The following is a 115,343-nucleotide window of genomic DNA, read 5'->3' as shown; positions in this document are numbered from 1 at the left end:
GTGATCACCATTCAAGAAATACAACGCGTTGTTGGTGAACACTATCATATAAAGTTAGAGGATTTTAAAGCTAAAAAACGCACAAAATCAGTAGCATTCCCAAGACAAATTGCCATGTACTTATCTCGAGAACTTACAGATTCATCGTTACCTAAAATTGGGGAAGAATTTGGAGGAAGAGACCATACGACGGTGATACATGCACATGAAAAAATTACAAAAATGTTAGAAACAGATAGTGAATTTCAACGTCGTCTTAAAGAGATTCGCGAAAAACTTAAATAGTAATACTGGATATTGTGAATAACTTGAGCAACCTTACACACAGTCTATCCACATGTGGATAGACTTTTCTGAGCTTGTAAAATTGACGTTATCCACATATTCACACCCCCTATTACTATTATTACTATTTTTCTTTTATATTAATAAGTTTAATAGTTATGCCAACAATTTTGAAAAAATGACAAATTAGGAGGCATTCGTATAATGCAGTTTACGATTCAAAAAGATAAATTAGTTGAAAGTGTTAATGATGTAATGAAGGCTGTTTCTTCTAGAACAACCGTACCTATCTTAACAGGAATAAAAATGACTGCTACAGAAGAAGGTGTAACCTTAACTGGTAGTGATTCTGATATCTCAATTGAAAGTTTTATTCCTGTAGAAGATGAAGAAAACCAAAATGTAGAGGTACTCAAAAGTGGTAGCATTGTACTACAAGCTAAGTTCTTTAGCGAGATTGTAAAAAAACTTCCTAAAGAAACTGTGAATATCGAAGTGCAAGACAATTATTCAATCAAAATTGTCTCAGGCAGTGCAGAGTTTAATTTAGTTGGCTTAGATCCAGAAGAATATCCACAGTTACCGCAAATTTCTAATGATCATGTTTTTCAACTACCAATAGATTTATTAAAGCAAATGATTCGACAAACTGTTTTTGCAGTTTCAACATCAGAAACACGCCCTATCTTAACAGGTGTTAATTGGAAAATTGAAGATAACCAATTGTTTTGTGTAGCAACCGACAGCCATCGTCTTGCAATGAGAAAAGCTCCTATCGAAAATGGAGAGATTCATTTAAATTCAAGTGTTGTTATTCCAGGAAAAAGCTTAAATGAATTAAATAAGATTCTAGAAGATACAAATGAGTTAATTGATATATTTATTACAGAAAATCAAATATTATTTAAAACTAAATATTTATTATTTTTCTCCAGACTTCTTGAAGGAAATTACCCTGATACTTCAAGACTAATACCTAACGAAAATAAAACTGAAATGATTTTAACGACAAAAGAATTTTTAAGTGCAATTGACCGTGCATCTCTCCTTGCACGTGAAGGTCGAAATAATGTTGTAAAATTAACAACATTTGAACATGATCAAATCCAAGTTTCAACTACTTTGCCTGAAGTAGGTAAAGTTGAAGAATATGTAGAATGCGAATCTGTTACAGGAGAGGAATTAAAAATTTCCTTCAGTGCTAAATACATGATGGATGCTTTAAAAGCATTAGACAGTACAGATATTAGAATTAACTTTACTGGTGCAATGCGTCCATTTGTCATCAAACCAACCCATGACGATTCGATTTTACAGCTTATCTTACCGGTTAGAACATATTAATAATTTAAGGAAAGTTAGAAAAACACAAGCGCTCTGGTCTGTCGCTTGTGCTAGACATTTAAAGAAAGCTGATCAGTGAGTTTAAGTACATCCTGTCAGCTTTTCTTTATGTAATGATTGAAATTAGGTTAAGGTATAGCCAAAGTCCAATATTATGAGTAATTTTTACGCAGCCGTTAACTTCTGATTTCATAGTAATTATTATTAAAAAATACCTATTTTAAAAATAAGACGAGCAAAATGGTCCTGCTTACACTTTTGTTATGTGATAACTTTTAGTAAAATAGGAAGAAGGGCTAAAAGTTTGGGGGAGCTCCAAGATATAGTCTAATTAAGATGAGGTGTATTTCCAATGCAAACTGAAGTATCGATTTCAACTGAATACATTACATTAGGGCAATTTTTGAAATTAGCTGGAATTCTTGATACAGGTGGTGCAGTGAAATGGTTTTTAAGTGAGCATGATGTTTTTGTTAATGGTGAAAAAGAAAATCGTAGAGGAAAAAAACTAGTAAATGGTGATACAGTAACAGTAGCTGGTGAAACTTTTCAAGTTGTCAGTCAGAAACTTGAGGAATAAAAAAGACTTAGCTGTAGTCAAAAATTACATAATAAGTCCTTGCAGAAATTAATTTTCTTATAAAGTACAGGACAAAAAAGGGGGCATCCCTTTGTTTTTAACAGATTTAACGTTAACTAATTATCGAAATTATCATAAAGCGCATATTTCTTTTGAGAATAAAGTAAACGTGATCCTTGGAGAAAATGCTCAAGGGAAAACAAATTTGCTGGAAAGTATTTACGTTTTAGCGATTGCAAAATCGCATCGGACGTCCCGCGACAAAGAACTTATCAAATGGGATGAAGAATATGCTAAAATAGAAGGTAGGGCTCAAAAAAGTACTCAATCGTTATCACTTGAGCTCATTATTTCAAATAAAGGCAAAAAAGCGAAAGTCAATTCATTAGAACAAAAAAAACTGAGCAGCTATATCGGCGCGCTCAATGTTGTTATGTTTGCACCTGAGGATTTAAATCTCGTTAAAGGTAGTCCTCAGGTTCGACGTCGTTTTATTGATATAGAAATAGGCCAAGTAATGCCTGTTTATATGTATGATTTAAATCAATATAGTCATATTCTACAGCAGCGTAATCATTTATTAAAACAGTATCATAAAGACCCCAAAAAAAGTAATATGATGCTAGAAATTCTGACGAATCAACTAGTAGATGTAGCTGTAAAAATAACCAAAAGACGATATCACTTTTTAAAATTACTTCAAGAATGGGCAGAACCAATCCATCATGGTATATCTAGAGGGTTAGAATTATTGACAATTCAGTATAATCCTTCGGTTGATGTATCAGAGCACATAGACTTGTCAAAAATGATAGAAGTATACTATGAAAAATTTGAAAAAATTAAAAGTAGAGAGATAGAAAGAGGAATTACATTAGCTGGACCACATCGAGATGATATTCAATTTTTTGTAAATGGAAAAGATGTTCAAACATTTGGTTCACAAGGACAGCAAAGGACAACAGCTCTTTCCATAAAGCTTGCGGAAATAGAACTAATTAAAGCGGAAGTTGGAGAATATCCAATTCTTCTTTTAGATGATGTCCTTTCAGAGTTAGATGATTATCGACAATCACATTTATTAAATACAATTCAAGGTAAAGTTCAAACCTTTGTAACGACTACAAGTGTTGAAGGGATTCATCATGAAACTTTAAAGAAAGCAGCAAAGCTTGAAGTGAGTCAGGGTGAAATCACTTAATATTTCCACAAAATGGAAGTATCCATATCCCCTACTGACTAGTTAAATAATTAGAAGAAATAATTAAATTTATTTTTATAATGACGTTTAGTGTTGATGTTGATTGGAGCGGAAGGTGCGAGACTCCTGAGGGATATCCCGTGAGACCAAGCAGGCGCAAAGCGCCAAGGGGGCTCACCGCCCGCCCCGCGGTATCCCGCGAGCATCCTGGAGAGGAAATCAACATCCGCATTTAACAAAGCCTTATCATAAGGAAGTTTACATTCTAGTAAACAGGGATTAACTCAAATTAAGGGTGGAGAAACTGGTGTTTATACATTTAGGTGAAGAAACAGTGATTCAGTCTAAGGATGTAATCGCAATAATCGATGGCGAGTTAATAAATTCTTCTACAATACTAACTGAATTTATTGAGTTAAATCACTCGAAAAACAATATTGTTGAAATTAATGGGTCTATTAAGTCAATTGTTGTAACGACTAATCAAATATATTTTTCACCGTTGGCAACAAATACGTTGAAGAGACGGTCACAATATATATCAGAGTTAGAAATTTTGGGTGAATAATGCTTAGAAAAGGTGATTTAAGTGGCCATGGAAGAAAAACAAACAATGGTAGAACAAAGTTATGATGAAAATCAAATACAAGTACTTGAAGGTTTAGAAGCAGTAAGAAAACGTCCTGGAATGTACATTGGATCAACAAGTTCAAAAGGTCTTCATCATTTAGTATGGGAGATCGTTGATAATAGTATCGACGAGGCTCTAGCTGGATATTGTACAGCAATTATTGTGAGAATTGAAGAGGATAACAGTATAACTGTTGAGGATAACGGACGTGGGATTCCAGTGGGTATTCATGAAAAAATGGGACGCCCAGCTGTTGAGGTAATTATGACTGTTCTTCACGCCGGTGGTAAGTTTGGCGGTGGCGGATATAAGGTTTCAGGTGGTTTACATGGTGTTGGTGCCTCAGTTGTAAATGCTCTATCTACTGAATTAGAAGTATTTGTACATCGTGATGGAAAGATCCATCATCAAGTCTTTAATCGTGGGATTCCTGCCGCTGATTTGAAGGTAATCGGAGAAACAGATAAAACAGGTACTATTGTACACTTTACGCCAGATCCTGAGATTTTCCAAGAAACGACTGTATATGAATTTGATATACTAGCTAATCGTCTTCGCGAGTTAGCATTTTTAAATCGTGGTTTGGAAATTTCAATTGAAGATAAACGCCCTGAAGGCAAAAAAGCAACATGGTGTTATGAAGGCGGTATAAAATCTTATGTCGAACATCTCAACCGTTCGCGAGAGGTTATTCACGAAGAGCCGGTTTTTGTTGTAGGTGAAAAAGACGGGATTACTTGTGAAATTGCACTTCAATATAATGATAGCTATGTTAGTAATATATATTCATTCGCCAATAATATTCACACATATGAAGGCGGGACACATGAAGCTGGATTTAAGTCAGCTTTAACACGTGTTATTAATGACTATGCAAGGAAAAATAGTTTATTTAAAGAGTCAGATCCGAACCTGACTGGGGACGATGTTCGTGAAGGTTTAACATCCATTATTTCCGTAAAACACCCTGATCCTCAATTTGAAGGACAAACAAAAACAAAACTTGGAAACAGTGAGGTACGAACTGTTGTTGATGCTACATTTTCTGAGCAATTAGAGAAGTTTTTATTAGAAAATCCAACAGTTGCCAAGAAAATTGTTGATAAAGGTTTAATGGCTTCAAGAGCTAGAATTGCTGCCAAAAAGGCACGTGAATTAACACGTCGTAAAGGTGCACTTGAGGTTTCTAGCCTACCAGGTAAACTTGCAGATTGCTCTTCTAAGGATGCAAGCATAAGCGAGCTGTATATTGTTGAGGGTGATTCTGCCGGAGGTTCTGCGAAACAAGGGCGGGACCGACATTTTCAAGCAATCCTTCCACTAAGAGGGAAAATACTTAATGTGGAAAAGGCAAGACTAGATAAAATTTTATCAAATAATGAAATTCGGACGATTATAACCGCACTTGGAACAGGCATTGGTGAGGATTTTGAAATTGGAAAAACAAGATACCATAAGATTGTTATTATGACCGATGCCGACGTAGATGGTGCGCATATCCGTACACTTTTACTAACATTCTTCTATCGTTATATGAAACCAATTATTGAAAATGGCTATGTATATATTGCGCAGCCGCCTTTATATAAGATTCAACAAGGCAAAAGAATAGAATATGCCTATAATGATAGAGAGATGGAAAAAATCATGAGTCAGCTTCCAGATTCACCTAAACCAGGATTACAGCGTTACAAAGGTCTTGGGGAAATGAACCCCGAGCAGCTGTGGGAAACAACAATGGATCCATCTACTAGAACACTATTGCAAGTGCAGCTTGAAGATGCAATGGAAGCGGATGAAATATTTGACATTTTAATGGGTGATAAAGTTGAGCCACGCCGTGACTTTATTCAAGAAAATGCTAGTTATGTTCAAAATCTAGATATATAGAGAGGAGGATTATCTAAATGGAGGAAGAACGCCAGCAGGTTATAGAGGTTAATATAAGTAATGAAATGAAGACTTCATTTATGGATTATGCGATGAGCGTTATTGTTTCACGCGCACTACCTGATGTAAGAGATGGATTAAAACCGGTTCATCGCCGAATTTTGTTTGCCATGAATGAGTCTGGAATGACAGCTGATAAAGCATATAAGAAGTCAGCACGTATTGTTGGGGATGTAATCGGTAAATATCATCCACATGGAGACTCAGCAGTTTATGAAGCAATGGTGCGGATGGCACAGGATTTTAACTATCGTTATATGTTAGTAGATGGACATGGCAATTTTGGTTCAGTTGACGGTGACCCGGCAGCAGCTATGCGTTATACAGAGGCGCGTATGTCCAAAATTGCTATGGAAATGGTCCGCGATATTAACAAAGATACAATTGACTACCAAGATAACTATGATGGCTCTGAAAGGGAGCCGGTTGTATTGCCAGCACGTTTCCCAAATCTTTTAGTAAACGGAGCGGCAGGTATTGCCGTGGGGATGGCTACTAATATTCCACCTCACAATTTAGGGGAAATTATCGATGGAGTATTGGCAATAAGTAATAACCGAGATATTACAATTGCTGAGTTAATGGAAATTGTAACAGGTCCTGACTTCCCTACAGCTGGGCAAATATTAGGACGAAGCGGGATTCGCCGGGCTTATGAAACTGGAAAAGGCTCGATTACTATTCGTGCTAAGTCAGTTATTGAAGAAAAGCCAAACGGGAGACAAACCATTATTGTTAACGAAATCCCGTATCAGGTTAATAAGGCTAAGCTAATTGAAAAAATTGCCGAACTTGTTCGCGACAAAAAGCTTGAGGGAATTTCCGATTTGCGTGACGAGTCAGATCGAAAAGGTATGCGTATCGTCATCGAAGTAAAACGAGATGCCAATGCTAACGTTCTACTTAACAATTTATATAAACAAACGGCCTTACAAACTAGCTTTGGTATTAATATGCTAGCACTAGTTGATGGGCATCCTAAGGTTTTAAATTTAAAGCAGGCTTTATCACATTATTTAGACCATCAAATTGTTATTATTCGCCGTCGTACAGAGTTTGAATTGCGTAAAGCAGAGGCTAGAGCACATATTTTAGAAGGTTTACGAATAGCTCTAGACCATATTGATGAAATAATTGCTTTAATTCGCGCATCGCAAACAACCGACATTGCTAGACAAGGCTTAATGGATAACTTTAATTTATCTGAAAAACAAGCACAAGCAATACTTGATATGCGCTTACAACGCTTAACAGGATTAGAAAGAGATAAGATCGAAGAAGAATATCAAGAGCTTGTTAAGCTAATAGCTGAATTGAAAGCTATTTTAGCTGACGAACAAAAGGTTATCGATATTATTAGAGAAGAATTAAGTGAAATTAAAGAGAGATTTAACGATGATCGCCGTACAGAAATCCTTGCTGGTAGTTTTGGCGAAATTGAAGATGAGGATTTAATTCCTGAGCAAAATATCGTAATAACGCTAACTCATCATGGCTATATTAAGCGACTTCCGGCTGATACATACAAAAGCCAGCGTCGTGGCGGTCGCGGTATTCAAGGTATGGGAACAAATGAAGATGACTTTGTTGAACATTTACTGTCACCTTCTACGCATGATACAATTTTGTTCTTTAGCAATAAAGGAAAAGTATATCGTCTAAAAGGTTATGAAATTCCAGAATATAGCCGAACAGCGAAAGGAATTCCGATTATTAATCTCCTTGAGATCGAAAAAGATGAATGGATTAATGCCGTCATTCCAGTGCAGGAATATCACGATGATTGGTTCCTATTCTTTGCAACGAAAGAAGGTATCGTCAAGCGCTCCCCTCTTTCTGCATTTGCACATATTAGAAAAGGCGGTCTAATTGCCCTAAATGTAAGAGAAAATGATGAAGTTATTTCAGTTGGGTTAACAGACGGATCAAAAGAGATTATGATTGGTACAAAAGATGGCTTACTAATTCGGTTCCCTGAGACTGATGTTCGCTCCATGGGACGTTCTGCAACTGGTGTAAAAGGGATTACCTTGAATGAAGGTGACCAGGTAATTGGTATGGAAATTCTTGAAGAAAATATCGAAGTTTTAGTCGTTACGAAATACGGATATGGTAAGCGTACCCCTCTTTCTGAATATCGAATTCAAAGTCGCGGTGGTAAAGGTATTAAAACTTGCAATATAACGGAAAAGAATGGTCCGGTATCCGCAGTTAAAGCTGTAGAGGGTAATGAAGACCTTATGTTAATTACGGAGAGCGGTGTCGTAATTCGTATGCCTGTAGAAAGCATTTCAGTAACTGGACGAAATACACAAGGTGTCAAGTTAATACGATTAGATGAAAATACAGTTGTGTCAACTGTTGCTAAAATTGAACGAGAAGATGAACACGAGGATCAAGAGAACTTTAGCGATGAAGAGACCCAACAAACAGAAGATTTAACAGAAACAGAAGCTATATCCGATGAGACAATGTCCGGTGAATCTTTAGATGATACATCAGATGATGAGGAATAAAAATAGCAACGTTATTATTAGTAATAAAACCGCCCTTGTGGCGGTTTTTTTCTGTTAATAGTGACTACTTTTTGATTTTTTGGAATAGTTTTATTTGTAAAATTTATTTTTTAATATCCATTAACTATTTAGTAATATAGTATTAGAATACTATTTTCCAGATAAAGAGGAGAGACACTTATGAGGATTAAACCAAATCAATTAATTGAAGGCTGTATTTTATCAGCGGATGTTGTCTCACTCACCCGTCACCCGATTATTCCAAAAAAGTCAATCATTTCAGAACAAAATATACAAGTAATTAAAGCGTTTCTAATTAAGGAGGTTCAGGTAGAGCCTACGCTTGTTAGTGGTGAACCGTTTACACCAAGTGAAGTACTAGAAGAAGAAAATAATGAACCAAAAAGTTCGGAATATAAAGAAGAAAGCTTTGCGGTTATTTACTTAAAAGCAGTTCAGGCCTATAAAAAGCTATTCAAAGGGTGGCAATCCGGTTTATCTATTGATATGCCAATTGTCCGCTCAACGGTTTTACCTGTATTAGAAGCAGCTTTAAAAGCTCCAAGTGATATCTTTACCTTTCATCACTATCCAACAGAAGAAGATTACTTATATCACCATGCTATTTCAGTTGGATTATTATCAACTGTAATAGCAAAGGCTTTGAATTTCCCTAAAGGAGATTGCATTCAAATCGGAATTGCAGGTGCAATGGCAGATTGCGGTATGGCCAAAATTGACCCCAAAATTTTCAATAAAAAGGTTTCATTAACTAAACAAGAATTTGAGGAAGTAAAAAGGCACCCTGAATATAGTTATCTTATGCTCAAACAAGTAAAGCTTTTGAAGGATGATGTAAGGATAGCTGTTTATCAGCATCATGAACGAATAGATGGCAGCGGCTATCCAAATGGACTTACAAGTGAATTATTATATCCATACGGCCGTATTATTGCTGTTGCTGACGTTTATAGTGCAATGACATCCGAACGTAGTTACAAGAGTAAACAGTCACCATTTAAAGTATTGGAGTCTATTCTTCAAGATCAATTTGGTAAGTTTGATATTAAAGTGGTTCAGGCATTAACAAAGGCACTGGCTAATTTCTCATCAGGAACTCGGGTCCGTCTTTCAAATAATCAAATTGGGGAAATCGTCTTTATTGAACCTAAATCCCCTACCCGTCCTATGATTAAATTGGAAAATACAGGTGAGATCATTCAACTCACCAATCACCGCCAACTGTATATTGAAGAAATATTGTAAGGGTTATCTTATAAGGATAACCCCTTTTTTATTTATAACTATCTACATGTATACTTGGGCTATTTTATTTTTTGATTCAAGTATTGGTAGATAAAATATGGCACCTTATGTATGCTTAAATCCAAAAAATTATTTATGAACGGGTAGTCCAGGCTGCTATAACTGCGTAACAGTTCACTCCACCATTCAGTTTCATATCGGCTGATCATGCTTAAATTATACAGTAATAAATAATGCACCAGAATCTCAGGGAAATAATCATAAAGTACTCTATCTTTTGGTAAATATAACGCCTGGTTAAAGTAATCATATTGCATTGGTGAACAATCGTAACGGCAGACTGAGTCATTTATTTGAATAGAAATATAATTCTTTGTTTGTTGAGGATTTAATTCAAATTCAAACTGTTGTTTTAAAAAACTTGCAAACCTTGAATTAGTCATTTTAAGATCATCTAAAATTTTAATGGGTATTAATAATTCCTTATCATCAATCTGCCCCACTCGGTAACTATTAAATTTTTCCAAACTTATTTTGAATAGGTTATTCATTTCAGGAATTCGCGCCAAGAGAATTTCCATTGTGTATTTCTCAGACTCAAGGTGTTTCACATGAAACATCTTCTCTGCAACATGAGGAAAGAGCCCATTTCGTTGAATCTTAACCTCATCTTTTAAAAAATCATAATCTCGTTTTTTTCTTTTTCTAGTCGATACGCCATGTGCTAGTACAGAGGTTGATTCGGGATATTGAGGATCCACTGTTAATAAGCATGCTTTTAATAGTTGAACCATCCCATAAAAAAGCAAAATAGGTTTAATAGATATAGGTGCTTGTGCAGACAGTTGATAATAATTTTTACCATGATCAAGATAATATATAAACGGATAACAATTTTCATAGCTTCTTTTTTCAGGGTCTTGGATTTCTATATTTTTATAGCATTGTAATAAATATTTCTGGGCATTAATAGACGAGTGAAAGGTTGAGAAGGATTGCCAAATCTGGTATCTATATTCCATTTAAAACACCTTCCGCAGCATATGATTTCACTAAAAAAATTATAGTACTATATATTTTGGAGCATTTTTGTGATTAAAATTCACAGAAATCTATAAAATTTAATTAATGCAACGAACTTTCTTGACAGTATTGTGTCCAATTGTTAAGCTACTAATAATATTTTCTGGAAAATTAAAGAGAGGGATGAAGCCAATATGTGGGAAAGCAAGTTTAGCAAGGAAGGATTAACTTTTGATGATGTCTTGTTAGTGCCGGCTCGTTCAAATATTTTACCGAAAGATGTGAGTGTGAAAACGCAACTTACTGAAACACTAACATTAAACATTCCTCTGATAAGTGCTGGTATGGATACTGTCACAGAAGCAGCGATGGCAATTGCAATGGCCCGACAAGGCGGATTAGGAATTATCCATAAGAATATGTCTATTGAACAACAAGCTGAACAAGTAGATAAAGTAAAACGTTCAGAAAGCGGAGTTATTACAAATCCATTTTACTTAACTCCACAACATAAAGTATCAGATGCAGAAAATTTAATGAGTAAATATCGTATTTCTGGAGTACCAATTGTAAACAGTGAAGATGAGCTGAAACTTGTTGGTATTTTAACAAACCGTGATTTACGTTTCATCCAAGAGTACGATATGCAAATATCTGATGTTATGACAAAGGAAAACCTCGTAACAGCACCGGTTGGGACAACTTTAGAGCAAGCTGAAAAGATTTTACAACAATATAAAATTGAAAAACTTCCGTTAGTTGACGGTGAAGGAACATTAAAAGGCTTAATCACGATTAAGGATATCGAAAAAGTGATTGAGTTCCCGAATTCTGCAAAAGATCGACAAGGTCGTTTATTAGTTGGTGCTGCTGTTGGTGTAACAGCTGATACATTGGAAAGGGTTGCTGCATTAGTTAACGCAGGTGCAGATGCTATTGTTATTGATACCGCACATGGGCATTCAGCAGGAGTTATTAGTAAAGTGCGAGAAGTTAGAGAAGCATATCCAGACTTAAATATTATCGCTGGTAATGTGGCAACGGCAACTGCAACTAAAGAATTAATTGAAGCTGGTGCAAGTGTAATCAAGGTCGGGATTGGACCAGGATCTATTTGTACAACTCGCGTTGTTGCAGGTGTAGGTGTACCGCAAATAACAGCTGTATATGATTGTGCAACAGAAGCTAGAAAACATGGTGTACCTATAATTGCAGACGGTGGTATTAAGTACTCAGGTGATATCGTAAAGGCATTAGCTGCTGGCGCACATGCTGTAATGCTAGGAAGTATTTTTGCAGGTACATCTGAAAGTCCTGGAGAAACTGAAATCTACCAAGGCAGACGTTTTAAAGTTTATCGTGGAATGGGTTCTGTTGGAGCAATGGAGAAAGGAAGTAAGGATCGTTATTTCCAAGAAGAGAATCAAAAATTTGTTCCAGAAGGAATCGAAGGTCGTGTTCCTTATAAAGGGCCTTTAGCTGATATGGTTTATCAATTAGTCGGCGGTCTGCGTTCTGGAATGGGCTATTGTGGAACACCTGATTTAACAAGTCTGCGTGAAAATGGTCAATTTATTAGAATGACTGGAGCGGGACTTCGTGAAAGCCATCCACATGATGTCCAAATTACTAAGGAATCACCAAATTATTCCGTATAATAGTTACAGTAATTTCAAACAGAGGGAGTATTTCCTCTGTTTTTTTGTGGCCAAGTTTGATAGAATATCCGTTATGTAGTTCTTAAACGGAGGGATTTAAATTGAAAAAATTGAAAAAACTACTTATATATAACCTATTAACATTACTTATGTTTACCTCATTAGCTAGTTATCTACCAACAAAACCAGCAAGCGCTGCTGTTGAGCTAGGATTGGAAGCGGAAGCTGCTATTCTAGTAGATGCTAATTCTGGGAAAATTTTATATGAAATGAATGCAGATATGACGTTGCCGCCAGCAAGTATGTCGAAAATGATGACAGAATATCTATTGCTAGAAGCTATCAATGATAAAAAGGTTTCTTGGCAACAAGAGGTTTCAATTTCGGATTATGTATATCGAATCTCTCAAAACACAAGTCTTTCAAACGTCCCACTTCGTAAAGATGTGAAATATACAGTTCAAGAGCTTTACGAATCAATGGCTATTTATTCAGCTAATGGGTCAACTATTGCCTTAGCCGAGGTAATTGCAGGATCTGAAACGAACTTTGTTAAGATGATGAATGATAAAGCTGCAGAACTACAATTAGAAGATTACGAGTTTGTAAACTCAACTGGTCTAAATAATAGTGATTTGCTAGGCATGCATCCTAAAGGAACTGGTGAAGACCGTGAAAATATGCTATCTGCTCGTGCAACAGCTAAGCTTGCTTATCATTTAATTAATGATTATCCAGAAGTATTAGACACAGCAAGTATTCCTTTAAAAAAGTTTACAAAGGGAATTGAAGGCGAAGGCATTAGTATGTTGAACTGGAACGCAATGCTCCCTGATATACCTGGCTACCTGCAACAGTTTGCTTATGAAGGTGTAGATGGGCTTAAAACAGGATCTACTTCCCTGGCAGGTTATTGTTTTACAGGTACAGCAGAACGTAATGGAATGCGTTTAATTAGTGTTGTTATGCGTACAAATTCACAATATGCGCGTTTTGAAGAAACTAAGAAACTTTTCGATTATGGTTTTAGTAATTTCTCTGAAAAAGAACTATTCCCGGCTAATTATCAATTAGAGGGCCAAACCACTTTAGACGTTGAAAAAGGTAAAGAAAAAGAAGTGCAAATAGCAAGTAGTGAATCTTTAAAAACCGTAGTTAAGTCGAATGAAGAAGAGCTTTACGAGCCGAAACTAGTTTTAGATGCGTCTATACTAGGTGAAGAACAACAACTGGTAGCGCCAGTTGAAAAAGGTCAAAAAGTGGGCTATTTAACCTATGAATATAAAGGTGATAATAATTACGGTTATTTATTTGACAATGGTGATGTAACTGAAATGGTAGATGTTGTTACATCTGCAGGAGTTGAAAAGGCAAACTGGTTCGCACTTACGATGGGAGCTATTGGTGGGTTCTTTGCTGATCTTTGGAGCAGTGTTTTAAATGGGGTAAAAGGAATTTTCTCATAATTAAACAACAGTTTAATTATGAAGGTTAATTAAAAAGGTTAAATTAGATAATTAAACAAGTGTTTAAAATGTAACCATTTATTTAGGTAATATATTAAATCAATCCCATAAAATCAGTAAGAATAAGTGAGTATTCTTATATGATTTTATGGGATTTTAAAAATTCTCATAAATAAATAGGAATTTTCGACATTTTAGGTTAAAATAATGGACAGGCATTTATTTTTAGTATCAGTAAACATGTATGAAAAACAGTTGGGAATATTAGGATGACCGAAACTGTTTGTGTACATGTTAAGATATAGAAATAAACTTATACATAAGTGGGAGGAATTTACAAATGTCACAAAATATTGGTACTGATCGTGTAAAACGTGGAATGGCTGAAATGCAAAAAGGCGGCGTTATTATGGACGTTGTTAATGCAGAACAAGCTAAAATTGCTGAGGCAGCTGGTGCTGTAGCTGTTATGGCTCTTGAGCGTGTTCCAGCTGATATTCGTGCAGCTGGTGGGGTTGCTCGTATGGCTGATCCAACGATTGTAGAAGAAGTAATGAATGCCGTGTCTATTCCTGTAATGGCAAAAGCACGTATTGGTCATATCGTTGAAGCACGTGTATTAGAAGCTATGGGTGTAGACTACATCGACGAAAGTGAAGTTTTAACTCCAGCAGACGAGGTATATCATATTAATAAACGCGAATTTACTGTTCCATTTGTTTGTGGTTGCCGTGATTTAGGAGAAGCATTACGCCGAATCGGTGAAGGTGCATCTATGCTTCGTACAAAAGGTGAGCCTGGAACTGGAAATATTGTAGAAGCTGTTCGTCATATGCGCGAGGTTCAAGCTCAGATCCGTAAGGTAACAGCTATGGCTGAAGACGAGCTAATGACATTCGCTAAGAATATTGGAGCACCTTATGAGCTTGTTCTTCAAGTTAAACGCGAAGGTCGCCTTCCAGTTGTAAACTTTGCAGCAGGCGGTGTAGCAACTCCTGCAGATGCTGCTTTAATGATGCAATTAGGTTCTGACGGAGTATTTGTTGGTTCAGGTATCTTCAAGTCAAATAACCCTGAAAAGTTTGCACGTGCAATCGTTGAAGCAACAACACATTATGAAGACTATAAATTAATTGCAGAACTTTCTAAAGATCTTGGTACTGCGATGAAGGGAATTGAAATATCATCATTACAACCAAGCGAACGTATGCAAGACCGTGGTTGGTAATCTTTAATTAATCTCAAATGAAAGCTAAGAAAGCCAGGTGGAGTCGTTGCTTCACCTGCTTTTCTAATACATGGAAAGAAAGCGTAACGTAAGTATAGATTATTTAAACGTATCGCTTTCCTTTCAAGTATAAAGTCAAGGCGTTATACGTAGATAAACAATAAAGGAGTAATGACCATATGGTTAAAGTTGGTGTACTAGCTCTACAAGGGGCTGTTCGAGAGCATGTTCGTGCACTTGAAGCTTCTGGAGCCGAAGCGGTTATTATAAAAAGGGTTGAACAGTTAACAGATATTGACGGCCTTGTCATACCAGGCGGCGAAAGTACGACGATGAGACGCCTTATTGATAAATATAACTTTTTAGAGCCATTACAAGAGTTTGGACGTAGCGGCAATCCAATGTTTGGGACTTGCGCTGGTCTTATTCTTTTAGCAGATGAAATTGTCGGCCAAGAAACTGCCCATTTAGGCTTGATGGATATTAGAGTTGAACGAAATGCCTTTGGAAGACAACGTGAAAGTTTTGAAGCAAGTTTAATGGTTAAAGATGTAGGTACGGACTTCATCGGTGTATTCATCCGTGCACCACGTATAATTGAAGTTGGTGAGACTGTTGAAGTATTATGTAAACATAATGGTGCAATTGTTGCAGCCAGAGACGGTCATTATTTAGCAAGTTCATTTCATCCTGAATTAACCGATGATAATCGATTGACAGCTTACTTTGTAAAAATGGTTGAGGAAACTAAAGCAACAATAGCAAGGTAAACAACTCCCCTACTTCAAAAGGAATAGTTTCTTTGTAATTCGGGAAAATAATAATTGTTATATACACAATATTATATTTAAAAGCGTTGAAAGGAATTAGTAACAAGGTATCTTTTTTAAGAGAGTCGATGGTTGGTGGAAATCGATAAAAGAATTTTGTGAATCTATCCTTGAGCAAAAATATGAAAGCTTTAATGCTCGAAGTATTTTCGGTTTTAACCGTTATTTTTGAAAGTGGAAGTAAGCAGGTTTTAAGCTTACTTCAATTAGGGTGGCAACGCGGGTAACTCTCGTCCCTTTATTATAGGGATGGGAGTTTTTTTGTATAGAAAAATGTTTACGAAAATCCACTGATTTGTTTGGAAAATGGGAAATTTAAAGTAAAATAAAGGAAAGTTATATATTACATTTAGGAGGAACACTTATGCTTGATCTTAAATATTTAAGAGATAACTTTGCTGATGTTAAAGCGAGGTTGCAAAATCGTGGCGAGGATTTGGGAGACTTAGATCGCTTTGAAAGTTTAGACACAAAACGCCGCGAATTAATTGTTGAGGGTGAACAATTAAAGAGCAGACGAAATGAAGTTTCAAAAGAAGTTTCTGTTTTAAAAAGAGAAAAGAAAGATGCAGATCACTTAATTACTGAGATGCGTGAGGTTGGTGATCGAATTAAACAAATCGATGATGAATTGAGAACTGTGGAAGAAGATTTGCAATCCCTCTTATTATCAATCCCGAATGTTCCACATGAAACGGTACCTGTTGGCGAAACAGAGGATGATAATGTTGAGGTTCGTAAGTGGGGAGAAGTTAGAGACTTTAACTTTGAAGCAAAACCACATTGGGATATTGCAGATGAGTTAGGGATTTTAGACTTTGAAAGAGCTGGTAAGGTTACTGGGAGCCGCTTTGTTTTTTATAAAGGCTTAGGTGCTCGGTTAGAACGTGCGTTAATCAATTTTATGATGGACTATCATAATGAAAATCATGGCTATGAGGAGATACTCCCTCCGTATATTGTCAATCGCGATAGTATGACTGGTACTGGTCAATTACCAAAGTTTGAAGAGGATGCTTTTAAAATTCATGGTGAGGACTTCTTTTTAATTCCAACTGCAGAAGTACCAGTAACAAACTTCCACCGTGATGAAATCCTTGATGGATCCCAATTGCCACTTGCCTATGCTGGTTATAGTGCATGTTTCCGTTCTGAAGCGGGCTCAGCAGGTCGTGATACGCGTGGATTAATTCGTCAGCATCAATTTAATAAGGTAGAATTAGTTCGCTTTGTAAAACCTGAAGATTCTTATGATGAACTCGAAAAATTGACTGGCCATGCTGAGAAGATCCTACAGTTGTTAGAGCTTCCATATCGCGTTTTAAGTATGTGTACGGCGGATTTAGGCTTTACAGCTGCAAAAAAATACGATATCGAAGTTTGGCTGCCTAGCTACAATACATATCGTGAAATTTCGTCATGCAGTAACTTTGAGTCATTTCAGGCTCGACGAGCGAATATTCGTTTCCGTCGTGAACCAGGGGCGAAACCGGAACATGTTCATACACTAAACGGTTCAGGGCTAGCTGTTGGTAGAACAGTTTCAGCTATTTTGGAGAATTATCAACAAGAAGATGGATCAGTTGTGATTCCTGAAGTATTAAGACCATATATGAGAAATGTAGAAATTATTAAACCAAAAGGAAATTAAAAAGAAGGGGTCTCCCCTTCTTTTTTGCATAATTAAAAAGTAAACAAATCAAAAAGATTATTGACAGCTATAATTAGTTTTGATAACATATTTTATGTGTCTGATGGAGGAATACCCAAGTCCGGCTGAAGGGATCGGTCTTGAAAACCGACAGGCGGGTTAAACCGCGCGGGGGGTCGAATCCCTCTTCCTCCGCCATTTTTACATAACAATATAACAATTTTTTTATAAGGGCTCTCGCTATTTATTTAGCGAGGGCTTTTTTATAGTTTTGAATTAATAAATGGGCAGTGAAGTGGATAACTCAAGAATAGTAGTTAATCTTGCTTCAGCGGATGTTTGCGCCTTTTGTTCCTAGCATTCTCTTTGAGTTGAATAACCTTGCTCCAAAAGTGAAGAAAAAAACCTCCACCTTTTAAAGGGTGGAAGCCTTGGACTGTTTCTTATACTGTTTAGTATGTTTCATAAATGCTCCTATTTTTTCAATAATAGGTTCAATTGATGATTCACCTTCTAGTACATCATAGTCGCTAATATTTAGCCGCAGTACAGGACAGGCATTGAAGTTTGAGATCCACTGTTCATAACGGGCATGCATTTCCTTCCAATAATCAACTGAAGTGCGTTGTTCCATTTCACGCCCTCGCTCTTGAACTCTCTTAAGGATATCTTCAATAGAGCCTTCTAAATAGATTAACAAATCAGGATGAGGAAAATATGGTGTCATAACCATCGCTTCAAAAAGATTTGTATAGGTTTTATAATCGACGTCGGTCATATTACCTTTCTCATAGTGCATTTTTGCAAAAATACCCGTATCTTCATATATGGAGCGATCTTGAATAAATCCTCCCCCATATTCAAAAATACGTTTTTGTTCTTTAAAACGCTCTGCTAAGAAATAGATTTGTAAATGAAAGCTCCATTTTTTAAAATCACCATAGAAATTATCTAAGTATGGATTTGAATCTACATTTTCAAAGGATGTGCGGAAACCTAAAGCATTTGCTAATGTGTTTGTTAAAGTGGATTTTCCGACACCTACTGTACCTGCAATTGTAATTACAGCATCATTAGGAATATTATATGTTTTACACAAGCTCATGTTGTAAGTCTCCTTTTTGTAACGTATTCTCAATCTGTTTTAACATGTAGTCTAAATCATGTTTAGAAGAAACAAAATCAAATAGATCGCCATCAAAAGTAAGAATGGGAATTTGCGGATTTGTATGTTTAAATTGCTCTAAAAACGTTTCATAATCATGGATCAACTGATTTAAATAAACAGGGTCAATATTCTTTTCGATATCGCGCCCACGAATTGAAATACGTCTTAATAACGTATTTAAGCTAGCCTTTATATAGATAATCATATTTGGTACAGGCATGTCCTCGGTTAAAATACTGTATATTTTCAAGTACTTTTCATATTGAGATGGCTGTAGTGTTCGCTCTGCAAAAATTATATTTTTAAAGATATGATAATCTGCAACAACCGGTTTATGTTGCATAATAAAATGACGATTTATGTCTTCAAGTTGTTTATAACGATTACAGAGAAAAAACATTTCTGTTTGAAAGCTCCACTCTTCAATATCATTATAAAACTTTCCTAAGAAAGGATTTTCTTCTACAATTTCGTTTAGAATGTGGAAGTTGAAATGCTTTGCAATTGCATTTGTCAATGATGTTTTTCCGACACCGATAGGACCTTCAACTGTTATAAAAGGTGTTCTTTTCATAAGCGCCTCCTTAAACGGTGCCTTACTGTATAAACCAATAAGACAGATAAATATTATTTTAACATAGTATTAAAATGAAAGGTATGAGTAATTTTAAACAGTTTCCTTCCCTTTCTTTTGTTGTAATAAAACTGTAATCTCTTATGAGAGGATATTACATGAATAAAATAATGCGTTTAGGTATAATAGATGCTAGATTAATATAATTTAACTAAACATATATTAATAAAGTTAAGGTGGAGAAAATAATTGAACAAATTCAGCAAGATTATAACTACTGTTTTAGCTAGTGTGGCTGCTATGAATATAACTGTATCATCAGTACTAGCAAGCACTGAATTACCAAGTCAGGATACAATCATTGAGGCCAGTGATTTTACAGTGATTGTAAATGGTTCTGTATTAAATTTTGATGTCCCACCGGTTGTAAAGAATGGACGTACTTTAGTACCGCTTAGGGCAATTTTTGAATCACTTGGTGCTTCTGTAAAGTGGGATACTGAAGCCCAAACAATAACTGCATTACGTCTAGGCAGAACAATCTCATTAACGGCAAACTCAAATATAGCTATGGTGAATGGGCTTGAAAATAAATTTTTAGATGTGCCTGCAATTATATATAAAGATCGTACATTAGTTCCATTACGTTTCTCTGGTGAAGTATTTGACGGAACTGTTGATTGGGACGAAACAACGAAAACGATTACTATAGAAGTTCCAGAAGAAAATATAGCTGATGTTGATAGTCCAATCTATGTTAATAATAAACTGTTAAATTTTGAAGAGGTTAAACCAATTCGAAAAAATGACAGTACTTACATACCATTAGATCCCGTACTTGAAAATATTACGGGTGAAACACATTGGTTTTTACGGGATGACACGATTGTTATGCAAGTTGATGGTGCGTATATCGAATTATATGTAGATAAAAACTATGCTCTAGTTGATGGACATAGAATCGATTTACCTCAACCTCCCATTCGCCATGATGATAATATCTTAATACCAATGAGCTTAATTACTAATGCCTTAGGTGGTTCTTCTCAATATAATCCAGAAACAAAAGAAGTTTTTATATATGTAAATAGGCCTAAATTCAAACATGAGTTTCTAGAAAAAGAAGAAATCACTTTCGCAACGCCTACTAACGTCGAGGACGCGAAATTTGTTGGAAATAGACGGCTAATGGTTAGTGATAATCCTGAAAATCTAAATAGTCGTACCATCCAAGGAGATAATGTTACGTTATGGGAAGATGAAGTTAAATCTGAACAGCAAACTATAGATCATCGTGTTTTTGCTTGGCATATTAACGAGTTTGGCAGTGATGTATCAATTGGAATAACAATTGAAAACTTATCGACTACAAATGAAATAGAAGTAGTTGATTTAAAGGGAACCCATCGCCAAACACCCAATGGTTGGGTAAATTACGACGTCGGTTTACCACTTGCTGAATATACATTGAGCAATGATTTAACCAATGTAAAAATGAAACAAGCTGTTCTACAGGAAAACGATATATCATTAATGAACTCTTTTAATTTAAAATCAAAACAAACAATCGGTTTTTTATATGATTTTACAGTTAAGCGTAAATCAGGAACTGGGGAACTAGATTATAAAATTAGAACTGTTTTAAGTAAAAATGGTGAGGATTTAACAACTATTACTTCAGATCCTGTAGATATTGATCAAACAGCCCTTCATCCAAGAGGTGTTTGGAGCAGCTCAGAGCTTGAAACAGAGCTACCTGCCTATACAGTTGACAGCGGTGAAATTGGACACCAAATCTCTAATGGCAAAACGGATCATTTAATGTCAGTAGAAAATGCAATCAGTGATGAGTCATTAACGGTTAGAAACCCTGGTCATTTTGGTGCATCTTATAAAGTTAAAATACCAATTATTAATGATGCGGGTGTATCTAAAACTGTGAGAGTAAGAGTTGGAGGACGTGGTGGTATTTATAACGGAGCTGTTAAAGTCGATGGCAAGGTGTATTTAATTCCAACCTTAACACCAATGAAAGAAGTAGCAAATGTCATTGATTATGTAGTTAATCAGCGTAACGATGTGATTGAGTTAGAAATTATGCATGCTGGCGGTGCAGCCCTCCCCCTTTCGATTAATTTAGTGACACTTGAGGATTAAAGAATAGAAATGATTAAAACATTAATAACTGCCCCCACTTTAATATATGGGGGCAGTTCTTTTTAGAAAGAAAAGAAAGCATATACAGGACGTATGCAGTTCTATAGAAGAAGGTTCGCACGAAGTTGGCTAAATTAAAGGTGCTTGCGCTTTTCTAATGATTACAGCATTAAAAGTGTATCCGTTGCAGAGAAGGTAAGATTATTTTATAATAAAATTACATAAAATTATTAGAATGATTATTAATATATTAATATGGCTCCGTAGCTCAGCGGATAGAGCGTCGGTTTCCTAAACCGTGCGTCGGAGGTTCGAGTCCTCTCGGGGCCGCTGGTAAAACCCTTGCATAGCAAGGGTTTTTTATTTTGTACTTTATTTGGTAATCTATTTTTAATGTTAGTTAGGAACAAAGATAATCATATTTATTGGCTGTTTATTAGAATTTATTATATAATGCATATGATATTCTTATATATAAGGAGGTGCAAAATGAAAAAATTAAAAGTTTCAATTGTTGGAGCGGGTAATAGAGGAAACATATATAGTGATTTAATGTCTTTATACTCAGAAGAATTTGAAATTGTTGCTGTAGCTGACCCTATTCTAGAACGAAGAGTGACGTTTGCTCAAAAGCATCGAGTAAAGAATAGTTTTAGATCTTGGGAGGATATGTTCCAAGCAAACATTGAATGTGATGTAGTTTTTGTAACCACTCAAGACAACGATCATTTTAGGCCAGTCATGGCTGCTCTTGAGAAGGGTTTTCATGTTGTGGTTGAGAAACCACTAAGCCCTAGTTATGAGGAATGTGTAAAAATCGTCCAAACAGCAAAAGAAAAGAACTGCTTATTGTTGCTGTGCTATGTTTTACGATATACTCCTTTTTTTAGGAAGATTAAAGCTATTATTGAACGCGGAGAAATTGGTGAAGTTAAACATATAGCAATTGATATGAATGTAGCTTATTGGCATCAAGCACATAGCTTTGTGAGAGGAAATTGGCGAAACACGAAACAAACTCCTTCCATGCTATTAGCAAAAAGCTGTCATGATTTAGATATATTTACTTTTTTGCTTGATAAAAAACCAATAGCTGTTTCATCATTTGGGGCACTCTACTACTTTAAGGAAGACAATGCTCCACTAGGCTCAACAGAAAGATGTTTCGATTGTCAGGTTGAGGAACAGTGTGCTTTCTCCGCTTTAAAGATTTATTTAGGTAACAATATAGAATGGCCTGTCTCAACGATTAGTGACGACATATCCTATGAGTCTAGAAAGCAAGCAATTGAAACTGGGCCATATGGTAGATGTGTGTTTCGTTGTGATAATGATGTGGTTGATCACCAAATTGTTAATCTAGTATATGAGAGTGGCATAACAACAACATTAACGATGAGTGGCTTTACAAAAGAGTTAACCCGAACGGTCCGAGTGTTGGGGACGAGGGGGGAAATGAATGGGGACATGAATAAGAAAATCCTTACATATACACGTTTTGGTCAAAAAACAAAGAATGTAGATCTAACTGTTTCTGAAGACGGTATGCATGCGGGTGGTGACCATGGTCTGATTAGGGCTGTAGTTGAAGAGATTCAAAGTTTTAATAAACTAGATCTTGATCAGTACTATGCTGATTTGCTTCAAAGTCATTATTTAGCTATGCAGGCTGAAAAGGCAAGACGTATGAATCAGGTTATAGAAATAGAACCTATTAAGAATCACCAAACTGTAAATATATAAAGATAGAGGAGAAAAAGGATGAAGAAAAATTTATTATTTGTTAGTTTTATTTTGTTCTTGGCATCTGTTTTAATTGCATGTTCAAGTAACCCACCGGCAGATGGAGATGCAGCAAACATGGAGTCAGCGGCAATTGAAAAAACAGAAATATCTGTTTGGGTAATGGGAACAGATGAAGTATGGCGTAGTTATCATGATGATTTAGTGAAACGTTTTGAAGAAATAAATAACGATATAACAGTAAATTTAGAGTACATACCATGGGGAGAGGGCCAAAATCAACTAATCTCCTCAGCAGCAAATCAAACCTTACCTGATGTTTCAACAATTGCTGGCAGATGGACAGCTCAAATGGTTGAAATGGGCGTAGTAGAACCACTTGATGAGTTTTTCCCGGAAGGCTATAAAGAGGAATTTGTACCAGCTGCTTTCAATACAACTCAATATAAAGACCAAACATGGGGGTTGCCGGTTGGATTTACAACAACAGGATTATTTTATCGACAAGATTGGTTAGAGGAAGCAGGTTACACAGAACCACCAAAAACGTGGGATGAGTTTTTAGACGTAGCTACAAGCATGACAAAAGATGATCGCTATGGTTTTGGATTAGTAGGACACAACAGTATGGAAACAACGTTATTTTGGGTTCCATTTTTATGGAGCAACGGCGGAGAATTGTTAAATGAAAATGGAACACAAGCTACCTTTAATAGCAAAGAAGGCATTGAGGCGTTACAATTCTATATAGACTTATATAAAAATGCTTCGCCAGAAGGAAGTATTAATTATAAGAGAGGCGATTCTCAAAACTTATTCCTTTCTGGAGCTGTAGGAATGACAACGGTTGGACCATGGTTTCCAAAGTCTATAAAGAGTGATGCAGCAGATATGAAATATGGAATTGCACCTTACCCAGTTGCAAAAGAGCCTGTAAACATGGGGACTGCAGATCATATTGTCATGTTTAATACTACTGAACATAAAGAAGCAGCTTGGAAATTTGTTGAGTTCTTTACAAATCAAGAAAATGATTTGGCATGGGCTAAGAAACAAGGTTTTATTCCATATCGTACAGCGAATCTAGAGGATGAAGAAATCCGCAGTAATCCTGATATGGCATTCTTTCTAGATGTTGCAACACAGTCACGAACCTATCCTACATTACCTGAATGGCCGCAAATTGATCAGGCAATTGCAGATGCTGTACAACAAGCACTAATGGGAGAAATGACACCAGAAGAGGCACTAAATGAAGCAGCTGAAAAAGTAAATACAATATTAGCTGAATAGTACATTGATAGTCACATTATTTATTAAACAAGTAAACTGGCATGATGATATGCCAGTTTACTTGTTTATTACCTTTTAAGAAGGGTGTTGTTATGCAAAAACAGGAACAAAGAACAGGATTTTTATTTGTTTTACCAGCATTAATTGTGTTGGCCCTTGTGGTGCTTTATCCGTTAATGTATACATTTTATTTAAGTTTTCAGCATAAAGTTTTGATTCAACCAAATAAAGATGGGTTCGTCGGACTTGCTAATTATATTGAAATATTTAGTAGCGGAGCAACATGGAAATTTGTAGGAACCACACTTATTTTTACGTTAAGCTCAGTTACTTTAAAGCTAGCTGTTGGTTTATTTGCAGCACTGCTGCTTAATAAAAATTACAGTGGAGTTAAGTTTTATTCCTCATTACTGATGATTCCTTGGTTTATTCCGTCTGTGGTAGCATCGCTAATCTGGAGTTGGATACTTCATGATCAATTTGGAATTTTAAATCAAGCGTTGCAATCATTACACTTAATTGAAGGCAACATTGTTTGGTTAGGCGATAAAACGCTAGCATTAATTGCAGTTGTTCTTGTTGATGTATGGGTCGGGTTGCCGTTTATGACTGTTGTGTTTCTGGGCGGATTAAAAACAATTCCTAAAGAAATGCTTGAGGCAGCAGAGATAGATGGCGCCAATTATTTACAAAAGCTTATTTATGTAATTATTCAAAGTTTAAAAAATGTATTTATTGTTATGGGTACCATTAGTTTAATAGGTACATTTAATAGCTTTAACATCATTTATACACTAACAGGCGGCGGGCCAGTAGAAGCAACCAATACCTTAGTTATCCATATCTATCGAACAGCTTTTACTGAGTACAATTTTGGCTTATCATCTACATTAGCTGTATTCACATTTATTATTATTATCTTTTTAGTTCTCTTTTATAGAAAAAGGCTAGATGAGGAGGGTACTTATTGAGTAAGCGATTAATTTGGTATTGTACTATTACTTTATATTCACTCATTATGATTTTCCCGGTATTGTGGATGGTCTCTACATCGTTGAAGTCTTCGAGTGAAATTTTCTCATTAAACCCTAAATTAATCCCAGAACAAATAAATTTTAGTGCATTTGCACATGTCCTTCAAATTGATTCTTTACGTGGATATATTACTAATAGTTTCATCGTAGCGATTGTAACAACTATTATTTCGGTTGCACTGTCCAGTCTAGCGGGCTACGGGTTTGCAAGATTTAAGTTTAAAGGAAGAAAGGTACTTTTGACTGGTTTTTTATGTGCACAAATGCTGCCAGGTGTTATTTTACTAATGCCGATTTTTTCAATTATGACAAATTTAAACTTAATTGATAGCTACATAGGTTTAATTTTGGCTTATGTCACATTTACGTTGCCATTTTGTACTTGGATCATGACTGCATTTTATAAGGGAATACCTAAGGAATTAGAGGAGGCAGCCATGGTTGATGGGGCAACGAGATGGCAGGCTTTTCGAAAGATAACACTTCCCCTTTCCTATCAGGGGCTTATCTCAACTGCTATATTTTCATTTATTATGGCATGGGATGAATTTGTCTTTGCTTTAACATTAACAAGATCAGAGGAAATGAGAACATTACCTTATGGCTTATATAGTTTTATGTCTCAGTATGGAGTTGAATGGAATAATTTAATGGCTGCATCCATACTTGCGGTCCTGCCGCCATTATTCTTATTTTTCGTTTTACAAAGATATTTTGAAAAGGGAATGCTTACCGGAGGGATAAAACAATAGAGGGAGCATCTTTTACCCTACATACGGGAAAGACCGTCCTTAATATTAAAATAATTGTCCGACTTTAAAAAATATATTTAAATTTTTAAATAATAGATTATAAGACTACTGATAATTAGCCATAAATGGAAGAGCTTTCGAAAAAGGGAGGCAGAAAGATGGCAGAATTAAAATTAAACAATATATACAAAATATATGATAACAACGTAACGGCTGTAGAGGATTTCAATCTGCATATTAAGGATAAAGAGTTTATTGTCTTTGTTGGTCCATCTGGTTGTGGGAAATCAACAACTCTTAGAATGATAGCTGGACTTGAGGATATTTCTAAAGGTGATTTCTTTATTGATGAAACACGCGTAAACGATGTTTCTCCAAAAGATCGAGATATCGCCATGGTTTTTCAAAACTATGCACTTTATCCGCATATGACTGTATATGGTAATATGGCGTTTGGGTTAAAACTCCGCAAAGTTCCTAAAGATGAAATAGATCGTCGTGTAAAGGATGCTGCAAAAATACTAGGACTTGAGGAATATTTAAAGCGCAAACCTAAAGCTTTATCTGGGGGTCAACGCCAACGTGTTGCCCTTGGACGTGCGATTGTAAGGGATGCAAAAGTATTCTTGATGGATGAGCCTTTATCGAACCTTGATGCTAAACTTCGCGTTCAAATGCGTGCTGAAATTGTGAAACTTCATCGTCGTTTAGGAACAACAACTATTTATGTAACACATGATCAGACGGAAGCAATGACGATGGCAACTCGTATCGTTATTATAAAAGATGGTGTTATTCAACAAGTAGGAACACCAAAGGAAGTATATAATAACCCAGATAATATATTTGTAGGAACCTTTATCGGCTCACCTTCCATGAACATGTTTACTGGTAAGCTTGAAAATGGAAAGTTTGTTATTGGGGAAGAATCTATCGAAGTACCTGAAGGGAAAATGGAAGTACTCAAGGAACAAGGTTATGTCGGAAAAGAAGTTGTTTTAGGAGTTAGACCAGAAGATTTCCATGATGAACTAGTATTTATTGATGCATCTCGAGGTTCAACTATTAAAATTAATGTAGATGTTACCGAGTTAACGGGTGCAGAAACGATGATTTATTCTTCCATTCAAGGTCAGAATTTAACTGCTAGAGTTGACTCACGCACACATATTACGGCAGGCCAAACTATTGAACTGGCAATAGATATGAACAAAGTCCATTTCTTTGATAAGGAAACTGAAAAGAGAATTCGTTAATCAATTAGCCCCTTTTTAGGGGCTTTTCTAATAGGTTGAAAGAGGTGTATTATGATAAATTCTTTTCTTTTGATTGGACAATCAAATATGGCAGGGAGAGGGCTTTTACAGGAAGTGGAACCTATCGAAAATAAGGACATTTTAATGTTTACTGACTCAAATTGGGTGATTGCAAACGAGCCGTTACATGATGATAAACCAGAGTTAGCTGGCATAGGGTTAGGAATGAGCTTTGCTGATAGCCTGCAAAGAAAATTTGGTAGAAAAATTGGGTGTATCCCCTGTGCATTTGGTGGAACAGCGCTCCGTGAATGGCAAAAAGGGGAATATCTATATACTAATGCTGTTGATAAAACAGTTGAAGCGCTAGAAACAAGTCGTTTAAAAGGTGTTTTATGGCATTAGGGAGAAAGTGATTCTGATCTCTTAGAAACAGCAGGAAGTTATAAAGAACGATTCTTGCCTTTTATAAATTCATTATTCACTGACATAGGTATCACTAATGTCCCAACCGTCCTCGGAGAATTAGGAGAGTTTTTAGTTAATCATAATGAGTGTTCTTATTCACACTTGGTAAACAAGGATTTAGAAGAAATAGCAAGTGAAGAAAAAAACTTTGCTTTCGTATCTGCCAAGGGCTTGGTTGATAATGGGGACTTACTACATTTTAATGCAAAGTCACTTCGGGAATTTGGTAGACGTTATGCTAGTTCTTGGCAGGAATGTAGTAAAAGAATAAGTGTCACCTTGGATTAATTAGTACAAAACTGCGCATTAAAGTGTAATAACTGACAATAAACTACGATAAATGTTAATAAATGCTATCAAGAATTAGCTGTCCCTGTACCTATAATTATTACTAAAGTAATGAGAGGGATAATAAAAGAAAAGCCAACTAGTTGATTGGCCACGAGATTTACATTTCCGAAAGAGTAGAGATTCGGTATACTATATGTAATAATTTAAAAAGGAGATAAATATGGAAAATATAAAAAACATATATTGTGTTGGACGTAACTATGCGCTACATGCAAAGGAGTTAAATAACGAGATTCCTTCTTCGCCATTTTTGTTTTCAAAACCAACACATTCTCTTGTTTTAGCAAATGGGCAGGATGTGTATTTACCAAATAATCGTGGCTCTGTTCACTTTGAAACAGAATTGGTTATTCGTATTAGTAAAGGTTATGAGAAAGGTATGGCAGTAGATGACATTGTCGATGCCATGGCAATCGGAATAGATTTTACTTTACGTGATGTTCAAAGTGAATTAAAGAAGAAAGGCCACCCATGGCTGCTCGCTAAAGGGTTCCCAAACTCCGCTGCTCTAAGTAAGTGGATTCCTTTCCCGGGGATTGAAGAATGTAGAAAGACAGACTTTTCATTGTTAATTAATGGGGAACGAGTGCAGGTAGGTAATATATCTAATATGTTGTTTGACTTCCAAACTATCATTGACTTTTCCGCTTTACACTTTGGACTTGGTGAGGGCGATATTATCTTCACAGGAACTCCAGAAGGTGTTGGTCAAGTTTGTAGCAATGACAAGTTCTCATTACTGTGGGGAAATCAACTTTTAGGGGAATTTAAGGCTGTACTTTCATAATAAATTAATAATGTCATATACCTCCTTGTTATACAAGGGGGTATTAGTCGATATATTGGACTAATAAAGGCATAATATCGGACAATATGTAACGATAAAAGCTAATAAATGTCATCAGTAATCGACTGTTTTTTTACTAGATTTGTCCTATCCTTTATATTAGGAGGGATAGAAATGTATAAGACGATTACTTTACGGGTTTCAAAAGATGAATTAATGCAAATTGAGATGTTAAGAGAGCAGCACTTTCAAAGGTTTAAAGTCACAATTAGTCAAAGCCAATTGATCAGGAATATGATCTCTGAAAAGTATCAACAAATTGAAACAGTAGAAAAAGATGAGTTGTTTTCAGAAAAAGAACAAGCACACCGTAGAGATATGAATATTGTTGATCGGTTAAGAGATCGAAACTGGGGGAAGGCCCGCAAATAAGCTGATTTTGTAATCTTGTAGGTTCCTGCTCGGTTAAATACTTTAGCTTTGCCTTAACACCACTTCCATAGATACTAGAATCTTATAGTGAATAAGTTTGTTTTTATAACTATCAAGATATATATCTATCCACTTTAGCCAAGCTATCATACACATAGTAATATAAATAACTAATGTGTGGTGAGTTAGTTGCAAATAAAATGGCTTGATACTGACGATGGGTGTATTCATTTTCATGAGGATGCATTAATAAATTCAAACATATTGAATGATGAAATTGTCCTTTGTATAGGAGCATTCCAAAAAAGCTTTAGGCTTGTAATTAATAACAAACTGAAGCGTAATGAAATTGGACTTTCGAGATTTATATCAAATCAATTTACAATTCCTCAAAATATTCCATATGAAATACAAATTAAAAATAACTATGTGAATATAGGCCCTGTAATCGCAATAATTGTCCAAGAGTACGCAGGTGATCCAAATGATATATTAAAGATTAATGAAACGAGGCTAAGGCAATATCCGTTTCTGAAAGGTTTAATCTATATTTGCCATTCTTCCGGAATTGATTTAAAGAATAAAAGAATCGAAGGTTATGGCTATATTGGCCGCGGAAAAGTTAAACACCAGTGGTTAAAGGGAACTTTTCCTTATCCGAACGTAGTTTTAAATCGAACTAAAAAACTAACAACCCCGATTTTCAATAGTTTACAGTCTATTGTTGGTAATAACATTATGAATTCAGGTTATATTGATAAATGGACTCAATATCAGTTCTTTTCAGAGCGGGAACTAACGGCTAACAGCCTTCCTGAAACACGGTTACTTAAAGATTTTGCTGATTTTAAACATATGATAGACAAATATGGTGCAGTTTATTTGAAACCATTTAATTTAGCAAATGGCAAAGGAATTATTTATGTTCAAAAAGGAGACTCCCATTATGTAGTTAGAGACACAGAGAATAGAAGTAAGCCAAACCAATCAACAAAGAGTATCCGGAGACTCTTACATTCATTTCGGAGCAAGACTCCGTATATTATTCAGCAACCGGTTCCATTTGCGATTGATAATCGTCATATTGACTTTCGTATATATATGCAAAAAGACAAAAATATGCAGTGGTCGACTCCTGGTTTTTTCGCAAAGGTGTCGAAGGAAAACTCTATTAATACAAATTACAAAAATAGAAGTCGGCTGATAGAGGGACGAAAGGCGTTACGAACGCTTTATAAAATGAATATTCGCCAAACAAAACATATAATAAATAAGTTATTCATTTTGTGTAAAGAAGCATGCGAAATAGCTGAAAGCAATGGAATTCATATCGCGGACGTTGCCTTCGATGTCATTATCGATAAAAATCATCATATATGGCTTATTGAATTACAAATTTGCTATGGTTTTGAGTACGTAAGCCTTCCCAAAAGGATCTATTATAAACAAATGAGAACACCACTTGAATATGCTAAAACACTAGCAGGGTTTTAAATATGAGAAAGAACAAAGAGTCTGCGGTAAGGAAGTTATGCAGGTAGACCCAAACAAAACAACAAACTCATAAGCTAATTGCTAGATCAATTGTTTTATATGCTACAACAAAAGTTGCTAAAGAATAAATTGCTTCTACTAGTCCGAAGACAAATACTGTACTGCCGAATATTATAAAGTTAAAAAGCAGTATGTATTGACCGATAGTTAATTTTGATTGCCTGCTAAACAAAATAGCTAAAATTTCAGTTCCATCTAATGAACCACCATAACGAATAATAGTTCCTACCCCTAATCCCAAGAATAGTCCGCCAATTATGATAACTAGCATGGGGTTATTTGTTATAGCATGAAATGGTTCAAGCATAAAGTTGCCCAATCCTAAAGAAACAATGGAAAATAGGCTTAGCAGGATAAAACGCCTTCCGATCAAATAGTATCCCACAAATAAAAAGGGTGAATTTAGTAAAAGAAGAATTGAACCTACCTCATGGTTTGTAAAGTGGGAAATCATGATACTAACACCGACTAAGCCACCGTCAATTATGTAATTTTCTACTAAAAATAGTTCTAGTGATGCAGACACAAGAAAAGCACCGATAAAGATAAATAGTATCCTCTTAAAAAGGGATACCCCCCTAGCCCTATTTTCATTCAAGTAAAATTGCAATCTCTTTCTGTACATCAATGCCCCCCATAATTTCAATTGAAAGATATGGTTCATTATATTCTAGAAACAATAAAAAATTTACAGATTAAAAGTATATCTGGAGTTTATTTTTAGAAAAGCAATAGGAGCTGCGAAATGCAGCTCCTATTCTAATTAATTAATTTGCAATCTTACCATCATCATTTACAATTGGCATTCCAGCTTTTAGTAATACCTTACTGCCTAATAAGAAAAAGCCTTGGATAAACATTAATAGACCGGTTCCTATAAGGAGCCATTCTATCTTTATAATGTCTGCAATTGGACCAAATACAAGCATACCTAAAGGCATCATTGAGGTTGAAATCATCCCAAATACACCAAATATTCTTCCTTGAAAATCCACTTCAACTTTCTCTTGTAGTAATACTGTAGACGGCGTATTAAAAATAGGCATCGCAACACCGGTAAAAAACATAAAAATTAAGTAAATCCAATAAACTGGAATCATTCCTAATGCAAATGTACAAGCACCAATCATAACACTCGCGAGCGTCATTGTATGTATTCTGTTTCTAAAGCCTCCCCAGGCTGCCATAAGTCCTCCACCTACCATCATCCCTATTGAAAAGGTAATTTCGATGGATGTTAAACGCCATACTTCATCACCAAAACTTCGGGCAACCTGGAGTGGCGTTAGAAAAGCAGCGGGTGCAACTAGAATAAAGAAAAATGCAAAGAACAGAAAAAACTTCACTAAAAATTCATGGTTTTTTATATAACGAATTCCCTGTTGTAAATCACTGAAATAACTGCTGTGTTGGTTTTGTAATCCCTTTTTATGGGATGAAATTTGCAACAGAGTTAACAAAGTGACAATTGCAAGGGCAGCCGTTATTACGTCAATAAAGAAGATAGTTACTAGTGATGTCATTGTCAGTAATGCAGCACTTACCATTGGTGCAACAAGCATAACAAACGCTTGAATACTACCGTTTATGCCATTTACCTTTGTAAGTTTATTTGCTGGCACGATCTGCGGCAAAATAGCTCCAACTGCCGGGGTTTGAATGCCAGTTCCGATTGCACGTATTGCGGACATTACAAATAGTAGCCAAAGTGAGTCATAACCCATTAAAAACAAGATAGCCAGCAATAACGTAGAAATCGCTATTAAGCCATCTGCTAAAATGATAAGTAATTTCCGATTAAAGCGGTCCGCCCATACGCCGGCTATAGGCGAAAGAAAAAAGGTTGGTATAAAACCGCAAATAATTGAGATCATCATCATGAAACCGGATTTAGTATTTAATGTAATATACCAAAAAATTGCATATTGAACTAATGATGAGCCAAACAGTGATATCGTTTGACTAAGCAAAAAAAATGTAATATCTTTCTTCCAATTTTCAACTCCATTTGATGAGTTCATTGTATACCATCCTATTTTTGTACTAGCTTTCCTTAGTGTAAACTAGGTTATACTGCATTCCAGCTAATACTATTTTATACATTTGTGCATAAAAGTAAATGTGAAGATGTTTTAAGAGTATTTAATAATGAACAGTCTAAATACCCGCTTTTTAAATTAAATAAAAAGGGTAAAAAAATTTTAGTATTAAAACAGAGAGAATGACTAGTTCTCTCCGCTTTTTTGTAATATTATGAATTTATAACCCGAGATGTAAGGCGTTGTGGTAGTTTTATATAATAGTAGTTTGTTAAATGGAGATGAAAATGTAGATGGAATTATTGGTTATTATCCTACCAGCTTTTGCAATTTTTTTAACAGGTTTCGTTGGTCAAAAAATGATTGGTTTTGATATTCGTTCCATTTCAATGGCTGCACTTTATCTGATGTCGCCTTTCTTGGCATTTCGGACCTTTTATACCCATGAATTAACGATGGAGTTTTTTTATATTTTCCTCTTTGCCCTTATTCATTGTCTATCTCTAATTTTAATTGTTGCTTTAAGCAGCTACTTTACACATGCTTCTAGGCCACAAATGTCGGCGATGATGCTCGGTGGGGCTTTTATGAATACCGGTAATTACGGAGCCCCTGTTGTACTGTTTGCTTTTGGAGCAGTAGGCTTTGATTACGCCATTATTATGATGGTTTTTCATTCCTTTTTAATGAATACACTTGGTATTTATTTTGCTTCAATTGGTGGTAAAGAAGCCGCTACTTTCTCTGATTCTTTTAATCGAGTTATTCGTATGCCGGTCATACACGGAGCGTTAGCAGGTATCATATTACAGCAATTTACTGTTTCAATTCCTGAGCCGTTCATGGGGGCTATTGATTTGATTGCGAATGCTGCAATTCCGACTGTTATGTTAGTTCTCGGTATGCAGTTGGCTGCTATTGTGAGGAAAAAGGTTTCATATCAATATGTATCTGCGATTACTTTAATCCGGATGTTTGTTTCACCTGCTTTAGCAGTTTTACTCGTTTCATTTATGCCTATTAATGCACTGTTAAAAAGTGTGCTTATTTTACAAGCGGCCATGCCTGCCGCAGCTAATACAACATTATTTGCCGTTCAATTCGGCACTGAACCGGACCTTGTTTCATTTACAACATTGGTTACTACAGTTTTAAGCATTGTGACAATTCCGATAGTGTTGCTTTATTTAGGTGTATAGGCTTTTCTCATATTGGGCGATAGTCTTTATTTGAAACAAGAAATTCTTTTGTATTTTCTGTGTTAGAAAATCTAACGCAGTCTTTGAATTATTGATTTCTCTTGCCTATACTATAATCATCACTCAGGATAAAAGTCCCCTTTTTAACTAGAGTGTAATTACCCTCTTTTATACTATCTATATTTTTACAAAAGAAATGATAGTATAAGAAAAATTAAGGTTCCGCTGTAGTGCGGAGCCACTTCTCCTAAACTATTGTGTATACGTAATGAAAGCACAAATTACGATGTACCCCACAAGGGGGTGACCTAAAGGCCCTCTTTCTTATACTTTAACACTTATAAAAAGTTATTCTTCTAAAAGTACAAGCAAAAAGCCCAAGTGGATCTTGGGCTCCCTCTTTTATTACTATTTTATTTCTTCCCTTAAGGAATCTATAAGTAATCTACGTTCCTCAGGAACGACAGTGATGAAGTTGCCGCAATACTTTCAGCGATGCATAGATTGTTTATTCGTTCGCTCCTGTCCTAAATCTCGTAAACTCCTTAATTCTTTATTACTTTATATCCATAGTTATTACCTTGAAACAGTATGTTAAAATTACCAGTTTACTGTATAAGAAATTTTTAAAAAGATATTAGAATAATTTTTTAATTCATAATTATTAATAGAATATAACCGAAATATAAAATAATATCTTTAGTGAAAATAGAAGATAGTCTCTTACATATGAATGCTAAGTATTGTGAAAAGTATATTCGAAAGATGTTTTTATATGGTAAAAAAAATAGATATAATTTTTCTTTTTAGTATGCTAGAATACTTATGTTTGTATCGAATTTATATTCATTAAAATTAATAAATATAAATTGTTGCTATTTACACATAAAACCATTAAATAAGAGTTCGAGGTGAAAGTATGGAAAATTCATTAAAAAAAAGTAAGAAAAATATAGACGAAAAATACATCCTGAAAGATTATTTGCAATTTATAATTCCCTCTCTCATTGGGGTCCTTCTTTTTGTTATTCCTTTTCCTTTCAACGGTGAAATTACGATTCCCGTAGCTATATTAGCAGGCTGGATTGAAGAGGTTTTTGCAGATATTCTGCCTACAATTGCAACAATTGCGGTCATCTTAACAGCGATTTTATCTTTAATAGCGACATTATCAAAGTCATCTTTCATATCTAAGTCTTTCTTTTTGACAAAATTGTTTAAGGTAACGAACCTATGGTTAGTAGCTAGAATTTTAGGGGCAATATACGCTGTAATGGTATTATTTCAGATTGGTCCAGAAATGGTTTGGTCAGAAAATACAGGTGGGTTATTATTATACGATCTAATTCCTTTACTATTTTCTGTTTTCTTATTTGCTGGGTTATTTTTACCGTTACTTTTAGATTTTGGTTTGCTAGAGCTATGTGGGGCATTGCTAACAAGAGTGATGAAACCTCTCTTTACATTACCCGGGCGTTCATCAATCGATTGTTTAGCTTCTTGGTTAGGTGATGGAACAATTGGTGTATTACTTACAAACAAACAATATGAAGAAGGTTACTATACGAAGCGAGAAGCTGCTGTAATTGGAACAACATTTTCTGTTGTTTCGATTACATTTTCAATTGTAGTGATTTCATATATGGAACTTGAACATATGTTCGGAATGTTTTATTTGACAATCGTTATTTCAGGTCTTATCTGTGCATTAATTATTCCAAGAATTCCACCATTGTCGAGAAAACCAGACACTTATTATGAACATACTGGCAAAAAAATTGATGAAACAATCCCTAACGGGAAAACGCCATTACAATGGGGAACAATGCAGGCTATTCATGCAGCAAAAAGACATAGCGATTATACAAATGTACTCAAAGGTGGTATTCAAAACGTTTTAGACATGTGGTTAGGAGTGGTTCCAATTGTAATGGCTATCGGAACAACGGCTCTTATCATTGCGGAATATACACCTGTATTTCAATATTTAGGGGCGCCTTTTATCCCTATTCTAAACTTATTGCAAGTTCCTGAAGCTGCGGCAGCTGCACAAACAATGGTAGTCGGGTTTGCTGATATGTTTTTACCAGCTATTATTGGAAGTGGTATAGAAAGTGATTTAACAAGATTTGTGATAGCCGCTGTATCCGTAACGCAGCTAATTTATATGTCTGAGGTTGGTGGCTTGTTATTAGGTTCGAAGTTACCTGTTACCCTTTTAGATTTAATTATTATTTTCTTGCTACGAACAATTATTACATTACCGATTATTGTTTTAATTGCTCATTTAATATTCTAAAGTAATTTCAATAAGCTTAGGAATAATGCAATGTCATATCTCCTAGGCTTATTTTTAATTTTAAATGCAAAAGACTTTTTCATATTTTTTTAACATTTAACAGTAAAAGAGGCAACTAAATTAATTTATAATCATACATATAAGTATGTGAAATATTGAGCAATAAGACGAAGGAGTAGATCAACATGAAGAAACCTCGTATATTAGTATTAGGTGCAGGATATGGAGGGCTAATGGCGGTGACTAGCCTACAAAGAAAGGTTGGGCGGACTGCTAATATTACATTAGTTGATAAACATGAATACCATTATGAAGCAACATGGCTTCATGAAGTTGCAGCAGGAAATATTGATGCAGATTATGCTAGTTATATGATAAGTGAAATTATAGACCACTCAAAAGTAAAGTTTATCCAAGATAAGGTGGTTAGAATTGATTTAGAAAACAAATATGTTAAATTAAAAAACGGTCAACTAAGTTATGATTATTTGGTTATCGGCTTAGGATTTCAAGCCGAAACCTATGGAATACCTGGTTTGCAAGAGTATGCTCACCTTATCACAAATATTCATAGCTCATTAAAACTAAAAACGGGCCTTGAGAAGAAATTTGAGGATTATGGAAAGAGTAAACCAGACAAACCGCTAACTATTGCTGTTGGTGGTTCAGGCTTTACAGGTGTAGAATACTTGGGGGAATTAGTGCACAGTATTCCGAAGCTATGCAAAAAATATAATGTTTCTAAAAATGATGTACGTGTTTTATCAATTGAAGCGGGCCATAAGATTTTACCTGAATTTGATGGTAAATTGGCAGCGTATGCTAAAAATTATCTAGAGGACAATGGCGTACAATTTTTAATAAATACAGCCATTAAGGAGTGCTACGTAGATCAAGTTACCGTTGTTTCAAATGGTGAAGTTAAAAATATTATGACTGATCTATTAATATGGACTGCAGGAGTAAGAGGAAATGAAATAATTCAAAATTTAAATGTCGAATCATTACGATCCCGTATTATAGTAGATCCATATTTGCGTGTGCCAGGTTATAAAGATACTTTTGTTGTAGGGGATTGTGCACTCTTAATTGACGAAAGCAAAAATAAGCCAATCCCGCCGACTGCTCAAATTGGAATGCAGCAAGGACAATACGTGGCTAAATATATTGCAGCGTTAATTAAAGAAGGTGAATTATTAACGCCTTTTAGTTTTAACAATAAAGGATGTGTTTGTTCTATAGGTTATAAAAAGGCAATCGGGATTGTATTTGGCTATAGGATACAAGGGACATTTGCTAGCTTAATGAAAAGGGTTATTGAAAATCGTTCTTTATTTTTAATTAGTGGAATTAGACTTGTTTTAAAAAAGCGTAAATTTAGATTCTTTTAAGCTGTGCTAAGGCACGGCTTTTGCTTTTTATACTTATGGCACATTATTTTGCGTAAAATCTATCTGGATAATGTTAACGAGCGCTTTTATTAATATTAGTATTAAATATAATCTAATTTGTTTTTATAAAAATAATTCGTATACGAATATTATTTACAAACAGGAACTGTTGGCTTATAATGTCAACATATGTCGAAAGGAGAGCATTTCTAAATGAATATGTCAAAGGATAAAGCAATAGGAGCTGCATCTGTTCGTCTTAGTAAGAAGATTACACGTATTATTAATTTTTACTTAAAGCCTTATAATATCACCACTGAGCAGTGGGGTGTTCTCCGCACTTTAAGCGAATCCGACCATATCTCTCAAAAGCAACTATCGAAAAGAGCGGATAAAGATCAAGCAACATTGACAAAGATACTCGATCTATTGGAAAAAAACGAATTCATACAGCGGGTCCAAAACCCATCTGATCGTCGATCTTTTATCATTAAAATTACTGATAAGGGATCACAGTTGTGTGAGGAGTTGATTCCCTTTCTAGAGAAGGCTTTTGAAAAATTGCTTATGGACATTGATGGTGAGTATTTGTTGATATACCAACAAGTGGTAGAGCTATTGGAACGTAATATTGATTCATTACTAGATGATGCAAACAACTAGAAAGAAGGAATTTAAATGAATACACAGTCAAAGCTGTGGACGTACCAGTTTATTGCCATTGTTGTAATGGCTTTTTTGTTTTTTCTTTGTCTACAGCTATTAACAGCAGGTTTTCCTGCTTATATAACCGACGTCAAACAAAATCCAACTCAAGGCGGGTTAATGACAACTGTTTTTATGCTAGCTGCAATTTTAACAAGGCCTTTTATTGGGACTTTAATGCAGCGTGTTCATATAAAATGGATGAGTATTATTTCCCTTGTGCTTTTGTTAATTACAGTTGGATTAAGCTATAATCAAGATTCGGTTGCTGTATTATTAATTTTAAGGGCAATCCATGGCGTAGGATTCGGAATTATTTCAACTATCTTAGCAACAATGGCCACTACAATCATTCCTGTTAAACGCCTAGGCGAGGGGATCGGATATTATGGATTAGCTACTAGTATAGGTACGACTCTAGCGCCAATGTTTGCTTTATCCATTCTTCAATACTTTTCTTATAATCTGCTAATTGTTATATCTGTTTTATTCACGTTAGCCACCTTAATTATGGGTTTATTTATTAAAGCACCACAGGCTCTGAGCATTTCTTCAAATCGTAAGGGGAGAGAGAAAGTACCATTTAAAGAATACGCATATGACAACAGAGCGTTATTCCCGTGTTTATTAACCGTCTTTTTTACAATTACATTAGGTGGGGTTATTAGCTTTCTAAAAGAATTAGGTGAGGAATCGGGAATTGGTGGGGCGGTTTCCTTGTTCTTTTTAATGATGGCGATCGTAATGACAGTTGCTCGTCCCATTTCTGGCCAACTTTTTGATCGTCTAGGACATAAAGTTATTATTTATCCTGCAATAATTAGCGGCATTGTTTCTTTTAGCCATTTCTCAGAGTACTTTTTCCATACTAGCAGCAGGATTCTTTTATGGGATTGCATATGGAACGGTTACCCCTACCCTTCAAGCAATTGCTGTTAGTAATGTACCAAAAGTGAAACAAGGAACAGCCAACGCTATGTTCTTCTCTTCGATGGATTTAGGAATAGCAATTGGATCAACGGGCCTCGGAATCGTGGCATCACATGCTGGTTATCATTTTATTTATGGCCTTTCTATTTTATTTTTAGTAATCCTGCTGGTTGGTTATCGCATAATTTTTGATAAAGGTTTAACGCCATTAAAGATGATACGTGATCTTAAAAGACACCCTCATTCTATAAATTCAGAAAATAAAAGGGGCGCATAAACATTAAATGAATCATTTCTTTAATCTGACATTCTATTAACCTAATAAATGTAAAAGACCACGCTTGGCTGTTAATTTTAAAGCCAAGCGTTTTTTGCAAGAAAAAAATTAAAGTGGCTTGTTTGATAAATTGCACCATAATAATTAATAATTTCGCGAACGTTAATGTTAGGTTTTGTTACATACATTAGATGCAACTTAAATTAACCTAGTCCTTTATATATGGTAAGGATATTAAGAAAAAGAAGACCCAAATAAACTTAACTTTTATCCATAAATGCCAGCCGCATTGGCAATAAAGGCGTAGATTTTTATAATTAATAGCATTATTCAGAAAATTATAAAATACATATTGTAAAGAAAGTTAACATGATATATAATAACAAATAACTAATAGTGTTAACTTAATTAACATTAGATTTGGAGGGAGAATTTAAAATGGATAGTATTTTTCTAATGAACAATCTGTGGATTGTGGTTGCGGCTATTCTAGTACTATTTATGCAAGGAGGATTTATATTACTTGAAGCTGGATCGACAAGGATGAAAAATGCCGGTCATATTGCTGGAAAAACTATTTTTACAATGGGGCTAGGTTCACTTGTGTTTTGGGCTGTTGGTTATGGTTTTATATATGGTGAAGGTAATAGTTTGATAGGTTTATCAAATTTCTTTTATGGTGACTATACAACAATGGGGGAAGGCTTGGCGGCTTCAGTTGATTTCTTCTTCCAGCTAGCATTTGCATTAATTTCCTTAACGATTGCGTTCGGTGGTTTTGCCGAACGTGCAAAATTATCAGCTTACGTAGTATTTGGGATATTGTTTTCTGCATTAGTTTACCCAGTTGTTGCACATTGGATTTGGGGCGGCGGCTGGTTAGCTGATCATGGTAAACAAGATTTTGCTGGATCAACCGTTGTTCATTTAACTGGCGCAATGGCAGCCCTAGCTGCAACAATTGTATTGAAACCGCGTATAGGTAAATTTAACAAAGATGGCTCTTCAAACGATTTAGCTGGACATAACCAAGTATATACTGCTTTGGGTGTATTGATTTTATGGATTGGTTGGTTTGGATTTAATGCTGGTAGTACATTTGGTGTAGATGGTGTGTTCTTTGGATTTGTTGCGTTAAACACACAATTGGCCGCTGCGGCTGGTGCAGTTGCTTCAATGTTTATCGTTTGGGCTGTCTCTGGTAAAGCGGATATTCCAACAACGCTTAACGGTGCATTAGCAGGTCTGGTTGCAATTACAGCATCTTGTGCGTTTGTAGAGCCGTGGGCCGCTGTCATAATTGGTTTAATTGGTGGATTGATTGTATATGCTAGTATGAAAATTTTTGATAAAGCAAGAATTGATGACCCAATCTTTGCACTATCAGTTCATGGTACCGCGGGTGTTTGGGGAACAATTTCTACAGGTTTCTTCGCAACTCCGGAATTAGCTGAAATGAATACAGGTATGGCGGGGTTAGTTTACGGTGGAGGTTTCCATCAACTAGGGGTTCAAATTTTAGGTGTTGTAAGTTGTGGAATTTATGCATTTGTTGTTTCTTTCATTATCCTCAAGGTCATGAAAGCTGTAATGGGTAACTTACGAGTAACAGAAGAAGAAGAGATTATTGGCCTTGATTTAAGCGAACACGGAAGTTATGGTTATCCTGAGAACATGCCGCAACACACGCGTAATACAAGTGCGTAATAAAGGTTATGTTGATTACTCCGATAGGGGAGATTGACGATAAATTGAAAACATATAAGGAATTAAAACTATGGCGACAACAACAAATTAATGAAGTATGTAATCACCCAGAATTGCTTAATCAATTTCACGATAAGCTAATAAAAGAAACCGTGCAAGCTGCTATTAAAAAGAATGAAAGTGAGTGGGGACCTATTCCCGCTCGCTTTGCTTTCTTTATGATGGGTAGCGCAGGGCGGTATGAGCAGTCGGTTTGGAGTGACCAAGATCATGGCATTATATTTGATGGTAGTGAAGTTTTAAAAGACTATTTTTTAACACTCGGCTCTGAAATTACAAGGGCGTTGTATGAAGTTGGCTATGACCTTTGTGATGGAAATGTGATGGCCTCAAACCCTCTTTGGTGTCACTCATTAACAGTTTGGGAGCAGCAAATCTTAAGGTGGCTCAATGAGGAAAGTTGGGAGTCGCTTCGTTGTTTTTTAACTTTTTTTGATTCGCGGGTTTTAATAGGTGAAGAGTGGTTCTTGTTAAAATTAAAAGATGTAGGTTTTTCGAAGTTAGATAATAATCCACATCTTTATAGTCGATTACTAGCTAACGTAAGTCATATTAGGAAAGCAATTGGTTTCTTTGGCCAGTTGCTTCCGGATGGACATGGTGAAGATGTGGGGAGTTTAAATTTGAAAGATCAGGTCTTTTTTCCGTTTGTAAATGCTGTTCGTTTATTAGCTCTTAAGGAAAAAATTACAGAGCCGTCAACATTAGCGCGCATACAGCTGCTTCCAGAGTGCTATAACCAAATTAAAGGATACTATGATGAATTTTCTGAACTACTTCAATACCGTTTGTATTTCCAAAGGTTTTCAACTAGCTATGAAAAAGTCCATCTTCTAAATTTGAAGAAACTGACAAAACAGCAAAAACAGGAACTAAAGCGAATTATGAAAAACGGCTATAAGCTTTTCTCGGAAACAAAGGTAATAATTGAAAAGGGTGTTTAGGCTTGGTAATGAATAACATGATTAGCTTTATTAAACAGCTGTCTGGCAGACTGAGTCCCAGTTTGTACACATCTATAGGTAACCAAACGGATGCTGCTAGTATTGCTTTTCTAAGGCAATTGCAACGGGAGTTGAAAAGAGAAGATGTTCTTGGTGTACCGTTTTCTGATTTAAAAGTAGTCGTATTTGATATCGAAACAACTGGCTTTTATCCCCAAAAAGGTGATCGGATATTATCGATCGGTGCTGTTAAAGTAGTAGGAAGTAAAATAATTGAAAATGAAACCTATTATTCATTAGTTTATAGTGATTCAGAGCCATCGGAGCAAATCGTCAAATTAACAGGTATTACAAAAGAACATTTAGAAATTGCGCCCTCAATTGAAGTTGTTCTAAAAGAATTTTATCAATTTATAAGTAATGACACACTTGTGGCACATCATGCTAGTCATGAAAAAGCTTTTATGGAACATGTTAACTGGTCCATTCTTAAATCCTACTTTCAACACCGTATTATTGATACCTCATTTCTGACTAAAATCGTAAGACCGGAGCATGACTTATTATCATTAGATGATTGTTGTACGCATTACGGCATTGAGATTGATCAGAGACATCATGCGTTATTTGATGCGATTGCAGCAGCGAAGTTATGGTCTAAAAATATTACATTTATTCAAGAAATGGGTTTCTGTGATTTAAATGATGTATATGGGTATTTGGCAAAATTAAAATAATAGATTAGTAGAAAGGAGGCTATTCATTCGTGATCAATCAAATTCCTCCCCATTTGGCAATATTCCCGATTAGTGTGGTTAAGGAAATAACCAGCTTATCTGCTCGGCAAATAAGATACTATGAGGAGCAAGGTCTTATTAAACCGGAAAGAAACGAGGGGAAACAAAGGATCTTTTCAATGAATGATATAAGCCGCTTTCTTGAGATAAAATCACTAATAGACCAAAAGGTAAATATCGCTGGAATTAAGGCTGTATTCGCTTCAAGGGATCACTTGGATAACATTGTCCCTGTTGATAAATCAAAAAATACTTTTACGAAAATTACAAGGGAAAAGATCGTAGAAGTGCTTAATAAGAGGGGGCATTATAAATAGAGATAAACTTTGTTTAGAAACAGAGACAAACAGTATTGTTCTAATAAATTGTTAAATAAATCTAGACTGCTATTCTACAATTTATATGCGTGTGAATTAATGCATTATGTTTTCTATCATTGTTGTGTGGCCTAGTTAGACTTTATGAAGCTGGGTGTAGTGTAGAAAAAAAGTAGTCTAGGCTTATGTTTATTAAGTGCTATGTTGCCTCGTTATTATTATTTTTTCTCCTATTTACAATCTTCAATAACTATCCTACTTAACTAACAAAATCACCGATTTTTCAAATAATTGAAAGAATAATTGTGATAAAATCTTAAAGTGATGTGTTTTAATAAAGCATTGATTTTGAAAGGGGACGTTATGAAGAGCTGGGCAATTATTTGTATGTTATTTTTGATGTTGACTGCCTGTAGTTTAGGGGGAAGGGAAGAAAACAGAGGAACTGAGCAAGAAGTACAGGTTGAAGAAACAGCGGCAAATGTTGGTGATCAAATTGAAAAACACCCATTGCGAGAATCGGTTTATGAGATTGTTGTGATGGGGGGAGAACCTGAAGGTGTTGCAGCGGCGCTATCTGCTGCTCGTAATGGTAAAAAGACGTTATTAATTGAGCGCCGTGATGGCTTAGGTGGTTTATTTACATACGGAGAGATGAATTTTATTGATTTTCCTAAAGGTATAGATAATAAATGGACATCTCAAGGGATTTTTAAAGAGTGGCATAATCAGTTGAGTCTCTATAATTCATTTGGGATTGAAGAGGCTAAGTCAATTTTTCTAAAGATGGCTGAGGCTGAAGGGAATTTAACACTTGCGCTAAGTACCTCTATAAAAGAAGTCAAGTTGAATAAAGAAGGAAATAGTATAGAAGGTGTTATCGTAAACGATCAGAATGAAACCTATATTGTTCGTGCAGAGCAATGGATTGATGCGACTCAGGATGCAGATTTTGCGGTGGCGGCTGGTGTACCATACTTTATAGGGGGCGAAGATATAGGTATAGAGGATAAAAAAATGGCAGTCACCTTAGTTTTGCATTATAAAAATGTAGACTGGAACGGTGTGAAACAAACTGTAGAATCAAGAAAGTTTGGCTATGCAAACATGAATGATCATGTAGCATGGGGGTTTAATGATCTTCATTTTGATTATAAACCAGTTGAAGATAATACTAGGCTGCGTGGCTTGAATATGGCTAAGATAGGCGATGACGTTTATATCAATGCTTTGCAAATTTTTGATGTAAATGGTTTGGATGCTCAATCGATCAATGCCGGCATGGAAAAAGGTAAACAGGAAACGAATCATATATTAGATTTCTTAAAAAAGGAGTTCCCTGGTTTTGAAAATGCCCAAATAGCCGATTATCCTCCAGAACTGTATGTAAGAGAAACGAGACATATACTAGCTGAATACCAGCTTCCGATGTCAGATCTTTGGAAAAATGAGGATCATTGGGATACAATTGCGATTGGGGGCTATCCTGTAGATGTCCAAGCTCAATCAGTCGACGATTATGGTTATGTAATAGCTCACCCGCTTGAATATGGCATACCATTTCGCTCACTTGTTCCGATAGGAATAGAGGACCTACTTGTTGTGGGTCGGTCAGTGGGTTTCTCCTCACTTGCTGCAGGAAGTGCTCGCATTGTGGCAACGGGAATGGCGACGGGAGAGGCGGCTGGTGCAGCAGCGGCTTTAGCTATCAACCATAATATAAGCGTCCGAGAATTATCAAAGGATAAACCGCTTATTGAAAAGTTAAGATCTACGTTGCAACATCAAGGTGCATACCTTGAGCATTTTCAGTTAAATTACCCATATGAAAATGAATGGTATGACAAAGCGATACAAACTTTGATGGATTATGGTCTAGTTGTTGCAGGTTATGAAAATAAACTTCCAATCGAAAAATCACTCGATTCTCATCCTTTTGTCTATTCATTTATGAATTTAATTCAAAGGGCTAATCCTGAGATTTATCAAGAAAAGACTCAGGAAATAACAGATTTGGGTCATTTCTTAAGTGGAGAGTCAACTCCTTTAACTAGAGATTTGGCAGCTCAAATAATAAGCAGTGTTTTGGTTGAAGGTTCAAATAAACCAGCTTTACATTGGAAGAATTTGTTTGAAATGGGCTTGATTGATTCTAAAATATATGAAATGATTCCTAATGATCGAGTTCTAAAAAATAAGGAAATTTATTATATTCAAGCAGGATTGATTAATAAGCTCAAGTCTGAAACAACCTTTTAATAATAGTGGTATTAAAAATACATTTAAGGAGCATGTGAAGCTATAATGCATCACATGCTCTAACATTTTATTGGTTCTTCACAACATTAAAGTTTTCTCGGATAAGCAACCAGTTTTGTGGAAAAGCGAGCCCTAGTTTCCAATAGCTTATTCCCCTTAACCCTAATTCTTTTATTAAATCAAATTTTGCCTGAATCGATCTTGCATCCTCAAACCATACTTCGTGTTCTTTTCCTTCTGCATCCGTATAATTAAAGGTAGGCGCTTGTGCTTCGGCATCATATTGGATAGGCACATTGTTTGTTCTTGCGATTCTAATTGCCTCTTGTGGGCTGATTGCTTTCGCATATTCACCTCCAGCTACGTATGGTAAGGTCCAATCATAGCCATATAGGTTTTGGCCCATCATAATTTTAGATCCAGGCATTTCCGTTAAGGCATACTCTAATACCTCACGTACAGGACCGATAGGTGAAACCGCCATTGCGGGCCCTCCACTATATCCCCACTCATAAGTCATAATAATAACGAAGTCAACAATTTCTCCATGTGCTTTATAATCGTGCGCTTCATACCATTCACCTTCTTGCGTTGCACTCGTTTTAGGTGCTAAGGCAGTTGATAATAGAAATCCTTCAGGCAACCGTTGCTTTACAGTTCTTAAGAATTGATTGTATGCCTCGCGGTCAGCAGGGCGTAAGAATTCCATATCAAAGTGAATATCTCTAAAACCGTATTTATTGGCAGTATCAATGATATTCCTAATTAAAGTGTTCTGCACCTCTTGGTTATTTAAGATAATTTGCCCTAGCTCATCACTGAATTGCCCTTCCTCTAGATTGGTAACAACCATCATGAGTGTAACGCGGTTATTTCTAGCTATAGCAGGAAAGTCGTTTAACGGTGGTTCTATTAAAGTACCGTCGCGTTTGATATTAAAGCTAAAAGGAGCTAAGTATGTTAAGAATTGAGCGTGTCTTCGTGCAGATGCTTCTAATTCAGGACTTACTGTGTCCCCTCTTGGTTCAACGTATGCAGTTACTTCAACATCCCTTTTAGGAGTAGGTGGAATATACAACCTAAACCCAATAGATAAAGGTTGATTAGGGCTAAGTCCATTTATTTGTGCAAGTCGTTGATAGTTAATTCCGAATTTTTGTCCGATGGAATATAATGAATCTCCTTGTTGGACAAAATAAAATCTACCAACAATAGGAATAACGAGTGCCTGACCGACAACAAGTGACTCTTGTGCTGATATTTCATTAGCCTGTGCAACCGCTTGAACTGTTGTCCCATATGTTTGAGCGATGCCAAATAACGATTGTCCGGGCCGAACTACATGAATCTGCATGAAATTCCCTCCTTTTACCTTCGCTTATCCCGGTTTAACAGGCTGCAATACCCCTACCACAAGATATTGAGAAGGAACCCATATCGATAGGAAGGGCAACCTTTGTGGTATAGACAGCCTGTGAAACCCCGATTGACTCAAGAGCCTTTAGGTCCTCCCTTTAGGGACTAACCGTCAATGTCCCTGATGACGGAGGTTTCACTTTATATCTATGCAACCACTAATTTAATAAGCACAGATTTTCTTGCTTTTACTTTTAAGGCAATTCTCCTTTATAATGTAGAAAAGAACTAAACAGTTTGAGGGATTAGTATGGAAAATATGGATGAATATTTTATGAAACAAGCAATCTTAGAAGCAAAAAAGGCTGAAGAAATAGATGAAGTTCCAATTGGTGCTGTTATTGTTAAAGGCAATAAGATTATTGCAAAGGCGCATAATCTAAGGGAAACTGAACAACGGGCAATAGCACATGCTGAGTTGTTAGCAATTGACGCGGCTTGTAAGTCGGAAGATAGCTGGCGTCTTACGGACACAACCTTATATGTTACATTAGAACCGTGTTCGATGTGCTCTGGAGCAATTGTGCTATCGAGAATTGAACGCGTAGTATATGGTGCTAGTGATCCAAAAGGAGGATGTGCAGGTACTCTCATGAATTTGTTGCAGGATTCACGTTTTAACCATCAAGCTGAAGTTGTTAATGGTGTTTTGGCTGAAGAGTGTGGGGAATTATTGAGCAACTTTTTTCGTAGGTTAAGGGAGAAAAGAAAAGCTATGAAAAACAGCTTGCAAAAAAACGTTGTTAATTGCACTAACAATTACCATAGGTCTGACTGTTGATTTTTTAAACGAAACACTATATACTTGGTTATGCGTTAGTCAAATCGAAAAAAATTAAATATGTTCTCAAATTTGCCGTGCTAGGCGGGGAGGTAGCGGTGCCCTGTACTCGCAATCCGCTGTAGCGAGGCTGAATCCCTTCTCGAGGTTTGCTACCGTAAGGTCTGCCTTAAGTAAGTGGTGTTGACGTCTGGGTCCTACGCAACGGGAACCCATGAACCCTGTCAGGTCCGGAAGGAAGCAGCAGTAAGTGGACCATCCCGTGTGCCGTAGGGTTGCCTGGGCCGAGCTAACTGCTTAAGTAACGCTTATGGTAGCATTATCGACAGAAGGTGCACGGCAAATTTGAGGACATGTGAACAACTCATCTTAAATTAGGTGAGTTGTTTTTTTGCAATTCAGGAAAATATTGATTACACCGATCTTTCTATTATCCGCTCTACAGGTAACTTTGGAAAATTAACAGGCAATCAGGTATAATAGACTAGTATGTATATATTGAATTTTAGTTTATTAAAGAAGGAAGGTGTGGGAGATGGCTTATCAAGCATTATATAGGGTTTGGAGACCACAGGTTTTTCACGATGTTGTAGGCCAAGAACATATAACTAGAACACTACAAAATGCTCTTGTCCAAGAGAAATTCTCCCATGCTTATTTATTTTCAGGACCTCGTGGAACAGGTAAAACAAGTGCTGCCAAAATACTTGCCAAAGCAGTAAATTGTGAGAAAGCACCTGTTAGTGAGCCGTGTAACGAATGCGCCGCTTGTCGTGGCATAACAGATGGTTCCATTTCTGATGTGATTGAAATAGATGCTGCATCGAATAACGGTGTTGAAGAAATTCGGGATATTCGTGATAAGGTAAAATATGCGCCAAGTTCTGTACGTTATAAAGTCTACATAATAGATGAAGTGCATATGCTATCAATTGGAGCTTTTAATGCATTGTTAAAAACATTAGAAGAACCGCCGAAACATGTTATTTTTATTTTAGCAACGACTGAACAGCATAAGATACCTTTAACGATCATTTCGAGATGTCAGCGATTCGAGTTCAAAAGGATTTCACCTCGTTTTATGGTTGAACGTATGAAAGAAATTACAGATGCTCAACGAGTAACCCTTGAGGAAGGGGCCTTGCAGCTTATCGCTAAAGCAGCAGAAGGCGGTATGCGTGATGCGCTAAGTTTACTAGACCAGGCGATATCCTTTAGTGATGATAAAGTAACAACTGAAGATGTATTGTCAATTACAGGTGCAGTTTCACAAGGATTCTTAATTGAAGCCGCACAAGCTATATTAAATCGTGATGTAGTTCAAGCTCTTCATACAGTAGATCAATTAATAAACTTAGGTAAAGAGCCGAATCGTTTTATTGAAGATTTGATTTTTTACTTCCGTGATCTTTTGTTATACCAAACAGCACCACATTTAGAAGGGATGTTGGAACGAGCTGTTGTAGATGATCAATTTAAAAGCTTGTCGCAAGCTACCCCAGCGGATTTAATATATGGGATTATAGGTAAATTAAATGAGAGTCAACAAGAAATGAAGTGGACTAACCATCCCAAAATTTTTCTTGAATTGGCATTAGTGAATTTATGTCAATTAGAGTATTCTGGTGGTACTGGATCAAATCAAGAGATAGAAAGTCTCTTAAAACGAGTCACTGAATTAGAAACTGAGTTAGAAAAAGTAAAGAAACAAGGGATTACAGTTGGCTCTAGTTCTGAACAGTCCGCGGAAAAAGATAAAAAAGCAACTAAGGTAGCATCGAAACGATCTTTTAAAACACCTGTTGGTCCTATTAAAGAAATGTTAAAAGCAGCGTCAAAACAGGACTTGAATTTCGTTGCTAGTCAATGGGGGAGCTTTTTAAATAATTTAAAAAACAGAGAAATTGCTGCGCAGGCCATGTTGCTTGATGCTAAAGTAGTAGCTGCATCTAAAACAGCCTTTGTCCTAGCGTTTAAGCATGAATTTCATTGTCAGATGGCATCGAATAATAAGCGTGATATTATTGAATTGACCCTAAAAGAGACAGTAGGTTCAGAAATGCGGATGTTAGCGATAACCATTGAAGAGTGGGAAAAGATTAAGGAAGAGTTCATTCGCGATCAACGAAATGAAAGTAGTTCTGATGAGGTGCAAGAGGAAGACCCATTAATATCAGAAGCAAAAAAATTATTTGGTTCTGATCTTATAGAAATTAAAGATTAAAGGAGGTTTCACTATAATGCGTGGTGGAATGGGAAATATGAATAATATGATGAAACAGATGCAAAAGATGCAAAAGAAAATGCAACAATCACAGGAAGAACTAATGGCAATGGTTTTTGAAGGAACTGCAGGTGGCGGAATGGTTACAGTAACTGTATCAGGAGCAAAAGAAGTAAAAGAGGTTAAAATCAAGGAAGAGGTTGTCGATCCTGAGGATATTGAAATGCTCCAGGATTTAGTGTTAGCTGCAACAAATGATGCATTAAAAAAGGTTGATGAAAAAACAAATGAAACAATGGGACAATTTACAAAGGGAATGAATATCCCAGGGTTATTTTAATTAGAGAGGATATAATATAATGCATTACCCTGAACCAATTGCGAAGCTAATAGATAGCTTTATGAAATTGCCAGGTATCGGTCCTAAAACAGCCGTTCGTCTGGCCTTTTTTGTCTTAAAAATGAAAGAAGATGATGTTCTGGATTTTGGAAAAGCATTAGTTAATGCTAAACGGAACCTAAAGCATTGTTCTGTTTGTTTTAATATTACTGACAGGGATCCTTGTTCCATTTGTGATGATAACCATCGCGACCGAAGTGTCATTTGTATCGTGCAAGATCCTAAAGATGTAATAGCAATGGAAAAAATGAGAGAATATCATGGTTTATATCATGTCCTTCATGGGGCTATTTCGCCGATGGATGGGATAGGTCCCGAGGACATAAAGATTTCAGAACTTCTAAAAAGACTACAGGATGATGAAGTTAAAGAAATTATTCTAGCTACAAACCCAAATATCGAAGGTGAAGCTACTGCCATGTATATTTCACGTTTAGTAAAGCCAACGGGAATCCGAATTACAAGGATTGCCCATGGATTACCGGTTGGCGGTGATCTGGAATATGCTGACGAAGTGACATTATCTAAAGCGCTAGAAGGTAGACGTGAGCTCTAATCCGGGGGGATTTTATGTTCTTTCGCAGAAAAGGCAGACTTAATAAAACTATTGAAAATAATCTTTGGGAATTAATAACTAATCTTAAAGATGAATGGATGAGGAATAAAACGTTAGTTGAAAAAGCGGTAGAACCCTCAGAGGAACTACTATATTATTATAAATTAGCTGAAGTAAAGTATTTTTATATGGTTCGTGAGGCGAAAATCCGACAAAAGTAGCAGAGGTTTGTAAAACAACCTCTGTTCTTTTTTATATACTCCTTTCATAAAGATAAGTAATAAATGGGACAAAGTATGGAGGGTGGTATACAAGTGGACATTAATATGCTTGAGCCAGTAACAATTGTTGTTATGCTCGGAGGTTTAATAGGAATATTGCTTATATTAGGTGCTCCAATTAAACCCGTTAGAGTAGCAGGACAGGTACTAGTAAAAGTGATGGTCGGGGCTTTGGGATTATTTTTAATTAATTCGCTTGGAATGTTGGTAGATTTACATGTTCCGATAAATTTAGTAACAGCTGCTGTATCTGGGATATTGGGTATTCCAGGCATAATCGCTCTGTTTGCAATTGAACATATGATTTTATGATTTAACGAAATTTAGGTTTATATTTAATTCTTAACATATCTAGGTCCTTACTATTACTTTTAATAGTCTTGGCTTAGATATTTTTGTTTAAGTGGAAAAAGAGCAACGCAAACATATATAACTTTTTTTAAAAAAGTAAGTTGACTTTAATTAATGAAGGTGGTATATTATAAAAGTTGCTGTTACGAGGTATATATAATACACTTTGTAACGAGAAGAAGTATGTCGAAAAATGTTGACAAAACAAAAATGTTATAGTAACATAAATGATGTTACAAAAATGTTCTTTGAAAACTAAACAAAATGTCAAGCGTGCAAAACAAGTTGAACTCTAGTTCAACAACCAAGTCAGTTTAAGTTTGAGCAATCAAACCCTTTTCGGAGAGTTTGATCCTGGCTCAGGACGAACGCTGGCGGCGTGCCTAATACATGCAAGTCGAGCGGATGACGAGGAGCTTGCTCCTCTGATTCAGCGGCGGACGGGTGAGTAACACGTGGGCAACCTGCCTGTAAGACTGGGATAACTTCGGGAAACCGGAGCTAATACCGGATAATCTCTTGAACCACATGGTTTAAGAATAAAAGATGGTTTCGGCTATCACTTACAGATGGGCCCGCGGCGCATTAGCTAGTTGGTGAGGTAACGGCTCACCAAGGCGACGATGCGTAGCCGACCTGAGAGGGTGATCGGCCACACTGGGACTGAGACACGGCCCAGACTCCTACGGGAGGCAGCAGTAGGGAATCTTCCGCAATGGACGAAAGTCTGACGGAGCAACGCCGCGTGAGCGATGAAGGCCTTCGGGTCGTAAAGCTCTGTTGTTAGGGAAGAACACGTACCAGTTAACTGCTGGTACCTTGACGGTACCTAACCAGAAAGCCACGGCTAACTACGTGCCAGCAGCCGCGGTAATACGTAGGTGGCAAGCGTTGTCCGGAATTATTGGGCGTAAAGCGCGCGCAGGCGGTTTCTTAAGTCTGATGTGAAAGCCCCCGGCTCAACCGGGGAGGGTCATTGGAAACTGGGAAACTTGAGTGCAGAAGAGGAGAGTGGAATTCCACGTGTAGCGGTGAAATGCGTAGAGATGTGGAGGAACACCAGTGGCGAAGGCGACTCTCTGGTCTGTAACTGACGCTGAGGCGCGAAAGCGTGGGGAGCGAACAGGATTAGATACCCTGGTAGTCCACGCCGTAAACGATGAGTGCTAAGTGTTGGAGGGTTTCCGCCCTTCAGTGCTGCAGCTAACGCATTAAGCACTCCGCCTGGGGAGTACGGTCGCAAGACTGAAACTCAAAGGAATTGACGGGGGCCCGCACAAGCGGTGGAGCATGTGGTTTAATTCGAAGCAACGCGAAGAACCTTACCAGGTCTTGACATCCTCTGCTACTTCTAGAGATAGAAGGTTCCCCTTCGGGGGACAGAGTGACAGGTGGTGCATGGTTGTCGTCAGCTCGTGTCGTGAGATGTTGGGTTAAGTCCCGCAACGAGCGCAACCCTTGTCCTTAGTTGCCAGCATTCAGTTGGGCACTCTAAGGAGACTGCCGGTGACAAACCGGAGGAAGGTGGGGATGACGTCAAATCATCATGCCCCTTATGACCTGGGCTACACACGTGCTACAATGGATGGTACAAAGGGTTGCTAAGCCGCGAGGCCTGAGCCAATCCCATAAAGCCATTCTCAGTTCGGATTGTAGGCTGCAACTCGCCTACATGAAGCTGGAATCGCTAGTAATCGCGGATCAGCATGCCGCGGTGAATACGTTCCCGGGCCTTGTACACACCGCCCGTCACACCACGAGAGTTTGTAACACCCGAAGTCGGTGGGGTAACCTTTTGGAGCCAGCCGCCTAAGGTGGGACAGATGATTGGGGTGAAGTCGTAACAAGGTAGCCGTATCGGAAGGTGCGGCTGGATCACCTCCTTTCTAAGGAAGAATTACGAAGACGCGCTTAGACATTTTGTTTAGTTTTGAGAGAGCATTCTCTCTATATTGTTCTTTGAAAACTAGATAGCAATAACATTCATATTTACTGTAGAAAAGTTCTTATTAAAATCTTGATGATTAAGATCATCTTAGGTTAAGTGAATAAGGGCGCACGGTGAATGCCTTGGCACTAGGAGCCGATGAAGGACGGGACTAACACCGATATGCTTCGGGGAGCTGTAAGTAAGCTTTGATCCGGAGATTTCCGAATGGGGAAACCCACTGTTCGTAATGGAACAGGATCTATACCTGAATACATAGGGTACTGAAGGCAGACCCGGGGAACTGAAACATCTAAGTACCCGGAGGAAGAGAAAGCAAACGCGATTTCCTGAGTAGCGGCGAGCGAAACGGAAGAAGCCCAAACCAAGAGGCTTGCCTCTTGGGGTTGTAGGACACTCTATACGGAGTTACAAAGGAACGAAGTAGGTGAATTGGTTTGGAAAGACCAGCCGAAGAAGGTAACAGCCCTGTAGCTGAAACTTCGTTCTCTCTTGAGTGGATCCTGAGTACGGCGGGACACGTGAAATCCCGTCGGAAGCTGGGAGGACCATCTCCCAAGGCTAAATACTCCCTAGTGACCGATAGTGAACCAGTACCGTGAGGGAAAGGTGAAAAGCACCCCGGAAGGGGAGTGAAAGAGATCCTGAAACCGTGTGCCTACAAGTAGTTGGAGCCCATTTATGGGTGACAGCGTGCCTTTTGTAGAATGAACCGGCGAGTTACGATCCCGTGCAAGGTTAAGTCGAAGAGACGGAGCCGCAGCGAAAGCGAGTCTGAATAGGGCGATTGTAGTACGTGGTCGTAGACCCGAAACCAGGTGATCTACCCATGTCCAGGGTGAAGTCCAGGTAACACTGGATGGAGGCCCGAACCCACGCACGTTGAAAAGTGCGGGGATGAGGTGTGGGTAGCGGAGAAATTCCAATCGAACTTGGAGATAGCTGGTTCTCCCCGAAATAGCTTTAGGGCTAGCCTTAAGGTAAGAGTCTTGGAGGTAGAGCACTGATTGGACTAGGGGCCCCCATCGGGTTACCGAATTCAGTCAAACTCCGAATGCCAAAGACTTATCCTTAGGAGTCAGACTACGAGTGATAAGGTCCGTGGTCAAGAGGGAAACAGCCCAGATCACCAGCTAAGGTCCCAAAGTATACGTTAAGTGGCAAAGGATGTGGAGTTGCTTAGACAACCAGGATGTTGGCTTAGAAGCAGCCACCATTTAAAGAGTGCGTAATAGCTCACTGGTCGAGTGACTCTGCGCCGAAAATGTAACGGGGCTAAACGTATCACCGAAGCTGTGGATTGACACTTACGTGTCAGTGGTAGGGGAGCGTTCTAAGGGCTTTGAAGCTAGACCGGAAGGACTAGTGGAGCGCTTAGAAGTGAGAATGCCGGTGTGAGTAGCGAAAAGACAAGTGAGAATCTTGTCCATCGAAAGCCTAAGGTTTCCTGAGGAAGGCTCGTCCGCTCAGGGTTAGTCGGGACCTAAGCCGAGGCCGAAAGGCGTAGGCGATGGCCAACAGGTTGATATTCCTGTACCACCTCTTTACCGTTTGAGCAATGGAGGGACGCAGGAGGATAGGGTAAGCGCGCTGTTGGATATGCGCGTCCAAGCAGTTAGGCTGGTAAGTAGGCAAATCCGCTTACCACATAAGCTGAGCTGTGATGGCGAGGGAAATATAGTACCGAAGTTCCTGATTCCACACTGCCAAGAAAAGCTTCTAGCGAGGTAGAAGGTGCCCGTACCGCAAACCGACACAGGTAGGCGAGGAGAGAATCCTAAGATGCGCGAGAGAACTCTCGTTAAGGAACTCGGCAAAATGACCCCGTAACTTCGGGAGAAGGGGTGCTCTGATAGCGTGCAAGCGCGAGAGAGCCGCAGTGAATAGGCCCAAGCGACTGTTTAGCAAAAACACAGGTCTCTGCGAAGCCGCAAGGCGAAGTATAGGGGCTGACACCTGCCCGGTGCTGGAAGGTTAAGAGGAGAGGTTATCCTTTTCGGAGAAGCTTTGAATCGAAGCCCCAGTAAACGGCGGCCGTAACTATAACGGTCCTAAGGTAGCGAAATTCCTTGTCAGGTAAGTTCTGACCCGCACGAAAGGTGTAACGATTTGGGCACTGTCTCAACGAGAGACTCGGTGAAATCATAGTACCTGTGAAGATGCAGGTTACCCGCGACAGGACGGAAAGACCCCGTGGAGCTTTACTGCAACCTGATATTGAATTTTGGTACAGCTTGTACAGGATAGGTAGGAGCCTGAGAAGCCGGAGCGCCAGCTTCGGTGGAGGCATCGGTGGGATACTACCCTGGCTGTATTGAAATTCTAACCCGCGCCCCTGATCGGGGCGGGAGACAGTGTCAGGTGGGCAGTTTGACTGGGGCGGTCGCCTCCTAAAGAGTAACGGAGGCGCCCAAAGGTTCCCTCAGAATGGTTGGAAATCATTCGTAGAGTGTAAAGGCACAAGGGAGCTTGACTGCGAGACCTACAAGTCGAGCAGGGACGAAAGTCGGGCTTAGTGATCCGGTGGTTCCGCATGGAAGGGCCATCGCTCAACGGATAAAAGCTACCCCGGGGATAACAGGCTTATCTCCCCCAAGAGTCCACATCGACGGGGAGGTTTGGCACCTCGATGTCGGCTCATCGCATCCTGGGGCTGTAGTCGGTCCCAAGGGTTGGGCTGTTCGCCCATTAAAGCGGTACGCGAGCTGGGTTCAGAACGTCGTGAGACAGTTCGGTCCCTATCCGTCGTGGGCGTCGGAAATTTGAGAGGAGCTGTCCTTAGTACGAGAGGACCGGGATGGACACACCGCTGGTGTACCAGTTGTTCTGCCAAGAGCATCGCTGGGTAGCTATGTGTGGACGGGATAAGTGCTGAAAGCATCTAAGCATGAAGCCCCCCTCAAGATGAGATTTCCCATTACTTTAAGTAAGTAAGATCCCTCAGAGATGATGAGGTAGATAGGTTCGAGGTGGAAGCATGGCGACATGTGGAGCTGACGAATACTAATCGATCGAGGACTTAACCAAAATACTACAGTTGAATATGAATGCTTGTTATCTAGTTTTGAGGGAACAATCCTCAAATATAATATGTTTGGTGACGATAGCGAAGAGGTCACACCCGTTCCCATTCCGAACACGGAAGTTAAGCTCTTCAGCGCCGATGGTAGTTGGGGGCTGTCCCCCTGTGAGAGTAGGACGTTGCCAAGCAAAAACAAGGAGTAGCAGAGATGCTGCTCTTTTTTGCATATTAAGAGATGAATTAAACTGGAAGGTCCTTTGGAATAAGGCAATATTTAAATCCGAGGGTTGTGAGGAGCAAGGAGATCAAGGAAACAAACGAGAGAGAACCGGAGGTATTATATATACATCAGCTGAGGACTGAACGAGTGCGGGTGTGACGCAGAGCAGAGATCCGCCGCTCATCGCAAGTCGAGGTAAGAGCAGGGAAGATAATCTTAAGCGCTGATGGTGGATGGGTGCTGCTCCCTGTGAAAGTAAGGACCCATGCAAGATCAGAGTAACAGAAATGCTGCTTTTTATATGCACGAAAAGCAATCGTATAAGAACTTAATACAGGAGATGAAACGTGAAGAGGAAGAAACATAGCTGAGAAAACCCTTAAATAATGCTGATGAAGGGCTTAAAAGGAAAGGAAATCCCTGCATTGATTGATGTGCATATAGTTGAGTAATAAGAAAGAGGGTTTCCATTATAAAAGTTATTATCAAAAATTGCTTAGAAGAAGAATAAAATAGTGCTAGTATTTGTAAATCAAATCAGCCAGTTTTGGATGAGGATATGCAAGTGAATAAAACTAATACCAAGTCCCGAAAGCTTGAGCATTTCGCTGTAGTATGTAGTAATAAGGCAGGAACATATAAAGAGTGCAAACAGCCAAGTCCCCTGAATTTTCTACACCTAAAATCTAAACTACGTATATATATTAATTCAGCAGAACTCTGTAAGTTATTAGATATTTCTAAAGACTTTAATAAAAAGCATAGTCAGTAAATTGATTTTTTATTTTACGTAATTTAATCGTTTTTTAATGTGTACAGACACAAATAAACGATTAGTTCATACAATATCAATACTAGAGGTTAATTTACTCATTATGTCCAATGATATTAACCATAATAGGCTGTATATATATAGATCTAATAAATTATTAATATTTAAAGTTTCGTTTCCGTCTGGTATAGAACACAAAATATATGGCAATACTTTAGGATGGAGGTGGACTGGATGGAATCTAGTAATATTAAAAAAGCGGTTGGGGAAACATGTGTGATTTGTGAGGAAACAAAGGAAAGAGGAATACATTTATATAACCAGTTTATATGCTGTGATTGTGAAACAGAGATTGTTGCAACAGAAACTAATGACGAAAAATACAATTATTATTTAAACCAAATGCGGAAGTTATCTCAACCTATCGTAGATATTAAATAACTAAGATCTACAGGGGTGCTTTGGTGTTATTTAAAGTCAAAGTTAACTAGATTTGTATAAGAAATTGTAATAAATTTAATGATCAAGTAAACAATATTTAAATAAGAGTATTAAATATTATAAAAGTCCTGTGGGGGCTTTTTTAATTTTAACTTTTAAAATATATAAAGGTATATTCGGAGCATTACCTTATCTATTTTACTATGGTTAACTTAATATTTATTTATACACTTACATAAAGTACTTTACGAATAGTTTGAATGAAACATTTTTATCCAGTAAAATAAGTGGGTAAAGACTTTCAGATGAGGACGAGATTGTAAGATGAACCAGAAGGAACTGCCATTATATAATGCATTGATTAATCATATAGATAAAAAACCGATATCATTTCATGTACCTGGTCATAAATATGGGAATGTGTTTCCAAAGGTTGAACCGAATGTATTTAGAAACTTACTTCAAATTGATGATACAGAGATTACTGGTTTAGATGACTTACATTCTCCCGAGGGTGTAATCCAGGCATCTCAACAGCTTACTGCGGATTATTTTAATGTGTTGAGTAGTTATTATTTAGTTGGCGGTAGTACAGCTGGTAATTTAGCTGCTATTTTAGCTGTTTGTGAACAAGGAGATACAGTGATGGTGCAGCGAAATTGTCATAAGTCTGTTGTACATGGATTAATGTTAGCAAACGTTAATCCTATTTTTCTAGCACCAGAATATGATGTTGATGGCCTGTTTTCGACAAATGTTTCACGTGAAACATTTTGTCGAGCATTGGAGAAATTTCCTGAAACAAAAGCAATTATTTTGACGTCTCCTAATTATTATGGTGCAGTGGGGAATGAACTTTCAAAGATAATAACAACTGCGCATTCCTATGACATTCCAGTAATCATAGATGAGGCACATGGCGCGCATTTAAAAATAGGTGAACCATTTCCGATGTCAGCAATAACTCTTGGAGCAGATATCATTGTACAATCTGCACATAAAACATTACCAGCAATGACTATGGGGTCTTTTTTACATATTAATAGTCCGAGAGTTGATCGAGATAAGGTTCAATACTATTTACAAGTAATACAGTCTAGTAGTCCATCGTATCCAATTATGGCGTCTTTAGAGTTAGCAAGGTACTATTTGTCAACTATTAGTGAAAAGGAAAAAACCGAGATCGTAGAGAGCATAAACGAATTTCGAAGTAAGCTATCTTTGATCAAGGAAATTAAAGTGATAAACGATGAAAGTAAAGATTATAAATTTGATTTACTAAAGCTGACGATTCAATCGATCTGCTCATTAAATGGCTATGAATTACAAAAACAATTAGAACGTGAACACATATATACTGAATTAGCTGATCCAATGAATGTCTTGCTCGTTCTTCCACTAGATCGTTTGGACAATATAGATAATATCATTACCAAAATAGGAAAAGTAGTCCACGGAAGAAAGATTATGTCTAATTCTGTTGAACCAATTGTCATGGAAAAATCAAAAATATCGACATTATCTTTATCGTTTAATAGCATGAAACAATATCCGAAAACAAGGGTAAAGATAAAAGAAACAGTAGGTGAGATTGCTGCGGAATCAATTATACCTTATCCGCCGGGCATTCCCATTTTATTGCCTGGTGAGTTAATAACCAAAGGACATATTGATCAAATACTAGAATTAAAAGAGGCAGGAGCTCGTTTTCAGAATGGTAATGAAATTTGGGATGCAGGTATTGAAATTTTTAGAATATAAGTAATCTTACTAATAGTAATGTAGCTAGAGTTTTACTAGTGGTCTAAATGTTGGAAACTACCATTGAGTAACAGTAATGATATATTATTTAGCATGAAAAGGAGAACTAATCTTGAAAAAAGGCTATTTTATTACATTTGAAGGCCCAGAGGGGGCTGGAAAGTCTACAATCATATCGTTAATAAACAAACACCTCGAGCAAAAAGGAATGGCAACAACATTAACTAGGGAACCTGGCGGAATAGAGATTGCTGAAAAAATCCGATCGGTTATTCTAGACAAAAACCATACCGTAATGGATGGCCGCACGGAAGCATTACTTTATGCTGCAGCAAGAAGACAACATCTTGTTGAGAAAATAATACCTTCCTTAAATAATGGGAAAGTTGTACTTTGTGATCGATTTATAGATAGTAGTTTAGCCTACCAAGGCTTCGCAAGAGGATTAGGTATGGAGGAAGTGTATTCTATTAATAAGTTTGCAATTGATGAATATATGCCTGATTTAACCATCTATTTAGATGTTAGTCCACAGGTAGGTATAGATCGAATAAATAAAGATGTCAATCGGGAAATTAACAGAATTGACCTAGAAACAATTGATTTTCATAATAGAGTCCGTGAAGGGTATATGAGACTCGTAAAAAAGTATAAAAATCGTATTATTTTAATTAATGCTGAACAGAATCAATCAAGCGTTTTGACAGAAGTAACAAAGCTAATCGATGCAAAGTTAAATTAATTACTACTTCAAATAGTTAAAACTTCTCAATATATAGTAGAATATTTTAGATTCAACCATCTATATGTGGTATTTCTAAAGTAATTATAAGAGAAACATGTTATAATATAATCTAAGACCTCTTTCTAGGATTTATACAAATGATCGTTGATAGACGAATGTAGTCCTTCCAGCTGAATCATTTCTCAATTACAGAAAAGTGGTGATTTCTAAGTGGTATCTTGGAGGGAGTTATCAAAAACACAGCCTAACGTTGTTAAAATGCTGACAAATAGTATAAGTAAAGATCGAATCGCACATGCTTATTTATTTGAAGGTGGCCGGGGTACGGGCAAGAAGGATATCGGCAAGCAATTTGCCAAAAGTTTTTTTTGCAATCAACTAGAAAATGTTGAACCATGTAATGTTTGTACGAATTGTCGAAGAATAGACTCTGGAAATCACCCAGATGTTCATATATTATCTCCAGATGGCCTTTCACTGAAAAAGGAACAAATTAAAGATTTACAAAAAGAATTTTCAAAAAAAAGTGTAGAGACGAAAGGGAAAGTATATATTGTAGAGCATGCTGATAAAATGACAACGCAAGCAGCGAATAGCTTGCTGAAATTTCTGGAAGAACCGAGCCAGCAGACAGTTGCAATTTTGTTAACTGAACAGGTACAGCAAATGCTGCCAACAATTTTATCCAGGTGCCAAATATTAAATTTTAAGCCGTTAACTCCTGAACTATTATTGGAAAAGTTAATAGAAGAGAATGCCCCAGAACATTTAGCGAGAATTGTTGCCTCTCTTACCAATAATATTACTGAAGCATTGACGATTATTTCCGATGATTGGTTTGCACAAGCCCGAAGTATAGTGATAAAATTAAATGAGGTTCTTCTAAAACGGGGCAACCACGTATTACTATTTTTACATGAGCAGTGGCTTTCTCATTTTAAAGAGAAAGAACAACTCAGTATGGGACTAGATTTATTACTAGTATGGATAAAAGATATACTAAATATCCAGATTGGTGAAGAAAAGAATATAGTTTTTATAGATCAGAAGGAATTACTTGAGGCGCAGTCTTTACGATTATCTCAGATGCAGATTACACAGCAGTTAGCTGCTGTTTTAGATTCGAAAAGACGACTGAATGCTAATGTAAATCCTTCACTATTAATGGAGCAACTAGCAATAAAGTTGCAGGAGGGATAATGCTTGTATGAAGTAGTAGGAGTCCGTTTTAAAAAAGCGGGTAAAATATATTATTTTGATCCGGGAGATTTTAAAATTCCTGAGGGAACCTATGTCATAGTAGAAACGGTTCGCGGCATTGAGTTCGGAAAGGTAGTTATTACACATAAAAAGGTGGACGAAAATGATATTGTTCTTCCTCTTAAGAAAGTGATTCGACTTGCGGATGAAAAGGATATTCTTACTGTTAATGAAAACAGGAAAGAAGCAAAAGAAGCGTATGAGTTATGCACTGCAAAGGTTACAGAGCATGCTTTAGATATGAAACTTGTTGATGTAGAATATACCTTTGATCGCAATAAAATTATTTTTTATTTTACGGCCGATGGGCGTGTTGATTTTCGTGAACTAGTAAAAGATTTAGCATCCATTTTTAGGACGAGAATTGAACTTAGACAAATTGGCGTTCGCGATGAAGCTAAGATGCTAGGTGGAATTGGGCCATGTGGAAGAATGCTCTGTTGCTCTACTTTTCTAGGTGACTTTGATCCTGTATCAATAAAGATGGCAAAGGATCAAAACTTATCACTAAATCCAGCCAAAATTTCTGGATTATGCGGACGACTAATGTGCTGCCTAAAATATGAGAACGATGATTACGAGACTGCAAAAGCAGAGCTACCGGATTTAGGAGAACCAATTGTAACACCACAAGGCAACGGAACGGTTGTTGGATTGAATATTTTAGAACGTGTTGTTCAGATTGAAATCCAAGAGTTAGAGCGGGTAGTTGAATACACGATTGATGAGTTAATAGAAAAAGGTACCGTGTCATTTTAGCCGCAGAACAATTGAGGTGGAATACGGTGGAAAAAAAGCAATTATTTGATCAAGCTATTAATATGGAAGAACAAATAGGCGAATTGTATAAACAATTGGTTGAATTCAAAGCTCATTTAGCCGAGCTATTAGAAGAAAATCACCAATTAAAGATGGAAAACCATCACTTAAGACAACGGTTAGAAAAAGAAGAAGAGTTGCCACCAAGAAAAAACACTCATCAAAAGACTACAAAGAAAGAAAAGTCAAATGTGGATGTAGGTGAAGGGTATGATAACCTTGCCCGACTTTACCAAGAAGGTTTCCATATTTGTAATGTACATTATGGTAGTTTACGGACAGATGGAGATTGCTTATTCTGCTTATCTTTTTTAAATAAGAAATAAAACTTCCATCGGTTCCGTATCGATTCATATCACAATGATTATACTCTTTAAAAATAATTACAATTACTAGTGCCTTTCCTTTTACAAGGAAAGGTTTTTTAACACATTAAAATGGGAATGGTAAGAAAGAAACTGTTTTAATAATGTTAAGTTATTTACATATGTCTATGAATATAAAATGAATTTTAACTATTAAGTGTTTTTGAAAGGGAAAAATAATGATTGAATTAAGAGAAGATGAACGTTTGGATTATTTACTAGATGAGAGAATGAGAATTGTTCAAAGTCCATCAGTTTTTGCATTTTCACTAGATGCAGTTTTGTTAGCGGATTTTGTATACGTACCAATTCAAAAGGGAAAACTGCTTGACCTTTGTACAGGAAATGCAGTAATTCCTTTACTTTTAAGCGAGCGAACAAAAGGAACAATATTGGGTGTTGAAATACAAGAGCGTCTTTTTGATATGGCACTCCGAAGTATTGCAGTCAATAATCTAGACGATAGGATATCAGTTATGCATGGTGATCTTAAGGATATGCCGTTGCAATTAGGGCATAATCAGTTTGATGTTGTTACATGCAATCCACCTTATTTTCCAACTCCAAGTAAAGAGGAATATAATGAAAACCCTCATTTAGCTATTGCACGTCATGAAATATACTGTACCCTAGAAGATGTTGTTCGGGTATGTAGTCAGTTAGTTCGCCAAGGTGGGAAAGTTGCATTTGTGCATCGCCCAGGACGCCTTGTTGATATTATTACGTTAATGCGAACATATAAAATTGAACCGAAACGGCTAAGGTTTGTGTATCCTAAGGTTGGCAAAGAGGCGAACACTTTATTAATTGAAGGAATAAAGCACGGCAAACCTGATTTAAAAATTTTACCCCCTTTATATGTGTATAATGAAGATAATCAGTACACAGAGGAGATGCATCAAATTTTGTATGGAAAATAATAAGCATTATATTTACATATTAGAGTGCAATGATGGAACGTATTACACTGGTTATACAAATAACTTAGAAAAAAGATTAGACAAACACCAATCAGGTAAGGGCGCAAAGTATACAAGGGGACGGATACCCGTTAAGTTGATTTATTCCCGCTCATTCAATTCTAAGACAGCAGCAATGCAAGAAGAATATCGCATTAAACAATTAACGAGACATCAAAAGGAACAATACGTCAACTTGAATAATGATAAAGAGGAGAATGTTTTGTGATCAGGCAGCAAAAAAGCTTTAATCGGGGCAGTAAGGGGGCCTTATATTTAGTACCAACTCCAATTGGCAATCTTGAAGATATGACATTTCGTGCAATTCGTATTTTAAAAGAAGTTGATCTAATTGCCGCGGAGGATACACGTCAAACAAAGAAATTACTTAACCATTTTGAAATAGACACTCCTTTAACAAGCTATTATGAACATAATAAACGTGAGAGTGGCAAGCGACTTATTCAAGCGATTGAAGAAGAAGAAAAAACAATAGCACTTGTAAGTGATGCGGGGATGCCTGCTATATCTGATCCAGGCTATGATTTGGTTGTTGAAGCATTAGCAAAAGATATATCTGTCATTCCTTTACCTGGTGCTAATGCAGCGTTAACAGCACTTGTTGCCTCTGGTCTGCCTACGGATCATTTTTACTTTCATGGTTTTTTACCTCGTGGAAAAAAAGAGAGGAAAGAGCAGCTCCAAAGTTTAAAATTACTGCAGATGCCCATTATTTTTTACGAAGCACCTCATCGATTGAAAGAAACATTAAAAGCAATTCAAGAAGTATGGGGTGATAGAGAAATTGTTCTATCAAGAGAACTCACCAAAAAATTTGAGGAATTTATACGTGGTACAGTAAACGAAGCATTACAATGGTCTGAGCAAGGTGAAGTAAGAGGTGAATTTTGTTTAATTGTAGGAGGTGCAGCTGAGCATGATCTTACAAAAGATGACAATAGTTGGTGGAGCCATTTATCGGTAAAAAACCATGTCGAATTTTATATAGAAGAAAAGGGGCTTAAATCTAAGGATGCTATTAAAAAAGCAGCGGATGATCGTGGCGTACCAAAAAGGGATGTATACCAAGCTTATCATATAGAAACGGACGATGCGTGAAACTAGTACACTAATGTGTCTAGTTTTTTTTTGTCTCAAGTGAGCTATAATAAATGCTCTTTTGTAAAGAGAAGAGTTAAATCCTTACACCATCATTGTATTTATCGAAATAAAAAAACTGCCCTAAAGGACAGTCTTTGAATTTATTAAACTAGTAATTTACTTAGCTACACTTAAATTTTCTTGAAGTTCTTTTAATAGCATTTCTGCACCTTCACGGCTTAATACAATTTTTCCGTTAACAAGTGCAAAGTTATCGTCTGAAACTTCTCCGGTTACGTTGCAAGTCATATTAGGCTTGTATTTTTTTAAAACGATACGATCATCATCAACGTAAATTTCAAGAGCATCTTTTTCAGCGATGCCTAGCGTACGGCGTAATTCGATAGGGATTACTACACGACCTAATTCATCAACTTTACGTACAATACCAGTAGATTTCATTTTTGCCATTCTCCTCTATTAATAAAATTTATTTATCTATTTCGTCATTTTTCGACATCAGTAACATGTTTTTATTATAACTAGATTTCCAAAAGCAGTCAATTGGCTTTTTGTAAAAAAGTGTAGAATTTATAAAAAAATGTAATTTTAAACCAATAAAAAACCTTATATTATCTGCTTTCACTATTTTTACTATTTTAATAAGGTTTTGATGAATAAATAAATTTTTATCAAAGTACGCTCAATATTTACTAAAATAATAACATACAATGAGTCGACAAAATCCAACATTTAATTCGACAATTGTTGGAAGCTGTTTTTGATGTTCTTGACATTCTTACGTTAGATTAGGTATATTTTGGTGATAGTATGGAAGAACGTTAATATATAGGAAAAGAATGATATGAGGGGGAATAAAAATGAGTGATAAAAAAACTTTTTATCTTACAACACCAATTTATTATCCTAGTGACAAGTTACATATTGGACATGCTTATACTACTGTAGCTGGCGATGCAATGGCTCGTTATAAAAGATTACGCGGTTATGACGTAATGTATTTGACAGGAACTGATGAGCATGGACAAAAAATTCAAAGAAAAGCAGAAGAAAAGGGAGTAACTCCACAACAATTTGTCGATGGCATTGTTGAAGGCATTAAGGATCTATGGAATAAACTTGATATATCCTATGATGATTTCATTCGGACTACAGAGGATCGACATAAACAAATAGTTCAACAAATTTTTGCGAAGCTTTTAGAGCAGGGTGATATATATTTAGATCAATATGAGGGCTGGTATTGTACACCTTGTGAATCATTTTATGTAGATCGTCAATTAGAAGAAGGCAATTGCCCGGATTGTAACCGTCCTGTTGAAAAGGTAAAGGAAGAATCATATTTCTTTAAAATGAGTAAATATGTGGATCGCTTACTGCAATATTATGAGGAAAATCCGGAGTTTATCCAACCGGAATCCCGCAAAAACGAGATGATTAATAACTTTATTAAACCAGGACTAGAGGATTTAGCTGTATCACGTACGACATTTGATTGGGGAATTAAAGTCCCTGGTGATCCTAAACATGTCATTTACGTTTGGATTGATGCTTTATCTAACTATATAACAGCACTTGGCTATGGAACAAATAATGATAAGAACTATCAAACATATTGGCCTGCAGATGTTCATTTAGTTGGAAAAGAAATTGTTCGTTTCCACACTATTTATTGGCCTATTATGCTAATGGCTTTAGATTTACCACTGCCAAAAAAGGTATTTGCACATGGTTGGCTACTTATGAAAGATGGAAAGATGTCGAAATCCAAAGGAAATGTCATTGATCCAGTTACTTTAATTGATCAATATGGATTAGATGCACTTCGCTATTATCTATTACGTGAAGTGCCATTTGGCTCAGACGGGGTATTTACACCTGAAGGTTTTGTAGATCGAATAAATTTCGATTTAGCCAATGACCTTGGAAACCTACTAAATCGTACTGTTGCGATGATCAATAAGTATTTTGATGGTGATATTCCAAGTTATCCTGGTCAGGCTACAGACTTTGATGGTAATTTAGAGATTGTTACTAAAGAGACCGTTAAAAAAGTGGAGACAGCAATGGAAAAGATGGAGTTCTCTGTTGCTTTAACAGCTATATGGCAGCTTGTTAGCAGAACGAATAAATATATTGATGAAACACAACCATGGGTGCTTGCTAAAGACGATGCTCAAAAAAATCAGTTAGCATCTGCCATGTACCATTTAGCAGAAACTTTACGACATATTTCGATCATGTTACAACCATTCTTGACAAGGGCGCCTAAGAAAATGTGGGAACAACTCGGCATAAATGGTGAACAGCTTACAAATTGGGATAGTTTATATGAATTTGGCTTAATTCCTGGGGGAACAAAGGTCCAAAAGGGCGACCCAATCTTCCCACGTCTTGAAGTTGAAAAGGAAATTGAGAGAATTAAAATACAAATGCAGAATCCTGCTCAGAAGAAGGCAGGGGAAACTTCTGTAGATAATCAGGAATCAAAAGTGGTCGAACAAGCTGAGGAAATCACTATTGATGATTTTATGAAGGTGGAACTAAGGGTTGCTCAAATTATTCAAGCTGAAAATGTAAAAAAAGCGGATAAGCTATTAAAGCTCCAATTAGATTTAGGTTTCGAAAAACGTCAGGTTGTGTCTGGAATTGCAGAATATTACACACCTGAAGAACTTACAGGCCAAAAGGTTATTTGTGTCACTAACCTTAAGCCAGTCAAGTTGAGAGGGGAATTATCCCAAGGTATGATTTTAGCTGGAAAAGAGGATGGAAGACTAAAGTTAGCAAGTATTGATTCCTCTATTCCAAATGGTACGAAAATTAAATAACTAGAAACATTCAATTTTACAAGTAGGTTAATTGAAGAAGGGAGTTCAAGCGGCATTATACTAGAACTCCCTTTTTCTAATTAGTTTATCTGGAAAGGAGTTTTATCATGTTATTTGATACACATGTGCATCTCAATGCAAGACAATACGAAGAGGATCTAGATGAGGTTATCAGCCGTGCTCAAGCAGACGGTGTCACCAATATGGTAGTTGTAGGTTTTGATCGTGAAACGATAAATGGAGCAATTAAAATAGCAGAAAGCTATGATTTCATATACGCAGCCGTTGGCTGGCATCCAGTTGACGCAATTGATATGAAAGAAGAAGATTTAGAGTGGATTGAAAGTTTATGCAGCCATCCAAAGGTTGTAGCTGTAGGAGAGATGGGGTTAGATTATTATTGGGATAAATCACCTAAAGAGATCCAGAAAGAGGTTTTTAGAAAACAAATAAACATAGCTAAAAAAGTTAAACTTCCGATTATCATCCACAACCGCGAGGCTACATTAGATATTGTTGAAATACTTAAAGAAGAAAATGCAAAAGAAGTAGGCGGTATTATGCATTGTTTTAGTGGTAGCACTGAAACAGCGCAAGAATGCATAAATATGAATTTTTACATATCCTTTGGAGGACCGGTTACCTTTAAAAATGCAAAAAAGCCAAAAGAGGTAGTTACTAAAATTCCATTGGATAAATTATTGATTGAGACTGACTGTCCATTTCTAACACCGCATCCACATCGTGGCCAAAGAAACGAGCCTGCATTTGTAAGACTTGTTGCAGAACAAGTTGCGGAGCTAAAAGGAATTAGTTTTGAAGAAGTTGCTCAAAAAACAACAGAAAATGCAAAAAAACTATTTCAAATAACATAATTTTCGAAGGGGAGGAACAAAGGTGTTCCTTCTTTTATTTCTCTTACTTAATGAAACCTTCAACCTCATGGGACAATGTCTCTCTCCTCGGAAGCTGATAAAGTAGGAACAACTTAGAAGGGCAATGAATCGACATTTGAATTTCATACTAGTTCATTTTTCACCGATGGCGAAATTTCGTGTCGATATTTTTGACTAGATTTTTAATGGATAAGCATTTATCATTTGTAAACATAGAGTTAAATTTTATATTTGAAAGTTTGTCAATAGGATAGGGGTGGTAATTTGTAGTTGACAATATATAAAAACGTTGGATATAATTCACTCCGTAAGAAGGAGGCATGGTCGTGCTAAAATCTGGAAAACAAAAAGCCATCTTTGCAAGCATTCTAGTAATCTTTCTGATTGGGATACTTGCTTATGAAGGCACAAAGCAGCCAATCACGGTTGTGCTAAACGGGGAAGAAGAACATGTTCGAACCCACGCCAACACAGTGAAACAATTATTGGCTGAACTAGATGTGAATGTTATCGAAGAAGATAGGGTAGACCCGTCTCTGGATGCAGCATTAACTAACATAGCTAAAGTAACTTGGGATCCAGCTCATCCAATACAGTTAAGCCAAAATGGAGAAATAAAGACGATATGGTCAACTGCCAAAACAGTTGGGGAATTTGTGAAAGAGCAGCAAATTGTCTTAGGTGAGCATGATAAAATTAGTCCCAGTATAGATACAGAGCTTAATCAAACTACCGAAATTATCGTAGAAGCTGCTTTCCCTGTAGTACTAAAAACTGCGAAAGAGGAAAAAGAAGTTTGGACGACTTCGACTACTGTCGCTGACCTTTTGAAGCAACAAGAAATTACACTAAGCGGACTTGATCGAGTGGAACCAGAATCTAACAGTCAAGTCACAGAAAATATGATAATAAATGTTGTCCGCGTAGAAAAGGTCACCGATGTTGTGGAAGTTCCGATTGATTATGCTGTTGTTACACGAAAAGATACATCTTTAACTACAGGAACTGAAAAAGTCATTGAAAAAGGACAAAAGGGTCTTGAAGAGCACCGTTATGAGGTTATTCTTGAAAATGGAGTTGAAGTTTCAAGAACATTAATTGGCAAAGAAAAGGTAAGAGATAGCAAGGACAAAGTGGTCGCTGTAGGGGTTAAGCCTGCTCAACCACAAATTGCACGTAGTTCAGACGTTATTTCAACCAAAGAATTTTATGTAACATCAACAGCCTATACTGCTTATTGTAATGGTTGTTCAGGTATAACAGCTACAGGAATTAATCTTAGGAAAAATCCTGATCAAAAAGTTATAGCTGTTGACCCGAATGTGATACCGTTGGGGACAAAAGTATGGGTTGAAGGATACGGACATGCTATCGCTGGCGATACTGGTGGTGCTATTAAAGGCCATAAAATAGATTTATTTATTCCTGATTCCGACACTGTTAGAAAATATGGGAGGAAGAAGGTACTAATTAAGTTATTAGAGTGATTGTAAATACGTACACAGGGGAGTGACACCTCTGTGTTTTTTAATTTTTGAAATTTAGCTTATACTGTCTATATATTAGACGATGCATTGAATGAAAGGTTTCATTTTTGGAGGAAATAATGGAGAAGATAAAAGAAATTATTGTTGTTGAAGGAAAAGATGATACAGTTACTGTAAAAAGAGCGGTTCAGGCTGATACAATCGAAACAAATGGTTCAGAAATTAGTGAATCAACAATTGAACAAATAAGGCTTGCACAACAGCGCAGGGGGGTCATTATTTTTACAGATCCTGATTATCCTGGTGAAAGGATCAGGAAAATTATCGCTGAAAAGGTACCGGGATGTAAACATGCCTTTCTACCGAAACACGAAGCAATACCAAGAAACGGCAAAGGGCTAGGAGTTGAACATGCATCGGTAGAAGCGATCCGAAAAGCGCTTAATGAAGTGAAACAAGAAATGATACATATAGCTGAGGAAATAACGAAGGATGACCTTATTGAAGCGGGATTAATTGGTGATGGGCGATCTAAGGAAAGAAGAGAAAAATTGGGCGCTATATTAAAAATCGGCTACACTAATGGTAAGCAACTTCATAAGAGGTTAAATATGTTCCAAATACAAAAAAACGATTTTCAAAAAGCAGTACTTCAAGTGCTACAGGAGGAAGATAATGAATAAAGATATTGCTACGCCGGTGAGAACGAAGGCTATCTTAGAGAAATATGGATTTTCTTTCAAGAAAAGCTTAGGGCAAAATTTCTTAATTGATACAAATATTTTAAATAGGATAGTTGATTTTGCAGAGTTAACAGAAGAGAGCGGTGCAATTGAGATTGGTCCAGGCATCGGCGCTTTAACCGAGCAGATCGCTAAACGTTCAAAAAAAGTCGTTGCGTTTGAAATCGACCAACGACTGCTCCCTATTTTAAAAGACACACTTGAGTCATATCCACATGTCAAAATTATTCACGAAGATATTTTAAAAGCAGATGTTAAAAAAGTAGTAAGTGAAGAGTTCGAAGTAAACCAAGATTTAATGGTTGTAGCTAATTTACCTTACTATGTGACGACACCAATTATTATGAAGCTGCTGTCTGAGGACTTACCACTTCGAGGGATTGTTGTAATGCTCCAAAAAGAAGTGGCAGACAGAATAGCAGCGCAGCCGGGGACTAAAGACTACGGTTCATTATCTATTGCCATACAATACTATACAAAAGCTAAAACAGTGATGACGGTACCTAAAACTGTATTTATACCACAACCTAATGTAGACTCCGCCGTAATTAGGTTAACAAAACGTGAAAAACCAGCAGTTGCTGTCAAAGATGAGGAGCTTTTCTTCAACGTAGTCCGTGCAAGCTTTGCTCAGCGTAGAAAAACAATATTTAATAATTTAACAAGCTATTTTAGTAAAGATATGGATAAGAAAGAGGTTGAATCGGCTTTATTAGCTGCAAATATTGATCCAAAAAGACGTGGTGAAACATTAACAATTGAAGAATTTGGTGCTTTAAGTGACCAATTATATTTGCATGTTGAAACTAAATGAAGAATGGTATTCAATAATTTAAGGCCTAATTAAATCTTATCGAATTAAACACATTTTCCCCTCTAAAACATAGGCTATAAGAGGACCTTAACGCTTTTAGCATCGTGTGGCGCTCATGCGATAGGAGGGGAAAAATGGACATTAAAGTAGGGGATATTGTGACCCGAAAATCATATAAGCAAGATTTACTCTTTAGAGTTACTGAGATTAACGACTCATATGCAATTTTATTTGGTGAAGATGTTCGTCTTATTGCGGATGCTCCGCTTTCAGATTTAGTTCATTTAAACGATGTTGAGTATAAAAGCCGGCAAAGAAAAGAAAAGGAAAAAGAAGATCAATCCTACCGGCTATTTCGACAGGATTATCATTTAATTAGGCAGCGTAGTGAATACAGTGCTTCGAATGGCTACAGTCATGACCATTCATATTTTCAACTTCCGGGTCGTGTATTACATTTGGATGGTGACCCTGTTTACCTTCAGAAATGTAGAGCACTGTATGAGCGACTTGGTGTACCAATTTTCGGGGTGCATTTAAGTGAAAAGCAAATGCCAGAAAAGGTTGGAGCGTTAATTGAGCAAATCAGACCTGATATACTTGTTGTAACAGGACATGATGCCTATTTAAAATCAAAGGGCAAGCTGAGTGACTTAAAGGCCTACCGGCACTCAAAATATTTTGTTCAAACTGTGAATGAAGCACGAAAAAGGGTGCCTTCCTTAGATCAGCTTGTCATTTTCGCTGGAGCTTGTCAATCTCACTTTGAATCATTAATAAGAGCAGGCGCCAATTTTGCAAGTTCGCCAACAAGGGTGAATATCCATGCGTTAGACCCTGTTTATATTGTGGCTAAAATCAGTTATACCCCTATTAAGGATCATATAAATGTATGGGATGTCATCCGTAATACTTTAACTGGCGAGAAAGGGTTAGGTGGCATCGAAACCAAGGGCTTACTTCGAATTGGTATGCCTTATCGTCATGATGAATAACATAGAATATACAGAACTGGTTAATTTAAGCAGACGTTTATTTTAATAATATAACTTTGTGCTAGTTGCAATATGAAAAAAACCTCTAGTGGTACTGTAGGCCATTAGAGTTTTTTAATGCATTGAAAATATAGTCGAATTATACATAATTATGTAAAACTAGGGCAGAATAGTGATAAATTAGAAAAAAAACTAAAGGAATAGCCAAAAACCCATTGACAGTTAAAATAATTCACTGATATAATTTTAATTTTGTATTTGACTAAGTGGGGCTGTGGTGTTATAATGTAATAGTGAGGTGGAGCGAATGGGAAAAACTTTGTTGGACATTAAGCGCAATCTTGACAGTAATCTTGGTAAACGTCTTACATTAAAAGCAAATGGAGGACGTCGAAAAACTATTGAACGTTCTGGAGTGTTAGCTGAAACATATCCTTCTGTTTTTATCATTGAACTTGATCAGCATGAGAATGCATTTGAACGTGTTTCTTATAGTTATGCAGATGTGTTGACAGAAACAGTTGAGTTAACATTTTTGGATGAAAATACAGGTAGCATGGCATTAAGTGGGCAGTAGAGTAAATTAATCTTACTGCTTGTTTTATTGCTTTAAGAAATTTCATTATGTACGATAGTATAAGAAAACACGTAACTTCCTTCTTTGGAAATTACGTGTTTTCTTATATGTACATAGAATCCCAAACAATGGCAGGGGTGGTTATACATATTGGGAATGGTAGGAATCACATACTAATACTGTCGTAGTTTATTATACAACACTTTTCAGATGTAGCTCGTAGATGGTACAAGGAAAAGGGTCCTTAAGGCAAGACCATTAGGGATTAAGGCTTTAGTCAATAGTACTTTGGCGGAAAGCGAAGCTTTTCTATGAAGGAGGCCATATTCTAATGAGTAGACGTAAAGGTCTGATGTCTGAACCTTTTAAAGAGGAATTGGCAAAGGAACTTGGATTTTATGAAACGGTTCAAACTGAGGGGTGGGGAGGCATTACAGCCCGCCAAGCAGGTAATATGGTAAAACGTGCGGTCGAGATTGCACAACAAAACCTGGTAAATCAGCAAAATCAATAAAGAGTTCTTTATACCAAGTGTTTAAACTACGACCCGAAGCTTTTTTATAAAGCTTCGGTTTTTTTTCGGATAAAAATGGTTATAATGTTTGTTTATGATACAATATCAGAAGTATCTTAGTTGTTAAAAGTAGGTGAAGACAAGGATGGGCGAAAAAATACTAGTGAAAGCACCAGCCAAAATTAATTTATCCTTAGATGTTTTACATAAAAGAGATGACGGTTACCATGAGGTTAGGATGATCATGACTACGATTGATTTAGCTGACCGAATTGAACTTGAAGGGCTTGAAGAGGATACTATTAAAATTGTATCAGAGAACCGTTTTGTGCCGGAAGATGACCGGAATTTAGCTTATCAAGCAGCGAGCTTATTAAAAAAGCGTTACGGTGTAGATAGGGGTGTGGCAATCTCAATTACAAAAGTGATTCCGGTAGCAGCAGGCTTAGCTGGAGGTAGTAGTGATGCAGCAGCAACACTTAGAGGTTTGAATAAGTTATGGGGGCTAGGACTAAGCCTTGATAAGCTGGCAGAATTAGGAGCCGAAATTGGATCTGATGTTTCTTTTTGCGTATATGGAGGAACTGCGATTGCCACGGGAAGAGGCGAGAAAATTATACATATTGATTCACCACCGCCTTGCTATGTCATTTTGGCAAAACCAACAATGGGTGTATCAACCGCGGATATTTACCGGAACTTAAAATTAGATCATATCGTCCATCCAGATATAGATGCAATGGTCACAGCGATTAAAAACCAAGATTTTAAAGGTATATGCCAAAATGTTGGTAATGTTCTCGAAAGTGTGACATTAGAACTTTATCCAGAGGTTCGTCAAATAAGACAGCAAATGGAGCGTTTTGGAGCGGATGCGGTATTAATGAGTGGTAGTGGGCCAACTGTTTATGGATTGGTACAATATCAATCAAGATTACAAAGAATATATAATGGTTTAAGGGGCTTTTGTGATCAGGTTTATGCTGTTCGTTTACTTGGTGGCAGAAATGAAAGTGATAACTCCTACTCTTGATTAAATCCGTATGAAAGTGTTATATTAACTATAAAATATTCGGATTTTGGGAGGGTTTCATATGAAGATAAGACGTAGCGGAAGATTAGTAGATATGACTAGCTATTTATTGGACCATCCTCGTCAACTAGTATCACTTTCGTTCTTTGCCGATCGGTATGGTGCGGCTAAGTCATCGATAAGTGAGGATTTAGCTATCATTAAGATGACCTTTGAACAACAGGGCATGGGCTCATTATATACAGTACCGGGAGCTGCAGGCGGTGTGAAATATATTCCACATGCCTCTGAATCGGAGGCAAAGGAATTTATAGCTGAGCTATGTAAACAAATTGAGAAACCTGATCGGTTATTACCAGGGGGATATTTGTATTTAACAGATATTCTTGGGAATCCAAGGTTAGTTAATAAAATTGGAAGGCTTATTGCATCTGTTTTTGCGGACAGAAAAATTGATGTTATTATGACTGTTGCAACAAAGGGGATTCCAATTGCACATGCCGTTGCATCTTATTTAGACGTTCCAGTTGTTATAGTTCGACGTGACAGCAAGGTTACAGAAGGCTCTACAGTTAGTATAAATTATGTTTCTGGCTCAACTGGTAGAATTCAGACAATGCTCCTTGCTAGAAGAAGCTTAGCTGAGGGTTCAAATGTACTAATAGTAGATGACTTTATGAAAGCGGGCGGGACAATTAATGGTATGGTCAATCTATTAGAGGAATTTAAAGCAAATGTCGCGGGAATTGGTGTATTAGTAGAAGCTGAAGATATAGAAGAGCGATTAGTAGACGAATATATTTCATTAGTTCGTTTATCGGCAGTAGATGTAAAGGAGAAACTAATTAAGGTGGAAGAAGGCAATTATTTTAGTTTCACTAAACCTTTAAAAATAGAAGAATAAGGAGGAACTACTATGAAAACGGTTCACACAAAAAATGCACCAGCAGCTATTGGTCCATACTCTCAAGGAATTATTGTAAATAATATGTTTTACAGTTCAGGGCAGATTCCGTTAACACCCGAGGGTGAGATGATTAATGGTGATGTTCAGCAACAAACACATCAGGTTTTTGCAAATCTTATGGCTGTTTTAGAAGAAGCGGGGGCTTCATTAGAAACTGTTGTAAAGACAACTGTTTTTATAAAAGATATGAATGACTTTGCAAAAGTTAATGAGGTATATGCTCAGTATTTTGATAACCATAAACCTGCTAGATCTTGTGTTGAAGTTGCTAGATTACCCAAAGATGCATTAGTAGAAATAGAGGTAATTGCTTTAACTAAATAAAGAATAGCAAATTACATAACGGATTAGACAAACACGTATTTAGACCTAATGGAAAATTACAATATATCTAAAAGGTAAACCTAAAGGCCCTCTTTTCTTATGCTTTATTTCTTTAAAAAGGCCAATTTTGTCTTAAAGTATAAAAAAGTAGGATAAATTTTAAGAATTTTTTATGAACGAGAAGGAATTAACAAGATTTTGTTGAATTATTGGTAATATGTTTTTATTTAGGATAAAGGTGGTGATACAGATGGAAGTAACTGACGTAAGACTACGCCGCGTAAACACCGAAGGACGCATGAGAGCCATCGCCTCCATTACGCTAGATCATGAGTTTGTAGTTCATGATATTCGTGTGATTGATGGAAATAACGGTTTATTTGTGGCTATGCCAAGTAAACGTACTCCTGATGGGGAATTTCGTGATATAGCGCATCCAATTAATTCAAATACTCGTGGTAAAATTCAAGATGCAGTTTTAGCCGAGTATCATCGTGTAGGAGAACTAGACGAAGTAGAGTTCGAAGAAGCTGGAGCCTCATAAAAACAACAATAATATCAATAACTCAACCCAACCATTATTGGTTGGGTTTTTTACATATCAAGAATTAAAAGATATTAAACTGAAATTAGTAAAATATTATCTCGTAGGCTATTTTATTCAATATTTTTCCTAAACAGAAAAAATATGTGATTTTATAAAGAGGGTTTCATTTAAAATTGTGTACATTTTAACGGAATTGTTGAAATACACATGGTTTTAGGATATATTCGTAGATGGAAAATAAGGCGCAATTGGAGGTTTTTATGATAAAACGTTTTGCCGTTATTTTAGCTGCAGGTCAAGGAACGAGGATGAAATCTAAATTATATAAAGTATTACATCCGGTTTGTGGCAAACCGATGGTTGAGCATGTTGTTGATCAAATTTCTCAACTTGATGATGTAAGCAAAATTGTGACTGTTGTTGGTCATGGCGCTGAAAAGGTTCAACAGTATTTAGGTGAAAAAAGTGAGTATGTGCTACAAGCAGAGCAACTGGGAACTGCACATGCAGTAATGCAAGCAGAAGGTCTTCTTGGACAGCAAGAAGGCATCACCCTTGTTATTTGCGGAGACACACCATTAATTACTGCAAATACAATTAAGGCACTAATAAATGAACATGAAACAACAAATGCAAAAGCTACTGTACTGACAGCTTATGCGCAAGACCCAACAGGATATGGCCGAGTGCTACGAAATCATAACGGACTAGTTGAAAAAATAGTAGAACATAAAGATGCGAGTGAAACTGAGTTAACAGTTAAAGAAATTAATACAGGTACTTATTGTTTCGATAATCAAGCGCTTTTTGCAGCATTGAAAAATGTAAATAATAATAATGCCCAAGGTGAATTTTATTTACCAGATGTTATTGAAATACTAAAAAACAATGGTGAAAATGTATCAGCTTATCAAACAGGTGATTTCGAAGAAACCTTAGGTGTAAATGATCGAATAGCTTTGGCTCAAGCCGAAGATATTATGAAAAAGAGAATTAATCGCAATCATATGAGAAATGGTGTAACTATTATTGATATAAATAATACATACATTTCATCTGATGCTGTGATTGGTGCTGATACTATTATTTATCCAGGTACAGTAATAAAAGGCAATAGTATTATTGGAGAAGACTGTGTAATAGGACCGAATAGTGAAATAGGTAATTGCAGCATTAGTGATCGTACTGAGATAAAGCATTCAGTAGCATATGATAGTACAATTGGAAGCGATGTAAATATTGGCCCGTTTGCACACATTCGCCCACAATCCAACATTGAAGACGAGGTTAAAATTGGAAACTTCGTAGAAGTGAAAAAATCAAGTTTCGGCCGTGGAAGTAAAGCATCTCACCTAAGTTATATCGGTGATGCAGAAGTAGGACGTGATGTAAATCTTGGTTGCGGCGCTATTACAGTAAATTATGATGGTGAGAAAAAATATCTGACAAAAATTGAAGATGGAGTTTTTGTAGGATGTAATGCCAATTTAGTTGCACCTGTTACGATTGGCGAGAATTCATTTATTGCTGCAGGTTCAACTATTACAGAAGATGTACCCGCTAATAGTTTATCTATTGCAAGGTCTAGACAGACGAATAAAGAAGGCTATATTGAAAAAAAGAAAAATTAATTTAATGGAGGGTATTTTTAGTCATGCCAAATCAATATCTTGACCCCAATTTGAAGGTATTTACACTTGGATCAAATCGCGCTTTAGCTGAAGAAATTGTTGAACATATCGGAATTGAAATGGGTAAATGTATGGTTTCTAGATTCAGCGATGGCGAGGTACAGATCAATATTGAAGAAAGTATCCGCGGTTGTGACGTGTATGTCATTCAATCTACAAGTTCACCAGTGAACCAGCATCTAATGGAGCTATTAATCATGGTTGATGCATTAAAACGTGCATCTGCTAAAACGATAAATGTTGTTATCCCATACTATGGGTATGCACGTCAAGACCGTAAAGCCCGTTCACGTGAGCCGATCACAGCTAAGCTAGTAGCAAACTTAATTGAAACGGCAGGAGCTACTCGTGTTATTGCATTTGACTTACATGCTCCACAAATTCAAGGATTCTTTGACATTCCAATTGACCATTTAATGGGAGTACCTATTTTGGCTGACTATTTCAAAGATAAAAATTTCGACGATGTTGTAATCGTATCACCGGACCATGGTGGGGTTACTCGTGCTAGAAAAATGGCAGATCGCTTAAAAGCACCGATTGCAATTATTGATAAGCGCCGTCCAAGGCCGAATGTAGCTGAAGTAATGAATATTGTAGGTAATATTGAAGGTAAAACGGCTATTTTAATCGACGATATTATCGACACTGCGGGAACTATAACATTAGCAGCTAATGCCCTAGTTGAACATGGTGCAAGGGAAGTTTATGCATGCTGTACCCACCCAGTACTATCTGGACCAGCAATGGACCGCATTATTAACTCTAAAATTAAAGAACTTGTTGTTACAAATACCATAGCACTTCCACAAGAGAAGAAAATTGACAAAATTACGGAGCTTTCGGTTGCGCCATTAATTAGTGAAGCGATTATCCGTGTCCATGAAGAACAATCTGTAAGTACATTATTTGATTAATAATTTTTTCAAATTTAATATCTTAGCGTTTGATTTTGTCGACTTTTGGGGAAAATTGAGAGATAAACAACCAAAATTCCAATGGGAAGGTGATTATCTTGTCAACTTTATCCGCAAAAGAAAGAAGTACCTTTAAAAATTCATCAAAAACAGATCTACGTCGTGAAGGGAAAATGCCAGCCGTTGTTTATGGAAAGGACAAGCCAAATAAACATATTTATTTGAATTCTGTTGATTTCCTTAAAACATTGAAGGAATCAGGGCGAAATGGCATTCTAAAACTCCAAATTGACGGTGGCGATACGGAATCTGTTATGCTACATGATGTTCAAACAGATCCTTTAAAAGGCGAAGTGGTGCATGCTGATTTTTACATTGTCAATATGTCTTCTAAAGTAGATGTTGAGGTAAATATCCATCTTATTGGTGAAGCTCAAGGTGTCAAGGAAGGTGGAGTTCTTCAGCAACCTTTACACCAAGTATCTGTTCGTTCACTACCAACTTCTATTCCGCCTAAGATAGAAATTGATATTTCACACATGGATATCGGAGATGTAATCATGGTTAATGATATTCAAACTGATGGGAAATATGAAGTTCTCGATGATGCTAATACTGTAATTGCTTCAATCCTACAACCTAAGTTGGAAAAAGAAGTGAATACCGGAGAAGTTCAAGCGGATGGAAATATTGAGGCTACAACAGAGAATTCGCAAGAAACAGAAGAATAATGATATACTAGGACGTAACCATTGTTTAGACAATGGTTACGTCTTTTAATTTACGTTTTTCTTTAAATCAGGATTGCTGTTTATTCATGTTGGATAAGCTAGCTTATGTAGTTGTCTATTTCATCATTAAATGATCAGCGATTATTAAGATGCTTACACTTTTTCTAATTTATGGCTATAATAAAGATTATAGTAAGTAAAATGTAAAGAGAGGATTTAAAACGTGAAATACTTTATTGGGTTGGGTAATCCTGGGAAAGATTATGAGAAAACAAGGCATAATGTAGGATTTATGGTTATAGATGAATTATCTAAACGGTGGAATTTGCCGCTTAATAAAGAGAAATTTAAAGGATTATATGGATCCGGAATCATCAATGGAGAAAAGGTAATTTTATTAAAGCCCTTAACATATATGAATTTATCTGGAGAATCTATTAAACCGCTAATGGATTATTATGATATTGAGCTTGAAGATGTTATAGTTATCTATGATGATTTGGATTTGCCGACAGGAAGTATTCGCTTAAGAACGAAGGGTAGCGCTGGAGGACATAATGGAATTAAATCAACGATCCAGCACTTAGGTACACAAACTTTTAAGCGAATAAGAATAGGGATAGACCGTCCTACAAATGGTATGAGAGTTCCAGACTATGTCCTAGGAGTGTTTGGTGCTGAGGAGCGCCCTACAATTGAAAACGCTATAGTTAAATCTGCAGACGCATGTGAAAAGTGGTTAACAAGTCCATTTGTTGAAGTGATGAATGAGTTTAATAAGCAAAGTGATAGCTAACAATGTATATTATTTCCTTTGGGTGATCATACTATAATAAAGATTGCCTTGAAGGAGGATTACTATGCCTATACGATATCAATGCAGGCATTGCAACGTTCACATGGGCGAGGTAGACATACCGAATATTGAATCAAGAGCCCTAGGATTTGAGTTATTGAATGATGAAGAACGATTAGATATGTTACAATATGATTCAAATGGAGATATTAATGTGAAAGCAATTTGTGAAGATTGTCAGGAAGCGTTAGAGAGAAATCCGGATTATCATTCACTACATACATTTATTCAATAAAAAAATACAGATAAGTCGCTTTGGTATTAACCAAAGCATTTTTCTATTTGCAATTAGCTAGTATAGCTATGCAGCTGCTTTGGTATTTGTAACGGGGAGGAATAAAGTTGCAAGGTTTACAGTCCTTTTTTCTAAATAACAGCGAAGTTATGACGGTCGCTAACGGTTTCGAGGAAGGTCTAAGGGAACAGCTAGTTGCTGGTTTATCTGGATCTGCCAGAACCCTTTTTATGGCTACCTTATACAAAGAAACAAAAAGACCACAATTAATAATCACACATAATTTATATCAGGCTCAAAAAATATACGATGATCTAATTGAGTTAATTGGTGAAGATGAAGTTTATTTATACCCAGTTAATGAATTAATTGCATCAGAAATTGCTATTGCAAGTCCAGAACTAAAAGGACAACGATTAGAAGCACTAAACTATTGGTGTAATGAAAATAAAGGTATTATGATTGCACCAGTAGCGGGATTAAGAAGAATACTTCCACCACTAGAAATCTGGAAGAAAAGTCAAATCAATCTTAACATTGGCGAAGATATTGACGTAGACTCCTTTTTATTAAAGCTTGTAAATATGGGCTATGAACGTGCTTCAATGGTATCGACTCCAGGGGAGTTTAGTATTCGCGGTGGGATAATCGATATTTACCCGCTAACTGAAGAAATGCCTATTCGGATCGAGCTATTTGATACAGAAATAGATTCAATTAGACATTTCGATATTGAGGATCAACGATCGCTTGAGACACGTGAAACAATAATGATTGGTCCTGCATCAGAAGTGATATTGTTTGATGAACATTTTGAAAAGGGTGCTCAACAGCTTGAGAAAGGCCTTGCAAAAAGCTTAAAAAAGGTTAAAGATCAGGCAGCAAAGGAAGCGCTTCTTGAAAATATTACACATGAAATTGAACAGTTGAAGAGCAAACAAACCTTTCAACAAATGTATAAATATATGGAAATGTTTTATGATCGGGGTGCTAGTTTACTAGACTTCCTTCCTAATAAAGGTCTAGTTATTATGGATGAGATAAGTCGAATTCAGGAAATGTCTCAAAATTTAGATAAGGAAGAAGCTGAGTGGCAAACATCGTTGATTCAACAAGGGGAAACAGTTGTTGATTTATCGATGCACCATCATTTTCATGAATTATTAGAGAAGGCAAATAAACCTTTACTCTACTTATCTCTTTTCCTACGACATGTTCCACATACACATCCAGAAAATATAATTAATTTAACCTGTAAATCGATGCAGAATTTCCATGGCCAAATGGATGTGCTTAAAGGTGAATTAGATCGTTGGGTGAAAGGACATTATGCCGTTGTATTTATTGCGGCAAATGAAGAAAGAGTCAACAAACTAGCTAATGTTCTATCGGACTTTGATATTGAGGCAGATGTATTGTCAGAGAATTCCCCATTATCTATAAATCGCTTTCAAATTATAAAAGGTGATTTAAGTACAGGATTTGAACTTCCAATGCAGCATTTAGCTGTCATAACAGAAGAAGAGCTGTTTAAGAAAAAGGCAAAAAAACAGAAACGTAGACAAAAGCTTTCTAATGCTGAACGGATTAAAAGCTATTCGGAGCTTAAAGTAGGAGATTACGTTGTTCACATTAATCACGGTATCGGGAAGTATTTAGGAATTGAAACTCTGGAGATTAATGGGATTCATAAAGATTATCTCCATATTAAATATCAAGGTAATGACAAACTCTATGTCCCAGTAGAACAAATTGACCAGGTGCAAAAATTTGTGGCTTCTGAAGGTAAAGAGCCAAAGGTTTATAAACTTGGCGGTACAGATTGGAAGAAAGTTAAAAACAAAGTACAAAAGTCTGTTCAAAATATCGCAGATGACTTAATTAAGCTATATGCAGAGCGTGAAGCAAGCAAAGGGCATGCTTATGCAGTTGATGGAGAGGAAATGCGCGAATTAGAAGCATCGTTCGCATATCAAGAGACGGAAGATCAATTGCGTTGTATTGAAGAGATTAAAAAAGATATGGAAAGTGAACGCCCGATGGACCGCTTACTTTGTGGTGATGTAGGATACGGTAAAACAGAAGTAGCAATACGGGCTGTTTTTAAAGCTATAATGGATGGAAAGCAGGTTGCTTTCTTAGTGCCAACAACGATATTAGCTCAACAGCATTATGAAACGATAAGAGAACGCTTTCAAGGGTTTCCTATTGAAGTTGGATTATTGAGTAGATTCAGATCACGTAAACAACAAACAGAAACAATTAAGGGTTTAAAGGCAGGAACTGTAGATGTTGTTGTTGGTACGCATCGTTTGCTTTCTAAGGATATTATTTATAAAGATTTAGGTTTATTGGTTATTGACGAAGAACAACGTTTTGGTGTCACACATAAGGAAAAAATTAAAAAATTAAAAGCGAATGTTGATGTACTAACATTAACAGCTACACCAATACCGCGGACGTTACACATGTCAATGCTCGGTGTCCGTGATTTATCAGTAATTGAAACACCACCGGAAAATCGCTTTCCGATTCAAACGTATGTCGTTGAATCAAATCCTGGTGTAATTCGAGAAGCGATTGAACGCGAGTTGGCACGTGAAGGGCAGATCTATTACTTATATAATCGTGTCGAGGATATTGAGAAAAAGGCAGAAGAAATTTCGATGCTTGTTCCTGATGCGCGGGTAACGTATGCCCATGGGAAAATGAATGAAAATGAACTTGAGTCTGTCATTTTAGGATTTTTAGAGGGAGAGTTTGATGTACTCGTAAGTACGACCATTATTGAGACGGGTGTAGATATTCCAAATGTAAATACACTTATTGTTCATGATGCTGATAAAATGGGACTATCTCAACTGTATCAGCTTAGAGGGCGCGTTGGACGTTCAAACCGTGTTGCGTATGCATATTTTACGTATCAGAAAGATAAGGTTTTAACTGAAGTTGCTGAAAAAAGACTTCAAGCTATCAAAGAATTTACTGAATTAGGCTCCGGATTTAAAATTGCGATGCGGGATTTATCTATCCGTGGAGCAGGAAACTTATTAGGTGCAGAGCAACATGGTTTCATTGACTCTGTTGGATTTGATTTGTATTCTCAAATGTTGGCAGAAGCGATTGAGGAACGTAAAGGTAACCCAGAGGAAAAGGTCAAACAAAAGGATGTTGAAATCAATATTGAGCTTGATGCATATATACCAAGTGATTATATCGATGATGCAAAGCAAAAAGTTGACATGTATAAACGTTTCCGTACGCTTGACACAGTAGAAGAGGTTCAAGACTTACAGGATGAAATGATTGACCGCTTTGGTGAGTTCCCTAAGGAAGTTGAGTACTTATTTGAAATCTCAAAATTAAAAATTTATGCGAAACAAGAAGGCATTGAGTCGATTATTCAAAAGAAGAATGAGATTACTCTATTGATGGATGGACAACCAAAACAAGTAGAAAAGGTTGTTAAGTTATCGAGTGATTTCATTAATTGGATTCGATTAGGTCAGGATGAGCAAAAGGAAAAGCTTAAAATTATTGTCGAGAACAAAGGTCAATCAATTCATGATCAGCTAAATATAATTAAACAGTTTTTAGAAAAGCTATCAGAACTTGAGAAGGAAGCTGTTTAGATACCGGTTGGAAATTATTCCCTTGCCAAATATTATTGAAATTAACTTTCATTATGAATAGAACTGAAAAGGTGTAGGATAATAAGATCAAGAAAATGGTGATTTCTTCAATACAAGGTGTTACACAACTTGATCACCAATAATTTTCAATCATCAGATGAAAGTGAGGCATCTAGAATGAAGGCAACTGGTATCGTTCGTCGAATTGATGATTTAGGGAGAGTTGTTATACCGAAAGAAATAAGAAGAACATTACGAATCCGTGAAGGAGATCCATTGGAAATTTTCGTCGATCGTGATGGAGAAGTAATCTTAAAGAAATATTCACCAATCAGCGAATTAAGTGATTTTGCAAAAGAATATTCTGAAGCACTCTATGACAGCTTAGGGCTTGTTGTATTAATAACAGACCGAGATACATTCATTTCTGTTGCTGGAGGTTCCAAGAAGGAATATCTAAATCGAAATGTAGGTACTGTTATCGAGAAGGCGATGGAAGATCGCCAAGTTATCCTTGAGACTTCAGAAAAAGAAATTGAGTTAATTGATGGCGTCTCAGAAAAAATATCATCACATGTAATTGGCCCTATTGTAGCTAATGGAGATCCTATAGGTGCTGTCGTCATTCTTGGCAAAGAAGGTAAAGTAGTTGGAGAAGTAGAGCAAAAAGCAGCTGAAACTGCAGCAAGCTTTCTTGCAAGACAAATGGAGCAATAACGACATAATTTGTACTCAAAATGTACTTACCCTAAATCAAAATTCATAGTTATATCATAAAAGAAGAAGGCAGCGCTGCTGTCTTCTTTTTTACTACTTTTGGACGTACTTGTATACCCCAGCGTCTAGAATGGGGCTGTGATTTAGACAGGAGTTTGGGGTAAGCTCGGTATGGAGTCAGAAAAACCGGTTGTGATTCAGACAGGAGAAGGTGGAAAGTTCGATATTGAGTCAGAATCGGGTTATGATTCTGACAGGAAAAGGTGAAATTCCCAATTTTGAGTCAGAACCGTGCTTTGATTCTGACAGGAAACCGTGAAAAGTTCGATATTGAGTCAGAACCGTGCTTTGATTCTGACAGGAAACCGTGAAAAGTTCGATATTGAGTCAGAACCGTGCTTTGATTCTGACAGGAAACCGTGAAAAGTTCGATATTGAGTCAGAACCGGGCTTTGATTCTGACAGGAAAAGGTGAAAGGTTCGATATTGAGTCAGAACCGTGCTTTGATTCTGACAGGAAACCGTGAAAAGTTCGATATTGAGTCAGAACCGTGCTTTTATTCTGACAGGAAAAGGTGAAAAGTTCGATATTGAGTCAGAACCGTGCTATGATTCTGACAGGAAACCGTGAAATTCTCAATTTTGAGTCAGAATCGGGCTTTGATTCTGACAGGAAACTGTGAAAGGTTCGATATTGAGTCAGAACCGGGTTATGATTCTTGACAGGAAAAGGTGAAAAGTTCGATATTGAGTCAGAACCATGCTGTGATTCTGACAGGAAACCGTGAAAAGCTCAATTTTGAGTCACAATCGTGCTGTGATTCTGACAGGAAACCGTGAAAAGTTCGGTATTGAGTCAGAACCGTGCTATGATTCTGACAGGAAAAGGTGAAAAGTTCGATATTGAGTCAGAACCATGCTTTGATTCTGACAGGAAAAGGTGAAAAGCTCAATTTAGAGTCAGAACCGTGCTTTTATTCTGACAGGAAAAGGTGAAAGGCTCAATTTAGAGTCAGAACCGTGCTAGGATTCTGACAGGAAAAGGTGAAAAGTTCGATATTGAGTCAGAACCATGCTGTGATTCTGACAGGAAAAGGTGAAAAGTTCGATATTGAGTCAGAACCGTGCTGTGATTCTGACAGGAAACCGTGAAAAGTTCGATATTGAGTCAGAAATGTACTGTGATTCTGACAGGAAAAGGTGAAAAGCTCGATTTTGAGTCAGACCGTGCTTTGATTCTGACAGGAAACCGTGAAATTCTCAATTCTGACAGGAAATCTGGTAAAGTTCATTTTCGAGTCAGAATCCGGTCGTGATTCTGATAGAAAACCCGGTAAAGCTCCTTATCCAATTAATCTGCACCCCCAATACAGGCAATTCTCTATTAAACCCTCTTACTTTATTAGAATTGAATAAAAGGCCATCTGATCATTGAGGCATTGAGCCCATAATCGTGGGAAAGTGCTTCCGAGGTATCACATAGTACCTCCCCTATACAGTTATGAAAGGTTTAATGACAAATTATGTGATATAATACGCTCGTTGAATTATTATCGGAGGTAGTGGACATTTGAGAGTTGGAAGTAGCAACGAACAGCTTATTTTAAAAAGTGCGCTTGTTTTGACGGTTGCTGGGATTATCTCCAAAATATTAAGTGCAATTTACCGCATTCCTTTTCAAAATATAGCTGGAGATATAGGTTTTTATATTTATCAGCAGGTTTATCCTTTTTATGGGATAGCTCTAGTGCTATCAACTTACGGTTTTCCTGTAATTATTTCAAAGTTAGTTGCTGAGCAACTTGAGGACAACTCGAAGAAAGAGGGGATTCGCACTATTATTGTCGTGTCATTTGTATTTCTTTCGGTGTTATGCACCGTTGTATTTTTATCTCTTTATGCGGGAGCAGAGCGTTTGGCTAACTATATGGGTGATTCGGAGCTTGTAATACCGTTGAAGGTTGTAGCCTTTTCATTTTTATTTGTGCCGACGTTATCTGTATTACGCGGTTATTTTCAGGGATATAATAATATGACACCAACTGCTGTATCTCAAGTAGGAGAACAAACTGTTCGGGTTACTACTATTCTTGTATTTTCTTATTTGCTTTTAACAAATGGGTACTCCATATATATTAGCAGTGCGGGAGCTGTTTTTGGATCTATAACAGGTGGCTTTTGTTCAATTTTCATTCTGATTCATTATTTTGTCAAAAATCGTAGCAATCTCGATCTTGTCAAAAAGACAAATAATGTAAGGATAAGCTCATCAATAGTGAAGGTATTAATAGGTCAAGGTTTTACTATTTGCATTAGCAGTTTGTTTTTAATATTGCTACAATTAGTGGATGCAATGACGATTTACTCGAATGTAGTAAATAGCGGGTTACTTTCTGCTATTGATGGGAAAGTTGCTAAAGGAATTTATGACCGCGGACAACCATTAATACAGTTAGGAACCGTTGTATCGACATCTTTATCTTTAGCATTGGTACCACTAATATCAAGTGCAAAAGTAAGAAATGATTATACATATATTCAGGAAAAGGTACAATTAGCAATTAGGGTAAGTGTTGTATTTGGATTAGGAGCAGCCCTAGGGTTAATTGGAATTATTAAGCCAACGAATGTTATGCTTTTTGAAAATACAAATGGCTTTGAGGTTCTTTCTATATTAGCGGTTACTATTTTGTTTAGTTCAATTACAATGACCACAACAGCCATCATCCAAGGTTTAGATAAAAGCTGGCTGCCAGCAGTTTTTGTGGTCGTAGGTGTGGTCACAAAGCTAATTCTAAATACTTTATTGATTCCCAGTTTTGGAACGGTAGGAGCTGCAGTTGCCACCGTGATTGCTTTTATGGTTACAACAGCTCTAAACTTAAATTATCTAATAAAAAAGTTAAAATTTCATTTTTTCGGTACTCAGCTATTTAAAACAACCTTAGCAGGATTTGTAATGATATTGGTTTTATTTGGCTACCAATACCTTCTAAATAGCATCTTCCAGCTCAATGTAGAGCAGAGGTGGACAGCAGCATTTGAAGCATTATCAGGGGTTGTTGTCGGTGGATTAGTTTACATTGTAATAATTTATAAAACAAATGTATTTTCTAAAAGTGAAATACAAGCATTACCGTTTGGGAAAAGACTCGAGTCAAAGTCAAGGATATAAAAATTTAAGTATATCCATTAGGATAGGGGGTTTTTACAATGAGTCATTCTATTACAATAATTGGCTTAGGGGCTGGAGACCTTGAACAATTGCCGCTAGGTGTTTACCGTACGTTGAAAAATACAAATACTGGCTTGTATTTGAGAACGAAAGAACATCCTATAGTACCACAGTTAGTGAATGAAGGTGTAGCCTTCGAATCGTTTGATGCTGTGTATGAAAAATTTGAAAACTTTGAGTCCGTATATGAGGAAATTGTTGCTACGCTTTTTAACAAGGCGAAAACAGAGGATGTTACGTACGCAGTTCCCGGTCATCCGATTGTAGCTGAGAGAACAGTAAAATTATTATTGGAAAAAGCAGATGAACAAAATTGTACAGTAACCATCAAAGGCGGCCAAAGCTTTTTAGATGCTATGTTCACGGCTTTGAACGTAGACCCAGTTGAAGGATTTCAATTTTTGGATGGCACTGACCTTCATGATTCAGATTTGCAGTTAAGACAGCATGTTATTATTAGTCAGGTATATGATGCATTCATTGCCTCAGAAGTAAAATTATCGTTAATGGAGCGACTCCCAGATGATTATGAAGTGGTACTTGTTACAGCAGCCGGTACGGATCAGCAAGAAATCAAACGAGTTCCAGTTTATCAATTAGATCATGTCGCACATTTAAGCAACTTAACAAGCGTGTATGTTCCGCCAGTTCAAGATGAATCGATTTTATATCAAGATTTTCAAATGCTAAGAGAAGTAATTGCAACATTAAGGGGGCCAAATGGTTGTCCATGGGATCGTGAACAAACGCATGAGTCTCTGAAGAAATACTTGGTGGAAGAAACATATGAAGTATTGGATGCTATTGATAAGCAGGATGATGAATTAATAGTCGAAGAACTTGGTGATGTTCTCCTTCAGGTTATGCTCCATTCTCAAATTGGTGAAGATGACGGGTATTTCTCCATTCATGATGTAATTCGATCTATTACTGAAAAGATGATTCGTCGACACCCGCATGTTTTTGGAGATACGGACGTTAATTCTGCAGATGAAGTAGTAGTTAATTGGGAAGAAATTAAAAAACAAGAGAAACAAGAGTCTGCTGAAACTTCGATCCTTGATGGGATTCCGAAAGAGTTACCTAGTTTATATCGCGCGTATGAGTTGCAAAAAAAGGCAGCAAAGGTTGGTTTCGACTGGAAAGATGTAGAACCAATGTGGGCTAAAGTGAAGGAAGAGTTAGAAGAATTTCGTGCCGAAATAGATAATGAAGATAAGAATAAGGTTGAACAAGAGTTTGGAGATATTATCTTTGCACTTGTAAATATAGCCCGTTATTATAAAATTGATCCCGAAGAGGGGCTACGCGCTACTAACTTTAAATTTTATAATCGATTTCGCTTTATCGAACAAACTGTGAAACAAAAGGGGAAAGATATGACAAGCTTAACCCTGGATGAGCTAGATGAGATATGGGAAGAGGCTAAGAAAAATCAATTGTAAGGGGGGAAAGTCATGCAGATGAGATTAGATAAATTCCTTAAGGTTTCAAGACTTATAAAACGAAGAACCTTAGCAAAAGAGGTTGCAGACCAAGGGAGAATATCAATAAATGGCATTGCTGCAAAAGCTAGTTCTAACGTAAAGGTTGGCGATGAACTTGTAATAAAGTTCGGTCAAAAACATGTCACTGTAAAAATTGAAAACATCAAGGATACAACAAAAAAAGAAGATGCAGCATCAATGTATACAGTCTTAAAGGAAGAACGTATAGCTAATAATGATATATTTCAAAACGAACCATTCTAATTGTTTAGGATGGTTTCTTTTTTTTATATTGGGAATTAATAAGACCCCTATGTAGAAAAGCCGTAGCTTGTTTAATAATTGAATTTCCTTTTATGCACGATAGCTTGGTCTAAATTAATAGCCCCCAACATATAGTTTTAATAGCAAGTCAACTTAAATAATCAAAAGGGAAAAAAGACTCTTTACAATTGCCATTTATTACATATAAAATAGGAGGGCTAATCTATGGACAAATATTACGATATGGGTAATTCGCCTAAATCAACACCTCAACATGACGTGATCATGAAGGGGAGAAAGGCGCTTGAAATATCTGGCGTTAAACAAGTGGAAAGCTTTGATAATGAGGAATTTCTATTAGAAACAGTAATGGGTTTCTTAGTTATTCGCGGTCAAAATTTACAAATGAAAAACTTAGACGTTGATCAAGGCATTGTAACAATTAGAGGTAGAATAAACGGATTTACTTATTTAGATGATCAGCACGGGGAGAAAGCTAAAGGATTCTTTAGCAAGCTGTTCAAATGAGTCTAACTGTCCAATTCACTACAATGATATCAATGATAATAATGGGTGGATGGATAGGGCTTGCTCTTGATACATATGGCCGCTTCCTCAAGCGGCCTAACCGTGTCTCCTGGTTTGTGTTTGTTAATGATATTTTATTTTGGATTGTACAGGCCTTGTTAGTATTCTATGTTTTATTATATGTAAATGAAGGTGAAATTCGCTTTTATATCTGGTTAGCGATGCTATGTGGGTATGCTGCCTATCAAAGTCTTTTTAAAAGTTTATATTTAAAACTCCTTGAAATATTAATTAAGCTTTCGATTCGCATATATCAATTTTTCTATCGTCTATTAATTTTAATAATAGTAAGACCCATACAAGCACTAATTAAATTGTTAATTGTTATCGGACTTTTTTTAGGAAACGTTGCTATTAAAATATTTCAATTGACATTAAAGCTATTAAACTTGACGATAAAGATTGTAATTACACCATTTAAGTGGATTTTTCAACTAATATGGCGGTTTTTTTCACAAAAAAATAAAATCTTTTTATTAACAAAGGCAGGGATTTTAATAAATATAAAGAATACACTATTAAAATGGTGGAAAAAAATACGTAAGTAAGGGGGCTCTGGTGCGATGGAGACCGCACGTAATCGGAAGATACAAACGATAAATTCTAATTACATAAGTGAACATGAAGATAAACAACATGAGACGAAAAAACAGCGCCGGGGTCTCTATCGTAGATTAATGGTCTTGGGATTGTTAGCGATCATCCTGTCTACATTTATTGTAACAACAACTATTTCTCAAGCTAAGATTATCGAGACAAAAAATGCTGAAAAGCAAGAGCTGGAACAGCAATTTGCAAATCTCCAAAAACAGGAAAAGCTACACAGGGAAGAGATTGTTAAGTTAAATGATCCAGAATACGTTGCGAAGTTAGCTCGAAGTGAATACTTCCTTTCTGAAGAAGGGGAAATCATATTTAAGCTTCCTTAGATAGGTATTCGCCTTATTGACACATAATTTTAAACTTTAGTATAATAGACTAAAATGATTTTTTAATTTTCAAGGAGGAGCAATTTTTTTATGTCAATCGAAGTAGGCAGCAAGTTACAAGGTAAGGTAACAGGAATCACTAATTTCGGAGCGTTTGTGGAGCTGCCAGAAGGCTCAACAGGTCTTGTTCACATCAGTGAAGTTGCTGACAACTATGTTAAGGATATTAACGAGTTTTTAAAAGTTGGCGACGAGGTATTAGTAAAGGTACTGAATGTTGAGAGTGATGGTAAAATTGGTTTATCAATTAAAAAAGCAAAAGAACAAGAACAACCTGAGCGATTCCAGCGCCCGGATCGTGGAGACCGTCCGCAACGTCCGCAGCGTCCCCGTAATTTTAAAGCAGATAAACGTGGTGGAGCGCCAACTGGTGAATCCTTTGAACAAAAAATGTCTCGCTTTTTAAAAGATAGTGAAGATCGACTTGCGTCACTAAAGCGTCACACTGAATCAAAACGCGGTGGCCGTGGAGCAAGAAAAGGTTAATACAATAACTTGCTGCTTATGCTATAAATAGCAGGATATGAAATATGCGCCCCTAGGGGCGCTTTCTTATTTTTAAGTGAGAAAATTTAAACTTCATATTTGTTTGTTTGGCTCAAAGAATTATTTTCGGGAATTGCCTGGGTGGTGAGGGATAAGCTGTGGTTCATATGAAGTTCACAGCCAAATGAATCTATTGCGGCCAAATAAGCCCTTATTTTCACAAAAAGAGCATGAGTCAAAAGTTAGCCGGACATTGAATCCTTTATTAACCAAAAAACAATAGAAAAAGGCTCCTTTTGGTTGCAATAGGGGATCATATGTCCGTGAAACGCCCAAAAGCTTGTGTGAAACGCAAATAACGGAATAGATGTCCGGATGCGTATAATTGCGGACAAATAGGCCCTTATTTTCACAAAAAGAGCTGGTAATAAAAGTTAACCGGACATTGAATCCTCTATTAACCAAAAAACAATAGAAAAAGGCTCCTTTTGATTGCAATAGGGGACCGTATGTCCGTGAAATACCAATTAACCTCTGTGAAACGCAAATAACGGAATAAATGTCCGGATACGTATAATTGCGGACAAATAGGCCTTTATTTTCACAAAAAGAGCTGGTAATAAAAGTTAACCGGACATTGAATCCTCTATTAACCAAAAAACAATAGAAAGTACATCTATATACGTGCAATAGCGGAGCAAAAGTCCGTGAAACCCAAAAATACCTCTGTGAAACGCAAATAACGGAATAGATGTCCGGCTATATTTTTAAACAACATGCTCGCTCTACGGCCGAATCCCTAAGGGTTATTTTTGCATTTAGTTAAAATAGTATTGACAATGTTAACTATATTTTATATATTATTTCTTGTGCATTTTAAATAAATCTATGGCGGTGTAGCTCAGCTGGCTAGAGCGTACGGTTCATACCCGTAAGGTCGGGGGTTCGATCCCCTCCGCCGCTACCAAACTATTAAAATAATGGCCCGTTGGTCAAGCGGTTAAGACACCGCCCTTTCACGGCGGTAACACGGGTTCGAATCCCGTACGGGTCATATATAGTAAAACTATGAAAAGAACCATTGTCATTATGACAATGGTTCTTTTGCTGTCTTCAAGAAAGTTAATGTTCTAAATTTATCATGGGACAAATAACGTGTTTCTATTATCAAAGTCACGAAACTTCATGGTTTCTAAAGACTTTTCAAAAATTGTATAAATTCAACTATTAAAATAGTAAATATGTAAGTTTTTATTCGTCAATTTTATCCATAATATGTTAATAATCTATGTGTAAAACCAGTTGAGAATATGATTTAACTGACGGCAATTCGCATTTTCCTACAAATATTAGGAACAATTGCATACGCTAGCCGAGTTATTTTGACAATCCAGTTAAAAACTCGTCGAACACTTTTATAGTTTCTTTCTGTTGTTTTGACAAAAAGCGAATAATTCTTGTGATTAAATAGAAAGCAACTATTCTAATACAAAGGAGTGTTGGGTATGCAACAAAAAATAGAGAGGGAATTAGCCATTCCTGCACAATCAAACCAATTTTTTGAACGTTTTATTGGACAACTAGCTGCACGGTTGGAGAGTATTTTTGTGAAAAAAGGTTTACTTCTTCTAATGGTAGGCTTTTTACTTGGACGGGCTTTTATTCTAGCGAAAATTGCGCCATTTGCTTTGCCTTATTTTGCAGCGGTTTATTTAATGCGTAAAGAAAAAGCAGGCCAAGCAGCAATTGCTGTCGTCTTAGGGGCGTTATCCACCTCTCTTCCTAGTGCAGGATTTGTATTTGGAACAATCGGAGCGTTCTTTATCTTTAAAATACTATTGTTGAAAATAAGCGTAGACAAACTCAAGATGATCCCGTTGACAGTAATGCTGTCGTGTTTAACGACAAGGTTGTCATTAACTTATGTGTTAAATCATGAGATCACTTATTATGACATGATGATGAGCGGAATAGAAGCAGGCTTAAGTTATATATTAACGTTAATATTCATTCAAAGTGTACCATTGCTTTCTGTTCGTCGTCGCAAGCAAACTTTGAAAAATGAAGAAATTATCTGTCTTATCATTTTATTGGCATCTGTTTTGACAGGGACGATTGGTTGGACGGTATATGATTTATCAGTAGAACATATATTGTCTAGATATTTAGTAGTTATGTTTGCGTTTATTGGTGGTGCTGCTATCGGTTCAACGGTAGGTGTTGTAACAGGCTTAATTTTAAGTCTTGCTAATGTAGCTAGTTTATACCAAATGAGTTTGCTTGCATTTTCGGGCTTATTAGGTGGTTTATTAAAAGATGGTAAAAAGTTTGGTGTTGGGGTGGGATTGTTAATCGGTACCCTTTTAATTGGTTTATATGGCGAGGGTACAAACGATATTTTACCGACGTTTATTGAATCGTGTATTGCGATGTTACTATTTTTCATAACCCCACAAAATGCAATCTCTAAGCTAGCGCGCTATATTCCAGGTACAGAAGAACATGCCCAAGAGCAGCAATTATATTTACGGAAAATTAGAGATGTTACTGCCAAGCGTGTAGAGCAATTTTCCAACCTATTTCAGACTCTATCTAATAGTTTCAATAACCAAAGCTTATTATCAGATGTGGATGAGGATAGTAAAGATATAGACCTCTTCTTAAGCTCCGTTACAGAAAAAACGTGCCAGACGTGTTTTAAGAAAACAAAGTGTTGGGAACAGAACTTTAATACAACCTATGACTATATGGTAGAAATTATGCGTGAAAGTGAACAAAAACCGGATCAACCTAATCGAATTTTACAAAAGGAGTTTGAAAAGCATTGTGTTCGCTCGCCAAAGGTGTGGGATACTATTCAACAGGAGCTTACTTTTTATCATGCGAATCAAAAGTTACGCAAACAAGTAAAGGAGAGCAGGAGACTTGTGGCTGACCAGTTATTGGGTGTTTCGCAAGTCATGGAGGATTTTGCGAAAGAGATACAGCGTGAGCGTGAAAATCATCAGCATCAGGAAGAATTATTAGTGGAAGCGCTGTCAAGTATGGGGATAGAACTCGGTCAAATTGATATATATAACTTAAAGGAAGGGAATGTTGATATAGAAATAAGTATACCGTATTGCAATGGAAGTGGAGAGTGTGAGAAGGTAATTGCCCCAATGTTATCGGATATTTTAGGTGAGACCATTATTGTGAAAAAAGAAGATTGTGCAACATATCCAAATGGCTATTGTCAGGTTTCTTTAGGATCAGCACGAGCCTATGTTGTTGATACCGGAGTTGCTCATGCTGCAAAAGGAGGAATGTTTATATCCGGAGATAGTTATTCTACGATTGAGTTAGGTGCAGGGAAATATGCGATCGCCATAAGCGATGGAATGGGAAATGGTGAACGAGCACATCTTGAAAGCAATGAAACACTAGTGTTACTTCAAAAAATTCTTCAGTCTGGAATCGAGGAAAAGGTAGCTATTAAATCGGTTAATTCGGTGTTATCACTTCGGACAACTGATGAGATTTTTTCCACTTTAGATTTAGCGATGATAGATCTACAGGATGCAAACGTGAAATTTTTAAAAATTGGTTCTTCGCCAAGTTTTATTAAAAGAGGGGATAGTGTAAAAAAGGTAGAATCTAGTAACTTACCAATGGGGATCATCCAAGAGTTTGATGTTGATGTAGTAAGTGATCAGTTAAAATCAGGTGATTTATTAATCATGATGAGTGACGGCGTTTTTGAAGGACCGAAACATGTGGAGAATTATGATGTATGGATGAAGAGAAAGTTAAAGGAAATTAAATCCAACGACCCACAAGAAATTGCCGATATTATTTTAGAAGAAGTTATTAGGACAGGAGGGCAAATAGCTGATGATATGACTGTAATAGTAGCTAAAATCCAACATAATACACCACGGTGGGCGTCTATACCGGTTTACCCACGTAAAAAAGCCCAATAATGCAATAAGGTAATTATTAAATATGTTAGTATAGTCCAGATGTTGTGCCTAAAATTGAATCTCATCACTTTTAGACTAGTATTTACGTATATTTATTTTTTTATTCGTCGAAAATGGATACTAGTAAATTGAGGAGGAGATTAGGTATGAAAAAAGGGACTTTAAAGCAAATATTGCTTATTACTGATGGATGTTCAAATACAGGGGAAGATCCAATTGCAATGGCAGCGCTCGCGAAAGAGCAAGGAATAACTGTTAACGTTATTGGAGTTATGCAAAATGATAATGTAGGTGACGATGGAAGAAACGAGATAGACGGAATTGCAATGAGTGGGGGCGGTATTAGTCAAATCGTATTTTCACAACAGCTTTCTCAAACGGTTCAGATGGTTACAAGAAAAGCGATGACGCAAACACTGCAAGGGGTGGTGAATTCTGAGTTAAAGCAAATATTAGGGAATAGTGGTACGATGGAAGATCTGCCGCCAGAAAAGCGCGGTGAAGTGATGGAAGTTGTCGATGAATTAGGTGAAACAGTAGATTTGGAGGTGCTGATACTCGTTGATACAAGTGCTAGTATGAGAGATAAACTACCGACCGTAAAGGAGGCACTTTTCGATTTATCAATTAGTTTGAATTCAAGGATTGGACAAAATCAGTTCTCTATCTTTGCATTTCCCGGGAAAAGGAAAGATGTTGAAAAAATATTAGATTGGAGACCGAAACTAGATTCTATTTCTAGTGTATTTCCAAAACTAACTTCCGGTGGGATTACTCCAACTGGTCCTGCTCTTAAGGAAGCTATTCAATTCTTCAAATCCAAGAAACAAAGATCATTAAGGAGTATGATCTCACGTGATGAATACATCGAAGAATCCGGAATTTAAAATAGAAGTTGGAACGATTATAAGCGGTAAATGGCATCATCATAGTTATCGTGTGATAAAAGCACTTGGCTATGGTGCGACAGGTTACGTTTACTTAGCTGAAAGTGATCAAGGGTTAGTAGCGCTGAAAATAAGTTCAGATAGTATGGCGATAACATCAGAGGTAAATGTACTAAGACACTTCTCTAAGGTCCAGGGCTGCCTTGGACCTTCTTTGTTAGATGTAGATGATTGGATTAGACCAGGAAATAGTAAAGCGATTCCGTTTTATGTAATGGAGTATTTAAAAGGTACAAACCTTCTTAAATTTATTGAGAATAATGGAGATGAGTGGTTGGGCGTTCTAATGCTACAATTGTTAGCTGACTTAGATCGTCTTCATAACGAGGGATGGGTATTTGGTGATTTAAAGCCTGATAACTTATTGGTAGTGGGTCCGCCATCTAGAATTCGGTGGTTGGATGTCGGGGGTACAACAATCCAAGGAAGATCAATCAAGGAGTACACAGAGTTTTTTGATAGAGGTTATTGGGGTCTTGGTTCGAGAAGAGCGGAGCCATCATATGATTTATTCGCAGTGGCGATGATAATGATTAATGCTGGAGGTTATCCTACACGTTTCTCAAAAAGAAGTGAAACAAGTCAGCATTTACCGCAACTAACAAGAGCTATACAATCTAAGCCTATACTTAAAAGGTTTGAAAAAGTTATTATATCAGCTTTGCAGGGACGCTATAAAACAGCGATAGAGATGCGTGTTGATCTAATTAAGGTAATCGGGTCACAGAACGAGCGTCCGCAACAAGATCGGGTAAATAACCAAACAAATCCTGCAAATCACTACCGCTATCAGCAAAAAACAGCAAGGGTAAATACTGCAACGAACGGTAAAAATCGAGCAAATAATTACCGAGCTGTGAAAAAAAATAGTAAATGGAAAGGATTCATAGAAACAGCCCTTATTGCGGTTTTTTTAATTCTAGCTTACGTTCTTTATTTAGCTGGACAAATATTGTAGACTTTTTGTTAGTATACTAAAAGTAAATGGTGCATAAATATTTCAAGAGGGACGAGTCATAATGAAGCTAGAAAAGGTTGATCATTTTATTAACAGCTACAATTTATTAGAAAAAGGGTCAACAATTATTGTAGGTGTTTCGGGTGGTATTGATTCAATAGCATTGCTCCATTATCTATGGACAAAGCGGGAAATATGGTCACTTAAAATTGTTGTTGCGCATGTAGACCACATGTTTCGTGGCCAACAATCCAAAGATGATTTATTGTTTGTGCAAGACTATTGTAAAAAGTTAAATATTGAGTTTGAAGGGGTGTCCATGGATGTTCCTGAATTTGCAGCTGCTAAGCAAATCAGCTCGCAGGCAGCAGCCAGGGAATGCCGCTACGAGTTCTATAAAACAGTAATTCATAAATATCACGGCCGTTATTTAGCATTAGCGCATCATGGAGATGATCAAATTGAAACGATGCTGATGAGAATGGTAAGAGGAAGTTATGGGCAGGCTGTAGCAGGAATCCCTTTAAAACGACCATTTGAACATGGCATGATTATTCGGCCGTTTTTATGTCTTACTAAAAGTGAAATTGAACAATATGTTGTGCTTTCGAACTTATCTTATCGGGAAGACCCAAGCAATGAAAAGGATGATTATCAAAGAAATCGATTTAGACATCACGTATTGCCGTTTTTAAGGAAAGAAAACCCTAATGTGGCTGAACGCTTTCAAACATTAAGTCAAATGCTTACCGAGGACCATCAATTATTAGAAAGGTTAGCAGAAGAGGAATTAGCAAAGTGCATTATCCATAAAGAGGAAATGGAGATAATTTTTTCAATAAATGTTATAATTAGCTTGCCTATTTCTTTACAAAGAAGGTGTATTCAACTAATATTAAACTATCTCTATAAAGATATTCCTTCTAATGTTACTACAATACATATTAATCAAGTTTTATCTTTACTCGATAATGACCACCCTTCAGGTCAATTAAATTTTCCAAAAGGATTAATTGTAAGACGTTCATATCAACAATGTTCAATGGCATTTGAGAAGAAAATGCAAAACGTGGACTCATATTATTATAATTTATCAATACCTGGGGAAATTTTAGTAAATGGTAAATATTTAATCGAAGCTGAATGGGTGTCCGAAGTTCCGGAAAAAGTAAAAGGAATGGATTACTTCCTTTGTGATAGTAAGGGAATTTCTTTGCCATTACATATACGTACTCGGCGTCAAGGAGACCGCATGACCCTTTCTGGAATGAAAGGGACGAAAAAGATTAAAACTATTTTTATTGATGAAAAAATCCCAAGAGAACTCAGAGACAGCTGGCCGATTGTTGAAGATAGCAATGGATGCATTCTTTGGTTACCACAATTAAAAAAGTCAGCCGATTTTATAGGCCGAAAAGATGTGGTTGATGGAACCGATCATCAATACTTATTATTACAATTTCACTCATACAACGAATAACTCAGGAGGAACAGAAATGAACCAGGATATACAGAAGATATTAATCGCAGAAGATGACATTCAACAAAAGGTAAGAGAGCTTGGTGGCATTTTATCTGAGGAATACAAAGATCAGTTCCCATTAGTAATTGGAGTTTTAAAAGGTGCTATGCCATTTATGAGTGACCTTATAAAACGAATGGATATTCACTTGGAAATGGATTTTATGGATGTTTCCAGCTATGGGGCATCAACCGTTTCATCAGGTGAAGTAAAAATCATTAAAGACCTTAATACACAGGTAGAGGGTCGTGACGTAATTATTGTCGAGGACATAATTGATAGCGGTTTAACATTAAAATATCTTGTTGACCTTTTCCGCTATCGAAAGGCAAAGTCAATTAAGATTGTCACATTATTGGATAAACCAGCAGGTCGTAAGGTTGATCTCTATGCAGACCATATTTGTTTTGAAGTACCTGATGAATTTGTCGTTGGTTATGGGTTGGATTATGCCGAAAGATATCGGAATTTGCCGTATATTGGTGTCCTAAAACCTGTTATTTATGAGGGAAAAGCTGAGGAGTAATTTAATTTATTAATATTCAATGATAAAATTCAACCAAAATTGCAAATACAGATGTAATTTGTTGTGTTTTTTTTACTATATATGGTACCATTTACTATAGTTTGTTTGCCCGTGGGAGGAGGTAAGGAATGAATCGGATCTTCCGTAATACAATTTTTTATTTATTAATTTTCTTAGTCGTAATCGGTGTTGTTAGCTTTTTTAATGGTAATAACCAACAAACCGAAACGCTAACGTATGACCAATTCATGACTCACCTGGAGAATGGAGATATTAAGTCTCTTTCGATTCAGCCAGAACGAAGAGTTTATGAAATAAGAGGTCAGTTAAGCAATTATGAAGAAGGTCAGTTTTTCGTTACATTTGTATTGGAAACTGAAGCCGCATCTGATTTCTTAGAAGTCTTAAGAACAAACGCAGAAGTGGTGATTGAACCAGCAGAGGAAACAAGTGGATGGGTCACATTCTTCACATCTATTATTCCGTTCATCATTATATTTATCTTGTTCTTCTTCTTATTAAACCAAGCGCAAGGCGGCGGAAGTCGTGTAATGAACTTTGGTAAAAGTAAGGCAAGATTATATAGTGAAGAAAAGAAAAAAGTTAAGTTTAAAGATGTAGCTGGAGCAGATGAGGAAAAGCAAGAGCTTGTTGAGGTTGTAGAGTTCTTAAAGGATCCTCGAAAATTTGCAGCATTAGGTGCTCGTATTCCTAAAGGTGTTCTCCTTGTTGGTCCTCCGGGTACTGGTAAAACATTGTTAGCTCGTGCTGTTGCAGGTGAAGCGGGTGTTCCGTTCTTCTCAATTAGTGGTTCGGACTTCGTGGAAATGTTTGTAGGGGTGGGTGCATCCCGTGTTCGTGATTTATTTGAAAATGCAAAAAAGAATGCACCTTGTATTATCTTTATTGATGAAATAGATGCGGTTGGTCGCCAACGTGGGGCTGGTTTAGGTGGGGGTCACGATGAACGTGAACAAACACTAAACCAATTACTAGTTGAAATGGATGGTTTTGGCGCTAATGAAGGTATTATTATTATCGCTGCTACAAACCGCCCAGATATTCTAGATCCTGCTTTACTACGTCCTGGTCGCTTCGACCGTCAAATAACAGTAGATCGCCCGGATGTAAAAGGGCGTGAAGCAGTGTTACACGTTCATGCTAGAAATAAACCACTTGCTGACGATGTAAACTTAAAGACAATTGCGCTTCGAACACCGGGATTTTCTGGTGCTGATCTTGAAAACCTTCTCAATGAAGCGGCCCTAGTAGCTGCCAGATTTGATCGAAAACAAGTTACTTCTGAAGATATCGATGAAGCAATTGATCGTGTTATTGCAGGGCCTGCAAAGAAGAGTAGGGTTATCTCTCAGAAGGAACGAAACATTGTTGCCTACCATGAGGCTGGTCATACAATTATCGGTGTAGTGTTGGATGAAGCAGATATGGTTCATAAAGTAACGATTGTCCCTCGAGGTCAAGCTGGTGGTTACGCAGTTATGTTGCCAAAAGAAGATCGCTATTTTATGACAAAGCCAGAATTGCTTGATAAAATTACAGGTTTATTAGGTGGTCGAGTTGCAGAGGAATTGGTGCTTGGTGAAGTAAGTACAGGTGCGCATAATGACTTCCAAAGAGCAACAAATATTGCTCGAAAGATGGTTACAGAATATGGTATGAGTGATAAATTAGGTCCAATGCAATTTGGCCAGGCATCAGGTGGTCAAGTTTTCCTTGGACGTGACATCAATAGTGAACAAAACTATAGTGATGCAATCGCTCATGATATTGATATGGAAATTCAACGTATCATTAGAGAATGTTATGATAAGGCTAAAAAGATTCTTACCGACTATTCAGAGCAACATCATTTAATTGCCAAAACTCTATTAGAAATTGAAACATTGGATGCTGAACAAATTAAGCATTTGTTCGATCATGGTACACTTCCTAATGGTAAAAGTGAAAAGGTATCCTTGACAAAGGAATCAACTATAGAGTCAAATGATGATGTAAAAGTGAATATTAGCAGTAAGAAGGAAGAAGACGAAACAAAAGAGTAAGATTATATAATAGGATGCCCGTTGTGGCATCCTATTTTTATCAGTTTAAAAAAGCTCCTGTACTTTTATGATGCAAACTAAGTTTGAAAAACAATTTTTATGATATTATAGTGTGGATATTTAACATACATAGGCGTTGGTTTAACATTACAATTCTAAAAAATAAAAGTTTATAGGGTGATAACAATGATCTTTGTTTTTGATGTAGGTAATACAAATACAGTGTTGGGTGTATTTGAAGGTGAAGAGCTTAAATATCATTGGCGAATTGAAACAAGCAGGACTAAAACTGAAGATGAATATGCGATGACGATAAAGTCACTGTTTGAGTATGAGAATATTCATTTCTCGGATATAACGGGCATTATAATTTCGTCTGTAGTACCGCCTATCATGTTTGCACTAGAAAGAATGTGTGAAAAGTACTTTAAAATAAGTCCGCTAATTGTGGGCCCTGGAATAAAGACAGGACTTAATATAAAATACGAAAATCCCCGGGAAGTAGGCGCAGATCGTATTGTGAACGCTGTAGCAGGAATACAATTATATGGAGCACCATTAATCATTGTTGATTTTGGTACAGCGACTACATACTGCTATATTAATGAGGATAAACACTATATGGGGGGAGCTATTGCGCCTGGAATTGGTATTTCCACTGAAGCGTTATATACGAGAGCATCTAAATTGCCCCGTATTGAAATAGCAAGACCCCAAGGGATAATTGGAAAAAATACAGTTCATGCTATGCAGGCTGGTATTTTATATGGTTATGTAGGACAAGTTGAGGGTATTGTAAAAAGGATGAAAGAGGAATCTTCTGTAGAACCTAAAGTTATTGCTACTGGCGGATTGGCTAATTTAATTGCTAGTGAGTCTAATGTAATTGATACTGTTGATTCATTTTTAACTTTAAAGGGGCTATACATAATATTTTTACGTAATCAGTTAAATGAGAGGAGAACAATAGATGTCTGATTATTTAATAAAGGCTTTAGCGTATGATGGTCAAGTAAGGGCGTATGCAATTACTGCTACGGAAATGGTTGGTGAGGGACAAAGACGCCATGATACATGGCCAACTGCATCAGCAGCTTTAGGCCGCTCAATGATGGCAACCACAATGTTAGGGGCAATGTTAAAGGGTGATAATAAGATTACCGTTAAGATTGAAGGTGGAGGTCCGATTGGTTCAATTTTAGTAGATGCGAATGCTAAAGGAGAGGTACGGGGGTATGTATCAAATCCCCATGTTCACTTTGATTTAAATGCACATGGTAAATTGGACGTTGCACGTGCTGTTGGTACAGATGGATTTTTAACAGTGGTGAAAGACCTGGGAATGCGGGATCATTTCACCGGGCAGGTACCAATTGTATCAGGAGAACTAGGTGAGGATTTCACCTATTATTTCGCTACATCTGAGCAAATACCTTCAGCTGTAGGTGTTGGGGTATTGGTGAATCCGGATTCATCCATATTAGCCGCGGGTGGTTTTGTAATTCAATTAATGCCTGGAACTGATGATGAGACTATTGATAAAGTTGAAAAGCAAATCCAAACGATACCACCTATTTCTAGATTGATTCAAGATGGCTTAACACCAGAACAGATTCTTGAAAAGTTGTTAGGGGAAGTTAAGATACTTGAAAAAATGCCAGTTTCGTTTACTTGTCCTTGCTCCCGAGAAAGAATAGAGAATGCTATGATCAGTTTGGGCGCTGATGAAATCAGAGATATGATTGAGGAGGATGGCAAAGCTGAAGCGCAATGCCACTTTTGCAATGAAAAATATCATTTCTCGAAAGAAGAATTGGGAGAGCTCTACGAAAAAACAAAGTTTTAAATCGAAAAGCGAATGCGCCTTGGTCAGCCCCGACAGGCAAATGTTCTTCCGACGAAGAAGTCGAAAGACTTCCGAAGGAGGAAGGATATTTGACCCCGAGGGGCTAGGCGCTGTAGCTGGACAAACCGAACAGCGAAAGTGCCTTAAATATTGCCCACTCCACGGCCTGTCTTGTTATGTGTAGCAAATTTGGCATTTAATATACCTAGTGGGTTCGAGTTTATCTACATATGCTGGTAGAGGAGAAATTGGGGGGATACTTTGAATAAAAATATTTTATGGGGAATAATTTTAATCCTTCTTATAACAAACGGTTTTACTTTAAACGCTATGCAAAAGTATAAGAATTCAGCAATGGAAACTACCGGGTCAAATATTTCCGGAAATCAACATGAAAACCGAATTATTGCAACAGTAGGAGATAAAAAGATTTATTACTCTGATTTAATGAGTCAGCTAGAGAATAATTATGGTATGAATATGCTAAAAAACTTAATTAATCATGAAGTTGTATTTCAATTAGCGGATAAAGAGAACATCACGATTTCAGATCAAGAGATAGAAAGAGAAATGAACTTTTTAAAAGGAATTGCCTCAGATAATTTTGATAATACCCCGACAGTTAATGAAGAGGATTGGAAAAAGGAAATTGAGTATTCGCTTCTACTTGACGAGCTGTTGACAAAGGATGTAGTGATTTCAGAAACTGAGTTGGAAGCCTATTACGAGGAAAATAAGCAGCTTTATAATCTTCCTTCATCTTACCATTTAGCAAAAATTGTAGTTAGCTCTTTAGAGGAGGCTAGCTCGGTAATTAAAGAATTAAATAATGGCTCAGAATTTAACGCACTTGCAATGGAACGTTCAATTGATGTTTTTTCTGCCAGTCAAGGCGGAAACGTAGGCTATGTCTCAGAAAATAGTGATTATGTTCCACCTGAATATATTGAACAAGTAAAAAACATGAACGTTGGAACATGGAGCAGACAACCATTTAAAACCGAGGAAGGTTTTGTGATTTTATTTTTACAGGATGCTGTAGAGGGTAAAAACTACACTTTTTCAGAAGTAAAAGATCAAATACGCCGACAAATGGCTCTCCAACAAACAGAAGGCAATTATTCCCCGGAAAATCTTTGGTCGGAACTTGGGGTAGAAGTATTATATTAACTTTTATGAAAACTAAGTTAAATTAATTGACAATTTGCAGAAAACTTGGTACGTTTTAGATATTAAATCTTTTAAAACCAATAAAAATACTTGGTATTGGAGTGGATGAAATGCGAGTAGTCAATTCAGTAGAGGAATTAATAGGATTTACACCGATTGTTAAGCTAAACCGTTTAACAGATGAGAATAGTGCAGATGTTTATTTAAAGTTAGAATATATGAACCCAGGTAGTTCTGTAAAAGACCGAATTGCGCTTGCGATGATTAATGCAGCTATCGAAAAAGGTGAATTAAAAGAAGGTGACACAATTGTAGAACCAACAAGTGGGAACACAGGGATTGGTTTAGCAATGGTTGCTGCTGCTAAGGGATTAAAAGCTGTATTAGTAATGCCTGATACAATGAGTATGGAACGCCGTAATTTATTACGTGCATATGGAGCAGAATTAGTGCTTACTCCAGGTGCAGAAGGTATGAAAGGGGCAATTGCTAAAGCGGTAGAGCTTGTGAAGGAACACGGCTATTTTATGCCACAACAATTCGAAAATCCAGCTAACCCGGAAGTTCACCGTCAAACAACAGGTAAAGAAATTGTTGAACAAATGGGCGATCAGCTAGATGCCTTCATTTCTGGTATTGGTACTGGTGGTACTATTACTGGTGCAGGAAAAGTGTTAAAGGAAAACTACCCTGGTATTAAAATTTATGCGGTTGAACCTACTGATTCAGCAATATTATCAGGTGGAAAACCAGGCCCTCATAAAATCCAAGGTATTGGAGCAGGATTCGTGCCAGCTATTTTAGATACTGACGTATACCATGAAGTAGTTACTGTAAAAAATGAAGAAGCGTTTGAATATGCACGCCGTGCTGCGCGTGAAGAAGGAATCCTTGGCGGTATTTCTTCAGGTGCTGCTATATTTGCTGCCCTAAAGATTGCTAAAGAGCTAGGAAAAGGTAAGAAAGTATTAGCGGTATTGCCTAGTAACGGAGAACGTTATTTAAGTACTCCATTATATCAATTTGAAGACTAATTTATCTTAAACAGCCCTCTTTGTATAAAGAGGGCTGTTTTTCTGTAATATATACTGAAGAGACATCTTTAGATTGTCTTTTAGCAAGTAACGGGATATCTGTTAAAGAAATTACTTTTGTATTAACCTGAATTTTCATATACTTAACATAAACATCATTAGAGGAGTGACATAGTGAAATTAAGAATGAAAAGCAGGAAATGTCTTGCTAAAAAAATTCCATACAGTATCGAAAAATGGTTTGATATGTATGAAGATGCATCTAGAAAATACCCACACCATGCTCTGTTAGAAAGTGGGCGAGATGGGCGCTATAACATATTAGGCCTTGAGCCTATAGCTGTTATCAAAGGAAAGGATAATGAGGTAATTATCGAGTTTGATGGCAATAAGGAAATACATAAAGGTAAACCTTTAATTATCATGAAGGAGTGGATGAAATACTTCAAAACGGAATTTGTTCCGGAATACCCAGAATTTCAGGGTGGTGCAATAGGTTATATCAGCTACGATTATGTTAGATGTATAGAGGAAATTCCGTCAATAGCAAAAGATGATTTAGAAACCCCTGATTTATACTTCTATGTATACGATGATTTGGTTGTATTTGATCATCACGATAGTTCATTATGGTTAATGACCCATTACATAGATAATCAGCTAGCTGATGCAGAAATAAAATTAAAAGCTTTTGAGCAGTTTTGGATAAATCAAGATGGAACACATCATAAAGAGTATAACGCTAATTTAAATGACTTAAGTAGAAATGATGGACAAAGGGAAGTTTTATTCTCTAAAGATAGATTTATAGAATCAGTAACAAAAATACAAGACTATATAACAGACGGTGATGTATTTCAAGTGAATCTGTCTGTTCGTCAGTCTGAACCATTACTTACATCTGCTTTTGAAATTTATAAAAAACTAAGAGAAATCAACCCTTCTCCATATATGGCTTACATTCAATTTCCTGAGTTTCAAATTGTAAGTGGTTCACCTGAATTGCTTATTAAGAAAAAGGGCAATAAAGTAAGCACTCGTCCAATCGCAGGGACGCGCTCTCGTGGAGCGAATGATGAAGAGGATACAAAATTAGCAGAGGAACTTATTCAAAACGAAAAGGAAAAAGCAGAGCATGTAATGCTTGTTGATCTTGAAAGAAATGATTTAGGACGTGTCTGTAAGTTTGGTACTGTTCAAGTGAATGAGTTTATGGTAATTGAGCGTTATTCACATGTAATGCATATTGTTTCAAATGTAATAGGAGAGGTGGATGAAAGTAAAGGTCCATATGAAATCATTGAAGCAGTATTCCCAGGTGGTACAATTACGGGGGCGCCTAAAGTTCGGACAATGGAAATTATTGAAGAGTTGGAACCTGTGAGAAGAGGATTGTACACTGGATCGATAGGATGGATCAGTTTTAGTGAAGATATGGAGTTAAATATCGCAATTCGAACCATGATTGTTAAAGATCATATGTGTCATGTACAAGCTGGAGCAGGAATAGTAGTTGATTCAAATCCAAAAGCAGAGTACAATGAATCATTAAAGAAGGGAAAAGCATTGTGGAAGGCGAAAGAATTAAGTGAGCAATGTTTTAACCTGGATTTAACTAGGAAAGCATTTTCAAAATAATCTTTTAAAAAAAGAAATAGCTGAGCAGAGGTGAGCGGAATGATTTTAATGATTGATAACTATGATTCATTTACGTTTAATTTAGTACAGTATTTAGGGGAATTAGGTCAAGAGCTAGTTGTGAAAAGAAATGATGAAATAACCATTGCTGAAATTGAGGAGTTAAACCCACAATTTTTAATGATTTCTCCAGGTCCATGCAGTCCAAATGAAGCGGGAATTAGTATGGAAGCCATACGTGCCTTCGCTGGAAAAATTCCAATCTTCGGAGTATGCCTTGGTCATCAATCAATTGCCCAAGTATTTGGAGGAGATGTTGTTCGAGCAGAGCGACTAATGCATGGTAAAACTTCTGAGATGTATCATGACAACAAAACCATTTTTTCCGGTTTAAATAACCCGTTTACAGCAACTAGATATCATTCGTTGATAGTTAAAAAGGAAACATTGCCAGATTGTTTTGAAATTTCAGCATGGACTAAAGAGGATGAAATTATGGCTATAAGGCATAAAGAACTTCCTATTGAAGGTGTACAATTTCATCCCGAGTCGATTATTACGTCTTTTGGTAAAGAGATGCTTCAAAATTTTATTAATTCATATGGAGATAATAAATGTACGTCTATATAAATGGTGAAATAATTGATCAAAATCTAGTGAAAATTTCCCCTTTTGATCATGGTTTTATGTATGGACTTGGTTTATTCGAAACTTTTCGAGTAGATGAAGGGCATCCATTTTTGCTAGAAGACCATATTCATCGCCTGAAAAAAGGCTTAGTAGAGTTAAATATAAAGTGGGATTATGATACGAATAAAATAGTAAGTGTGTTAGACCAGTTGCTTAAGGCAAATGGTCTTTCGCATGCCTACATAAGACTAAATGTTTCGGCAGGAACTGGCGAGGTTGGGCTCCAAACAAGAGCTTACGAGTCTCCTACAACCATCATCTACATAAAGCCCTTAGCTAAAAGTCATATGCTTGAAAAAGAAGCGGTTTTGTTAAGAACTAGAAGAAACACACCGGAAGGCTCCTATAGATTGAAATCCCACCATTATTTAAATAATATCCTTGCCAAACGTGAGATTGGGGACGATTCTTCAAAAGAAGGCCTTTTTTTAAATGAACAGGGCTTTGTATGTGAAGGTATTGTTTCGAATATCTTTTGGATTAAGAATAGAGTAGTTTATACTCCTGATAGCGGAACGGGGTTACTAAATGGAATAACACGCGAATTTGTTCTAACGTTATTACAAAAGCTAAATATTAAATACGAAGTAGGCTATTATGAAAAGGAGACTTTAATTGATTGTGATGAAGCGTTTGTAACAAATTCTATTCAAGAAGTTGTACCTTTAATAGGAATAAACGGACAGGTTCTGCCAGGTGGAAAAGGAAGTATTACAAATAAGGTTTCAGATTTGTATCAGTATTATAAGCAAAAGAAATTATGGTCAAAGGCGGAAGTACTCTAAGAGATTGGATGGATGTACAAATGAAATCCTTACACGTACGTTGTGGAAATCAAATGCTGGATATGAACGAAAAAACGTGGATCATGGGAATTCTTAATGTTACCCCGGATTCTTTTTCAGACGGAGGAAGGTATACAAATATAGAAACAGCTGTACGCCATGCCGAAAGTATGATTTCAAATGGTGCAGACATAATTGATTTAGGTGGTGAATCAACAAGGCCGGGTTACGAGAAAATATCGGATGAAGAAGAGTTAGCTCGTGTTTTACCAGTAATCGAAGCCCTGCAATCTAAAAAAGTTAATAAGCCAATATCAATTGATACATATAAATCAGAGGTAGCCCGTCAATCTATAGAGGCAGGTGCACATATAATTAATGATATATGGGGAGCTAAGGCCGATCCTAAAATAGCATCTGTAGCGGCACACCTTGATGTACCTATCATTCTAATGCACAATCGGGATAACACAAATTATCAAAATCTGATGAAGGACATACAATCTGATTTACTAGAAAGTATACAGATAGCAAAAAGTGCCGGTGTAAAAGATGAAAACATTATCCTTGACCCAGGTATAGGGTTCGGTAAAACATTTGAGCAAAACCTAGAAGTTATGCGCAATTTAAATAAACTGGTTGAATTGGGATACCCAGTGCTTTTAGCTACTTCGAGAAAATCTATGATTGGCCAAGCATTAGATTTACCGCCAGAGGAACGCATGGAAGGCACTGGAGCAACTGTTTGCTTAGGCATTGAAAGAGGCTGTCATATGGTCCGAGTTCATGATGTAAAAGAAATGACAAGAATGGCCCGAATGATGGATGCTATGTTAGGAAAAAGAGTGGTAAAGCATGGATAAAATTTATTTAAATAAGATGACTTTCTATGGTTATCATGGTGCATTTCAGGAAGAAAATAAATTAGGACAACGCTTTATCGTTGATATAGTTTTAGAGCTTGATCTTGCAAAGGCAGGTCAAACAGATGATTTATCCGAGACAGTAAATTATGCAGAGGTGTACTCTACAATTAGAGATATAGTGGAGGGTAAGCCTGTTAAGCTAATTGAAACAGTAGCTGAGAAAGTAGCGACTGCATTATTACAACAGTTTGAAACGATTTTGTTCTGCACGGTTACTATTATTAAACCAGACCCTCCAATTCCCGGTTATTACGAATCTGTTGCGGTAGAAATTAAAAGAGGTAGAGTAGTATGAATATGAAGAACGAAGTTTACGTTGCGCTCGGTACAAATCAAGGTGATCGGCTCGACTATATAAAGAGTGCTATTAAATTACTGGATAAAAATCCAGGTGTTATCGTAGTAGCTTACTCTTCAATTTATGAAACGGAACCAGTGGGATTCACGGATCAACCTAATTTTCTTAATATGGTCCTTTGTTTGAATACAACATTAAATCCTTATGAATTGATAGAAGTTACCCAGGAAATAGAAAATGCTCTTGGTCGAAAAAGAGAGCAGCGATGGGGTCCGCGTACAATAGATCTTGACATTTTGCTCTTTAATGATGAAAATATAGAGTCGGAGCAGTTAATTGTTCCACACCCAAGAATGTTTGAAAGAGCGTTTGTTATCATTCCTTTGTTAGAGATAAACGAGGGACTTATCGATAAATATCATATAGATACTCGAGATTTACCGGATAAAGAGGGAATAGCTGTCTTTCAACCAAAAGAGAAGGTAGCTTTTACAGTTGTTGAAAAAACGTTATAATATCATTAGTAAAGAGGTGAATCTAGTGCTAAAAATCGGCGATATAACAATGAAAAACCCTGTTGTCCTAGCGCCTATGGCTGGAGTTTGTAACTCTGCTTTTCGTCTTACAGTTAAAGAGTTTGGTGCAGGGTTAGTGTGTGCCGAAATGGTAAGTGACAAAGCAATCCTCCATAAAAATGAGAAAACGTTAAATATGTTATATATGGATGAACGAGAGAAACCATTAAGCTTGCAAATCTTTGGCGGTGAGAAAGAAACATTAGTAAATGCTGCTAAGTTTGTAGAGCAAAATACAAACGCGGATATCATTGATATAAATATGGGATGCCCTGTACCTAAAATAACGAAGGCTGATGCAGGTGCAAAGTGGCTGCTTGATCCAAATAAAATTTACGAAATGGTAGCTTCTGTAGTTGATGCGGTGGATTTACCTGTAACAGTAAAAATGCGTATGGGTTGGGATGAAGACCATATTTATGCGATTGAAAATGCCCAAGCAGTTGAGCGGGCTGGAGGGAAAGCTGTTTCATTACACGGTAGAACGCGTGTTCAAATGTATGAAGGGCATGCTAACTGGGATATTATTAAGCAAGTAAAGGAATCTGTTAATATACCTATTATTGGTAATGGTGATGTTCAAACGCCTGAAGATGCAAAGCGGATGTTAGAGTTAACAGGTTGTGATGGAGTAATGATAGGCCGTGCTGCATTAGGAAATCCTTGGGTAATTTACCGTACTGTTAAATATCTAGAAACTGGCGAGTTAATGGGTGAACCTACACCGAAAGAGAAAATTGACGTGTGTCTTCTGCATGCTGATCGCTTAATTGAATTAAAAGGCGAAAAAGTAGCTATAATGGAGATGAGAAAACATGCAGCTTGGTATTTAAAAGGAATTCGTGGAAATGCGAAGGTTCGTAACTCCATAAATGAGTGTAATACAAGAGCTGATCTTATATCCTTATTGGAGCAATACGTATCATTTTTAGAACAAGACGAAATAATAGACTTGAAGGTTGTATAAATTTATTTGACAACATTGTAGCTGTCCCATATAATACCCGTGAGATAATTTTCAATACTGCCAGTTTCGACTGGCAGTTTTTTGTTAAAATAAAGTAGACTAAAATAATACATAATGTTTTGTGTTTTAACAGTATCCATGCGTTCAGAGGTAGCAATTTTAGAGTGTTAGTTTTTTAATATTGAAAAATTTAGTTTGGAGTTGATTTAAGTGAGTCATGAAGAGTTAAATGATCTATTGAAGGTAAGAAGGGAAAAGCTGTCCCAGTTAAAGGAAAAAGGGATTGACCCATTTGGAAAACGTTTTGATAGAAGTCACTCTACACAGGATTTAGTAAACCAATATGGTGAACTAACTAAAGAAGAGTTAGACGAAAAGGCAAGTGTTGCAACAATTGCTGGTCGTATTATGACAAAGCGCGGTAAAGGTAAAGCTGGTTTCGCACATATTCAAGATTTACATGGACAAATACAAATATATGTTCGTCAAGATGCAGTTGGGGATGAGCAATACGATATTTTTGATAAAGCAGATCTTGGTGATATTATTGCGGTTACGGGACAAGTATTTAAAACTAAGGTTGGAGAATTATCTATTAAGGTGACTGAGTTTACCTTTCTAACAAAATCTCTTCGTCCGCTGCCAGAAAAATTTCATGGTTTGAAAGATGTTGAACAACGCTATCGTCAACGTTACCTAGATTTAATTATGAATTTAGATAGCCGTGATACGTTCATAGCACGTAGTAAGATATTACAATCTATGCGACGTTATTTAGATGATCGTGGTTATTTAGAAGTAGAAACACCTATGATGCACTCTATAGCGGGTGGGGCAGCAGCTAAACCGTTTATTACTCACCATAATGCTTTAGATATGGAGCTATATATGCGTATAGCTATTGAACTACACCTTAAGAGGTTAATTGTAGGCGGCTTGGAGAAGGTTTATGAAATAGGTCGTGTTTTCAGAAATGAAGGTGTATCAACACGTCATAATCCCGAATTCACTATGATAGAGTTATATGAGGCGTATGCTGATTATCGTGATATTATGAATTTAACTGAAAATCTAGTTGCACATATCGCGAAAGATGTATTAGGTACTACAACTGTTAACTATGGCGATCATGAAGTGAATCTTGAACCAGAATGGACTCGTCTACATATGGTAGATGCAATAAAGCAATATGTGGGTGTTGATTTCTGGAGACAGATGACAGATGAGGAAGCGCGCCAACTGGCTAAAGAGCACAATGTTGAAATTACCGAAACTATGACATTCGGTCATGTTGTTAATGAATTCTTTGAGCAGAAAATTGAGGAAAAGTTAATTCAACCGACGTTTATTTATGGGCATCCTCTTGAAATATCACCGTTAGCAAAGAAAAATGAAGAGGATCCACGCTTTACCGACCGATTCGAATTGTTTATTGTAGGTAGAGAACATGCCAATGCATTTACTGAATTAAACGACCCAATCGATCAAAAGCAAAGATTTGAAGCGCAACTACTAGAAAGAGCGCAAGGTAATGATGAGGCGCATATGATGGATGATGATTTTGTAGAGGCGCTAGAATATGGTATGCCGCCAACAGGGGGTCTTGGAATAGGAATAGATCGTCTAGTAATGTTGTTAACGAATTCTCCTTCTATTCGTGATGTTTTATTATTCCCGCTAATGCGCCACAGAGATTAATATTTCTTTGAAATTCTATAGGGGCCTACTATTTTTTGGAGTAACATTTAGAAAAAAGTGTTTTTGGAATTCTGAATGTACTGCCAAGGATAGCGGTCCCTTATTTTATGCATAACATTCCAAACAATAGTTAATATTATCAAAGGTGGAGTTTCGTTATATGATTCATAGGAAGTGCTTACGGTATTAAAGTGCTATAATTAATAAAATATCTTTAAAAAGAACTTGATCTTCTCATCAATAATTGGTATATTAGAATTCGTCGTCAAGAGATATACTCTTATGAAAAATAAGTGTTGACGGAAAAAGTTAAACGTGATAATATATAAAAGTTGCTGTTAAAGAGATTGACTGCAACGAAAAAATAAGTTATTGACAGCGGTCGTGAGTTATGTTAAAATAACTTTTGTCGCTAAAAATGTTCTTTGAAAACTAAACAAAATGTCAAGCGTGCAAAACAAGTTGAACTACGTTCAACAACCAAGTCAGTTTTAAGTTTGAGCAATCAAACCCTTTTCGGAGAGTTTGATCCTGGCTCAGGACGAACGCTGGCGGCGTGCCTAATACATGCAAGTCGAGCGGATGACGAGGAGCTTGCTCCTCTGATTCAGCGGCGG

General features: G+C 36.7%; 99 protein-coding genes, 4 tRNA genes, 4 rRNA genes, 1 other RNA gene, 1 pseudogene and 1 other annotated feature (1 of these 110 running past the window's edge). Of the genes and pseudogenes, 102 read left to right on the top strand and 7 right to left on the bottom strand.

Features of this window, described 5'->3' with window-relative positions:
- The 8 genes from dnaA to C1724_RS17540 all read left to right on the top strand — a co-directional run.
- Positions 1–285 carry the 3' portion of a chromosomal replication initiator protein DnaA gene (gene dnaA, locus C1724_RS17575; protein ID WP_102348061.1) on the top strand. 1,059 nt of this gene lie to the left of the window's left edge, so 285 of the gene's 1,344 nt are visible here — the last part of the coding sequence; its start codon lies off the left edge, out of view; it ends in the stop codon at positions 283–285.
- Between the two features lie 204 nt (positions 286–489).
- Positions 490–1,629 carry a DNA polymerase III subunit beta gene (gene dnaN / locus C1724_RS17570; RefSeq protein WP_102348060.1) on the top strand — a complete coding sequence of 380 codons (1,140 nt, stop codon included), beginning with the start codon at positions 490–492 and terminating at the stop codon, positions 1,627–1,629.
- 352 nt (positions 1,630–1,981) lie between these two features.
- Positions 1,982–2,209: a S4 domain-containing protein YaaA gene (gene yaaA / locus C1724_RS17565; RefSeq protein ID WP_102348059.1), complete on the top strand. Its 228-nt coding sequence runs from the start codon at positions 1,982–1,984 to the stop codon at positions 2,207–2,209.
- 91 nt (positions 2,210–2,300) lie between these two features.
- Positions 2,301–3,410 (top strand): DNA replication/repair protein RecF, encoded by a 1,110-nt coding sequence (gene recF / locus C1724_RS17560; RefSeq protein ID WP_102348058.1) that lies wholly within the window; start codon positions 2,301–2,303, stop codon positions 3,408–3,410.
- 307 nt (positions 3,411–3,717) lie between these two features.
- Positions 3,718–3,978 carry an extracellular matrix regulator RemB gene (gene remB, locus C1724_RS17555; protein ID WP_102348057.1) on the top strand — a complete coding sequence of 87 codons (261 nt, stop codon included), beginning with the start codon at positions 3,718–3,720 and terminating at the stop codon, positions 3,976–3,978.
- Between the two features lie 45 nt (positions 3,979–4,023).
- Positions 4,024–5,931: a DNA topoisomerase (ATP-hydrolyzing) subunit B gene (gene gyrB, locus C1724_RS17550; RefSeq protein ID WP_374703475.1), complete on the top strand. Its 1,908-nt coding sequence runs from the start codon at positions 4,024–4,026 to the stop codon at positions 5,929–5,931.
- A 17-nt stretch (positions 5,932–5,948) separates the two neighbouring features.
- Positions 5,949–8,507, top strand: coding sequence for a DNA gyrase subunit A (gyrA, locus tag C1724_RS17545; RefSeq protein WP_102348055.1), 2,559 nt, complete (start codon positions 5,949–5,951; stop codon positions 8,505–8,507).
- A 180-nt stretch (positions 8,508–8,687) separates the two neighbouring features.
- Positions 8,688–9,773: an HD-GYP domain-containing protein gene (locus C1724_RS17540; protein ID WP_102348054.1), complete on the top strand. Its 1,086-nt coding sequence runs from the start codon at positions 8,688–8,690 to the stop codon at positions 9,771–9,773.
- A 59-nt stretch (positions 9,774–9,832) separates the two neighbouring features.
- On the opposite strand, the gene C1724_RS17535 is transcribed toward C1724_RS17540, so the two are convergent.
- Complete coding sequence (locus C1724_RS17535; protein ID WP_102348053.1) at positions 9,833–10,795, bottom strand: YaaC family protein; 963 nt, start codon at positions 10,793–10,795, stop codon at positions 9,833–9,835.
- Between the two features lie 195 nt (positions 10,796–10,990).
- Here C1724_RS17535 and guaB point away from each other — a divergent pair, with 195 nt between their 5' ends.
- The 6 genes from guaB to C1724_RS17505 all read left to right on the top strand — a co-directional run bounded on the left by guaB (position 10,991) and on the right by C1724_RS17505 (position 17,827).
- Positions 10,991–12,454, top strand: a complete 1,464-nt coding sequence (gene guaB, locus C1724_RS17530; RefSeq protein ID WP_102348052.1) for an IMP dehydrogenase — start codon at positions 10,991–10,993, stop codon at positions 12,452–12,454.
- A 101-nt stretch (positions 12,455–12,555) separates the two neighbouring features.
- Complete coding sequence (locus C1724_RS17525) at positions 12,556–13,920, top strand: serine hydrolase (RefSeq protein ID WP_180994322.1); 1,365 nt, start codon at positions 12,556–12,558, stop codon at positions 13,918–13,920.
- Positions 13,921–14,260: 340 nt separating this feature from the next.
- Entirely contained in the window at positions 14,261–15,148 is an 888-nt protein-coding gene (pdxS, locus tag C1724_RS17520; RefSeq protein WP_102348051.1) for a pyridoxal 5'-phosphate synthase lyase subunit PdxS, read from the top strand.
- Between the two features lie 179 nt (positions 15,149–15,327).
- Positions 15,328–15,918: a pyridoxal 5'-phosphate synthase glutaminase subunit PdxT gene (pdxT, locus tag C1724_RS17515; protein WP_102348050.1), complete on the top strand. Its 591-nt coding sequence runs from the start codon at positions 15,328–15,330 to the stop codon at positions 15,916–15,918.
- 77 nt (positions 15,919–15,995) lie between these two features.
- Positions 15,996–16,219 (top strand) — a binding site (T-box leader).
- 123 nt (positions 16,220–16,342) lie between these two features.
- Positions 16,343–17,629 carry a serine--tRNA ligase gene (gene serS, locus C1724_RS17510; RefSeq protein ID WP_102348049.1) on the top strand — a complete coding sequence of 429 codons (1,287 nt, stop codon included), beginning with the start codon at positions 16,343–16,345 and terminating at the stop codon, positions 17,627–17,629.
- A 105-nt stretch (positions 17,630–17,734) separates the two neighbouring features.
- Positions 17,735–17,827, top strand: a tRNA-Ser gene (locus C1724_RS17505).
- Positions 17,828–18,044: 217 nt separating this feature from the next.
- Here C1724_RS17505 and C1724_RS17500 read toward each other — a convergent pair.
- Both C1724_RS17500 and C1724_RS17495 read right to left on the bottom strand, forming a co-directional pair.
- Positions 18,045–18,734 carry a deoxynucleoside kinase gene (locus tag C1724_RS17500; RefSeq protein ID WP_102348048.1) on the bottom strand — a complete coding sequence of 230 codons (690 nt, stop codon included), beginning with the start codon at positions 18,732–18,734 and terminating at the stop codon, positions 18,045–18,047.
- Positions 18,721–19,371 (bottom strand): deoxynucleoside kinase, encoded by a 651-nt coding sequence (locus tag C1724_RS17495; protein WP_102348047.1) that lies wholly within the window; start codon positions 19,369–19,371, stop codon positions 18,721–18,723. Before C1724_RS17495 ends, C1724_RS17500 begins: the two co-directional genes overlap by 14 nt.
- A 249-nt stretch (positions 19,372–19,620) precedes the next feature.
- On the opposite strand from C1724_RS17495, the gene C1724_RS17490 reads away from it, so the two are divergent.
- The 11 genes and pseudogenes from C1724_RS17490 to C1724_RS17435 all read left to right on the top strand — a co-directional run bounded on the left by C1724_RS17490 (position 19,621) and on the right by C1724_RS17435 (position 31,138).
- The gene (locus C1724_RS17490; protein WP_102348046.1) at positions 19,621–21,528 is read left to right on the top strand and encodes a copper amine oxidase N-terminal domain-containing protein; all 1,908 of its coding nucleotides are present in this window, start codon (positions 19,621–19,623) and stop codon (positions 21,526–21,528) included.
- 257 nt (positions 21,529–21,785) lie between these two features.
- Positions 21,786–21,858, top strand: a tRNA-Arg gene (locus C1724_RS17485).
- A gap of 159 nt (positions 21,859–22,017) precedes the next feature.
- Complete coding sequence (locus tag C1724_RS17480; RefSeq protein ID WP_180994321.1) at positions 22,018–23,271, top strand: Gfo/Idh/MocA family protein; 1,254 nt, start codon at positions 22,018–22,020, stop codon at positions 23,269–23,271.
- 18 nt (positions 23,272–23,289) lie between these two features.
- Positions 23,290–24,564 carry an ABC transporter substrate-binding protein gene (locus C1724_RS17475; protein ID WP_102348044.1) on the top strand — a complete coding sequence of 425 codons (1,275 nt, stop codon included), beginning with the start codon at positions 23,290–23,292 and terminating at the stop codon, positions 24,562–24,564.
- A gap of 92 nt (positions 24,565–24,656) precedes the next feature.
- Positions 24,657–25,535: a carbohydrate ABC transporter permease gene (locus tag C1724_RS17470; protein WP_180994320.1), complete on the top strand. Its 879-nt coding sequence runs from the start codon at positions 24,657–24,659 to the stop codon at positions 25,533–25,535.
- A complete protein-coding gene (locus tag C1724_RS17465) occupies positions 25,532–26,350 on the top strand; it encodes a carbohydrate ABC transporter permease (RefSeq protein ID WP_102348042.1) in 819 nt (272 codons plus the stop codon). The genes C1724_RS17470 and C1724_RS17465 overlap by 4 nt, the downstream gene beginning before the upstream one ends.
- Before the next feature lie 158 nt (positions 26,351–26,508).
- Positions 26,509–27,606 carry an ABC transporter ATP-binding protein gene (locus C1724_RS17460; protein ID WP_102348041.1) on the top strand — a complete coding sequence of 366 codons (1,098 nt, stop codon included), beginning with the start codon at positions 26,509–26,511 and terminating at the stop codon, positions 27,604–27,606.
- A 51-nt stretch (positions 27,607–27,657) separates the two neighbouring features.
- Positions 27,658–28,362 (top strand): annotated as a pseudogene (locus C1724_RS26170) (sialate O-acetylesterase).
- Positions 28,363–28,585: 223 nt separating this feature from the next.
- Positions 28,586–29,212: a fumarylacetoacetate hydrolase family protein gene (locus C1724_RS17445; RefSeq protein WP_102348038.1), complete on the top strand. Its 627-nt coding sequence runs from the start codon at positions 28,586–28,588 to the stop codon at positions 29,210–29,212.
- A gap of 174 nt (positions 29,213–29,386) precedes the next feature.
- Complete coding sequence (locus tag C1724_RS17440; protein ID WP_102348037.1) at positions 29,387–29,644, top strand: hypothetical protein; 258 nt, start codon at positions 29,387–29,389, stop codon at positions 29,642–29,644.
- Positions 29,645–29,833: 189 nt separating this feature from the next.
- A complete protein-coding gene (locus tag C1724_RS17435; RefSeq protein ID WP_102348036.1) occupies positions 29,834–31,138 on the top strand; it encodes a YheC/YheD family endospore coat-associated protein in 1,305 nt (434 codons plus the stop codon).
- Between the two features lie 67 nt (positions 31,139–31,205).
- Here the strand turns inward: C1724_RS17435 and C1724_RS17430 are convergent, their stop codons facing one another.
- Complete coding sequence (locus C1724_RS17430; RefSeq protein WP_102348035.1) at positions 31,206–31,823, bottom strand: YitT family protein; 618 nt, start codon at positions 31,821–31,823, stop codon at positions 31,206–31,208.
- A 142-nt stretch (positions 31,824–31,965) separates the two neighbouring features.
- Positions 31,966–33,219 (bottom strand): MFS transporter, encoded by a 1,254-nt coding sequence (locus tag C1724_RS17425; RefSeq protein WP_102348034.1) that lies wholly within the window; start codon positions 33,217–33,219, stop codon positions 31,966–31,968.
- A gap of 311 nt (positions 33,220–33,530) precedes the next feature.
- On the opposite strand from C1724_RS17425, the gene C1724_RS17420 reads away from it, so the two are divergent.
- The 11 genes from C1724_RS17420 to C1724_RS17375 all read left to right on the top strand — a co-directional run bounded on the left by C1724_RS17420 (position 33,531) and on the right by C1724_RS17375 (position 46,122).
- Positions 33,531–34,436 carry an AEC family transporter gene (locus C1724_RS17420; RefSeq protein ID WP_102348033.1) on the top strand — a complete coding sequence of 302 codons (906 nt, stop codon included), beginning with the start codon at positions 33,531–33,533 and terminating at the stop codon, positions 34,434–34,436.
- 919 nt (positions 34,437–35,355) lie between these two features.
- A complete protein-coding gene (locus tag C1724_RS17415) occupies positions 35,356–36,735 on the top strand; it encodes a YjiH family protein (RefSeq protein WP_102348032.1) in 1,380 nt (459 codons plus the stop codon).
- A 185-nt stretch (positions 36,736–36,920) separates the two neighbouring features.
- Positions 36,921–38,126, top strand: coding sequence for an NAD(P)/FAD-dependent oxidoreductase (locus C1724_RS17410; protein WP_102348031.1), 1,206 nt, complete (start codon positions 36,921–36,923; stop codon positions 38,124–38,126).
- 213 nt (positions 38,127–38,339) lie between these two features.
- Positions 38,340–38,789: a MarR family winged helix-turn-helix transcriptional regulator gene (locus C1724_RS17405; protein WP_258000446.1), complete on the top strand. Its 450-nt coding sequence runs from the start codon at positions 38,340–38,342 to the stop codon at positions 38,787–38,789.
- 15 nt (positions 38,790–38,804) lie between these two features.
- Positions 38,805–39,770, top strand: coding sequence for an MFS transporter (locus tag C1724_RS17400; protein ID WP_258000445.1), 966 nt, complete (start codon positions 38,805–38,807; stop codon positions 39,768–39,770).
- Entirely contained in the window at positions 39,661–40,038 is a 378-nt protein-coding gene (locus C1724_RS26165; RefSeq protein WP_258000444.1) for an MFS transporter, read from the top strand. The genes C1724_RS17400 and C1724_RS26165 overlap by 110 nt, the downstream gene beginning before the upstream one ends.
- A 438-nt stretch (positions 40,039–40,476) precedes the next feature.
- The gene (locus C1724_RS17395; RefSeq protein WP_102348030.1) at positions 40,477–41,745 is read left to right on the top strand and encodes an ammonium transporter; all 1,269 of its coding nucleotides are present in this window, start codon (positions 40,477–40,479) and stop codon (positions 41,743–41,745) included.
- Positions 41,746–41,789: 44 nt separating this feature from the next.
- Positions 41,790–42,749 carry a DUF294 nucleotidyltransferase-like domain-containing protein gene (locus C1724_RS17390; RefSeq protein WP_258000443.1) on the top strand — a complete coding sequence of 320 codons (960 nt, stop codon included), beginning with the start codon at positions 41,790–41,792 and terminating at the stop codon, positions 42,747–42,749.
- 8 nt (positions 42,750–42,757) lie between these two features.
- Entirely contained in the window at positions 42,758–43,486 is a 729-nt protein-coding gene (locus C1724_RS17385) for an exonuclease domain-containing protein (protein WP_102348358.1), read from the top strand.
- Between the two features lie 29 nt (positions 43,487–43,515).
- Positions 43,516–43,863 carry a MerR family transcriptional regulator gene (locus C1724_RS17380; RefSeq protein WP_102348028.1) on the top strand — a complete coding sequence of 116 codons (348 nt, stop codon included), beginning with the start codon at positions 43,516–43,518 and terminating at the stop codon, positions 43,861–43,863.
- A gap of 363 nt (positions 43,864–44,226) precedes the next feature.
- The gene (locus C1724_RS17375) at positions 44,227–46,122 is read left to right on the top strand and encodes an FAD-dependent oxidoreductase (protein WP_180994319.1); all 1,896 of its coding nucleotides are present in this window, start codon (positions 44,227–44,229) and stop codon (positions 46,120–46,122) included.
- A gap of 67 nt (positions 46,123–46,189) precedes the next feature.
- Here C1724_RS17375 and C1724_RS17370 read toward each other — a convergent pair whose 3' ends face one another.
- A complete protein-coding gene (locus C1724_RS17370) occupies positions 46,190–47,476 on the bottom strand; it encodes a glycosyl hydrolase family 18 protein (RefSeq protein ID WP_102348026.1) in 1,287 nt (428 codons plus the stop codon).
- Positions 47,477–47,788: 312 nt separating this feature from the next.
- Here C1724_RS17370 and tadA point away from each other — a divergent pair, with 312 nt between their 5' ends.
- The 19 genes from tadA to rsmI all read left to right on the top strand — a co-directional run bounded on the left by tadA (position 47,789) and on the right by rsmI (position 65,562).
- A complete protein-coding gene (tadA, locus tag C1724_RS17365) occupies positions 47,789–48,319 on the top strand; it encodes a tRNA adenosine(34) deaminase TadA (protein WP_102348025.1) in 531 nt (176 codons plus the stop codon).
- Positions 48,320–48,394: 75 nt separating this feature from the next.
- Positions 48,395–48,659, top strand: an RNA gene (gene ffs, locus C1724_RS17360) — signal recognition particle sRNA large type.
- Between the two features lie 195 nt (positions 48,660–48,854).
- Positions 48,855–50,543: a DNA polymerase III subunit gamma/tau gene (gene dnaX, locus C1724_RS17355; RefSeq protein ID WP_102348024.1), complete on the top strand. Its 1,689-nt coding sequence runs from the start codon at positions 48,855–48,857 to the stop codon at positions 50,541–50,543.
- A gap of 16 nt (positions 50,544–50,559) precedes the next feature.
- A complete protein-coding gene (locus C1724_RS17350) occupies positions 50,560–50,883 on the top strand; it encodes a YbaB/EbfC family nucleoid-associated protein (RefSeq protein ID WP_219723278.1) in 324 nt (107 codons plus the stop codon).
- Between the two features lie 19 nt (positions 50,884–50,902).
- Positions 50,903–51,499: a recombination mediator RecR gene (recR, locus tag C1724_RS17345; protein WP_102348022.1), complete on the top strand. Its 597-nt coding sequence runs from the start codon at positions 50,903–50,905 to the stop codon at positions 51,497–51,499.
- A gap of 14 nt (positions 51,500–51,513) precedes the next feature.
- Positions 51,514–51,720 (top strand): YaaL family protein, encoded by a 207-nt coding sequence (locus C1724_RS17340; protein WP_102348021.1) that lies wholly within the window; start codon positions 51,514–51,516, stop codon positions 51,718–51,720.
- A gap of 93 nt (positions 51,721–51,813) precedes the next feature.
- Positions 51,814–52,092 carry a pro-sigmaK processing inhibitor BofA family protein gene (locus C1724_RS17335; protein WP_308410511.1) on the top strand — a complete coding sequence of 93 codons (279 nt, stop codon included), beginning with the start codon at positions 51,814–51,816 and terminating at the stop codon, positions 52,090–52,092.
- A 375-nt stretch (positions 52,093–52,467) separates the two neighbouring features.
- Positions 52,468–54,017, top strand: a 16S ribosomal RNA gene (locus tag C1724_RS17330).
- A gap of 152 nt (positions 54,018–54,169) precedes the next feature.
- A 23S ribosomal RNA gene (locus C1724_RS17325) occupies positions 54,170–57,106 on the top strand.
- 66 nt (positions 57,107–57,172) lie between these two features.
- Positions 57,173–57,289, top strand: a 5S ribosomal RNA gene (gene rrf, locus C1724_RS17320).
- Between the two features lie 1,038 nt (positions 57,290–58,327).
- Entirely contained in the window at positions 58,328–58,534 is a 207-nt protein-coding gene (locus C1724_RS17310; protein ID WP_102348018.1) for a sigma factor G inhibitor Gin, read from the top strand.
- Positions 58,535–58,858: 324 nt separating this feature from the next.
- Entirely contained in the window at positions 58,859–60,295 is a 1,437-nt protein-coding gene (locus tag C1724_RS17305; protein ID WP_102348017.1) for an aminotransferase class I/II-fold pyridoxal phosphate-dependent enzyme, read from the top strand.
- A 112-nt stretch (positions 60,296–60,407) separates the two neighbouring features.
- Positions 60,408–61,037, top strand: a complete 630-nt coding sequence (gene tmk, locus C1724_RS17300) for a dTMP kinase (RefSeq protein ID WP_102348016.1) — start codon at positions 60,408–60,410, stop codon at positions 61,035–61,037.
- A 213-nt stretch (positions 61,038–61,250) separates the two neighbouring features.
- Positions 61,251–62,240, top strand: coding sequence for a DNA polymerase III subunit delta' (gene holB, locus C1724_RS17295; protein ID WP_102348015.1), 990 nt, complete (start codon positions 61,251–61,253; stop codon positions 62,238–62,240).
- A 3-nt stretch (positions 62,241–62,243) separates the two neighbouring features.
- Positions 62,244–63,059, top strand: a complete 816-nt coding sequence (locus C1724_RS17290) for a PSP1 domain-containing protein (protein ID WP_102348014.1) — start codon at positions 62,244–62,246, stop codon at positions 63,057–63,059.
- 26 nt (positions 63,060–63,085) lie between these two features.
- A complete protein-coding gene (yabA, locus tag C1724_RS17285; protein ID WP_102348013.1) occupies positions 63,086–63,445 on the top strand; it encodes a DNA replication initiation control protein YabA in 360 nt (119 codons plus the stop codon).
- A 221-nt stretch (positions 63,446–63,666) separates the two neighbouring features.
- Positions 63,667–64,404: a tRNA1(Val) (adenine(37)-N6)-methyltransferase gene (locus C1724_RS17280; RefSeq protein ID WP_102348356.1), complete on the top strand. Its 738-nt coding sequence runs from the start codon at positions 63,667–63,669 to the stop codon at positions 64,402–64,404.
- Positions 64,394–64,672 (top strand): GIY-YIG nuclease family protein, encoded by a 279-nt coding sequence (locus C1724_RS17275; RefSeq protein WP_102348012.1) that lies wholly within the window; start codon positions 64,394–64,396, stop codon positions 64,670–64,672. Before C1724_RS17280 ends, C1724_RS17275 begins: the two co-directional genes overlap by 11 nt.
- Positions 64,669–65,562, top strand: a complete 894-nt coding sequence (gene rsmI / locus C1724_RS17270) for a 16S rRNA (cytidine(1402)-2'-O)-methyltransferase (RefSeq protein ID WP_374703472.1) — start codon at positions 64,669–64,671, stop codon at positions 65,560–65,562. Before C1724_RS17275 ends, rsmI begins: the two co-directional genes overlap by 4 nt.
- A gap of 159 nt (positions 65,563–65,721) precedes the next feature.
- Here the strand turns inward: rsmI and C1724_RS17265 are convergent, their stop codons facing one another.
- Positions 65,722–66,006 (bottom strand): AbrB/MazE/SpoVT family DNA-binding domain-containing protein, encoded by a 285-nt coding sequence (locus C1724_RS17265; RefSeq protein ID WP_102348011.1) that lies wholly within the window; start codon positions 66,004–66,006, stop codon positions 65,722–65,724.
- 419 nt (positions 66,007–66,425) lie between these two features.
- Here C1724_RS17265 and metG point away from each other — a divergent pair, with 419 nt between their 5' ends.
- The 47 genes from metG to C1724_RS17030 all read left to right on the top strand — a co-directional run.
- On the top strand, positions 66,426–68,396 hold the full coding sequence (gene metG, locus C1724_RS17260; RefSeq protein ID WP_102348010.1) for a methionine--tRNA ligase: 1,971 nt from the start codon (positions 66,426–66,428) through the stop codon (positions 68,394–68,396).
- Between the two features lie 107 nt (positions 68,397–68,503).
- Entirely contained in the window at positions 68,504–69,271 is a 768-nt protein-coding gene (locus C1724_RS17255; RefSeq protein ID WP_102348009.1) for a TatD family hydrolase, read from the top strand.
- A gap of 347 nt (positions 69,272–69,618) precedes the next feature.
- Complete coding sequence (locus C1724_RS17250) at positions 69,619–70,779, top strand: G5 and 3D domain-containing protein (RefSeq protein WP_258000442.1); 1,161 nt, start codon at positions 69,619–69,621, stop codon at positions 70,777–70,779.
- Between the two features lie 119 nt (positions 70,780–70,898).
- The gene (rnmV, locus tag C1724_RS17245) at positions 70,899–71,462 is read left to right on the top strand and encodes a ribonuclease M5 (protein WP_102348007.1); all 564 of its coding nucleotides are present in this window, start codon (positions 70,899–70,901) and stop codon (positions 71,460–71,462) included.
- Positions 71,455–72,336, top strand: a complete 882-nt coding sequence (rsmA, locus tag C1724_RS17240) for a 16S rRNA (adenine(1518)-N(6)/adenine(1519)-N(6))-dimethyltransferase RsmA (RefSeq protein WP_102348006.1) — start codon at positions 71,455–71,457, stop codon at positions 72,334–72,336. The genes rnmV and rsmA overlap by 8 nt, the downstream gene beginning before the upstream one ends.
- A 134-nt stretch (positions 72,337–72,470) precedes the next feature.
- Positions 72,471–73,331, top strand: coding sequence for a sporulation peptidase YabG (gene yabG / locus C1724_RS17235; RefSeq protein WP_102348005.1), 861 nt, complete (start codon positions 72,471–72,473; stop codon positions 73,329–73,331).
- A 307-nt stretch (positions 73,332–73,638) separates the two neighbouring features.
- Complete coding sequence (veg, locus tag C1724_RS17230) at positions 73,639–73,908, top strand: biofilm formation stimulator Veg (protein WP_102348004.1); 270 nt, start codon at positions 73,639–73,641, stop codon at positions 73,906–73,908.
- Between the two features lie 331 nt (positions 73,909–74,239).
- Positions 74,240–74,422, top strand: coding sequence for a small, acid-soluble spore protein, alpha/beta type (locus C1724_RS17225; RefSeq protein WP_102348003.1), 183 nt, complete (start codon positions 74,240–74,242; stop codon positions 74,420–74,422).
- 145 nt (positions 74,423–74,567) lie between these two features.
- The gene (ispE, locus tag C1724_RS17220) at positions 74,568–75,455 is read left to right on the top strand and encodes a 4-(cytidine 5'-diphospho)-2-C-methyl-D-erythritol kinase (RefSeq protein WP_102348002.1); all 888 of its coding nucleotides are present in this window, start codon (positions 74,568–74,570) and stop codon (positions 75,453–75,455) included.
- Positions 75,456–75,516: 61 nt separating this feature from the next.
- Positions 75,517–76,359, top strand: a complete 843-nt coding sequence (gene purR / locus C1724_RS17215) for a pur operon repressor (RefSeq protein WP_102348001.1) — start codon at positions 75,517–75,519, stop codon at positions 76,357–76,359.
- A 12-nt stretch (positions 76,360–76,371) separates the two neighbouring features.
- A complete protein-coding gene (ridA, locus tag C1724_RS17210) occupies positions 76,372–76,746 on the top strand; it encodes a 2-iminobutanoate/2-iminopropanoate deaminase (RefSeq protein WP_102348000.1) in 375 nt (124 codons plus the stop codon).
- A 250-nt stretch (positions 76,747–76,996) separates the two neighbouring features.
- Entirely contained in the window at positions 76,997–77,290 is a 294-nt protein-coding gene (spoVG, locus tag C1724_RS17205; RefSeq protein WP_102347999.1) for a septation regulator SpoVG, read from the top strand.
- 263 nt (positions 77,291–77,553) lie between these two features.
- Positions 77,554–78,924 carry a bifunctional UDP-N-acetylglucosamine diphosphorylase/glucosamine-1-phosphate N-acetyltransferase GlmU gene (gene glmU, locus C1724_RS17200; RefSeq protein WP_102347998.1) on the top strand — a complete coding sequence of 457 codons (1,371 nt, stop codon included), beginning with the start codon at positions 77,554–77,556 and terminating at the stop codon, positions 78,922–78,924.
- 23 nt (positions 78,925–78,947) lie between these two features.
- Positions 78,948–79,901 (top strand): ribose-phosphate diphosphokinase, encoded by a 954-nt coding sequence (locus C1724_RS17195; protein ID WP_102347997.1) that lies wholly within the window; start codon positions 78,948–78,950, stop codon positions 79,899–79,901.
- A 98-nt stretch (positions 79,902–79,999) separates the two neighbouring features.
- Positions 80,000–80,632, top strand: a complete 633-nt coding sequence (locus C1724_RS17190) for a 50S ribosomal protein L25/general stress protein Ctc (RefSeq protein ID WP_374703471.1) — start codon at positions 80,000–80,002, stop codon at positions 80,630–80,632.
- Between the two features lie 223 nt (positions 80,633–80,855).
- Positions 80,856–81,428 (top strand): aminoacyl-tRNA hydrolase, encoded by a 573-nt coding sequence (gene pth, locus C1724_RS17185; protein WP_102347996.1) that lies wholly within the window; start codon positions 80,856–80,858, stop codon positions 81,426–81,428.
- 64 nt (positions 81,429–81,492) lie between these two features.
- Entirely contained in the window at positions 81,493–81,723 is a 231-nt protein-coding gene (locus C1724_RS17180; RefSeq protein ID WP_102347995.1) for an anti-sigma-F factor Fin family protein, read from the top strand.
- Positions 81,724–81,830: 107 nt separating this feature from the next.
- Positions 81,831–85,355, top strand: a complete 3,525-nt coding sequence (mfd, locus tag C1724_RS17175; RefSeq protein ID WP_102347994.1) for a transcription-repair coupling factor — start codon at positions 81,831–81,833, stop codon at positions 85,353–85,355.
- Positions 85,356–85,532: 177 nt separating this feature from the next.
- Positions 85,533–86,072, top strand: coding sequence for a stage V sporulation protein T (spoVT, locus tag C1724_RS17170; protein WP_102348354.1), 540 nt, complete (start codon positions 85,533–85,535; stop codon positions 86,070–86,072).
- 1,570 nt (positions 86,073–87,642) lie between these two features.
- The gene (locus tag C1724_RS17165) at positions 87,643–89,247 is read left to right on the top strand and encodes a putative polysaccharide biosynthesis protein (RefSeq protein WP_102347993.1); all 1,605 of its coding nucleotides are present in this window, start codon (positions 87,643–87,645) and stop codon (positions 89,245–89,247) included.
- A 38-nt stretch (positions 89,248–89,285) separates the two neighbouring features.
- Entirely contained in the window at positions 89,286–90,752 is a 1,467-nt protein-coding gene (gene mazG / locus C1724_RS17160; protein ID WP_102347992.1) for a nucleoside triphosphate pyrophosphohydrolase, read from the top strand.
- 18 nt (positions 90,753–90,770) lie between these two features.
- A complete protein-coding gene (locus C1724_RS17155; RefSeq protein ID WP_102348353.1) occupies positions 90,771–91,058 on the top strand; it encodes an RNA-binding S4 domain-containing protein in 288 nt (95 codons plus the stop codon).
- A gap of 225 nt (positions 91,059–91,283) precedes the next feature.
- Complete coding sequence (gene yabP / locus C1724_RS17150) at positions 91,284–91,586, top strand: sporulation protein YabP (protein ID WP_102347991.1); 303 nt, start codon at positions 91,284–91,286, stop codon at positions 91,584–91,586.
- Positions 91,583–92,194 (top strand): spore cortex biosynthesis protein YabQ, encoded by a 612-nt coding sequence (gene yabQ, locus C1724_RS17145; RefSeq protein WP_102347990.1) that lies wholly within the window; start codon positions 91,583–91,585, stop codon positions 92,192–92,194. The genes yabP and yabQ overlap by 4 nt, the downstream gene beginning before the upstream one ends.
- A gap of 15 nt (positions 92,195–92,209) precedes the next feature.
- Complete coding sequence (locus C1724_RS17140; RefSeq protein ID WP_102347989.1) at positions 92,210–92,575, top strand: FtsB family cell division protein; 366 nt, start codon at positions 92,210–92,212, stop codon at positions 92,573–92,575.
- A 90-nt stretch (positions 92,576–92,665) separates the two neighbouring features.
- Positions 92,666–93,121 (top strand): S1 domain-containing RNA-binding protein, encoded by a 456-nt coding sequence (locus C1724_RS17135; protein ID WP_102347988.1) that lies wholly within the window; start codon positions 92,666–92,668, stop codon positions 93,119–93,121.
- 890 nt (positions 93,122–94,011) lie between these two features.
- A tRNA-Met gene (locus tag C1724_RS17130) sits at positions 94,012–94,088 on the top strand.
- A 15-nt stretch (positions 94,089–94,103) separates the two neighbouring features.
- Positions 94,104–94,175 (top strand) — tRNA-Glu (locus C1724_RS17125).
- Positions 94,176–94,626: 451 nt separating this feature from the next.
- On the top strand, positions 94,627–97,083 hold the full coding sequence (spoIIE, locus tag C1724_RS17120; protein ID WP_102347987.1) for a stage II sporulation protein E: 2,457 nt from the start codon (positions 94,627–94,629) through the stop codon (positions 97,081–97,083).
- Positions 97,084–97,196: 113 nt separating this feature from the next.
- Positions 97,197–97,970, top strand: a complete 774-nt coding sequence (locus C1724_RS17115; protein ID WP_374703470.1) for a vWA domain-containing protein — start codon at positions 97,197–97,199, stop codon at positions 97,968–97,970.
- Entirely contained in the window at positions 97,939–98,988 is a 1,050-nt protein-coding gene (locus C1724_RS17110; protein ID WP_102347985.1) for a serine/threonine protein kinase, read from the top strand. Before C1724_RS17115 ends, C1724_RS17110 begins: the two co-directional genes overlap by 32 nt.
- Before the next feature lie 61 nt (positions 98,989–99,049).
- Entirely contained in the window at positions 99,050–100,468 is a 1,419-nt protein-coding gene (tilS, locus tag C1724_RS17105; protein WP_102347984.1) for a tRNA lysidine(34) synthetase TilS, read from the top strand.
- A 16-nt stretch (positions 100,469–100,484) separates the two neighbouring features.
- The gene (gene hpt, locus C1724_RS17100) at positions 100,485–101,036 is read left to right on the top strand and encodes a hypoxanthine phosphoribosyltransferase (protein ID WP_102347983.1); all 552 of its coding nucleotides are present in this window, start codon (positions 100,485–100,487) and stop codon (positions 101,034–101,036) included.
- A 128-nt stretch (positions 101,037–101,164) separates the two neighbouring features.
- A complete protein-coding gene (gene ftsH, locus C1724_RS17095; protein ID WP_102347982.1) occupies positions 101,165–103,099 on the top strand; it encodes an ATP-dependent zinc metalloprotease FtsH in 1,935 nt (644 codons plus the stop codon).
- A gap of 186 nt (positions 103,100–103,285) precedes the next feature.
- Entirely contained in the window at positions 103,286–104,077 is a 792-nt protein-coding gene (locus tag C1724_RS17090; protein ID WP_102347981.1) for a type III pantothenate kinase, read from the top strand.
- A complete protein-coding gene (gene hslO, locus C1724_RS17085; protein ID WP_102347980.1) occupies positions 104,070–104,945 on the top strand; it encodes an Hsp33 family molecular chaperone HslO in 876 nt (291 codons plus the stop codon). Before C1724_RS17090 ends, hslO begins: the two co-directional genes overlap by 8 nt.
- 261 nt (positions 104,946–105,206) lie before the next feature.
- The gene (locus C1724_RS17080; protein ID WP_102347979.1) at positions 105,207–106,115 is read left to right on the top strand and encodes a peptidyl-prolyl cis-trans isomerase; all 909 of its coding nucleotides are present in this window, start codon (positions 105,207–105,209) and stop codon (positions 106,113–106,115) included.
- Between the two features lie 110 nt (positions 106,116–106,225).
- The gene (gene cysK, locus C1724_RS17075) at positions 106,226–107,149 is read left to right on the top strand and encodes a cysteine synthase A (protein ID WP_102347978.1); all 924 of its coding nucleotides are present in this window, start codon (positions 106,226–106,228) and stop codon (positions 107,147–107,149) included.
- Between the two features lie 186 nt (positions 107,150–107,335).
- Positions 107,336–108,787 (top strand): anthranilate synthase component I family protein, encoded by a 1,452-nt coding sequence (locus C1724_RS17070; protein ID WP_102348352.1) that lies wholly within the window; start codon positions 107,336–107,338, stop codon positions 108,785–108,787.
- A gap of 39 nt (positions 108,788–108,826) precedes the next feature.
- Positions 108,827–109,417 (top strand): aminodeoxychorismate/anthranilate synthase component II, encoded by a 591-nt coding sequence (gene pabA, locus C1724_RS17065; RefSeq protein ID WP_102347977.1) that lies wholly within the window; start codon positions 108,827–108,829, stop codon positions 109,415–109,417.
- Positions 109,402–110,262 carry an aminodeoxychorismate lyase gene (pabC, locus tag C1724_RS17060; RefSeq protein ID WP_102347976.1) on the top strand — a complete coding sequence of 287 codons (861 nt, stop codon included), beginning with the start codon at positions 109,402–109,404 and terminating at the stop codon, positions 110,260–110,262. Before pabA ends, pabC begins: the two co-directional genes overlap by 16 nt.
- 20 nt (positions 110,263–110,282) lie before the next feature.
- A complete protein-coding gene (gene folP / locus C1724_RS17055; RefSeq protein WP_102348351.1) occupies positions 110,283–111,125 on the top strand; it encodes a dihydropteroate synthase in 843 nt (280 codons plus the stop codon).
- On the top strand, positions 111,118–111,483 hold the full coding sequence (gene folB / locus C1724_RS17050) for a dihydroneopterin aldolase (protein ID WP_102347975.1): 366 nt from the start codon (positions 111,118–111,120) through the stop codon (positions 111,481–111,483). The genes folP and folB overlap by 8 nt, the downstream gene beginning before the upstream one ends.
- Positions 111,484–111,485: 2 nt before the next feature.
- The gene (gene folK, locus C1724_RS17045) at positions 111,486–112,001 is read left to right on the top strand and encodes a 2-amino-4-hydroxy-6-hydroxymethyldihydropteridine diphosphokinase (RefSeq protein WP_102348350.1); all 516 of its coding nucleotides are present in this window, start codon (positions 111,486–111,488) and stop codon (positions 111,999–112,001) included.
- A 25-nt stretch (positions 112,002–112,026) separates the two neighbouring features.
- The gene (gene dusB, locus C1724_RS17040) at positions 112,027–113,028 is read left to right on the top strand and encodes a tRNA dihydrouridine synthase DusB (RefSeq protein WP_102348349.1); all 1,002 of its coding nucleotides are present in this window, start codon (positions 112,027–112,029) and stop codon (positions 113,026–113,028) included.
- Positions 113,029–113,238: 210 nt separating this feature from the next.
- Positions 113,239–114,726 carry a lysine--tRNA ligase gene (gene lysS, locus C1724_RS17035; protein WP_102347974.1) on the top strand — a complete coding sequence of 496 codons (1,488 nt, stop codon included), beginning with the start codon at positions 113,239–113,241 and terminating at the stop codon, positions 114,724–114,726.
- Between the two features lie 513 nt (positions 114,727–115,239).
- Positions 115,240–115,343 (top strand): 16S ribosomal RNA (locus C1724_RS17030); the annotation flags it as partial.

The sequence above is a fragment of the Bacillus sp. Marseille-P3661 genome (genome assembly GCF_900240995.1).
In the GTDB taxonomy this organism is placed as follows: domain Bacteria; phylum Bacillota; class Bacilli; order Bacillales; family Bacillaceae_J; genus OESV01.
The sequence above is the reverse complement of the archived record's forward strand: the minus strand, read 5'-3'. Positions and strand labels throughout refer to the sequence as shown.

Excerpts from the sequence above, each read along its gene's own strand:
- tilS (WP_102347984.1), top strand. The coding sequence starts at position 99,050 with ATGAAGCTAGAAAAGGTTGATCATTTTATTAACAGCTACAATTTATTA.
- spoVG (WP_102347999.1), top strand. The coding sequence starts at position 76,997 with ATGGAAGTAACTGACGTAAGACTACGCCGCGTAAACACCGAAGGACGC.
- C1724_RS17070 (WP_102348352.1), top strand. The coding sequence starts at position 107,336 with ATGAAAAGCAGGAAATGTCTTGCTAAAAAAATTCCATACAGTATCGAA.
- gyrB (WP_374703475.1), top strand. The coding sequence starts at position 4,024 with ATGGTAGAACAAAGTTATGATGAAAATCAAATACAAGTACTTGAAGGT.
- folB (WP_102347975.1), top strand. The coding sequence starts at position 111,118 with ATGGATAAAATTTATTTAAATAAGATGACTTTCTATGGTTATCATGGT.
- C1724_RS17425 (WP_102348034.1), bottom strand. The coding sequence starts at position 33,219 with ATGAACTCATCAAATGGAGTTGAAAATTGGAAGAAAGATATTACATTT.
- tadA (WP_102348025.1), top strand. The coding sequence starts at position 47,789 with ATGGAAAATATGGATGAATATTTTATGAAACAAGCAATCTTAGAAGCA.
- C1724_RS17155 (WP_102348353.1), top strand. The coding sequence starts at position 90,771 with ATGAGATTAGATAAATTCCTTAAGGTTTCAAGACTTATAAAACGAAGA.
- C1724_RS17180 (WP_102347995.1), top strand. The coding sequence starts at position 81,493 with ATGCCTATACGATATCAATGCAGGCATTGCAACGTTCACATGGGCGAG.
- yaaA (WP_102348059.1), top strand. The coding sequence starts at position 1,982 with ATGCAAACTGAAGTATCGATTTCAACTGAATACATTACATTAGGGCAA.
- pabA (WP_102347977.1), top strand. The coding sequence starts at position 108,827 with ATGATTTTAATGATTGATAACTATGATTCATTTACGTTTAATTTAGTA.
- spoIIE (WP_102347987.1), top strand. The coding sequence starts at position 94,627 with ATGCAACAAAAAATAGAGAGGGAATTAGCCATTCCTGCACAATCAAAC.
- C1724_RS17500 (WP_102348048.1), bottom strand. The coding sequence starts at position 18,734 with ATGAGCTTGTGTAAAACATATAATATTCCTAATGATGCTGTAATTACA.
- cysK (WP_102347978.1), top strand. The coding sequence starts at position 106,226 with ATGCGAGTAGTCAATTCAGTAGAGGAATTAATAGGATTTACACCGATT.
- C1724_RS17410 (WP_102348031.1), top strand. The coding sequence starts at position 36,921 with ATGAAGAAACCTCGTATATTAGTATTAGGTGCAGGATATGGAGGGCTA.
- C1724_RS17395 (WP_102348030.1), top strand. The coding sequence starts at position 40,477 with ATGGATAGTATTTTTCTAATGAACAATCTGTGGATTGTGGTTGCGGCT.
- hslO (WP_102347980.1), top strand. The coding sequence starts at position 104,070 with ATGTCTGATTATTTAATAAAGGCTTTAGCGTATGATGGTCAAGTAAGG.
- C1724_RS17255 (WP_102348009.1), top strand. The coding sequence starts at position 68,504 with ATGTTATTTGATACACATGTGCATCTCAATGCAAGACAATACGAAGAG.
- ridA (WP_102348000.1), top strand. The coding sequence starts at position 76,372 with ATGAAAACGGTTCACACAAAAAATGCACCAGCAGCTATTGGTCCATAC.
- pabC (WP_102347976.1), top strand. The coding sequence starts at position 109,402 with ATGTACGTCTATATAAATGGTGAAATAATTGATCAAAATCTAGTGAAA.
- C1724_RS17135 (WP_102347988.1), top strand. The coding sequence starts at position 92,666 with ATGTCAATCGAAGTAGGCAGCAAGTTACAAGGTAAGGTAACAGGAATC.
- pdxS (WP_102348051.1), top strand. The coding sequence starts at position 14,261 with ATGTCACAAAATATTGGTACTGATCGTGTAAAACGTGGAATGGCTGAA.
- C1724_RS17420 (WP_102348033.1), top strand. The coding sequence starts at position 33,531 with ATGGAATTATTGGTTATTATCCTACCAGCTTTTGCAATTTTTTTAACA.
- dnaX (WP_102348024.1), top strand. The coding sequence starts at position 48,855 with ATGGCTTATCAAGCATTATATAGGGTTTGGAGACCACAGGTTTTTCAC.
- C1724_RS17375 (WP_180994319.1), top strand. The coding sequence starts at position 44,227 with ATGAAGAGCTGGGCAATTATTTGTATGTTATTTTTGATGTTGACTGCC.
- dnaN (WP_102348060.1), top strand. The coding sequence starts at position 490 with ATGCAGTTTACGATTCAAAAAGATAAATTAGTTGAAAGTGTTAATGAT.
- C1724_RS17475 (WP_102348044.1), top strand. The coding sequence starts at position 23,290 with ATGAAGAAAAATTTATTATTTGTTAGTTTTATTTTGTTCTTGGCATCT.
- C1724_RS17405 (WP_258000446.1), top strand. The coding sequence starts at position 38,340 with ATGAATATGTCAAAGGATAAAGCAATAGGAGCTGCATCTGTTCGTCTT.
- yabG (WP_102348005.1), top strand. The coding sequence starts at position 72,471 with ATGGACATTAAAGTAGGGGATATTGTGACCCGAAAATCATATAAGCAA.
- C1724_RS17460 (WP_102348041.1), top strand. The coding sequence starts at position 26,509 with ATGGCAGAATTAAAATTAAACAATATATACAAAATATATGATAACAAC.
- mazG (WP_102347992.1), top strand. The coding sequence starts at position 89,286 with ATGAGTCATTCTATTACAATAATTGGCTTAGGGGCTGGAGACCTTGAA.
- C1724_RS17535 (WP_102348053.1), bottom strand. The coding sequence starts at position 10,795 with ATGGAATATAGATACCAGATTTGGCAATCCTTCTCAACCTTTCACTCG.
- C1724_RS17480 (WP_180994321.1), top strand. The coding sequence starts at position 22,018 with ATGAAAAAATTAAAAGTTTCAATTGTTGGAGCGGGTAATAGAGGAAAC.
- C1724_RS17115 (WP_374703470.1), top strand. The coding sequence starts at position 97,197 with ATGGATACTAGTAAATTGAGGAGGAGATTAGGTATGAAAAAAGGGACT.
- ispE (WP_102348002.1), top strand. The coding sequence starts at position 74,568 with ATGGGCGAAAAAATACTAGTGAAAGCACCAGCCAAAATTAATTTATCC.
- serS (WP_102348049.1), top strand. The coding sequence starts at position 16,343 with ATGCTTGATCTTAAATATTTAAGAGATAACTTTGCTGATGTTAAAGCG.
- C1724_RS17225 (WP_102348003.1), top strand. The coding sequence starts at position 74,240 with ATGAGTAGACGTAAAGGTCTGATGTCTGAACCTTTTAAAGAGGAATTG.
- C1724_RS17445 (WP_102348038.1), top strand. The coding sequence starts at position 28,586 with ATGGAAAATATAAAAAACATATATTGTGTTGGACGTAACTATGCGCTA.
- glmU (WP_102347998.1), top strand. The coding sequence starts at position 77,554 with ATGATAAAACGTTTTGCCGTTATTTTAGCTGCAGGTCAAGGAACGAGG.
- hpt (WP_102347983.1), top strand. The coding sequence starts at position 100,485 with ATGAACCAGGATATACAGAAGATATTAATCGCAGAAGATGACATTCAA.
- rsmA (WP_102348006.1), top strand. The coding sequence starts at position 71,455 with ATGAATAAAGATATTGCTACGCCGGTGAGAACGAAGGCTATCTTAGAG.
- veg (WP_102348004.1), top strand. The coding sequence starts at position 73,639 with ATGGGAAAAACTTTGTTGGACATTAAGCGCAATCTTGACAGTAATCTT.
- C1724_RS17385 (WP_102348358.1), top strand. The coding sequence starts at position 42,758 with ATGAATAACATGATTAGCTTTATTAAACAGCTGTCTGGCAGACTGAGT.
- metG (WP_102348010.1), top strand. The coding sequence starts at position 66,426 with ATGAGTGATAAAAAAACTTTTTATCTTACAACACCAATTTATTATCCT.
- purR (WP_102348001.1), top strand. The coding sequence starts at position 75,517 with ATGAAGATAAGACGTAGCGGAAGATTAGTAGATATGACTAGCTATTTA.
- C1724_RS17370 (WP_102348026.1), bottom strand. The coding sequence starts at position 47,476 with ATGCAGATTCATGTAGTTCGGCCCGGACAATCGTTATTTGGCATCGCT.
- C1724_RS17400 (WP_258000445.1), top strand. The coding sequence starts at position 38,805 with ATGAATACACAGTCAAAGCTGTGGACGTACCAGTTTATTGCCATTGTT.
- C1724_RS17540 (WP_102348054.1), top strand. The coding sequence starts at position 8,688 with ATGAGGATTAAACCAAATCAATTAATTGAAGGCTGTATTTTATCAGCG.
- pdxT (WP_102348050.1), top strand. The coding sequence starts at position 15,328 with ATGGTTAAAGTTGGTGTACTAGCTCTACAAGGGGCTGTTCGAGAGCAT.
- C1724_RS17470 (WP_180994320.1), top strand. The coding sequence starts at position 24,657 with ATGCAAAAACAGGAACAAAGAACAGGATTTTTATTTGTTTTACCAGCA.
- C1724_RS17265 (WP_102348011.1), bottom strand. The coding sequence starts at position 66,006 with ATGAAATCTACTGGTATTGTACGTAAAGTTGATGAATTAGGTCGTGTA.
- C1724_RS17310 (WP_102348018.1), top strand. The coding sequence starts at position 58,328 with ATGGAATCTAGTAATATTAAAAAAGCGGTTGGGGAAACATGTGTGATT.
- C1724_RS17140 (WP_102347989.1), top strand. The coding sequence starts at position 92,210 with ATGGAGACCGCACGTAATCGGAAGATACAAACGATAAATTCTAATTAC.
- C1724_RS17440 (WP_102348037.1), top strand. The coding sequence starts at position 29,387 with ATGTATAAGACGATTACTTTACGGGTTTCAAAAGATGAATTAATGCAA.
- C1724_RS17090 (WP_102347981.1), top strand. The coding sequence starts at position 103,286 with ATGATCTTTGTTTTTGATGTAGGTAATACAAATACAGTGTTGGGTGTA.
- C1724_RS17275 (WP_102348012.1), top strand. The coding sequence starts at position 64,394 with ATGGAAAATAATAAGCATTATATTTACATATTAGAGTGCAATGATGGA.
- C1724_RS17195 (WP_102347997.1), top strand. The coding sequence starts at position 78,948 with ATGCCAAATCAATATCTTGACCCCAATTTGAAGGTATTTACACTTGGA.
- C1724_RS17340 (WP_102348021.1), top strand. The coding sequence starts at position 51,514 with ATGTTCTTTCGCAGAAAAGGCAGACTTAATAAAACTATTGAAAATAAT.
- recR (WP_102348022.1), top strand. The coding sequence starts at position 50,903 with ATGCATTACCCTGAACCAATTGCGAAGCTAATAGATAGCTTTATGAAA.
- gyrA (WP_102348055.1), top strand. The coding sequence starts at position 5,949 with ATGGAGGAAGAACGCCAGCAGGTTATAGAGGTTAATATAAGTAATGAA.
- rnmV (WP_102348007.1), top strand. The coding sequence starts at position 70,899 with ATGGAGAAGATAAAAGAAATTATTGTTGTTGAAGGAAAAGATGATACA.
- yabP (WP_102347991.1), top strand. The coding sequence starts at position 91,284 with ATGGACAAATATTACGATATGGGTAATTCGCCTAAATCAACACCTCAA.
- ftsH (WP_102347982.1), top strand. The coding sequence starts at position 101,165 with ATGAATCGGATCTTCCGTAATACAATTTTTTATTTATTAATTTTCTTA.
- guaB (WP_102348052.1), top strand. The coding sequence starts at position 10,991 with ATGTGGGAAAGCAAGTTTAGCAAGGAAGGATTAACTTTTGATGATGTC.
- yabQ (WP_102347990.1), top strand. The coding sequence starts at position 91,583 with ATGAGTCTAACTGTCCAATTCACTACAATGATATCAATGATAATAATG.
- C1724_RS17305 (WP_102348017.1), top strand. The coding sequence starts at position 58,859 with ATGAACCAGAAGGAACTGCCATTATATAATGCATTGATTAATCATATA.
- C1724_RS17495 (WP_102348047.1), bottom strand. The coding sequence starts at position 19,371 with ATGAAAAGAACACCTTTTATAACAGTTGAAGGTCCTATCGGTGTCGGA.
- C1724_RS17430 (WP_102348035.1), bottom strand. The coding sequence starts at position 31,823 with ATGTACAGAAAGAGATTGCAATTTTACTTGAATGAAAATAGGGCTAGG.
- C1724_RS17350 (WP_219723278.1), top strand. The coding sequence starts at position 50,560 with ATGCGTGGTGGAATGGGAAATATGAATAATATGATGAAACAGATGCAA.
- folP (WP_102348351.1), top strand. The coding sequence starts at position 110,283 with ATGAAATCCTTACACGTACGTTGTGGAAATCAAATGCTGGATATGAAC.
- spoVT (WP_102348354.1), top strand. The coding sequence starts at position 85,533 with ATGAAGGCAACTGGTATCGTTCGTCGAATTGATGATTTAGGGAGAGTT.
- C1724_RS17415 (WP_102348032.1), top strand. The coding sequence starts at position 35,356 with ATGGAAAATTCATTAAAAAAAAGTAAGAAAAATATAGACGAAAAATAC.
- folK (WP_102348350.1), top strand. The coding sequence starts at position 111,486 with ATGAAGAACGAAGTTTACGTTGCGCTCGGTACAAATCAAGGTGATCGG.